General features: G+C 44.5%; 109 protein-coding genes, 3 tRNA genes and 2 pseudogenes (2 of these 114 only partly in view). 19 read left to right on the top strand and 95 right to left on the bottom strand.

Annotated elements, in window-relative coordinates:
• The 10 genes from M72_RS02030 to ftsH all read right to left on the bottom strand — a co-directional run.
• Positions 1 to 1,796, bottom strand: the 5' portion of a protein-coding gene (locus M72_RS02030) for a glutamine synthetase III family protein (protein WP_022045404.1). Its footprint begins 322 nt before the window's first position; only the first 1,796 of its 2,118 coding nucleotides appear in the window; it begins with the start codon at positions 1,794 to 1,796; its stop codon lies beyond the left edge, outside the window.
• Positions 1,797 to 2,164: 368 nt separating this feature from the next.
• Complete coding sequence (gene fba, locus M72_RS02035) at positions 2,165 to 3,031, bottom strand: class II fructose-1,6-bisphosphate aldolase (RefSeq protein ID WP_022045403.1); 867 nt, start codon at positions 3,029 to 3,031, stop codon at positions 2,165 to 2,167.
• 69 nt (positions 3,032 to 3,100) lie between these two features.
• A complete protein-coding gene (locus M72_RS02040) occupies positions 3,101 to 3,985 on the bottom strand; it encodes a diacylglycerol/lipid kinase family protein (RefSeq protein WP_055066981.1) in 885 nt (294 codons plus the stop codon).
• A gap of 14 nt (positions 3,986 to 3,999) precedes the next feature.
• Entirely contained in the window at positions 4,000 to 4,860 is an 861-nt protein-coding gene (gene whiA / locus M72_RS02045; RefSeq protein WP_055066982.1) for a DNA-binding protein WhiA, read from the bottom strand.
• Position 4,861: 1 nt separating this feature from the next.
• A complete protein-coding gene (rapZ, locus tag M72_RS02050) occupies positions 4,862 to 5,743 on the bottom strand; it encodes an RNase adapter RapZ (RefSeq protein WP_055066983.1) in 882 nt (293 codons plus the stop codon).
• A complete protein-coding gene (murB, locus tag M72_RS02055; RefSeq protein WP_055066984.1) occupies positions 5,744 to 6,649 on the bottom strand; it encodes a UDP-N-acetylmuramate dehydrogenase in 906 nt (301 codons plus the stop codon).
• Positions 6,649 to 8,052, bottom strand: coding sequence for an aminopeptidase (locus M72_RS02060; RefSeq protein ID WP_055066985.1), 1,404 nt, complete (start codon positions 8,050 to 8,052; stop codon positions 6,649 to 6,651). The genes murB and M72_RS02060 overlap by 1 nt, the downstream gene beginning before the upstream one ends.
• A gap of 30 nt (positions 8,053 to 8,082) precedes the next feature.
• Positions 8,083 to 9,030: an HPr(Ser) kinase/phosphatase gene (gene hprK, locus M72_RS02065; protein ID WP_055066986.1), complete on the bottom strand. Its 948-nt coding sequence runs from the start codon at positions 9,028 to 9,030 to the stop codon at positions 8,083 to 8,085.
• Positions 9,031 to 9,120: 90 nt separating this feature from the next.
• Entirely contained in the window at positions 9,121 to 10,989 is a 1,869-nt protein-coding gene (uvrC, locus tag M72_RS02070) for an excinuclease ABC subunit UvrC (RefSeq protein ID WP_055066987.1), read from the bottom strand.
• Between the two features lie 3 nt (positions 10,990 to 10,992).
• Entirely contained in the window at positions 10,993 to 13,044 is a 2,052-nt protein-coding gene (gene ftsH, locus M72_RS02075; RefSeq protein WP_055066988.1) for an ATP-dependent zinc metalloprotease FtsH, read from the bottom strand.
• Between the two features lie 191 nt (positions 13,045 to 13,235).
• Between ftsH and M72_RS02080 the strand changes: the two genes are divergently transcribed.
• Genes M72_RS02080 through M72_RS17030 form a run of 4 tightly spaced genes read left to right on the top strand, consistent with a single transcriptional unit; the run spans position 13,236 to position 16,315 of the window.
• The gene (locus tag M72_RS02080) at positions 13,236 to 14,840 is read left to right on the top strand and encodes a CTP synthase (protein WP_022045394.1); all 1,605 of its coding nucleotides are present in this window, start codon (positions 13,236 to 13,238) and stop codon (positions 14,838 to 14,840) included.
• Positions 14,841 to 14,899: 59 nt separating this feature from the next.
• Positions 14,900 to 15,895, top strand: coding sequence for a helix-turn-helix transcriptional regulator (locus tag M72_RS02085; protein ID WP_055066989.1), 996 nt, complete (start codon positions 14,900 to 14,902; stop codon positions 15,893 to 15,895).
• Positions 15,896 to 15,919: 24 nt separating this feature from the next.
• Positions 15,920 to 16,096: a DUF4250 domain-containing protein gene (locus tag M72_RS16195; RefSeq protein WP_082413722.1), complete on the top strand. Its 177-nt coding sequence runs from the start codon at positions 15,920 to 15,922 to the stop codon at positions 16,094 to 16,096.
• A gap of 45 nt (positions 16,097 to 16,141) precedes the next feature.
• A complete protein-coding gene (locus M72_RS17030) occupies positions 16,142 to 16,315 on the top strand; it encodes a DUF6472 family protein (protein ID WP_022045391.1) in 174 nt (57 codons plus the stop codon).
• A gap of 32 nt (positions 16,316 to 16,347) precedes the next feature.
• On the opposite strand, the gene M72_RS02090 is transcribed toward M72_RS17030, so the two are convergent.
• The 4 genes from M72_RS02090 to murI all read right to left on the bottom strand — a co-directional run bounded on the left by M72_RS02090 (position 16,348) and on the right by murI (position 20,884).
• Positions 16,348 to 17,259 carry a CPBP family intramembrane glutamic endopeptidase gene (locus tag M72_RS02090; protein ID WP_206541796.1) on the bottom strand — a complete coding sequence of 304 codons (912 nt, stop codon included), beginning with the start codon at positions 17,257 to 17,259 and terminating at the stop codon, positions 16,348 to 16,350.
• A gap of 131 nt (positions 17,260 to 17,390) precedes the next feature.
• The gene (locus M72_RS02095; RefSeq protein ID WP_055066990.1) at positions 17,391 to 18,353 is read right to left on the bottom strand and encodes a cytidylate kinase-like family protein; all 963 of its coding nucleotides are present in this window, start codon (positions 18,351 to 18,353) and stop codon (positions 17,391 to 17,393) included.
• Between the two features lie 13 nt (positions 18,354 to 18,366).
• Positions 18,367 to 19,716: a sodium:proton antiporter gene (locus M72_RS02100; RefSeq protein ID WP_055066991.1), complete on the bottom strand. Its 1,350-nt coding sequence runs from the start codon at positions 19,714 to 19,716 to the stop codon at positions 18,367 to 18,369.
• Between the two features lie 385 nt (positions 19,717 to 20,101).
• Entirely contained in the window at positions 20,102 to 20,884 is a 783-nt protein-coding gene (gene murI, locus M72_RS02105; RefSeq protein WP_242853305.1) for a glutamate racemase, read from the bottom strand.
• A gap of 84 nt (positions 20,885 to 20,968) precedes the next feature.
• Here murI and M72_RS02110 point away from each other — a divergent pair, with 84 nt between their 5' ends.
• Positions 20,969 to 21,391 (top strand): hypothetical protein, encoded by a 423-nt coding sequence (locus M72_RS02110; protein ID WP_022044775.1) that lies wholly within the window; start codon positions 20,969 to 20,971, stop codon positions 21,389 to 21,391.
• 50 nt (positions 21,392 to 21,441) lie between these two features.
• On the opposite strand, the gene M72_RS02115 is transcribed toward M72_RS02110, so the two are convergent.
• The gene (locus tag M72_RS02115; RefSeq protein WP_055066993.1) at positions 21,442 to 21,942 is read right to left on the bottom strand and encodes a DUF6106 family protein; all 501 of its coding nucleotides are present in this window, start codon (positions 21,940 to 21,942) and stop codon (positions 21,442 to 21,444) included.
• A gap of 156 nt (positions 21,943 to 22,098) precedes the next feature.
• On the opposite strand from M72_RS02115, the gene M72_RS02120 reads away from it, so the two are divergent.
• The 3 genes from M72_RS02120 (at position 22,099) to M72_RS02130 (ending at position 24,368) form a co-directional block, all read left to right on the top strand.
• Positions 22,099 to 24,132, top strand: a complete 2,034-nt coding sequence (locus M72_RS02120) for an amylo-alpha-1,6-glucosidase (RefSeq protein WP_055066994.1) — start codon at positions 22,099 to 22,101, stop codon at positions 24,130 to 24,132.
• Between the two features lie 86 nt (positions 24,133 to 24,218).
• Positions 24,219 to 24,291, top strand: a tRNA-Phe gene (locus tag M72_RS02125).
• A gap of 6 nt (positions 24,292 to 24,297) precedes the next feature.
• Positions 24,298 to 24,368, top strand: a tRNA-Gly gene (locus M72_RS02130).
• A 131-nt stretch (positions 24,369 to 24,499) separates the two neighbouring features.
• Here the strand turns inward: M72_RS02130 and M72_RS02135 are convergent.
• The 11 genes and pseudogenes from M72_RS02135 to M72_RS02185 form a co-directional block, all read right to left on the bottom strand.
• Positions 24,500 to 24,988, bottom strand: a complete 489-nt coding sequence (locus M72_RS02135; RefSeq protein WP_022044772.1) for a DUF6465 family protein — start codon at positions 24,986 to 24,988, stop codon at positions 24,500 to 24,502.
• A 21-nt stretch (positions 24,989 to 25,009) separates the two neighbouring features.
• Positions 25,010 to 25,264 (bottom strand): HPr family phosphocarrier protein, encoded by a 255-nt coding sequence (locus M72_RS02140; RefSeq protein WP_022044771.1) that lies wholly within the window; start codon positions 25,262 to 25,264, stop codon positions 25,010 to 25,012.
• A 146-nt stretch (positions 25,265 to 25,410) separates the two neighbouring features.
• Complete coding sequence (locus tag M72_RS02145; protein ID WP_055066995.1) at positions 25,411 to 27,942, bottom strand: cysteine peptidase family C39 domain-containing protein; 2,532 nt, start codon at positions 27,940 to 27,942, stop codon at positions 25,411 to 25,413.
• A 39-nt stretch (positions 27,943 to 27,981) separates the two neighbouring features.
• Entirely contained in the window at positions 27,982 to 28,479 is a 498-nt protein-coding gene (locus M72_RS02150; RefSeq protein WP_261291774.1) for a hypothetical protein, read from the bottom strand.
• A gap of 32 nt (positions 28,480 to 28,511) precedes the next feature.
• Positions 28,512 to 30,770 (bottom strand): glycoside hydrolase family 31 protein, encoded by a 2,259-nt coding sequence (locus M72_RS02155; RefSeq protein ID WP_055066997.1) that lies wholly within the window; start codon positions 30,768 to 30,770, stop codon positions 28,512 to 28,514.
• A gap of 15 nt (positions 30,771 to 30,785) precedes the next feature.
• Positions 30,786 to 31,220 carry an SH3 domain-containing protein gene (locus M72_RS02160; RefSeq protein WP_055066998.1) on the bottom strand — a complete coding sequence of 145 codons (435 nt, stop codon included), beginning with the start codon at positions 31,218 to 31,220 and terminating at the stop codon, positions 30,786 to 30,788.
• A complete protein-coding gene (locus tag M72_RS02165; RefSeq protein ID WP_055066999.1) occupies positions 31,217 to 32,107 on the bottom strand; it encodes a DUF3737 family protein in 891 nt (296 codons plus the stop codon). The genes M72_RS02160 and M72_RS02165 overlap by 4 nt, the downstream gene beginning before the upstream one ends.
• 81 nt (positions 32,108 to 32,188) lie before the next feature.
• A complete protein-coding gene (locus M72_RS02170; protein ID WP_070103605.1) occupies positions 32,189 to 32,872 on the bottom strand; it encodes a polysaccharide deacetylase family protein in 684 nt (227 codons plus the stop codon).
• 98 nt (positions 32,873 to 32,970) lie between these two features.
• Positions 32,971 to 33,162: pseudogene (locus M72_RS02175) on the bottom strand (hypothetical protein); the annotation flags it as partial.
• The gene (locus tag M72_RS02180) at positions 33,159 to 34,613 is read right to left on the bottom strand and encodes a Y-family DNA polymerase (RefSeq protein WP_055067000.1); all 1,455 of its coding nucleotides are present in this window, start codon (positions 34,611 to 34,613) and stop codon (positions 33,159 to 33,161) included. The gene M72_RS02180 and the pseudogene M72_RS02175, both read right to left, overlap by 4 nt.
• A 69-nt stretch (positions 34,614 to 34,682) precedes the next feature.
• Positions 34,683 to 36,350: an alpha-glucosidase gene (locus M72_RS02185; protein WP_055067001.1), complete on the bottom strand. Its 1,668-nt coding sequence runs from the start codon at positions 36,348 to 36,350 to the stop codon at positions 34,683 to 34,685.
• A 155-nt stretch (positions 36,351 to 36,505) separates the two neighbouring features.
• Between M72_RS02185 and M72_RS02190 the strand changes: the two genes are divergently transcribed.
• A complete protein-coding gene (locus M72_RS02190; protein WP_055067002.1) occupies positions 36,506 to 37,399 on the top strand; it encodes an AraC family transcriptional regulator in 894 nt (297 codons plus the stop codon).
• Here M72_RS02190 and M72_RS02195 read toward each other — a convergent pair.
• Complete coding sequence (locus tag M72_RS02195) at positions 37,396 to 38,637, bottom strand: Nramp family divalent metal transporter (RefSeq protein ID WP_055067003.1); 1,242 nt, start codon at positions 38,635 to 38,637, stop codon at positions 37,396 to 37,398. The two genes, M72_RS02190 and M72_RS02195, sit on opposite strands and share 4 nt — an antisense overlap.
• Positions 38,638 to 38,869: 232 nt before the next feature.
• On the opposite strand from M72_RS02195, the gene trhA reads away from it, so the two are divergent.
• The gene (trhA, locus tag M72_RS02200) at positions 38,870 to 39,517 is read left to right on the top strand and encodes a PAQR family membrane homeostasis protein TrhA (protein WP_055067004.1); all 648 of its coding nucleotides are present in this window, start codon (positions 38,870 to 38,872) and stop codon (positions 39,515 to 39,517) included.
• Positions 39,518 to 39,563: 46 nt separating this feature from the next.
• Here trhA and M72_RS17035 read toward each other — a convergent pair whose 3' ends face one another.
• On the bottom strand, positions 39,564 to 39,740 hold the full coding sequence (locus tag M72_RS17035) for a hypothetical protein (protein WP_176694756.1): 177 nt from the start codon (positions 39,738 to 39,740) through the stop codon (positions 39,564 to 39,566).
• Positions 39,718 to 39,918 carry a hypothetical protein gene (locus M72_RS02205; RefSeq protein WP_055067005.1) on the bottom strand — a complete coding sequence of 67 codons (201 nt, stop codon included), beginning with the start codon at positions 39,916 to 39,918 and terminating at the stop codon, positions 39,718 to 39,720. The genes M72_RS17035 and M72_RS02205 overlap by 23 nt, the downstream gene beginning before the upstream one ends.
• Positions 39,919 to 40,035: 117 nt before the next feature.
• On the opposite strand from M72_RS02205, the gene M72_RS02210 reads away from it, so the two are divergent.
• Complete coding sequence (locus tag M72_RS02210) at positions 40,036 to 40,542, top strand: DUF6512 family protein (protein WP_055067006.1); 507 nt, start codon at positions 40,036 to 40,038, stop codon at positions 40,540 to 40,542.
• Here M72_RS02210 and M72_RS16200 read toward each other — a convergent pair.
• The 26 genes and pseudogenes from M72_RS16200 to M72_RS02335 all read right to left on the bottom strand — a co-directional run.
• A pseudogene (locus tag M72_RS16200) lies at positions 40,491 to 40,901 on the bottom strand (recombinase family protein); the annotation flags it as partial. The gene M72_RS02210 and the pseudogene M72_RS16200 overlap by 52 nt on opposite strands.
• Positions 40,835 to 41,092: a hypothetical protein gene (locus tag M72_RS17465; protein ID WP_055067007.1), complete on the bottom strand. Its 258-nt coding sequence runs from the start codon at positions 41,090 to 41,092 to the stop codon at positions 40,835 to 40,837. The pseudogene M72_RS16200 and the gene M72_RS17465, both read right to left, overlap by 67 nt.
• Before the next feature lie 115 nt (positions 41,093 to 41,207).
• Positions 41,208 to 41,579, bottom strand: a complete 372-nt coding sequence (locus tag M72_RS02220) for a VanZ family protein (RefSeq protein WP_082413723.1) — start codon at positions 41,577 to 41,579, stop codon at positions 41,208 to 41,210.
• Between the two features lie 214 nt (positions 41,580 to 41,793).
• On the bottom strand, positions 41,794 to 42,150 hold the full coding sequence (locus M72_RS17785; protein WP_278334961.1) for an AbrB/MazE/SpoVT family DNA-binding domain-containing protein: 357 nt from the start codon (positions 42,148 to 42,150) through the stop codon (positions 41,794 to 41,796).
• Between the two features lie 193 nt (positions 42,151 to 42,343).
• Positions 42,344 to 42,988 carry a nucleotidyltransferase family protein gene (locus M72_RS02230; RefSeq protein ID WP_055067010.1) on the bottom strand — a complete coding sequence of 215 codons (645 nt, stop codon included), beginning with the start codon at positions 42,986 to 42,988 and terminating at the stop codon, positions 42,344 to 42,346.
• Positions 42,985 to 45,360: a xanthine dehydrogenase family protein molybdopterin-binding subunit gene (locus tag M72_RS02235; RefSeq protein ID WP_055067011.1), complete on the bottom strand. Its 2,376-nt coding sequence runs from the start codon at positions 45,358 to 45,360 to the stop codon at positions 42,985 to 42,987. Before M72_RS02235 ends, M72_RS02230 begins: the two co-directional genes overlap by 4 nt.
• On the bottom strand, positions 45,341 to 45,874 hold the full coding sequence (locus M72_RS02240) for a (2Fe-2S)-binding protein (protein ID WP_055067129.1): 534 nt from the start codon (positions 45,872 to 45,874) through the stop codon (positions 45,341 to 45,343). The genes M72_RS02235 and M72_RS02240 overlap by 20 nt, the downstream gene beginning before the upstream one ends.
• Positions 45,875 to 45,973: 99 nt before the next feature.
• Positions 45,974 to 46,825, bottom strand: coding sequence for an FAD binding domain-containing protein (locus M72_RS02245; RefSeq protein WP_055067012.1), 852 nt, complete (start codon positions 46,823 to 46,825; stop codon positions 45,974 to 45,976).
• Positions 46,826 to 46,839: 14 nt separating this feature from the next.
• The gene (locus M72_RS02250) at positions 46,840 to 47,094 is read right to left on the bottom strand and encodes a putative Se/S carrier protein (protein ID WP_055067013.1); all 255 of its coding nucleotides are present in this window, start codon (positions 47,092 to 47,094) and stop codon (positions 46,840 to 46,842) included.
• 20 nt (positions 47,095 to 47,114) lie between these two features.
• Entirely contained in the window at positions 47,115 to 47,732 is a 618-nt protein-coding gene (gene yedF, locus M72_RS02255; RefSeq protein WP_055067014.1) for a sulfurtransferase-like selenium metabolism protein YedF, read from the bottom strand.
• A 96-nt stretch (positions 47,733 to 47,828) separates the two neighbouring features.
• Entirely contained in the window at positions 47,829 to 48,857 is a 1,029-nt protein-coding gene (gene selD / locus M72_RS02260) for a selenide, water dikinase SelD (protein ID WP_022045572.1), read from the bottom strand.
• A gap of 29 nt (positions 48,858 to 48,886) precedes the next feature.
• On the bottom strand, positions 48,887 to 50,050 hold the full coding sequence (locus tag M72_RS02265) for an aminotransferase class V-fold PLP-dependent enzyme (RefSeq protein WP_055067015.1): 1,164 nt from the start codon (positions 50,048 to 50,050) through the stop codon (positions 48,887 to 48,889).
• A 20-nt stretch (positions 50,051 to 50,070) separates the two neighbouring features.
• The gene (locus M72_RS02270) at positions 50,071 to 51,141 is read right to left on the bottom strand and encodes a sulfate/molybdate ABC transporter ATP-binding protein (protein ID WP_055067016.1); all 1,071 of its coding nucleotides are present in this window, start codon (positions 51,139 to 51,141) and stop codon (positions 50,071 to 50,073) included.
• Complete coding sequence (modB, locus tag M72_RS02275) at positions 51,104 to 51,829, bottom strand: molybdate ABC transporter permease subunit (protein ID WP_022045575.1); 726 nt, start codon at positions 51,827 to 51,829, stop codon at positions 51,104 to 51,106. The genes M72_RS02270 and modB overlap by 38 nt, the downstream gene beginning before the upstream one ends.
• Positions 51,829 to 52,752 (bottom strand): molybdate ABC transporter substrate-binding protein, encoded by a 924-nt coding sequence (gene modA, locus M72_RS02280; RefSeq protein ID WP_055067017.1) that lies wholly within the window; start codon positions 52,750 to 52,752, stop codon positions 51,829 to 51,831. Before modA ends, modB begins: the two co-directional genes overlap by 1 nt.
• A 33-nt stretch (positions 52,753 to 52,785) precedes the next feature.
• Positions 52,786 to 54,231 (bottom strand): XdhC family protein, encoded by a 1,446-nt coding sequence (locus M72_RS02285; protein ID WP_055067018.1) that lies wholly within the window; start codon positions 54,229 to 54,231, stop codon positions 52,786 to 52,788.
• Positions 54,232 to 54,240: 9 nt separating this feature from the next.
• Positions 54,241 to 55,308 (bottom strand): GTP 3',8-cyclase MoaA, encoded by a 1,068-nt coding sequence (locus M72_RS02290; protein ID WP_055067019.1) that lies wholly within the window; start codon positions 55,306 to 55,308, stop codon positions 54,241 to 54,243.
• A gap of 1 nt (position 55,309) precedes the next feature.
• Entirely contained in the window at positions 55,310 to 56,398 is a 1,089-nt protein-coding gene (locus M72_RS02295) for a molybdopterin-binding protein (RefSeq protein WP_055067020.1), read from the bottom strand.
• Positions 56,399 to 56,437: 39 nt separating this feature from the next.
• Positions 56,438 to 56,947: a MogA/MoaB family molybdenum cofactor biosynthesis protein gene (locus tag M72_RS02300; protein WP_055067021.1), complete on the bottom strand. Its 510-nt coding sequence runs from the start codon at positions 56,945 to 56,947 to the stop codon at positions 56,438 to 56,440.
• 40 nt (positions 56,948 to 56,987) lie between these two features.
• Positions 56,988 to 57,422 carry a cyclic pyranopterin monophosphate synthase MoaC gene (gene moaC / locus M72_RS02305; RefSeq protein ID WP_261291776.1) on the bottom strand — a complete coding sequence of 145 codons (435 nt, stop codon included), beginning with the start codon at positions 57,420 to 57,422 and terminating at the stop codon, positions 56,988 to 56,990.
• 150 nt (positions 57,423 to 57,572) lie between these two features.
• Positions 57,573 to 58,520, bottom strand: a complete 948-nt coding sequence (gene yqeB / locus M72_RS02310; RefSeq protein WP_082413726.1) for a selenium-dependent molybdenum cofactor biosynthesis protein YqeB — start codon at positions 58,518 to 58,520, stop codon at positions 57,573 to 57,575.
• A 36-nt stretch (positions 58,521 to 58,556) separates the two neighbouring features.
• Positions 58,557 to 59,141: a selenium cofactor biosynthesis protein YqeC gene (gene yqeC / locus M72_RS02315; protein WP_055067022.1), complete on the bottom strand. Its 585-nt coding sequence runs from the start codon at positions 59,139 to 59,141 to the stop codon at positions 58,557 to 58,559.
• 76 nt (positions 59,142 to 59,217) lie between these two features.
• Positions 59,218 to 60,690, bottom strand: coding sequence for a uracil-xanthine permease family protein (locus M72_RS02320; protein WP_055067023.1), 1,473 nt, complete (start codon positions 60,688 to 60,690; stop codon positions 59,218 to 59,220).
• A 125-nt stretch (positions 60,691 to 60,815) separates the two neighbouring features.
• Positions 60,816 to 62,300, bottom strand: coding sequence for a 23S rRNA (uracil(1939)-C(5))-methyltransferase RlmD (gene rlmD, locus M72_RS02325; protein ID WP_055067024.1), 1,485 nt, complete (start codon positions 62,298 to 62,300; stop codon positions 60,816 to 60,818).
• 57 nt (positions 62,301 to 62,357) lie between these two features.
• Complete coding sequence (locus tag M72_RS02330) at positions 62,358 to 63,302, bottom strand: 3'-5' exoribonuclease YhaM family protein (RefSeq protein WP_055067025.1); 945 nt, start codon at positions 63,300 to 63,302, stop codon at positions 62,358 to 62,360.
• A gap of 21 nt (positions 63,303 to 63,323) precedes the next feature.
• Positions 63,324 to 64,583, bottom strand: a complete 1,260-nt coding sequence (locus M72_RS02335; protein WP_055067026.1) for a S1C family serine protease — start codon at positions 64,581 to 64,583, stop codon at positions 63,324 to 63,326.
• A 117-nt stretch (positions 64,584 to 64,700) separates the two neighbouring features.
• Between M72_RS02335 and M72_RS02340 the strand changes: the two genes are divergently transcribed.
• Genes M72_RS02340 through M72_RS02350 form a run of 3 tightly spaced genes read left to right on the top strand, consistent with a single transcriptional unit; the run spans position 64,701 to position 69,253 of the window.
• Complete coding sequence (locus M72_RS02340) at positions 64,701 to 67,082, top strand: endonuclease MutS2 (RefSeq protein WP_055067027.1); 2,382 nt, start codon at positions 64,701 to 64,703, stop codon at positions 67,080 to 67,082.
• 36 nt (positions 67,083 to 67,118) lie between these two features.
• Positions 67,119 to 67,814: a response regulator transcription factor gene (locus tag M72_RS02345; RefSeq protein ID WP_022045589.1), complete on the top strand. Its 696-nt coding sequence runs from the start codon at positions 67,119 to 67,121 to the stop codon at positions 67,812 to 67,814.
• The gene (locus M72_RS02350; protein ID WP_022045590.1) at positions 67,811 to 69,253 is read left to right on the top strand and encodes a sensor histidine kinase; all 1,443 of its coding nucleotides are present in this window, start codon (positions 67,811 to 67,813) and stop codon (positions 69,251 to 69,253) included. Before M72_RS02345 ends, M72_RS02350 begins: the two co-directional genes overlap by 4 nt.
• 18 nt (positions 69,254 to 69,271) lie before the next feature.
• Here the strand turns inward: M72_RS02350 and M72_RS02355 are convergent, their stop codons facing one another.
• The 15 genes from M72_RS02355 to M72_RS02425 form a co-directional block, all read right to left on the bottom strand.
• Positions 69,272 to 70,318: a hypothetical protein gene (locus M72_RS02355; protein WP_055067028.1), complete on the bottom strand. Its 1,047-nt coding sequence runs from the start codon at positions 70,316 to 70,318 to the stop codon at positions 69,272 to 69,274.
• 5 nt (positions 70,319 to 70,323) lie between these two features.
• The gene (gene aspS / locus M72_RS02360; RefSeq protein WP_022045592.1) at positions 70,324 to 72,123 is read right to left on the bottom strand and encodes an aspartate--tRNA ligase; all 1,800 of its coding nucleotides are present in this window, start codon (positions 72,121 to 72,123) and stop codon (positions 70,324 to 70,326) included.
• Positions 72,124 to 72,150: 27 nt separating this feature from the next.
• On the bottom strand, positions 72,151 to 73,410 hold the full coding sequence (gene hisS / locus M72_RS02365) for a histidine--tRNA ligase (RefSeq protein WP_055067029.1): 1,260 nt from the start codon (positions 73,408 to 73,410) through the stop codon (positions 72,151 to 72,153).
• A 265-nt stretch (positions 73,411 to 73,675) separates the two neighbouring features.
• Entirely contained in the window at positions 73,676 to 74,059 is a 384-nt protein-coding gene (locus M72_RS02370) for a C-GCAxxG-C-C family protein (protein WP_055067030.1), read from the bottom strand.
• 48 nt (positions 74,060 to 74,107) lie between these two features.
• Positions 74,108 to 75,622 carry a coproporphyrinogen dehydrogenase HemZ gene (hemZ, locus tag M72_RS02375; RefSeq protein ID WP_055067031.1) on the bottom strand — a complete coding sequence of 505 codons (1,515 nt, stop codon included), beginning with the start codon at positions 75,620 to 75,622 and terminating at the stop codon, positions 74,108 to 74,110.
• Complete coding sequence (locus M72_RS02380) at positions 75,619 to 76,248, bottom strand: MBL fold metallo-hydrolase (RefSeq protein WP_055067032.1); 630 nt, start codon at positions 76,246 to 76,248, stop codon at positions 75,619 to 75,621. The genes hemZ and M72_RS02380 overlap by 4 nt, the downstream gene beginning before the upstream one ends.
• 24 nt (positions 76,249 to 76,272) lie before the next feature.
• On the bottom strand, positions 76,273 to 78,612 hold the full coding sequence (locus tag M72_RS02385) for a RelA/SpoT family protein (protein ID WP_082413728.1): 2,340 nt from the start codon (positions 78,610 to 78,612) through the stop codon (positions 76,273 to 76,275).
• A 79-nt stretch (positions 78,613 to 78,691) separates the two neighbouring features.
• Positions 78,692 to 79,552 (bottom strand): GNAT family N-acetyltransferase, encoded by an 861-nt coding sequence (locus tag M72_RS02390; protein ID WP_055067034.1) that lies wholly within the window; start codon positions 79,550 to 79,552, stop codon positions 78,692 to 78,694.
• A 50-nt stretch (positions 79,553 to 79,602) separates the two neighbouring features.
• The gene (locus M72_RS02395) at positions 79,603 to 80,121 is read right to left on the bottom strand and encodes a peptidylprolyl isomerase (protein ID WP_022045599.1); all 519 of its coding nucleotides are present in this window, start codon (positions 80,119 to 80,121) and stop codon (positions 79,603 to 79,605) included.
• A gap of 35 nt (positions 80,122 to 80,156) precedes the next feature.
• Positions 80,157 to 81,542 carry a UDP-N-acetylmuramoyl-tripeptide--D-alanyl-D-alanine ligase gene (locus M72_RS02400; RefSeq protein WP_055067132.1) on the bottom strand — a complete coding sequence of 462 codons (1,386 nt, stop codon included), beginning with the start codon at positions 81,540 to 81,542 and terminating at the stop codon, positions 80,157 to 80,159.
• A gap of 41 nt (positions 81,543 to 81,583) precedes the next feature.
• Positions 81,584 to 82,639: a D-alanine--D-alanine ligase family protein gene (locus tag M72_RS02405; protein ID WP_022045601.1), complete on the bottom strand. Its 1,056-nt coding sequence runs from the start codon at positions 82,637 to 82,639 to the stop codon at positions 81,584 to 81,586.
• A gap of 228 nt (positions 82,640 to 82,867) precedes the next feature.
• On the bottom strand, positions 82,868 to 83,218 hold the full coding sequence (locus tag M72_RS02410) for a hypothetical protein (RefSeq protein WP_022045602.1): 351 nt from the start codon (positions 83,216 to 83,218) through the stop codon (positions 82,868 to 82,870).
• Between the two features lie 161 nt (positions 83,219 to 83,379).
• The gene (gene hpf, locus M72_RS02415; protein ID WP_022045603.1) at positions 83,380 to 83,910 is read right to left on the bottom strand and encodes a ribosome hibernation-promoting factor, HPF/YfiA family; all 531 of its coding nucleotides are present in this window, start codon (positions 83,908 to 83,910) and stop codon (positions 83,380 to 83,382) included.
• Positions 83,911 to 84,023: 113 nt separating this feature from the next.
• On the bottom strand, positions 84,024 to 84,983 hold the full coding sequence (gene rsiV, locus M72_RS02420; RefSeq protein WP_022045604.1) for an anti-sigma-V factor RsiV: 960 nt from the start codon (positions 84,981 to 84,983) through the stop codon (positions 84,024 to 84,026).
• Positions 84,980 to 85,462, bottom strand: coding sequence for a sigma-70 family RNA polymerase sigma factor (locus M72_RS02425; RefSeq protein ID WP_022045605.1), 483 nt, complete (start codon positions 85,460 to 85,462; stop codon positions 84,980 to 84,982). The genes rsiV and M72_RS02425 overlap by 4 nt, the downstream gene beginning before the upstream one ends.
• A 172-nt stretch (positions 85,463 to 85,634) precedes the next feature.
• On the opposite strand from M72_RS02425, the gene M72_RS02430 reads away from it, so the two are divergent.
• Positions 85,635 to 86,411, top strand: a complete 777-nt coding sequence (locus tag M72_RS02430; protein WP_055067035.1) for a hypothetical protein — start codon at positions 85,635 to 85,637, stop codon at positions 86,409 to 86,411.
• Positions 86,412 to 86,923: 512 nt separating this feature from the next.
• On the opposite strand, the gene M72_RS02435 is transcribed toward M72_RS02430, so the two are convergent.
• From M72_RS02435 to M72_RS02490, 12 genes are all read right to left on the bottom strand, one after another.
• Entirely contained in the window at positions 86,924 to 88,894 is a 1,971-nt protein-coding gene (locus tag M72_RS02435) for an ABC-F family ATP-binding cassette domain-containing protein (RefSeq protein WP_022045607.1), read from the bottom strand.
• 11 nt (positions 88,895 to 88,905) lie between these two features.
• Positions 88,906 to 90,222 carry an ATP-binding protein gene (locus M72_RS02440; protein WP_055067036.1) on the bottom strand — a complete coding sequence of 439 codons (1,317 nt, stop codon included), beginning with the start codon at positions 90,220 to 90,222 and terminating at the stop codon, positions 88,906 to 88,908.
• A gap of 91 nt (positions 90,223 to 90,313) precedes the next feature.
• Complete coding sequence (locus tag M72_RS02445) at positions 90,314 to 91,645, bottom strand: sensor histidine kinase (RefSeq protein WP_055067037.1); 1,332 nt, start codon at positions 91,643 to 91,645, stop codon at positions 90,314 to 90,316.
• A 9-nt stretch (positions 91,646 to 91,654) separates the two neighbouring features.
• Positions 91,655 to 92,323, bottom strand: a complete 669-nt coding sequence (locus M72_RS02450) for a response regulator transcription factor (RefSeq protein ID WP_055067038.1) — start codon at positions 92,321 to 92,323, stop codon at positions 91,655 to 91,657.
• Positions 92,324 to 92,494: 171 nt separating this feature from the next.
• Positions 92,495 to 93,148 (bottom strand): phosphate signaling complex protein PhoU, encoded by a 654-nt coding sequence (gene phoU / locus M72_RS02455; protein ID WP_022045611.1) that lies wholly within the window; start codon positions 93,146 to 93,148, stop codon positions 92,495 to 92,497.
• Positions 93,148 to 93,909 (bottom strand): phosphate ABC transporter ATP-binding protein PstB, encoded by a 762-nt coding sequence (gene pstB / locus M72_RS02460; protein ID WP_022045612.1) that lies wholly within the window; start codon positions 93,907 to 93,909, stop codon positions 93,148 to 93,150. Before pstB ends, phoU begins: the two co-directional genes overlap by 1 nt.
• 549 nt (positions 93,910 to 94,458) lie before the next feature.
• Positions 94,459 to 95,145, bottom strand: a complete 687-nt coding sequence (locus M72_RS02465) for a YoaK family protein (RefSeq protein WP_022045613.1) — start codon at positions 95,143 to 95,145, stop codon at positions 94,459 to 94,461.
• Between the two features lie 73 nt (positions 95,146 to 95,218).
• Positions 95,219 to 95,653 carry a hypothetical protein gene (locus M72_RS02470; RefSeq protein ID WP_022045614.1) on the bottom strand — a complete coding sequence of 145 codons (435 nt, stop codon included), beginning with the start codon at positions 95,651 to 95,653 and terminating at the stop codon, positions 95,219 to 95,221.
• An 86-nt stretch (positions 95,654 to 95,739) separates the two neighbouring features.
• A complete protein-coding gene (locus M72_RS02475; protein ID WP_055067039.1) occupies positions 95,740 to 96,063 on the bottom strand; it encodes a hypothetical protein in 324 nt (107 codons plus the stop codon).
• Positions 96,064 to 96,074: 11 nt separating this feature from the next.
• Positions 96,075 to 97,175, bottom strand: a complete 1,101-nt coding sequence (locus M72_RS02480) for a Fic family protein (RefSeq protein WP_055067040.1) — start codon at positions 97,173 to 97,175, stop codon at positions 96,075 to 96,077.
• 638 nt (positions 97,176 to 97,813) lie between these two features.
• Positions 97,814 to 98,032: a hypothetical protein gene (locus tag M72_RS02485; RefSeq protein ID WP_022044905.1), complete on the bottom strand. Its 219-nt coding sequence runs from the start codon at positions 98,030 to 98,032 to the stop codon at positions 97,814 to 97,816.
• A gap of 9 nt (positions 98,033 to 98,041) precedes the next feature.
• Positions 98,042 to 98,554 carry a hypothetical protein gene (locus M72_RS02490; RefSeq protein ID WP_055067041.1) on the bottom strand — a complete coding sequence of 171 codons (513 nt, stop codon included), beginning with the start codon at positions 98,552 to 98,554 and terminating at the stop codon, positions 98,042 to 98,044.
• 991 nt (positions 98,555 to 99,545) lie between these two features.
• Here M72_RS02490 and M72_RS02495 point away from each other — a divergent pair.
• Entirely contained in the window at positions 99,546 to 100,010 is a 465-nt protein-coding gene (locus tag M72_RS02495) for a MerR family transcriptional regulator (protein WP_055067042.1), read from the top strand.
• Positions 100,011 to 100,072: 62 nt separating this feature from the next.
• Here M72_RS02495 and pstA read toward each other — a convergent pair whose 3' ends face one another.
• The 7 genes from pstA to lepB form a co-directional block, all read right to left on the bottom strand.
• Entirely contained in the window at positions 100,073 to 100,951 is an 879-nt protein-coding gene (gene pstA / locus M72_RS02500) for a phosphate ABC transporter permease PstA (RefSeq protein WP_022045863.1), read from the bottom strand.
• Positions 100,938 to 101,858, bottom strand: a complete 921-nt coding sequence (gene pstC / locus M72_RS02505) for a phosphate ABC transporter permease subunit PstC (RefSeq protein ID WP_055067043.1) — start codon at positions 101,856 to 101,858, stop codon at positions 100,938 to 100,940. The genes pstA and pstC overlap by 14 nt, the downstream gene beginning before the upstream one ends.
• Before the next feature lie 43 nt (positions 101,859 to 101,901).
• Positions 101,902 to 102,813: a phosphate ABC transporter substrate-binding protein gene (locus tag M72_RS02510; RefSeq protein WP_022045865.1), complete on the bottom strand. Its 912-nt coding sequence runs from the start codon at positions 102,811 to 102,813 to the stop codon at positions 101,902 to 101,904.
• Positions 102,814 to 103,181: 368 nt separating this feature from the next.
• Entirely contained in the window at positions 103,182 to 103,760 is a 579-nt protein-coding gene (locus M72_RS02515; RefSeq protein ID WP_055067044.1) for a zinc-ribbon domain-containing protein, read from the bottom strand.
• A gap of 188 nt (positions 103,761 to 103,948) precedes the next feature.
• Complete coding sequence (locus tag M72_RS02520; RefSeq protein WP_055067045.1) at positions 103,949 to 104,254, bottom strand: hypothetical protein; 306 nt, start codon at positions 104,252 to 104,254, stop codon at positions 103,949 to 103,951.
• Between the two features lie 42 nt (positions 104,255 to 104,296).
• Positions 104,297 to 105,217: a quinolinate synthase NadA gene (nadA, locus tag M72_RS02525; RefSeq protein ID WP_022045345.1), complete on the bottom strand. Its 921-nt coding sequence runs from the start codon at positions 105,215 to 105,217 to the stop codon at positions 104,297 to 104,299.
• 109 nt (positions 105,218 to 105,326) lie between these two features.
• Positions 105,327 to 105,863 carry a signal peptidase I gene (gene lepB, locus M72_RS02530; RefSeq protein ID WP_022045346.1) on the bottom strand — a complete coding sequence of 179 codons (537 nt, stop codon included), beginning with the start codon at positions 105,861 to 105,863 and terminating at the stop codon, positions 105,327 to 105,329.
• 526 nt (positions 105,864 to 106,389) lie between these two features.
• Here lepB and glmS point away from each other — a divergent pair.
• Positions 106,390 to 108,204 carry a glutamine--fructose-6-phosphate transaminase (isomerizing) gene (gene glmS / locus M72_RS02535; RefSeq protein WP_055067134.1) on the top strand — a complete coding sequence of 605 codons (1,815 nt, stop codon included), beginning with the start codon at positions 106,390 to 106,392 and terminating at the stop codon, positions 108,202 to 108,204.
• Between the two features lie 158 nt (positions 108,205 to 108,362).
• Here glmS and M72_RS02540 read toward each other — a convergent pair.
• Positions 108,363 to 108,436, bottom strand: a tRNA-Pro gene (locus tag M72_RS02540).
• 96 nt (positions 108,437 to 108,532) lie between these two features.
• On the opposite strand from M72_RS02540, the gene ymfI reads away from it, so the two are divergent.
• Both ymfI and M72_RS02550 read left to right on the top strand, forming a co-directional pair.
• Complete coding sequence (gene ymfI / locus M72_RS02545; protein ID WP_055067046.1) at positions 108,533 to 109,264, top strand: elongation factor P 5-aminopentanone reductase; 732 nt, start codon at positions 108,533 to 108,535, stop codon at positions 109,262 to 109,264.
• A gap of 100 nt (positions 109,265 to 109,364) precedes the next feature.
• Entirely contained in the window at positions 109,365 to 109,628 is a 264-nt protein-coding gene (locus M72_RS02550) for a helix-turn-helix domain-containing protein (RefSeq protein ID WP_022045349.1), read from the top strand.
• 36 nt (positions 109,629 to 109,664) lie between these two features.
• On the opposite strand, the gene M72_RS02555 is transcribed toward M72_RS02550, so the two are convergent.
• From M72_RS02555 to M72_RS02575, 5 genes are all read right to left on the bottom strand, one after another.
• A complete protein-coding gene (locus M72_RS02555; protein ID WP_055067135.1) occupies positions 109,665 to 111,764 on the bottom strand; it encodes a glycogen debranching protein in 2,100 nt (699 codons plus the stop codon).
• A 116-nt stretch (positions 111,765 to 111,880) separates the two neighbouring features.
• Positions 111,881 to 113,026, bottom strand: coding sequence for a CapA family protein (locus M72_RS02560; protein WP_055067047.1), 1,146 nt, complete (start codon positions 113,024 to 113,026; stop codon positions 111,881 to 111,883).
• Entirely contained in the window at positions 113,023 to 113,829 is an 807-nt protein-coding gene (locus M72_RS02565) for a class I SAM-dependent methyltransferase (protein WP_022045352.1), read from the bottom strand. The genes M72_RS02560 and M72_RS02565 overlap by 4 nt, the downstream gene beginning before the upstream one ends.
• Before the next feature lie 9 nt (positions 113,830 to 113,838).
• Positions 113,839 to 115,032, bottom strand: coding sequence for a bifunctional phosphopantothenoylcysteine decarboxylase/phosphopantothenate--cysteine ligase CoaBC (gene coaBC, locus M72_RS02570; protein WP_022045353.1), 1,194 nt, complete (start codon positions 115,030 to 115,032; stop codon positions 113,839 to 113,841).
• 59 nt (positions 115,033 to 115,091) lie between these two features.
• A protein-coding gene (locus tag M72_RS02575) for a hypothetical protein (protein WP_055067048.1) crosses the window boundary here: on the bottom strand, positions 115,092 to 115,343 show its end. It continues 714 nt past the right edge of the window; 252 of the gene's 966 nt are visible here — the last part of the coding sequence; the start codon falls outside the window, past its right edge; the stop codon is at positions 115,092 to 115,094.

The following is a 115,343-nucleotide window of genomic DNA, read 5'->3' on the forward strand; positions in this document are numbered from 1 at the left end:
ACAGCCGGAATAATCTGCTTTCCAGCGATGTCAATCATGGCTTTTGCTTCGATATTGATGGTCTTTGCATATGTCTCGTACTCGATCTCTACACGGGATTCAAGCTCAGACTTGGTAAATACTCCAAATTTTTCAAATGCAGCTACAGATTCCGGAGCTGTATATGCAGGAATTGCATCTACCATGGACTTGATATTTGGAAGTCCACGCTTCTGGGCCTCTGCAACCCATTCATCAGAGTATCCGTTTCCGTTGAATACGATTCTCTGATGTTCGATGGCATATTTCTTGATCAGATCATGTGCTGCAAGCTCGAAATCGTCTGCTTTTTCAAGAACGTCACAGGCATCTGAAAATGCCTCCGCAACGATGGTATTTAACACGATATTTGCCTGTGCAACAGAATCCTGGGAACCAACCATACGGAACTCAAATTTGTTTCCGGTAAAAGCAAACGGTGATGTACGGTTACGATCAGTCGCATCCTTCATGAAATCCGGAATGGTCTTAACACCGGTTTCAAGTTTTTCACCTTCCAGACTGTGTGTTGCTGTACCTGTGCTGATCAGCTGATTTAATACGTCTCCAAGCTGATCTCCAAGGTAAATGGACAGGATCGCTGGCGGTGCCTCGTTTGCTCCTAATCTGTGATCGTTTCCCACATCAGCTGCCGCTGCACGAAGAAGTGCTGCATGCTCATCAACTGCCTTTAAAATACAGGTAAGTACCAGTAAGAACTGTACATTCTCATGTGGTGTCTTACCAGGCTCAAGCAGATTGATTCCATCGTCTGTTGTAATGGACCAGTTGTCATGCTTTCCGGAACCGTTGACACCTGCGAATGGTTTCTCATGAAGCAGACACTGTAAACCGTGACGTCCGGCAACCTTCTTTAAGGTTTCCATGATAATCTGGTTGTGATCAACTGCTACGTTACACTCTGCATAAATTGGTGCCAGCTCATGCTGTGCCGGAGCTACTTCGTTATGCTGTGTCTTTGCAGCCACGCCAAGTTTCCAGAGTTCTTTGTTGACATCCTTCATGTAGGCTGCGATTCTCTCGCGGATTGCTCCGAAATAGTGATCGTCCATCTCCTGTCCCTTTGGAGGCATTGCCCCGAAAAGAGTACGTCCGGTAAAGATCAGATCCTTACGCTGTAAATACTTCTGACGATCTACAATGAAGTACTCCTGCTCCGGTCCAACAGAAGGAGTTACCTTCTTTGAAGTCGTATTTCCAAACAGTCTTAACAGACGGATAGACTGTGTATCGATTGCTTCCATGGAACGAAGAAGTGGTGTCTTCTGATCCAGTGCCTCTCCTGTGTAAGAACAGAAAGCAGTTGGAATACAAAGAGTGGCTCCTGCTGCGTCCTGACGAACGAAAGCAGGTGATGTACAATCCCATGCTGTATATCCTCTTGCCTCAAATGTCGCACGAAGTCCGCCTGATGGGAAAGAAGATGCATCCGGCTCGCCCTTGATCAGTTCTTTACCGGAAAAGCTCATCAGAACCTTGCCATTTGGCATTGGCGCAGTAATAAAGGAATCGTGTTTCTCTGCAGTCACACCGGTCAGAGGCTGGAACCAGTGGGTATAATGGGTAGCACCTTTCTCGATAGCCCACTCCTTCATCTCATGTGCGATGACGTCTGCGGTCTCAAGATCAAGTTCTTTTCCCTCATCCATGACTTCATGGAGTTTCTTGTAAACTTTTTTTGGAAGACGTTCCTGCATGACCGTGTCATTGAATACGTTCTCGCCAAAAATGTCTGCAACGTTAAAATAATCACTCATTTTTTACAACATCCTTTCTTTTCACAATCAAATCCCCTGATTGTACGCTTATTTACCAAACATCAGCCATTTTACTAAAAAAGGGCATTCCAATAGCTATATTGGAACGCCCTCGTTCTTAACTCATGTTTAATCTGAAACTAAGATACCTCTTTCCAACACAAAATGCAACCTCTTTTTAGAATTTTTTTATAATTTATACATTTTGACGTTTTTCTATCAAAATCTACTTCTTTTTTGTCTACTTCTTCCAGTTCTACTACAAAACAGGTACATTTTCTAATTTCTTTGTATGAGGCATACCAGCCTTTTTCCTATGAAATGAAAAAAGGAAGTGTCATGCGGCACTTCCTTTTGTACATGTTCTATTATTCAGCTTTTCCAACAGAACCGAACAGTTCCATTTTCTCCTTAACAGTAGCTTTGATTGCATCTGCACCAGGAGCAAGAAGCTTACGAGGATCAAATCCCTTGCCCTCTAAGTCCTTACCAGCCTCAATGTATTTACGTGTAGCATCTGCGAAAGATAACTGGCACTCTGTATTAACATTGATCTTAGATACACCAAGAGAGATTGCTTTCTTGATCATATCTGCAGGGATACCTGTACCACCGTGAAGAACTAATGGCATAACACCAGTCTTTGCCTGGATTGCATCGAGAGTCTCGAAGCTTAATCCCTTCCAGTTTGCAGGATATTTTCCATGAATGTTACCGATACCGGCAGCAAGCATATCAACACCAAGATCAGCGATTGTCTTGCACTCGTCCGGATCTGCGCACTCGCCCATACCAACAACACCGTCTTCTTCTCCACCGATGGAACCAACTTCACACTCGATAGAAAGTCCTAAGTTGTGTGCTACATTTACTAATTCTGTAGACTTTGCAAGGTTCTCCTCAAATGGATAATGAGATCCGTCGAACATGATGGATGTGAATCCTGCTTTAATACACTTGTAGCATCCTTCGTATGTTCCATGATCCAGATGAAGTGCTACAGGAACTGTGATTCCGAGTTCCTCGTCCATAGCCTTAACCATAGCTGCTACGGTCTTGAAACCTGTCATGTACTTACCAGCACCCTCAGATACACCAAGGATTACAGGACTCTTTAATTCCTGTGCGGTAAGAAGAATGGACTTTGTCCACTCCAGGTTATTGATATTGAACTGACCAACTGCATAGTGGCCTGCTTTTGCTTTTTTGAGCATTTCTGTTGCAGATACTAACATTTGTATTTCCTCCTAATCATAAGTTACCTAGATTATAGTACACTTTTCCCCAAAAATAAAGTTAATTTTTTAACAAAATATTTCAACTCTCTGCTTCAAATTTCGGATGACTACTTCCCGGTGTGCTCCGCCGAATTCACCGTCGAGTGTCCACGGTACTTCTTCCTTCGCCGTAATGTGTACGGCATCGGTTTTAAACGAATAAATCAGATCCGAATCATCAATCATATTTGTCAGGCAGGCAAGGATTTCATTCAGCTCAATCGGATTCTTCGGATTGCGGATCAAAGTCACTTCAAACAGACCGTCATCAAGTTTTACATCATTTCCGGTCATTCCCTTAAAGCCCCCGACAGAAACGGAATTGGTAACCATTCCGTATATAAATTCATCCTGAAACACTTTTCCGTCATATTCCACCTGCATACGGAACGATGGAATGTCCCGAAGCTGTTTGACCCCCTCCATAATATACGCCACGTGCCCGAAAATATTTTTCAGCTGCTGGGATGTCTTATAGGAAACCTCTGTAAACAGACCAAACGCTGCTACATAGACAAAGGTATCTGAATTGAAATCTCCGATATCACATGGAAATCTATTTTGTCCAACCGCACGTTCCGCTGCCTTTAGCATCTCCTTCGGAATTCCAAGAGAATTGGCAAAGTCGTTTGTACTTCCGGTAGGAATATATCCAATCGGAATATGCAGCTTCGCCTGCATCAGCCCGGTCATCACTTCATCAAGTGTTCCGTCACCCCCGCTGCAGACAATACGGTCATATCCCGCACCCTCTTCCACCACCTTGCGCGTCGCATCTGCCTGTGCCTGTGTGGTATAAATTGTCACGTCAAATCCTGCCTTCACCATCATGTCCACAATATCTACAAGATGATTTTTAATCTGTCCTTTCCCTGCATGCGGATTAAAAATAAATAACAGTTTCTGGCTCATACATAGTTTCCCCTTTATATAAGATTTTCCGCAATTGCGGCAAGTTTCCGTAATCTGTGATTCACTCCCGATTTTCCGACCGGTGGATCAAGATAAGTTCCCAGTTCCTTTAAAGTTGCCTCGGGATAATCCAGACGTACCTGTGCAATCTCCGCCAGCGGTTCTGGAATGTTGTCAAACCCTATCGTATCCCGGATCCGTTTGATATCTTCCATTTGTTTAACTGCTGCATTCACCGTTTTGTTGATATTTGCGGTCTCACAGTTTACCTTGCGGTTCACAGAATTGCGCATCTCCTTTAAAATTCTTACATTTTCCAGATTCATCAAAGATACATAAGCTTCCATGACATTCAGCAGATCCACAATCTGTGAACCTTCTTTCAGGTAAACCACCATACGCTCTTTGCGTTCTACAATCTTAGGCTCCGTCTCAAAAAATTCCATCAGTTCTTTCAGCTGCTGTGCCTGTTCAAGCGTATGGCAGACAATTTCAAAATGATAGGATTTATTCGGATCACTGATCGATCCCGCTGCCATAAATGCTCCACGGATAAATGCTCTCTTACAGCATGTCTGCTGCACCAGCATCCCATCCGCTCTCCGGTGATTTATTTTCCGGGACCGGTACGGTTCCTGATCCCAGTGCAGTGTCTGCATGATCTGTAAAACCTCCTGTTTCTCTCCAAATATTTTTTGCAACAGCAGACCATATTTTGTCTGCAGCAAAGAATTTTCGTTGGAAACTACAAGCTTTCCCTCTTCATCCAGCATGCCTTCCAGTTCCAGTATTCCTGCCAGTTCTGCGATCTGGCAATGTCTGCTCCGTCCGAACTGTTTTGCCAGTTCCTCTTTTACTTCACTCGAAAACGACATCCTATTTTCCTCTCAGCGCATCTTTCCCGATATCGCGATGTTCAATTTTCAATCCGTATTCCCGGTTTTTTTTCTGACTCAGACGCTTGTACAATTCATTGGCAAGTGTGACGGAACGATGTTTTCCTCCGGTGCATCCGATGGAAATTACCAGCTGATTCTTGCCCTCGGAAATATAGTGTGGAATCAGAAATGTCACCATATCTTCCAGCTTGTTTAAAAAGATCTTTGCCTCATCATATTTCATGACATACTGCTGGATTTCCACATCATTTCCTGTCTTTGGACGAAGTTCTTCCACATAATACGGATTTGGCAGAAACCGCACATCCATGACGATATCAGAATCTGCCGGAATTCCATACTTGAATCCAAAAGAAAGGATCGTAACATACATGCTGTTAAATTCTTCATCCTGTACAAAGATCTTTTCCAGTTCTGTTTTTAATTCTCTCGTAAGCAGACGGCTGGTGTCGATAATATAATCCGCTTCTTTTTTCAGAAATTCCATTTTCTGACGTTCCCGCATGATTCCCTTATCCACACGCTCTCCCTGTGCCAGCGGATGGCTTCTTCGGGTCTCTTTATAGCGTTTTACAAGAACCGCATCCTCTGCATCCAGAAACAGCACTTCATACTGGACATCCTTACTTTTTAAAATTTCCAGCATATCCTGCACTTTATCCAGATTTTCACCGCTCCGCGCATCAATTCCGATCGCCACATTTTTCATCTGCGTATCAAAATTTGTTGCAAAATCCACAAGTTTATCCAGAAGCGGAATCGGAAGATTATCGATACAAAAGAATCCCATATCTTCCATCATTTTCATTGCTGTACTTTTTCCGGCTCCTGACATGCCCGTCACAATTACAAATCTCATCTAGAACTCTCCTATCATTTTCACTTCCGGTTCAAGTGTCACACCAGACTGTTTTTTTACACGTTGCTGTACATCTTTCATCAGCTGCAAAATCTCTGCTGCGGTGGCATTTCCTCTGTTTATCACAAATCCGCAGTGTTTTTCGGAAACCTGGGCATCCCCAACGGCATAGCCTCTCAGCCCGGCATCCATAATCAGTTTTCCTGCAAAATAGCCTTCCGGACGCTTAAACGTACTGCCTGCACTTGGATACTCCAGCGGCTGCTTCTCCACACGTTTTTCCCTGAGTTCTGCCATCTTTGCACGGATCTCCTGCTCCGGTGCCGGCGTCAGGGACAACTCTGCCTCCAATACCAGAAAATGATTCTTGGGAATACAGCTGTGCCTGTAGGACAGATCCAGTTCCTCCCGTGAGAGTACCTTTTGCTCACACTCCGGGGTAAGCACTGTCACCTGCCGGATGACATCTTTCATTTCTCCGCCATAGGCACCCGCATTCATGGTCACTGCACCGCCCATGCTTCCCGGAATTCCGGCAGCAAATTCCATGCCGCCCAGACCGGCAGCTGCCGCTTTTGCAGCCACCTGGGAAAGCAGGGCACCTGCCTGCGCACGCAGGATATTTCCCTGCACTTCCACCGCATTCATCTGTGCCCCGACTTCAATAACAAGTCCACGGATTCCTTTGTCTCCAACCAGAAGATTACTTCCGTTTCCGATCACGGTCACTGCAAGCCCTTTCTTTTTCGCCAGGCCAAGAATTACCGGAAGTTCCTGTTTCTTTGGACACACGTAAAGATCCGCAGGACCTCCCACGCGAAATGTCGTGTGTTTTTTCATCGGTTCCTGCTGATATACGACCAGCTCAGGCAATGCCGCCCTGATTTCTTCAAGCCACTGATCCATTATGCCTCCTTCAGGAAAGCCACATAGCCGTGCAATGCCTCATACAGATCCACTTTGCTGATGATTTCCCATGGTGCATGCATATTCAGTACGGCAACTCCGCTGTCAATAACATTCATGCCATAATTTGCAAGAATATATGCGATGGTTCCGCCGCCTCCCTGATCTACTTTTCCAAGTTCTGATGTCTGGAACGATACATCATTATCATCAAAAATTCTGCGCAGTCTTGCAATATACTCTGCATTTGCATCATTGGAACCTGATTTTCCTCTGGCTCCTGTATATTTGTTCAGGACAAGTCCCTTTCCAAAGTAAGCACAGTTACGTTTTTCCATCACAGACGGATAATTCGGATCAAATGCCGCAGATACATCGGAAGAAAGCACTCTGGAATTATGCAGCGCTCTGCGCACTTTCAATTCGCTGTATTCCCCAAGCAGATTGATGATCTCTGCCACACTGTCCTCAAAGAAATGGGACTGCATGCCGGATGCACCGACACTTCCGATCTCCTCTTTGTCTACCAGAAGACATACGCTGGTATGCTGTGGCTTTTCAATCTCAAGCATTGCCGCAAAAGACGGATAAGCACACACTCTGTCGTCATGTCCGTATCCCATGATCATGCTGCGGTCAAAGCCGTAATCTCTGGCAGCCCCTGCCGGAACAACTTCAATCTCCGCAGACAGAAAATCTTCCTCGTCCACACCGTACTCTTTGGACAGAATATTTAAAATATTTGCCTTTACGCGGTCTTTCATCTCTTTTTTCTCTTTTTCATCATCACTTGCTGCCGGAATACTTCCGACAAGCAGATCAAGGTTTTCTCCTTCGATCACCTTGGATGCCTTTTTCTCCATCTGTTCTCCCGCTAAATGAATCAGCAGATCACTCACGCCAAAAACAGGATCTTCCGGTTTTTCTCCGATATTGACCGTAACCGTTGTACCGTCTTTTTTACAGATTACACCGTGCAGTGCAAGTGGAAGTGTCACCCACTGGTATTTCTTCACACCTCCATAATAATGCGTATCTAACAGTGCCATCTCCGTATCTTCATATAACGGTACCTGTTTTAAATCCATACGTGGGGAATCAATATGTGCGCCGAGAATGTTCATTCCTTCCTCGATGTCTTTTTCACCGATCACAAACAGAGCGAGACCTTTTCCCATATTATTGGCAACAATGCGGTCTCCTGCTTTTAATTTTGTATTCTGCGCAATCTTTTCACTCAGATCTGCAAATCCGGCTTCCTTTGCCTTCCGGTAGAATTCCCCTGCACACTCGCGCTCAGTCTTGCAGGAAGATATAAACTTACGGTATTCTTCCGCAAATGTAAATACATCCTGTCTTTTGGTTTCTTCCGGGTATTTCTCCCACGCATTTTTCTTTTCCATGATTTCTTACATCTCCTCATTTACTCTCGTCTATTCTTCATCGTCACTTTTTGTCATATTTGCCTGAACTCTGCGATACAGTTCCTGTGCCGCATTGTATCCCATCTTCTTCTGTCTGTGGTTGACAGCCGCAGTCTCACAGATAACCGCCAGATTCCGCCCCGGACGGATTGGAAGGGAATGGCATACTACCTTGTTGCCCAGATATTCGATATATTCTTCTTCCAGTCCCAGACGGTCATAATCCGCATCTTTCTTCCAGTCTTCCAGTTTGATCACCAGATCAATCTGCTGCTTTTCCTTGACGCACTCTACACCATACAGAGTCTTTACATCTATGATACCAATGCCCCGCAGTTCAATAAAATGCCGGGTCACTTCCGGAGAAGTTCCGATCAGTGTATGTTCATTGATCTTGCGGATTTCCACTACATCATCCGTAACCAGACGATGTCCGCGGCGGATCAGTTCCAGAGCCGCCTCGCTTTTTCCGATTCCACTGTCTCCTGTAATCATGAGACCCTCGCCATATACATCGACCAGAACCCCGTGAACGGTAATACAGGGTGCCAGTTCTTCACCCAGTGTATAGATCAGCTCTGCCATAAATTCAGAAGTCGGACGATCCGTACCAAGAACCGGCACTTCATTTTTTATTGCCTCTTCTAAGAAAATTTCATCTGGCTGCAGACTGCGGCAGAAAATCACACATGGGATATCAAACTTCAGAAACGCATCATAACGGGTTTTCTTTTCCGCATCACTCATCTGCTGGATAAACGTATATTCTACATTTCCAATCATCTGTATTCTTGATTCCTCGAAATGTTCAAAATATCCGGTCAGCTGTAATGCCGGACGATTCACATCGCTGGAAATAATCTTACATTTTTTCAGATTGATATCCGGCGTAAAATTTTTCAGATTTAAAACCTGCGCAACTTTTGCAACACTAACACTTCCATTTGACATATTCATTTCCCCCTGTGGCTCATATTAAGCAGTACCTGTGCCGGACTGCCTTTTTATAAACAGATTGTACCATGAATCTTTCCATATCACAAGTTGCTAAGCCGGTCCGGAATGCAGGGTATCATATACATTCTGTGCAGCCGCCAGATTCATGCTGTCGGTTTCTGCCAGTTCCTCCACAGATGCGTTTTTCATATTTTCCATAGACTGGAATCTCCGCATTAGTGCCTTTCTTCTGGCCGGTCCGATTCCCTCAATGTCATCTAAAATGGAATGCACCTGTGTCTTAGAACGCAAAGACCGGTGATACTCAATGGCAAACCGGTGTGCTTCATCCTGAATCCGGGTAATCAGTTTAAATCCCTCTCCATGCCGGTCAATCGGAATTTCCACATTGTGGAAATATAGTCCCCTTGTACGGTGATTGTCATCCTTGACCATACCGCAGACCGGAATATCCAGTCCCAGTTCTTCCAGCACCTGCAGACAGATATTTACCTGGCCGCGTCCGCCATCCATCATGATGATATCCGGGAAACGTGTAAAACTGCCGACTTCCTGCGGCATATTTTTTTCTTCCAGTTCTTTCTGTTCCTGCATGCCGTGCGTAAACCGCCGGGTCAGAACCTCATGCATGGAAGCGTAATCATCCGGTCCTGATACCGTACGGAGTTTAAATTTCCGGTAATCGCTCCTCTTTGGCCGCCCCTTTTCATATACAATCATGGAACCGACGGTTTCAAATCCGTTGATATTGGAAATATCGTAAGCCTCCATACGGTTTAAGTCTTTCATGCCAAGCAGCTGTTCAATCTCTTTTACCGCGCCGATTGTGCGGCCTTCTTCTCTCTTGATCTTTTCTTTATCCTGACTGAGAACCAGCTGTGCATTTCTTGCAGCCAGTTCCACCAGTTTTTCTTTCAGTCCTTTTTGTGGAATTCTTATCGTCACTTTCCGCCCACGTTTTGCAGTCAGCCATTCCTCCAGTACTGGAATGTCTTCGATCGCCTCCTGCAGCATAATCTCCCGCGGAATAAATGGCGTGCCGGAATAATACTGTTTCACAAAATTTACCAGAATATCTCCCGTGCTTTCTTCCGATCCCACGCGCACATGAAAATGATCCCTTCCGATAATCTTTCCACTGCGGATAAAAAACACCTGAACCACCGCATCCCGGTCATCACTCGCCAGTGCAATGATATCTTTGTCTTCTCCGTCCGTATTGGTAATTTTCTGTTTCTGGGCAATCTGGCTGACACTGTTTAACAGCTCACGGTATTCGATCGCCCGCTCAAACTCCATCTCCTCGGAGGCTTCCTGCATTTTTTCTTTTAATTCACACAGCACCGGCGCATAATTTCCATTTAAAAATTCCAGTGCTTTGCTGACCTGTTTTCCATAGGTTTCTTTATCCACATATCCCTGACACGGTGCACCGCACTGATGAATATGATAATTCAGGCAGGCACGGTCCAGCCCGATGTCCCGCGGAAGCTTTCGGCTGCAGGTGCGTAGTTTATAAAGTTTATTGATCAGTTCAATCGTATCTTTCACCGCACCGGCACTCGTATACGGTCCAAAATAACGGGACTTGTCTTTTTTCACCTGCCGGGAAAAAAGAACCCGGGGAAAATCCTCCTGCACGGTTACCCGGATATACGGATACGTCTTATCATCCCGCAGCATGGTATTGTATTTCGGTGTATGTTCCTTGATCAGATTGCACTCAAGCACCAGTGCCTCCAGTTCGGAGTCCGTGATAATATACTCAAAGCGTGCAATATGCTCCACCATCTGTTTTTTCTTGATTCCCTCATCATGGCTAGGCTGAAAATACTGCCGTACCCTTTTGCGCAGACTGACTGCTTTTCCTATATATATGATTGCATCTGTTTTGTCATGCATAATATAAACTCCCGGTTGATCCGGGAGTTTACGCAATTCTTCCTGAAAGTCGAACATGATTTAATCCTCAAACATATCATCACTCACAAATGCGGCTTTGGAATCCTTTTTATCCTTCTCTGTGTCATCCGGCATCAGGGCTTCTTTATCCTCTTCCTGCGGAAGTCCTTTCATCTCGCGGAAAATCTTCATGAATTCCTTGCCGGTAATGGTTTCTTTTTCATACAGGTATTCACTGATATGATCAAGAATTTCACGATTTTCCGTCAGCATCTGCATTGCTTCATTGTAACTGTTATTAATAATGGAAAGTACTTCCTTATCAATCTGTCCTGCCGTGTCTTCTCCGCAGATCAGACCGGCTCTTCCATCCAGATACTGGTTTTCCACCGTAGCAAGACACATCATGCCAAACGTATCTGACATACCGTACATGGTAACCATGGCACGCGCGATCTTGGTTGCATTCTCGATATCGTTTGCTGCACCGCTGGTTGCGGAATGGAATACAAGCACCTCCGCAGCACGTCCTGCCATAAATGTCGTAATCTTTGCAAGAAGTTCGTCCTTGGTCTCTAAATATTTTTCCTCTTCCGGCGTCTGCAGCGTATATCCCAGTGCCCCCATCGTACGCGGTACGATCGTGATTTTCTGTACCGGCTCCGTATTTTTCTGCAAAGCAGATACCAGCGCATGCCCTACCTCATGGTAGGAGACAATCTTGCGTTCTTTATCACTCATCACGCGGTCTTTTTTCTCTTTTCCACCGACAGCCACAAGTTCAAATGCTTCAAACAGATCCGACTGATTGACAAACTTTCGTCCATTCTTTACCGCATTGATGGCAGCCTCGTTAATCATATTGGCAAGATCCGATCCCACCAGACCGGCAGTAGCCAGTGCCAGTGCATCCAGATCTACCGTTTCATCCATGTGTACATCCTTGGAATGTACTTTTAACGTTTCCAGACGTCCTTTCAGATCCGGCTTGTCAACAATGATCCGACGGTCAAAACGTCCCGGACGAAGCAGTGCCTTATCCAGAACTTCCGGACGGTTCGTTGCCGCAAGAATTAAAATACCTTTGGATGCATCAAATCCATCCATCTCCGCAAGCAGCTGGTTTAAGGTCTGTTCACGCTCATCATTGCCACCGCCATACCGGCTGTCACGGCTTTTACCGATTGCATCGATCTCATCAATAAAAATAATACACGGTGCCATCTTCTGCGCTTCCTTGAACAGATCACGCACACGGGAAGCACCCATGCCGACGAACATCTCCACAAACTCAGAACCTGCCAGGGAGAAAAACGGAACCTTTGCCTCTCCGGCAACTGCTTTTGCCAGCAATGTCTTACCGGTTCCAGGAGGTCCGACAAGAAGTGCCCCCTTCGGGAGCTTTGCCCCGATATCGCTGTATTTCTTCGGATTGTGCAGAAAATCCACCACTTCCTGCAGGGATTCCTTTGCCTCGTCCTGTCCGGCTACATCTTTAAATGTCACACCGGTTGTTTTCTCCACATATACTTTGGCGGTTGATTTTCCAACCCCCATGGCTCCTCCGCCCATCCGGCGCATCAGGAATCCAAAAAGAATCCAGATCAGTACCAGCGGAATAACAAAGCTTAAAATGTTTACCAGCCATGCCGAAGTATTGTCCGGCACGGATGCCGAAATTTCAATTGCTTTCCCCTCTGATGTCTTTGCACTCTTGAGTGTCGTGATCAGATCCGGATCATTGACAATTCCGGTGTAATATGTTATCTCATATGGTTTTTTATCGTCCACCAGTGTGTAATCCATCTCATAATTGCTGAATTCCACCGTTTTGATATTATTTTTTTCCAGCTGTTTTAGGAATTCGGAGTATGTAGTTTCCTTCGAACTCATCTGTGAAAACCGGTTGGCAAAAAATGACAGGAAAAAGAGTGCCACCAGAGTGACCATGATAAATCCCAGGATCATCTGTCCGTTATGGTTGTCTTTCTTTCCTCCGTTGTTGCCACCGTTGTTTCCGTTATTACCATTGTTTCCATTATTTCCGTTATTATAATTATTGCCACCGTTATAGTTTCCGTTGTTATAATTATTCGGTGCCTGATTGTCCATAAGCCCTCCACTTGTATATCTCTTGTAATCAATACCCTTATTATATGTAATAAGAAACGCAAAATCAACATTTTGTTCGAGAACTTTTCCTATCCTTTCTAAACTTTTTATAAAAAAGTGTGGAATATTTTCGTTGTCCGCTGTATAATATTAAACTATGGTAGTTTAGATAAAAACTTAGGAGGAAAATTATGCCTGTAAAATACGTCTTTGTCACTGGCGGTGTCGTATCTGGTCTTGGAAAGGGTATCACTGCTGCATCTTTAGGACGTCTGCTCAAAGCGCGTGGCTACAAAGTCACCATGCAGAAGTTCGATCCATATATCAACATTGATCCGGGAACCATGAACCCGATTCAGCACGGTGAAGTGTTCGTAACGGATGATGGAGCGGAAACCGATCTGGATCTCGGTCACTACGAGCGCTTCATCGACGAAAGTCTGACAAAGAATTCCAATGTGACAACCGGTAAGGTTTACTGGTCCGTTCTGCAGAAAGAACGTCGTGGAGATTATGGCGGAGGAACCGTACAGGTAATCCCGCATATTACCAACGAGATCAAGAGCCGTTTTTACCGTAATTTCACATCCGATGATATGCATATTGCAATTATAGAAGTCGGCGGAACCGTCGGAGATATCGAAAGCCAGCCTTTCCTTGAAGCAATCCGTCAGTTCCAGCACGAAGTGGGACATGAGAATGCGATTCTCTGTCACGTTACCCTGATTCCGTACCTGCGTGCCTCACAGGAATTAAAGACCAAGCCTACCCAGGCAAGTGTCAAGGAACTGCAGGGTATGGGTATCCAGCCGGATATCATCGTCTGCCGTTCCGAGCAGCCGTTAGATCAGGGATTAAAGGACAAGATCGCACTGTTTTGTAATGTTCCGAACACACATGTACTGCAGAATCTGGATGTTGAGTATTTATATGAAGCTCCATTGGCGATGGAAAAAGAAAATCTTGCGAAAATTGCCTGTGAGTGTTTAAATCTTGACTGTCCGGAACCGGATTTAAGTGACTGGAAGTCCATGGTCAATGATCTGCGTCATCCGGACAAGGAAGTCCGGATTGCACTGGTCGGAAAATATACCGCATTACACGATGCTTACATTTCCGTTGTGGAAGCTTTAAAGCACGGCGGTATTCCAGAGCATGCAACAATCGACATCAAATGGGTAGACTCCGAAGAATTAAATGTAGACAATGTAGATGAGGTGCTGGGTGATGTAAACGGTATCCTTGTTCCCGGCGGATTCGGTCTGCGCGGTGTCGAGGGAATGATCCTTGCCGCACGCTATGCCCGCGAGAACAAGATTCCGTACCTTGGTCTCTGCCTCGGCATGCAGGTATCCATCATTGAATTTGCACGTCACGTATGCGGATTCAACGATGCACACAGTATCGAACTTGACCCGAACACAACACATCCGGTCATTGCACTGATGCCGGATCAGGACGGTGTAGAAGATATCGGCGGTACCTTAAGACTCGGCGCTTATCCTTGTGTACTGGACAAGGATTCCAAAGCATATGAAGTATACGGAACCACTGAGATTTCCGAGCGTCATCGTCATCGTTATGAAGTAAACAATGATTATCGTGCCACTCTCACCGAGCATGGCATGAAACTTTGCGGAACTTCTCCGGACGGAAGAATTGTAGAAATGATCGAACTCCCGGATCACCCATGGTTTATTGCCACACAGGCACATCCGGAATTAAAATCCAGACCAAACCGTCCACATCCACTGTTCCGTGGTTTTGTGGAAGCAGCAACCAAGTGTAAACGATAATGTAATTCCCGGCGGTTTTTCCGCCGGGTTTTCACTTTATTTGAAAGAGGAGAACTGTCATGCCCAAATCTGTGAATCAAAAACAAAAGCTGTTATTCCTTCTGGATTATCTGCGTCAGAACACGGATGAAACCCATACCGTCACTACCCCACAGATCATCGACCATCTCGCGGCAAACGGCATCCGGGCGGAGCGTAAAAGCATCTATAACGATATCCAGACGCTTTGTGATTATGGTTATGACATCATCCGGACCGAAGGCGCGCATGCCGGTTACCGCATAGCAGACCGCACATTTGAGCTGCCGGAAGTCAAACTGCTTGTTGACCTGGTACAGTCTTCCAAATTTATTACCACAAAGAAATCACGGCAGCTGATTGGCAAACTGGAACAGCTTGTCAGTAAAAACGATGCGAAAAAACTACAGCGTCAGGTTATCGTTGCAGACCGCAACAAAACCAGCAATGAAAAAATCTATTACAGCGTGGATGTCATCCATTCTGCCATTGCAGAAAACCGGCAGATCCGTTTCCACTACTTCGACTGGAATGTCAGAAAAGAAATGCAGCTGCGCAAAGACGGCAGATTCTATCAGGTCAGCCCCTGGCTTCTTACCTGGGATGACGAAAACTATTATCTTGTTGCCTATGACGCGGATGCCGGGAAAATGAAACATTACCGTGTCGACAAGATGCTTGATCTCTCCGCTGTGAATCAGGCGCGGTGCGGACGGACCGATTACGAACAGATGGATATCGCCTCTTATTCCCGCAAAAATTTCGGCATGTTTGCCGGGGAAGAGACAACCGTACAGCTTCTGTGCGATACTTCCATGACCGGTGTCATCATTGACCGCTTTGGTGCCAGTGTAGCCATGCGCCCCTACGATGATACCCACATTCTCGCACGGGCACAGGTTGCTGTCAGTCCACAGTTTTTCGGCTGGCTTGCCGGCTTATCCACACATATCCGTGTGATTTCCCCGGATTCCGTTGTCAATGAATACCAAATTTTTCTGCAGGAAATCCTGCGCAGTTATACCGATATGCAATAATCGTTTCCAAAGGAGGAATATACTATGAATTTACCGAAAGATCCTGTCATGCTTCTGTCTGTTGTCAACACACAGCTGCGTGATCATTACCCGACACTTACCGAACTTGCTGCCGCATATATGACAGATGCAGATGCAATTACAGAAACCCTTGCTGCCATCAATTATCATTACGATGAGGGGCAGAATCAGTTTATTTAACAGGCAATCGCCTGATTCACTTCATAAAAGGAGGGGAACTTTTGTATGGCCAGTTGTGATTTTTGTGCATACAATGAATATGATGAAGAGGACGAAGCATACTACTGCTCCGTCAATATGGATGAAGACGACATGGCTCGTTTTGTCCAGAGTAATTACAAGGAATGTCCCTTTTACCGTTCCGGGGACGAATACAAAGTTGTACGGCACCAGATGTAACCTGGTGCCGTTTTCGTAAAATACTAATTATATTATGTTTCTGCCCACACGTCCATGGATTTCTTTCCATGCTTTCTCCCCCAGAGATACAACAGCACACAGGCAGCCAGAAGTACAATATCGGCAAAAACCGTTCCCTCAATGCCAAAACCAACATTATATGCAAAACTGTCTCTTGCTGTCGCTGCATTCAGCTTAAATACCGAATACGGCACATTGATCCCACTGTTTGGCAAGCCAAAGAGAATGTTCTGCGTAAAATTCCATGCTGTATGTACGGCAAACGCACACCAGAGACTGTCCATATAATATACCATGAGGGAAAACAAAATTCCGACAAGAAAAATATTCAGGACAGAAAGCACCGTAACTCCATCATTCGCCAGATGCAGCAACGCAAACAGCAGTGCATTTCCGACAATTGCAACCACCGGATTTTTATAACTCCTGCGCAGTTTCTGATATAGAAATCCCCTGCACAGCAGTTCCTCTGCCGACGACTGGATAAACACGGTCAGAAACACAACCACAAACCACAGCGGATGAATTGCATCGTAAGTCAGCACAATATCATGGTGCAGCCATGCAATCAGAATACAAAATCCATTCAGTGCAAATCCCAGAACCAAACCGAACAGCAGATATTTCCAGTTATTTCCCTGTGGTTTCGTGCCGACTGCCTGTAAAATCGGACGATTCCGTTTTCGGATACCGATCCAGAACAATGCCACGGCCCAGATTCCCCAAAAGATCACATACATCAGTGTCGTATTCAAAAACGCAGAATTTAGTATCTCAGGGTTTCTTGCATAGGCAATCCCCACCGGGATTCCGAGAACAAAGTTTCCTAGAAATTGTCCTAAAACCATGAGAATCACAGTTTCAAGGTAAAGCACCGGAAGCGTATCAACAATTTTGTTTTTCAGCAATTTTTTCTTTTCCATTTGACTGAAACTCCTTTTCTTTTATCTGTTTCCAATTATATCTTTGTACGCTTAATGTTTTACCTGTTGTATCTTAACGTTTTCTTAAACTGCCGTTTAACGAAGACGGAAGTCTATTGGTTTTATCCACACTATTTGGTATCTTTATTTCGATGTACCAATTTTGCCTGCCGGTTGATCAGACGTCCGATCAGTTCTACCGACTCATCAATTCCGTAGCATGCACTGTTGATACACAGATCATAATTGATCGCATCACCCCAGCGCTTACCGGTAAAGGAATGATAATAATCCTGGTGCTTATGATCCATCTTGCGCACCAGATTAATGGCCTGTTTCAAATCCAGATTTTTCAGTTCCATCATACGGCGCACACGGATCGCAAACGGTGCCGTAATATAGATGCTGATATGCGGAATATGCTGTCCGGTCAGTACGACATCCGCAGCACGTCCCATAACAATCATATCTTCCTCTTTTGCCAGCTCACAGATTAAGGCACTCTGCCGGAAGAAAGATGCGTCTTTCTTTGACAGACCATGATAACGCTTAAAATCGCTGACTTTTGCCGCATCTGCCCCGAATTCTTTTGCATCTCTGCGATCTAGAATCTGATTCAATACCGATTCATCATAATAATTGATATGCAGTGCTTCCGCCAGTGCAAATCCAATATCAGTACCTGCACTTCCATGGGAACGGCTGATACAAATTACCAGATGATCCTTCTCAGAAAACTTCTTGCTCAGAATCGAAGAATTCATATCTGCCAGATCTTTATCCACAATATCTACCGAGCCAAAGCTCATCGGCAGATTTGCTATTTCTTCCAGAATATCATTATATTCAACCAAAAGGTCATGGCGTGCTTCTTTATTCCGGATACTTCTCGCCATGTTTCCGATCAGAGCCAGTTCACTTCGAAGCAAATGCCCCTGTGGATTGGAAACAATAAGCATGGTCAGGTCATCCAGCACACGCGCTTTTTCTCCGGTAAATGTCTTTCCGAGTCCAGAACCGGAAGTCTTGTACACCTTTTCATCCAGTTCATAGATGCGGTTCGCCAGCTTTCTGCATTGTTCTTTGTTGTCCATAGCCTTCTACCTCCTATAAAAAGAATACCAGTGTATCAATGATAAATACCGGAATCAAAAACTTCAGGGAACATAACATATAACCAAAGAATGACGGCATCTTGATACCGTTTTCATCCGAGATGGATTTCACCATAAAGTTCGGTGCATTTCCGATGTATGTGTTGGCTCCCATAAATACCGCACCACAGGAGATTGCCATAAGCATCTTGACCGCAACGGTTCCCACGGTTGTGGCAATACCACTGGTTGCGCCCAGTGTTCCTGCCGTTGTAAGGAATACCAGATAGGTTGGTGTATTGTCCAGGAAACTGGAAAGTGCACCGGTCGCCCAGAACATCTCTAAAGGTTTTGTCAGTCCCAGTTCTGCTCCCTTGCTCTTTAAAATCATCAGTGCCGGCTGCATGGTGATAAAGATACCGATAAACAATACTGCAACTTCCTCGATGGCACCCCAGGTAAAATGGTTCTTGGTACGAACCTCTGATTTTGTGGTTTTAAACGACAGAAATGCCGCAACCAGAATAATCACAATCTCGATCAGTGTCGGCACAGCCAGTCTTACACTTCGAAAGATCGGAACGCTGATGACACTTCCATCTGCATTCTGGAAAGCTTTCATTCCCGGAAGAACTCCGCTTAACACAACACCTGCCACAATCATAATCATAAAGATAATATTGTGCAGACCATTCACCTTTAACGTGGTAGTCGGTCTGGAGATATCCGGACGCATGCCAAGTGCAATATCCCTGCGATATGCACGGCGGTCAATGAAATAAAATACGGTCAGAAGAATTACCATATTGAATATCAGTACCGGGAACAGACGCAGACTCCAGGTAAATGGAACTCCTCTCATAAATCCCATCAGAAGTGGCGGATCACCGATTGGTGTCAGACATCCACCCATATTGGAAATCAGGAAAATGAAAAAGACCATAATATGACTCTTATTTCTTCTCCAGGAATTCATCTGAATCATCGGACGCACCAGAAGCATACTTGCACCAGTTGTACCGATACAGCTTGAAAGCAGTGTTCCGATCGCCAGAAGGCCGGTATTCATGCGCGGGGAACCCACGAAATCTCCTTCCAGGTTAATGTTTCCTGAAACACAAAACAGACCAAACAGCAACACAATAAAGGAAAGATAATCATTTACAATACATTCCAATACCGTTTCTGCAGTCTCTCCTGCACCGTATTTTACAGCAAACGGAATCATAAATAAAAGTGACCAGATGAGTACCGCCCAGCCTTTATTTTTGTCCCACCATTCTCCTTTTACCAATGGGAAAATTGCGATACATAATAAAAGGCCGGCAAACGGTATGCACAGCCAAAGCGGTATGTTACCCATTTTCTTGTACCTCCTTATAATCTCTGTATATTTTACACCTCAGCCCCCAAAAAAGTAACCGCTAATTCGTCAAATAATTAACAAAGTTCCAATCTCCATTTCACTTATTTTTGTATATTTTCTCCATATAAAGAAAGCCTGCATCCAAACGGTGTATTTTATTTCACAGGCAGCATTTTGTCACAAAATGAAGAGAAGCCTCTCCGTTCCCGGATCGGCTTCTCTTCGAGGAGTTTAGTTATGAAAATGTTTATTAAATAAAAAGGGAATAATGTAAAGGAATGATTTCCGTTTACATTGTCTAGTATATGCAAAAAATGTGTCCATATTATGTCCACTTCAAAAACAAATTCTAAAATCATATTCCAAAAATTTTAGAGACATTTTATATATTTAACAATTTCTTACATAATTCGATCTTGCTGTCATCGGTCAGACTGTTTTCAAATACCACCTGTCCACGTTTCTGCCGGCCGCAAAGCAGATCTTTCTCCTGCAGTCTTCTTTTCATCTCGCGTGCGGTTCCCTCGCCTCCGTCAAAAATTTTCACATTCTCCCCCAACACCTGCTGAATCTGTTTTCTGGCAAACGGATAATGTGTGCAGCCGAGTACCGCTGCATCCACCTGGTTTTCCCGGTAAGAATAAAGCAGATCTTCCAGATATTTATAAAGATCCTCTCCGTCGAGATCTCCCCGCTCAATAAAATCCATCAGCCCCGGACACGGCAACGGAAGAATTTGTGCTTTCTCTTTGTAGCGCTCCATCAGCACATGAAACTTTTCTTCATGAATTGTCATCGGGGTTGCCATCACAAGGACTTTGGGATGTTCCATGCAAAGTGCCGCCGGTTTCAGTGCCGGTTCAATCCCGACAATCGGAATATACGGATACATCTCGCGCAGTTTCCGGACAGCAGCACTGGTGGCTGTATTGCAGGCAACCACAAGACCTTTTGCCCCCTGGTCAAACAGCTTTCGTGCACATCCGATCGTCAGGTCCCGCACTTTTTCTTTTTCTTTTGTTCCGTATGGTGCATTTTTAGAATCACCGAAATAAATAAAATCTTCCTCCGGCATAATCCGGATCAGTTCCCGCAGGACACTGATTCCTCCCACTCCGGAGTCAAATACCGCAATTGGGTTTTCTCTTTGTAATTGATATTCCACAGATCTGTTATCCTTTCTTAATTGAAAAAACATGGTTCAGTTGTTATAATAGTAACTAGTAAATAGCAATGGAGAGTGACAACTATGCTGACTGAAAAAAATATTTCCGATAAATATAAATACTGTGAATTTTGCGGACGCACGCTTCCAAAACATTATGAAGGAACGCTATGTCCCACTTGTCAGGAAGCACAGCTTTTCCGGAATGTGCGGGATTATATCCGCGCCAACACTGTAAATGAATATGAAGTTGCAGAACATTTCCATATTCCTCTCCGGCAGATCAAAGAGTGGATTCGGGAAGGCCGGATCGAATATCATGAGGTCAACACAGCTTCCACTATCTCCGGCATGCACTGCCAGCGCTGTGGTGCTCCGGTTTCTTTCGGTACCCTGTGTCCGAATTGTCTGAAACTGATGAACACACAGGGCAGATCCGTTGCCCCTGCCATTTCACCGGATTCACGCATGCACTATCTCGATACCCCTTCTGACAAAACGAAATAAGAACTATCCACTCACAGGAAAGGGATGCCGGATTTCGGCACCCCTTTTTCTTACGCCTGTGTACTTCTGCGAATTACTTTTTGTCTGTATTTAAACTCCACTGCTTCCAGATATTTATCATCCGGTTCAAATTTGATCAGCAGTGTCTCGCCTTCCTTTTTCAGAACCATATCATAATATGCAGTATCTTTGTCATGAGAGGTATAATCAATCACCTTGACACCCTCTCTCTCGTATTGTGATACACTGCGATCTCCGGCCGGTGCAATCTGAATTACATCATCCATCGGATAACCTCCCAGTGACTTTCTGCGGTTCTTGTTTAAAACTTTTGCGAAGCGGACTTCCCCGTCAAAATAAGAATACTCAAACTCCTTGGAGTTTCCCATCAGAACAAACCAGACAATTCCGCATACCAGTGCAACCGGTAATGTAATGCCACTGGTCAGACATGCTGCAAGCAGACTCACTACTGCAAGTACAAGCATCAATGTCCCCACTACTTTTGCAACCACGGTCTTCCGGACCGGTACTAATACATATACTTCCAATCTTCTATCTCTCCTTCATTTGTAGTAATGTTAATTATACTCCATCCCACACTTTTTTTCCACTAGAGAATAATTTTTTCATAAATACAGTAGATTTTTTGTTCCCCAGCCCTTACAATAAGAGATATTATTTTTCGTTTATTTTCGGAGGTGCATATGATACATATTCCAACAGAAAAACTTGCAGATTTTGAAAAAAACATCCGTCGTGAATGGACCATGACCAATGGAATCGGCGGATACGCGGGAGGCTCCATCATCGGTGCCTGCAACCGGACACATCAGGGATATCTGATTGCCAGTCTGCATCCCCCGGTCGAGCGCTATCTGGTATTTTCCAAAACCAATGAAAAACTGACACAGGGAACCCATGTTTACAATCTGGAAACTTCCCAGCATGCCGGGAAAGGACATTCTCCCATCCGCACGCAAGGACAGCGTTTTTTAACGGATTTCTCCTGTGACGGAACTGTCTGCTTTTCCTATGCCGCCGGCAATATCCGTATGGACAAACATCTGGCCCTGCTGCGGGAATCAAACACAGTTGCGATCTCCTATACGATTACAAACCAGGGAGAGGAAGCCGGACTTTCCATCACCCCGCTTATGAATTTCCGGGAGCACAGTGCATCGTCTGCCGTTTCTGACCTGCAGTTTACCTGTGAGCCAAACACAGTGGGCGGTTTCACTCTGATCCCGGCTGCTGCACCCGGACTCTGCATCGAGCTTTCCTGCAGTGCCGGCAGACTTTTTCCACGTGAAAACCAATACGACGTGGATATGCAGTACCAGACGGAAGTAGACAACGAAACGGCAGGACTGGATACACATTTTTGCCCATATGATCTGCGTTTTACACTTCCGGCACACAGCAGTACAGAGATTTCCCTGCTTTGCACCGTCCACCCGGTACAGGACACCCCTGTGTTTTCCCGCCCGCAGGCAGATACCGCAGCAATCGAAATCGCACACGTACAGGAATATTATGATTCCTTAAAACAACAGGCGGGATATGGCGATGATGCTTTTGCCAATACACTTGTCGTGGCAGCAGACCAGTTTCTTGCCCGGCGCGATTCCACTGGACTTATGACAATCCTTGCAGGTCTTCCGTGGTTTACCGACTGGGGCAGAGATACCATGATCGCTTTTTCCGGGCTGACACTGGCCACCCGGCGGTTTTCGGATGCCCGGGAAATTCTTTCGACCTTTGCGCAGTATGTCCATCACGGCATGGTCCCGAATATGTTTCCGGATGACGGGCAGGACCCTCTCTATAACACTGCAGATGCCTCTCTGTGGTATTTTTATGCCGTGGACGCATATTTGAAGGTTACCGGACAACCATCGGATTATGACTATATACAGCAGCGTATTTACCCCGTTCTGCGTGAAATTATTCATGCCTATGCACACGGCACGGATTTTTCCATCTATATGGATGATGACGCCCTCATCCATGCCGGAAGCGGATTGGACCAGGTAACCTGGATGGATGTCCGTGTCGGTGACTGGGTAGCTACCCCGCGTCACGGAAAACCGGTAGAAATCAATGCACTGTGGTACAATGCGCTGTGCGTGACTGCGGAACTGGCAGAACATTTCAAAGAAGATTCCTCCGTTTACCGCCAGCTTGCCACTCGTGTATCTGCTTCCTTCCGAAAAGAATTCTGGAACGAAAAAGACGGATGTCTCTATGACGTTATTGAAGAAAACGGCAAAGATGCAAGCATCCGCCCCAACCAGATCTATGCCGTCAGCCTTCCACATACCATGCTCACGGCAGAACAGGCTCTGCAGGTGGTAAATACCGTAGAGGAAAAGCTGCTTGCCGGCCCCGGCATACGCTCCCTCTCTCCGGAACACAAAGACTATCACGGGATCTACTGTGGCTCTCTTCCGAAAAGAGATGCCGCTTACCATCAGGGAACCGCATGGGGATTTCTGATGGGCGGCTTTCTGACTGCTTACATGAAAGTCCACCACCACTCTCCGGAAGCAAAAAAACAGGCAATGGTATATCTTGCACCGGTACAGACCCACCTTTTGGAAGAGGGCTGCATTGGTTCTATTTCCGAAATTTTTGACGGTGATGCCCCGCATACCTGCCGTGGTTGCTATGCCCAGGCATGGAGCGTTGGAGAAATTCTGCGCTGCTACACACAGGATATTCAAAAAAATCAAAAATAATGATTTTTTTCTTGACAAGAAGATCTCACTCGGATATAATACTAAATGTTCCGCGTGAGATTTTCAATTAAGAAATCCACTGCAATGCCTAGTTAGCTCAGTTGGTAGAGCAGAGGACTGAAAATCCTCGTGTCTCTGGTTCGATTCCGGAACTAGGCACTATATGCGGGTGTAGTTCAATGGTAGAACACCAGCCTTCCAAGCTGGATACGTGGGTTCGATTCCCATCACCCGCTCTTTTAAAGAAACTGTTTATCCGGTTTCTTTTTTTATACTCTTTTTTATGAATATCCTGTCTCATACCACGTAAAAAGGACGGCTGCATCTGCAGTCGTCCTTTATATCATGTATGGGTAATAAAACTCGCTTAGAAGAGATCTACACTTCCGAAGAACTTGTCATTGATTACATAATATGCCTTGTACTCTTCCGGCTTTACATAAATATTTAATGTCTTAATGCATCCGGCACGATGTCCCTCAGCTACAAACTGTTTCTTTACCTTATCCTCAAGTTCTCCAAGATTTGCAGCATTCTGCTGATACTGAACAATGATTTCGGTCTTTGCCGGCTGTTTTTCTTTCTTTGCCTTTGTAGCAGCCTTTGCTTTCGTTGCAGCTTTCTTCACAACAGGTTCTGCCTTCTCAACAACAGCCTTTGTTGTTGCCTTTGCAACTTCTTTTGCCTTCTCTTCTACAACTTCTGCTTTCTTTGCTGCTGCCTCAGCAACATCCCCGACTTTTGATTCTACCTTTTTTGTAGCATCCTTAACCGCATTTTTAACTTCTGTCTTTCCCTCTGGTGTCTTCATCAGCTTCACGTCAGAAACTGCTTTGTTTAACTTCTTCTCCTGCATAACGATTCCTCCTAACCAGAATTATTCACATACTAAAAATTTTTCAATTGCATCAAGTGCTGCTTCTTCATCGGCACCCTCCGTCACAATATCAACCGACATTCCATCGGATGGATTAAACGCCATAATTCCCATAATGCTCTTTGCATTAATTCTACGGTTATCGCTCTCCAACATAATATCGCTGTCGAACTGACATGCTACCTGAACAAGTTCTGCGATTGGATTGTCGTGTCCTTCTGACACATTAGAAACGATCACATTTTTCTTACTCATACGCTCTCCCTTTCCAAAACTGTATAACTCATTCTCAAATATATCTCACTTATCCAGGAATTGCAATATATTAACTTTATTTCTGTTAAATCTTCACGAATCATCCATAAAACCTTGTCCTTAATTGTTCATTTTTACAATGAAAATTAACGGTCCAAATAAGTAAAGAAAATGTATCCTGCTTTCCGGAACCAGTCATCCGCATCTTTATAACTTTTTGACCTCGTGGAATGGGTCTGCGGATCATAATAATAAATGCTTCCAGAGGTATATCCCGTCACTAATACGGCACTGTCTGTTCCGGTCATTGCAAATACCGGGCTGCCCTTGCTGACATAAAACAGAATCTCCTCTACTGTGCAGCCGGATATATCAAGAACAACAGAATCTTTTAATGTATTTTCAATCGCACTTTTCGGGGTTCCTCCATTGTCAATCAGTTCTTTTACACTGAGCCCGTTTCCTCTGTAATTAAGCATGGCACTGACCGCCTGAACCACGGATGATGAACTCTTATCCGCATCGTTTACTTTCAGGCTGCTAAATGCCGTCTGTGCCGATTTACGCGCACGCATCCATACATACTGCTGCTTGGAATCCACCACAACTCCCATATGATTATTAGCGCAGACGATGGCATCCGCGATCTCATCGGTTGCAAACAGCACATCACCTTTTTTGTACACATAAAAGTATTCCTGCGACTCCTTATTTTTCACGGAAACATCACGCGGATTTTCGAGTAAAACAGATTTGGAAGTCAGCATTTTAATTTTGGATGCATCTGCCCCATTTTTCATCATAAGCTGGTACTGTGTTTCCTTGCGATCTGTCACGGTTGATCCCACGGTAACTTTTTCTTCCGTGTCTCCCTCACGGTTCATGATCGCATCGGTTCCTGCAGCCACATAATGTCCGCCGGACTTTTTGATCAGATGAATGGTAATTGTATAATCCTCCACCGAAATGGAACCGATACTTCCCCTGGACGGTTCATACGTCTTTAAGATACTGTGTGAATTTTCGGAAGTATCCATGATGGTTAAATTTTTCATCGGGAAAACCGTATTTCCCGCTGCTGCAACCATCACCTTATCTTTCTTTGCTGCTCCGTAAATAAAATCTTCATCGATAAACCCAAGCGGAAGAATATACTCTCCCTTTTTTGCCTTGATATCATAGACAGAAGCATTTTTCAAATTCATCAGGTGAATCACATCGCTTTTGTATTCTTTTTCGCTGTCTACCCACGCAAAATACTGATTCGATTCCGACACTTTATAACAGCTTTCTTTCAGATCTTTCACAAGCACTTCCGGAGTCCGCTTGTCCGTATCTATACTGTAAAGTTTCTGATCCATGATCAGGTAAAATGTCCCCTTTTCGTTCACATACATTAACTGCCCCATCTGTGCTTTGAGTATTTCATAGGAAACATCCGACGGGATAAAAATTTCTTCCTCTATAGTGTGTACCAGACCATCATAATGATATACTGCCGTGCCCACTTCGCCTTCATGATCCCCACGGTTCATATATCCATATACAACAAAATCAATACTTCCCGCTTCATCCACACGGGCAATTTTGATATCATGCTGATCCCAGTTATCCCTCGCATTGATCCCCTCTGCCCCAAGGAAACTGAATACCTGTACAATCTTATTATTTACACGGTCAAAGCACCAGAGTTCTCCCTGCTGTACAAACGCGATCACATCTCCGGTCTCACTTACAGCATATTCAATATTTTTGTCACGTATGCCAAGTTGGATCTGATTATTATCTGTAATAAACCGGTTTTCCCCACGGAAAATCTGATTTAAAGTACGCTCAAAATTTAAGACATACATACGGGATTCCGTCATACGCAGACGATAATATTCTTCCACATTATAATACTCGGTTTCCCCACCGGTTCCTTTGGTGGTCACCACATACCGGAGTGTGATCACATCATAGGAATCATTGATTTCCTTGAAAGATGCCTCGGGTTCTCCCATCTGCTCCGGTTTTAAATCTGCCCAGGTAATCTGGTTTAAGGTACAGCTTAAATCCACATAATTGAGTGTACTGGTATCGCCTGTTGCCGCATCCATATATTTCGGAATAAATTTATTTGCATCATCCCGGAATGTATATTCATGAAACTGCAGTGCAAAATCCATACATGCCTGAGTATCATCGTTTTGTGTCTGCATCAGCCGGGTGTAATACCGGATCTTATTTTTTCCTGAAGCAAGAATAACAATCAGTTCATATTCTTCCCCTTTTCCGAGGATATTCTGGATTTTCAGGTTTGCAGAGATTTCATTATTTTTTTCTTTGATCCCCTGTGCATCCCCCTTTGCAACCAGCCGGGAATCATCAAGACTCCGGATTTCATAAGCAATGCCTCTGATTTTTTGTCCATATGTATTAATTTTCAGCGGAAGCAGTCGTGTATGGTCTACCGGCACAATTCCATCCCGCATCTTTGTAATATTCATTTCCGATACGTATCCGTGCAGCTGTGCCACGCTGTTATTTCCTTCATAAAACTGGACGATGGGAAGGGTTGCCTCCTTCATCGCCGTTGTCATATCTTTATTATCCTGATTGGTTATGATACTGAAAACAATCAGTGCTGCCAGAAAAAGCCCTGACAGCACCACTGGTTTAATTACTTTCCTGTTCATTTATCTTTTCCTTCTTAACTATGGCTGTAATTTCTGCCGTTACATCCATCTCCTGCATCTGCGATGCCGGCAGCGCCGTTTGCACATTTCCGCACCAAACAGCACACCGATCATACTGCGAAGCCACGGATTCCCACATTCCCGTTCCTGTGTTGTCATAGTTTCTCCGGCGATAGAAGCCGGAACCATTTCGAAATATGATGCCGCCTGCATGTTTCCTTCGATCCGGTTCTCTTTCTTTTTCTGCACTTCGGACAGCTTCCGGTAAATTCCATCAATCTCCATCTGTATCATCAGGCGGTCCGGTTCCTCATCGTAGATGCGGCTTCCCTCATATTCCAGCTGGTCAAGCCTCTGTTCCACCAGCTCCATGATCTCTTTTGTCTCTGCCGGATAGTACTGTTTCATTCGTTCCATATCTTTTTCATATTCCATCTCTGTCAGATACATACTCTGCATCGGATATGTCATATAAAACGGAATCTTTGGGTAAAAATCGTTTGAATAATCCACTTGCATGCTCCATCCTGTCATCATTATAGACTATGCCATGCAACGGTTTTTTGTTCTTATTTTCCTACTATTTTTAAGCATATCTGCTCGTATTCCGGATAATTTTTGTGCCGCATTTCCGTTTCCAGTACTCCCTGTGCATTCTTATGGAAATGATATAAATTATACACACCCTTACGGTAGGCATAGTCCTCTCCATTATCCTGAAAATGATCGTAAGAAGCCTCTCCCGGAGTTGTCAGCAGATACAGCGTACGGTACGGCTTTTCTCCAACATACGCCATTTTTTCATACATCGGGATCATCGTTCCTTCTTTCAGGTACATCGGGCACAAATCAATCGGTGCATCCCGCAGGAAATACTTTCCTCCGGTAATTTTCTCTCCGGTCCAGTAATCATACCACTCCCCTTCCGGCAGATACACCATTTTCTTCGTGGCTCCCTGCTCCAATACCGGGGCAACGAGGAGATTTTCCCCTACCAGGAACTCTCCATTGAGGTTATAGGTTTCCGGGTCCTTTGGATAATGCAGAACCAGAGGACGCATAACCGGAAGTCCGGTCTGTTCTCCCTGATAAAACAGATCATACAGATACGGAAGGAAACGATAACGCATCTTTACATATTTTCGATAGATTCCCACCACCTGATCATCAAACTGCCACGGCTCCTGTCTGCGTGTTCCCTGACAGGAATGATTTCGAAACAGCGGAGAAAATACGGCAGCCTCGATCCACCGGGTCAGAAGTTCCGGGGTCGTATCCGCACCGAATCCGCCAATGTCGGTTCCGGCAAACGCAAATCCGCTCATACCGAGATTACACAGCTGCGGCACCATCATCTGCAGGTGCGACCACAGACTCTGATTATCTCCGGTCCACACGGTCGCATATTTCTGTGTTCCTGCATACGCTGCACGTGTGATAACAAACGGACGCTTATCGGAAAGTTTCTGCAGTCCCTCAAAGGTCGCACGGCTCATATAATGTCCATATACATTGTGCATTTCCGCATGATTTGTCGTACGCTCCTCATCATGAAATACAACATCCTGCGGCAGCTCGCCACGGAAACTTGCCGGCTCATTCATATCATTCCATACACCGTCCACACCGATGTCGACCAGAAACTTATGGTGTTTTCCCCACCAGTCGCGTACTTTGCGGCGTCCAAAATCCGGATAATTTGCATCTCCCGGCCAAACCTCATTGACATAGGTAGTTCCCTGTGTATCGGTCGCAAAATATCCGTTCTCTTCGCCTTCTTTACACATAAAATAGTCCGGATCGACTTTGGTTCCCGGATCAATGATCGTTACCGTTTTAAAGCCCTGTTTTTTTATTTCCGCAATCAGATCCCCAGGTTTTCCGTACTTTGCATCATTCCATGTAAACACACGATACCCATCCATATAATCAATGTCAAAATGAATGGCATCACACGGAATATCCAGATCACGGAAATGTTCTGCCACATCACGGATATCTTCTGCGCACTGATAGCCCCAGCGGCTCTGCTGGTATCCAAGCGTCCATCGCTGCGGCAGCGGTGTCCGCCCGGTCAGATATGTATATTCTTCAATCAGATCCGTCAGTTTTTCTCCACCCAGGAAGTACAGATCCAGATTGCCATCATCCGCGCCGTAAAAATAATATTCCGGATTTTCTTTGCCCAGATTGAGATAGCTGTGGAACGTATTATCAAAAAACATGCCATATACGTCATTCTTTTTCTTGCAGAAGAGCACCGGAATCGACTTGTACAGCGCATGATAGTCCTCATTGTGTGCCTGTGGAATATCGGAATTCCAGTTCTCATACTCATAATTTTTTTTATTCAGGAATCCGGTCTTATCACCCAGACCGTAAAAATCATCCCCCTCGTCCAGATCAAACATCATCTGTACCGGATAATCATGTGCGCCCAGATTCGACGTATCATGCCCTTCCGACTCCAGAATCTGTTTCATCTGCTCACTGACTTCCCCGCAAACACTTCTGCCCTGCCGGTGTGTCCGGACAAGCGGAGTCCCGTCCGGTCTCGTAATCACCATTTCCAGATTTTCTCCAAACTGCATCCGGATCTTATCGGTTGCAATTACCAGATCTTCTCCTTTTTGCTCTGCCGTCAGTTCTGTCGCAACCGCCTTGTCTCCATCAATGGCCTTAGAATAATGTTCCTTTGTTCTGTAGGGCACAAAAATATTGACAATATCATCCCTTATGGCTTTCACCACCAGTTTTTGCTGTTCATACTTCACACAAATCTCATTTCCATCCTGTCGGAAGGACATAATTTTTCCTGCTGTACTCATTGTTTCCCCTTTCCGTTACTCTGTTTCCTGCGTTGTTGTATCCGGTTCCTGATCGGTAACATAGTCTGAACTGACATATCCTTTTTGTCCGTTATATTCTGCCTGCACCCATCCGTTTTCTTCTCCCAGCAGTGTCAGCTTCGTTCCCGTCACGAGAACGGTAAGAATTTCACTGTCTGTATTCGGCTCTGCACGGAAATTTACGCCATCCGTGCTTGTCCATACACTCTGTCCGTCTTCGTCCAGCGGCTGTTCCGTTACCGGTGGCAGATTGCTGTTGTCTTCCGGCGGTGCATTATTTGTGATTTCCGTTTCCGGTGTCTGGTTTTTCCCTGCATTCCGCCCATGAAGCCATACGATAAGTGATATAATTCCTGCGAGCAGTGCTGCGCAGATTATGGCAAAAATAATTCTGGCAATAATAACGTCTTTTCTGTGACTTGCTTTCATGATCGTTGTCCCTCCCCTTCATCTTCTGTACATATAATTGTGGTTTTCCCTGGATCTACCTTGTCTTTTTCCAAAATCAGTTTTCCAATCTTATCCGCCCGGATGATTCCGCCGGAAGGATTGAGCACACTGTCCACGGTATTTACAATCTGTGCATCCACCGTGGAATACTCAAATGCCAGTGTCGTATTAATCAATTTACAGTTCACCATTTTCAGATTTTCTATATAACACATGCCCTGCAGGCTCTCAATCGTACAGTTGACAAGTGTAAGATTTCTGGCATTCCATCCCAGATATTCTCCCGAAATAAAACTGTCATACACAGTAACATGATTGCTGTTCCAGAATGCATCTTTGGAAAGCATGCGTGCATGATGGATCTCCATGTTTTCCACACCATCAAATGAATAATTTCCAACCAGTTCAAAATGATCCAGCTGCATATTTTTACAATTCATGGCAAAATAATCCCCGTGCGCCTGCACATAGGACAGATTTACATCGGTACAGTTCCAGAGGGTTTCCTCTGCATTCGGGAAATTTACATTGGTCAGGGTTACTCCCCTGCAACGGCGGAAATTTTTTGGTGCTTCTACAATGGAATCTCTTACCGAAATATCATCGGTATACCATACCCCGGCCCGCGCCATGTCAAACCAGGTACATTCCTTTACATCGACATGTTTGCAATACCAGAGCGGATATTTCCACCGGAACAGACAATTATCCAGATAAAGACTGCTGCTCTCCTTCAACGGGGATTCCCCATCCTCAAACACACTGTCATATACCGCCAGATTTTCAGACTGAAACAGTGCGCGTTCTCCTGTTAATTTCTGCTGACGAAGCACCTGCCGTGCCGTGTCAAATTTATCGTTACTCATTTTTTATTCCTTCTTTTTCAACTTGTAATGATTGGGTCTGCTAGTTATTTTACCACGAGATCACCGGAACATTCAAGTATGCTACTCTAACAAAAGCTCCTCGACCGTGACAAACGAATATCCCTGTTTCTGCAAGGTATCTATGACCGTAAATGCCGCCTGTACAGATGACGCCGAAGCATCGTGAAGCAGAATAATGTCCCCCGGCTTAGTATCCTTTAGAACTCTCTGAACCACAGTATCCGCATCGGTCGTTGCCCAGTCCCGCGGATCTACATTCCACAGTACTTCGATCAGATTTACCTGCGCATCCAGTTCCTTCTGCCAGCATCCGTAAGGTGGACGGATATATCCTGCATATTCTCCCGTCACATCATAAATCGCCTTCTGTGTTTTTTCAATCTGCTGCAAAGTGCATGCCGTGCCCACTTCCTTAAAATTAACATGTTTATAAGAATGAACACCGATCAGATGTCCGTCATCATGCATCCGTCTGACGACATCCGGATACTGTTTTACCTCTTCTCCCAGCAGAAAAAAAGTGGCTTTTACACCACGTTTTTCTAATCCGTCCAGCAATTTCGGTGTATATTCCGGATTCGGCCCGTCATCAAAGGTAATTGCAACTGTTTTCATTTCTTTCTCCACTTTCTCCGGCTGCAGTGTCATTGTACTTACAACAGCCGCTGCGTTTCCAATGCTGTATGACAGGAAAAGAAACAGTGCATACCCCACATATCTTTTCCATTGTTTTTTGTCTGCCATTTCATACCACACAAATTTCCTGCTTAGTATATCGTATGAATTTAATCATAAAAAATATGTTGTCCTTATTCTGAATCATAAGTTTCCCTGCTGATGCCCTCCCCGAGCATCATCCGTTCCTCATGCTGCATTTCTTTTTCCCGGATGGCGCGTTCATAACCGGTCAATGCTGCAAACGGAGAAAACTGTGCGGCCCGGTCTTCCGATGGCATCTGCGGATGCTTTTTCGAAACCGGATGCGGCAGATCTATGATGTCATCATAACGATGCGTATTTTCCAGCCGGTTCATGCCCGATGTCCTCCAATCTGTCCGTTGCGCTGCCGCATGGTTGCCCCTTCTTTGAAATTGGTTCCTTTTAAAATGGCATTTTTCCCATAACGCTGCTTAATGGAAAGCATGGCTTTCTGCATCTGTTTTTCCTTCTGCAATGCCTGCTTTTGTGCCTTCTGTTCCTCGGTTTCTTCCGCAAAATCAAACAGGCTCATCTGCTCATACGTCTGTTCTTTTTGTGCCTCCTGCTCTGTGCGTACATGGCATGCCGTAACATAGATCCTGCGGATCAAAAGATCCGGATTTATAATTCTGTCATATAATTCCAGTGTTTTTTCTACTACCGTAATGGCAGAAGATGTATGATTTTGCAAATTTGCCGTCCCATGCGCATGCTTTGGAATCTTTCTTCCGTAACGATCCGTAGTCACTTCCCCGTGATATCTTTTTGCCCGCACCGGGTCTGTCAGATTTTCGATATCATAGCCAACCGTCAGCACTATCTGATCCGTCACGAATCCATGCTCCACCAGATCCAGTACCAGCTGGTCTGTCATTTCCTGCACAACAATCCTTGCTTTATCTGCCGGGTACGGACACTGCAATACCTGTCCCGATCCGGAACTGTTCGCCTGCGGACGATACGCTTTGATCTGTGCAATCGTGCACGGTTCGTACCCCCAGGCATGATCAATCAAAAGTTCTGCATTCACACCAAACAGTTTGTAAAGCAGATCTTCATTATAATAATCTGTTTCTTTTCCGATGGAGCAGCGCGCCACATCTCCCATGGTATACATTCCGTTTTCTGCCAGTTTCTTCGCATATCCCGGTCCGACACGCCAGAAATCCGTGATCGGCCGGTAGTCCCAAAGCAGTTTCCGGTAACTTTTTTCATCCAGCTGGGCAATGCGCACACCGTTTTCATCCGCATCGATGTGCTTTGCCACAATATCCATTGCAATTTTGCACAGATACAGGTTGGTTCCGATCCCGGCAGTGGCCGTGATCCCAATGTGATCCTGCACATCCAGAATGATAGTCTGCGCCAGCTGATAAGCTGTCATTCCATAGGTTTTCAGATAATGTGTCACGTCCATAAACACTTCATCAATCGAATATACATGAATATCTTCCGGCGCCACATATTTCAGATATATATCATAGATCCGCGTACTGTATTCCACATAAAGTGCCATCCGCGGAGGTGCCGCAATGTACGACAATTCCGGCTCACCGGTTTTTCGGCTGCGGTTTACCTGTTTTACTTTCTGAACCACTTCAAAAAGCCTGGCCCTTCCCGGAATCCCATATTTTTTCAGGGATGGAGAAACTGCCAGGCAGATGGTTTTTTCCGTGCGGCTTTCATCCGCCACCACCAGATTGGTGGTCAGCGGATCAAGTCCACGCTCCACACATTCTACGGATGCATAAAATGATTTCAGATCAATTGCGATATACTGCGGCATACCTTTCCTCTCCCCAAACAGACATTCGTGTATGCTCTCATTATATCAAAATCCGATAAGATTGCAACGCTATTTACATTCCGTCACAAACACTTCACATTTCTCTAAAATCAGCTTATTTTCAGCATTTGTTCGTTTTTTATTTGATAAAAGTACCTTTTTTGCCGGAACTTCCCAATCCAGTTCTATGGTATCTGTTCCAAAATTTGCCGCTACCAGAACCCGGCGCCCCTGCAGGATGCGGTAATATGCCATTACGTGATCTGCATTCTCATATGCCGGCTCAAATTTTCCATAAGTAAACAACTCCCGATATTCCCCAGATTTGCGCAATGCGATAAGTTTTCTGTAATAATGCAGAACCGAATCCGGCTGCCCTTCCTCTTTTTCCACATTGATCACCGGATAATTATCATTGACTTTCAGCCATGGAGTTCCCGAGGTAAAGCCCGCCTGCGGCGCATCCTTCCACTGCATCGGCGTCCGTGCATTGTCCCTGCTCATGACCGAACATACGGCAAGTGCTTCTGCATCCGAAAGTCCGGCCTCACGCGCCATCCTGTACTGGTCTTTGGTACTGATATCATCGAATTCATCCACACTGTTCCATCTGGCATTCTGCATGCCAATCTCCTGCCCCTGATAAATAAACGGAATTCCACGCAGCAGAACACTTACTGTACCAAGCATCTTTGCCCCGTCCGCATTTTGCGCATAATCCGGCAGAAAACGGGAAACGCCGCGCGGCTCATCGTGATTTTCAATGATATTTGCCTCGAACCCGACATTCTGTACCCGCATCTGGGAATCTGTGATTGCTTTTTTCCACGCATCAAAAGAAATTGGTGGCGCATCGTACCATCCGTGTTCCCCGTCACTGAGCATATGGGCGCTGAAATCAAAAATTGTAGAAAAATGTCCATTTTCTCCAATAAAGTCCGGCAGGTCTTCCACCCCAATGTTAAATACTTCCCCTACCGTAAATGCATCCTTTTGGGCAAATGTATGATTCTTTAAATCTTCAAGCAGCGCATCGACACCTTCTACGTTTTCGACCATACGCCAACAGCTTGCCAGTCCATCGTCACCATCCGGCTCCATATCCGGAAATGCCAGATCTTTTTTAATATTGATGATCGCATCAATCCGAAAACCTGCCAGTCCTTTGTCCAGCCACCAGTTGATCATCCGGTAGATTTCTTCCCTCAGTTTTGGGTTTTCCCAGTTTAAATCCGGCTGCTCCTTTGCGAACATATGGAAATAATATTTGTCCGATCCCGGTACCGGCTCCCAGCAGTTTCCCCCGAAATAAGAACGGTAATTGCTCGGTGGATTTCCATTCTTTCCCTTCCGGAAATAAAAATAATCGGCATACGGTCCGTCCGGATCCGCCAGTGCTTTCTGAAACCATTCATGCTTGTCGGAGCAGTGATTGACAACCAGATCCATAATCAGATACATATCTCTCTTTTTGGCCTCCGCAAGCAGTTCGTCGAATTCCTCCATCGTTCCGAATTCTTCAGCGATTGCATAATAGTCCGAAATATCATAGCCCTGATCCACAAACGGGGACTTATAGATTGGAGAAAGCCAGATAATGTCAACTCCAAGTTCCTTTAAATAGTCCAGTTTGGAAATAATGCCCCGCAGGTCACCGATCCCATCTCCGTTTGTATCGCAAAAACTCTTTGGATAAATCTGATATGCCACCTTGTCATGCCACCATTTTTTCTGCATGTCCATGTCCTCCTTCACCTGTATCTCCATGTCCTTTGACAATTTGTTTCTGTAACATTATACTGTCATTATAGTTTGGAATTTTAAAATTATCTTGCATAATTCTTACTTTTTATAACACAATACTGCTCTCATAAGACAAAGGAGAATTTTCCATGAAACGGTTACAGACACTTGCCCTTGAACAGAAAGAAGATGCCCGTCACGGTGACGCGACCTTCCCCATACAGAAATATATCACTTCTTTAAAGCCGGATTATCCGGTCATAACAACGCACTGGCACGAAGAGGCTGAATTTACACTCATCACCGAAGGAGATGCCAGCTACCAGATCGACCTTACTTCCTACGCTGTGGAAAAAGACGATCTGATTTTTATCCCGCCTCTGCTGCTGCACTCGGTCTCCCGCGGACAGTCTACGCTTTACCAGTCCGAAACCTATGTGTTTCACATGAACTTTCTCGGTGGAAATGCGACCGATATCTGCTCCACCCGTTATCTGATGCCACTGACCAATGAAGAACTGTCGGTTCCCTGTCTGATCCGTCCAACCCATCCGGCTTATGTATCTCTGCGCAAAATTTTTGCACAGATCAGTTCTCTCTTTGCAAATCCGGTTGAGGGATACGAACTGGCCATTAAGGCATTACTGCTGCAGGTTATTTTCCTGCTCCTGCAGAACCGTACCCCGGACGGGAAACGATCTGTCGACACCGCAAACGCCTCTGAAAAATTAAAAACCGTACTGGACTATATCCATCTGCACTATGCCGAGCCGCTTACGGTTGCCGGTCTCGCTGCCCAATGCTATTTCAGCGAATATTACTTTATGCGTTTTTTCAAAAAACACATGAACATGACCGTAGTGGAATACCTCAACAATCTGCGATTGGAAAAGGCTGTAGAACTGTTTGAACAGGGAAACACCTCCATTCTGGAGGTCTCTCTCGCCACAGGATTCCACAACCTTTCCTATTTTCATAAAGTTTTTAAACGGAAATTCCACATGACGCCCAGAGAATTTCTAAAAAAACTATCATCTTTTTAAAAGCCCGTCACAAAAAGCCCGATATTTAATGCCGTAACTACAATTGCAATTACCCAGAGAACCATTTTAAGTCCGGTACTGTTTGCATACTTTCCCATCACTTTTTTGGACGAGGTAAGATAAATCTGCGTAAAAATAGTGATCGGAAGCTGTACTGCAAGAAGCATCTGGGAATAAATCAATCCCTGAAACGGAGACCGGATCAGCAGAATGATAAGCGCTGCCGGAATCATCGTAATCAAAACGCCCTGTCTGGTTTCTTTCGTCGCAATATCATAAGGTTTATTAAAAATTCCGGAAAAAATCGTTCCTCCCGCCATCCCTGCGGTAATACTTGAAGAAAGCCCGGCAAGTAAAAGGGCAATGGCAAAAATCACCGTTGCTTCATTTCCAAGCAGTGGTGTCAGCATATTTCCCGCAGTCGTCAGATCATCCACCTGGTTTTCCCCTCTCTGATAAAACGTCGCCGCCGCCATGAGAATCATGGCGCTGTTAATCGCCCATCCGATGATCATGGAAAACAGCGTATCCTTAAATTCAAATTTCAATTGTCTCTGAATCACCGCTTCTTCTTTCAGATTCCACTTCCGGCTCTGAATGATCTCCGAATGTAAAAACAGATTGTGCGGCATGACAACCGCGCCAAGCACGCTCATGATAACCGGCATCGCATGCGATGGAAATACCGGTTTTACCCATCCTGTGGCGGCAGCTCCCCAGTCAATTTTCACCATACAGATTTCAATTAAAAAGCAAAAACCAATCAGAGAGACAAAAAGCATGATCAGTTTTTCGATCCTTTTATATGCATTGGTAAATTCACAGAACAAGACCACGACAAGGATCAGCATGCTGCCCACTTTAATCGGAATGTGGAACAGCATCTGCAGTGCAATGGCACCTCCTAAAATCTCTGCCATCGCAGTCGCGATGGCAGCGGCTACTGCCGTTACAAGAATCACATTCTTCAATGTCCTGTTTATGTAACGGCTTGCTGCCTCGGACAGACACAATCCCGTCACAATCCCCAGATGTGCTGCATTGTGCTGTAAAATAATCAGCATAATCGTTGAAAGTGTTACCATCCAGAGCAGGGTATATCCATATCCCGATCCGGCTGCAATATTGGATGCCCAGTTTCCCGGATCAATAAACCCGACTGTTACCAGCAGTCCGGGGCCGATAAACTTCAAAATATTTAAATTGTCTTTTTTTTCTTTCCTGTTATTTTTATTCATACATCAGAAATCCTTTCTTTTCATGCTATTCGCGTAGTTAGTTTTAACTAACTGCATAATACACAAACATTGAACTTGTGTCAATGAAACGGCATTTTATTCCCGTTTTTTTATGCATAATTATTATTGACATGCGCACCAATATATCATAGTATTTATTTATGTTAGATATAGTTTTCAATACTACATTAGTTAGTTTTTATTTACACATTGTAAGAAAGGAGATTTTACCATGCAATTAACAATTCGGGAACCCGGAAGCGCCATCACACATTTTATCGGTTGCCTGATGGCTTTGATCGCAGCCTCACCACTTTTAATAAAAGCCCATGGAAATACAACCTATATGCTTGCCATGACCATTTTTGCCACAAGCATGGTTTTATTGTACGCAGCAAGCACCATTTATCACAGTATCTGTCATGTATCTGCTAAGGTACTCCGGAATTTTCAGAAGCTTGATCATATGATGATCTTCGTTCTGATTGCCGGATCTTATACCCCTGTCTGCATGATCATCTTAGGCGGCAGAATTGGATATACCCTTCTGGCTCTTGTATGGGGAATTGCAGTGGCAGGAATCATTATCAAAGGACTCTGGATCACCTGTCCGAAATGGTTTTCTTCCATCATTTACATTGCCATGGGCTGGACGTGCCTGCCAGTATTTACCCAGCTGTGGACGGATCTCCCGCATGCCGCATTTGGCTGGCTTTTAGCGGGCGGCATCATCTACACCATCGGTGGTGTAATCTATGCTCTGAAACTTCCGGTATTTAACGCACTTCACAAATACTTCGGCAGCCATGAAATTTTCCATCTGTTCGTGATGGGTGGAAGTGTCTGTCACTTTATCTTTATGTATCATTATGTAATATGATCATTTATTTTCTGTCACGGTTCGCAGGTCTCCCTGCGAACCGTAACTATTTTTCCACTTTTGTGATCTGCTCTGTGGTGCAGTCATAAACATATTCTATTACCGGATCTTCTTCGGAACCGGACAGTTTCTCTGAACTTACTGCAAATATTATCTTCTTTGCAGTAAATTCTTCCGGAATAATATAGCCATTTTCGTCATCAACATTCTGTGTGAATAACAAGTTTATTATTCTTTCCGTTCCGGTCACAGCGATACACATTCATCTTATTCATGTGTGTTCCACCTTCCGGATAGGTCGCATAATAAACTTTACCATCTGCAATCCGTGCTCCGGTAGTATCGGTTCCAAGCTTCTTTTTTGCTACCCCTGTTTTACCATGGTATGCTTTCGGTTTCAAATGGATTAAGAAAAACGTAAGAATTTTCCATATTTTCACAAAAAACGGCTGATGCCTGCATAAAGCTGTTCAAATTTCATATACTGTTTCTAACAATTATAAAACCGTGAGGAATCTATGTCTTTAAAAACCAATCTGCTCCGTTTTGTTTTTATTTCTGTACTGGGTGTTCTTCTCCATTTCACCTATGAATGGTCCGGAGATAACGCTGTCGTCGGGTTATTCTCAGCTGTAAATGAGTCCACCTGGGAGCATTTAAAACTTTTGTTTTTCCCGTTTCTGCTTCTGACCATCCTCGAAGTGCTGCTCCGCGGCAATATGCTTCCAGAACAGTTTCTCCCGGCAAGAGTTCTCGGTATCCTCGCCGGAATGGGCGGGATTGTGGTCGGATTTTATACGCTGCGGGGTGTGCTTGGCCGAAACTACGATGCTTTAAATATCGCTTTGTATTTTGCAGGGGTTCTTCTGTCATTGTTTGTCGAAAACAAACGATATCGCAAGTCTTCTCTTCTGTCGACGAAAGCCGCAGCCGCTGTCCTGCTGTTGCTTACGGTTGCATTTTTCGTGTTCACCTATTGCCCGCCGGATATTGGATTGTTTTGGGATCCTACAGTCGGCCTTTGATGGTGTAGTGCTACCACAGTCTCATCTGTACTTTCGTTGTCCCGATCCACACCCAATACATTTCTGCCATTCATATATATCGGAAATTTAAACCGGAGACCTTTTAATATTCTGCCATCCTTTTGCTCTTCCTCATAGATAAATACATCGGACAGAAAGCTCTTCAAAAATGTCTTCTTTTCCAGATCTGTAAATTTATCATACAGCTTATCAAAGAATAAAAGGAACTGGTAAACATTATCTTCTGAGATTTTGTCCTGCCTGATATTATAAAGTCTTGTTTCGACTTCTTCTATGGCATTCTCAATATCGGTGATTTCATCATACAGCTTATCAAGTCGTTCCTGCATGTCATTGTACTATCCGTTATTCTTCTTGCATCAAGCATTACCGCAGCCTGCCAGATAAGCATATTACAATTCGGATATTCCTTTATAAGCCTCAATGCCCATTCGTAAGTCTTCTCGTAGCCTTCTTCTAAAAACATTCTGTCCATCTTCCTGATAATTTCTTCGATTTCAGTATCTGAAAGTTTTTTAATTTGATCCATCTGTTTTCCCCCTCTCTGATTTGATTATCCCATGATTTGATTCCCAATCACACCCACGCAACGTAGAATATGGTGAATTTTACGGTTTCTATGCTACGTAGAGTGAAATTTGAAGTCACAGAATCATTTCCCATAACAAAGATGAAATAAATGGTTGAAGAAAGAACATAATAAGTACTACAGATGCACATATTATGTAAAAGTCGTTCTTTTTTGAATTTTTCACTATTTTTCTTGTAAAAATACCTGTAAACCAATATGCAATTAGATACCCGACTAAAGTACCTGCAATGTTTGTAATAATGTCATCTATATCTGTCGCTCGTCCTGTGAAAATTTGAGCTATTTCGATAAATGATGTCATTGCAAATCCTGCTATAAATACTTTTTTTGCATTCCTGAATTCTTTCCATAACACTGGCAAAAAGAAGCCAAAAGGAACAAACAATAACACATTCAAGCACGCATTACTAAAATCATTTATCATATATATAAAAGGAATTATCTGATGCTACCGGCATTCCCATTTCAACGCTTGGCAAATGAGACTTATATAAATGGTCTTTTGCTTCTTTTCTGTAAAAATCTGGAGATGAAAGTCACTCAGCTTTCTGTAGAAGAAAAGTAAACATTAAGAGAAAGAGACTCTTTATTACTGTTGTAGTCAAGTAAATAGTTTTTTACAGTGCTTTTCGCTGTCTCTAGCCAAGCTGTCTGGCCGGAAATTCTGCTGCTGCACTCACCAGCTTTTCGACAATCTCAAGCTTATCGCCTTGTTCAGCGTAAGCACAAAGTATAACGGCTGCCGCTATTATCTCATCCCTATCTGCCACACATACCGTGGCACCAGTTACCTTTGACAGGCTCTGTGCATATGCCTGTGATATATTTTTGAGGCTTCCCACCTGCGAATATTTCTTTAGCACTATCGTCTCGTCTGCATCCATATATATTTCCAGCGGGCTGCCCTCCTTGATATGGAGCATCCTGCGCAGTTCCTTCGGTATGACTATTCTGCCGAGTGAGTCTACTCTTCTGGTCAATCCTGTAATTTTCACTTTATTGTCCTCCGTTACTTTTGCATTTGCATTCATGCTTTGGAGGTAGTATATGGAAATCTGTATGAAATATGTATAATTCAAGGGGGAAAAGACATCATCTATGCATGCATGCTTGCATGCAATTCGATGTATGTCTTATTGACCCGCACTACACTGAGAAAGTAGCAATTTACTGCTTAAAGGCAGTAAATTAGCGGATTAAATATGTATCTATATCCATCAGCTCTCTCTCATCTGCAATATCTACATATACACAGTCATGCTTCTTTGCCACACTTCTGCCACCCTTATCACCCTCCAGTGATAAAAGCTGTGGTATAAGCGATGAATTAAATACACACGGGTTGCCTACAGCATCTCCACAACGAAGTGAAAACGCCAATCGCTTACCCCCTGTATTTTTAAGCACTCTGTCTATTAATTTAATCACGCTTTGACTTTTTAAATATGGTTGGTCAGCTACTGCAAACATGTAATATTCCTCTTTTTCGGCAGTATGATGCGTCACTTCACTGCTTTTCTTAAGCTTTTTCTGCTCCTGCACCGCCATAATTCCTGCCTTTATAGTGTAGGATATGCCTTTTTCGCTGTCCGGACTTATGACTGCATGGCAATCTGGGATACATGCGCAGTAGTCCAATATTTCCCGGTAACGGGTGACAACTGTTATATCTATGGTCTGGCTGTCTGATTTTGATTTATTATATCTATTTTTAATTTCCGTCAAGTGATCAAGCAAATGCCTGTACATAGGTTTTCCATCCAGCTCATAAAACAGTTTGTTACTTCCAAAACGGCGGCTGTTTCCAGCCGCCATGTATATGATATGAATCATTTCACTCTAAGGTCCTTTTCGTGCCAGTTTGGGTCTACCATTCCCATAAGTATTTTTTCAGGGGTAAACGGAACTGTCCTGTGCCATACGCCTGTTGCGCGATAAATGGCATGTGCCAGCGCAGGAGCCGGTGTATTGATAACTATCTCACCGATTGACTTAACTCCGAATGGGCCTGACGGCTCATAGCTTGTCTCAAATTCGACATTGATATTGCCCACATCCTGTCGTGTCGGTATCTTGTACTGCATGAGGTCATTTTCTGCGATTTTTCCACCGGCATTGTAGGTGACATTCTCATAAAGCGCCATGCCTATTCCCTGACCTATGCCGCCCTCGGTCTGTACACGCGCGAGGTTTGGATTGACCGGAATTCCGCAGTCCACAACAGCCTGATAATCAAGTATTTTAACTGCTCCTGTCTCCTTATCAAGCTCTATCTCGACCATTCCTACCATGTATGGAGGAGGTGAAACAGGTGATGAATATGTCGCTGTGACATCTACAGGTATCGTGTTGTTGACCTGTGATTTTGTTGCTATATCGGAAAGACTTACGCAAACCTCCCCATTGTCTGCACCGTCCGGATTTATGATATACACCTCTTTGCCGTCAAAATCCACCTCTGATGCAGCATGGCCCAGCATCTGTGCACCGATTTTCTTTATGTTTTCACGAAGCTCAAGTGCTGCATTCTGTGTGGCCATTCCTGTAATGTAGGTGGTTGATGAGGCATATGAACCTGAATCATAAGGAGAAGCATCCGTATCCGCTCCAAACACGGTTATATCATCCGGCTCGCAGTCGAGTACCTCAGCCGCCATCTGCGCAAGTATGGTATCACAGCCTGTTCCCATGTCTGCCGCGCCTATCATCATATTATAGGTGCCACAGTCTGAAAGCTTTAAGGTACACGATCCGACATCTACATTTGATATGCAGGAGCCCTGCATTGCAAGTGCCATGCCTGCCGCACGAACCTTGCCATTTCCCATATCGCGGACAGGATACTTGTCTGCCCAATGGAAATTATCCGCACAGTGCATTATGCATCTGTCGAGTGCACATGCATTGGCTGTCTCGCCAAAATATGCCGGCATAAACATGCCCTCACGGACGATATTTTTCAAACGAAGCTCAACCGGGTCTATATGCAGCTTTTCAGCGAGCTCATTGACAGTTGATTCAAGTGCAAAGATACCCTGTGTAGCTCCATAGCCTCTATATGCTCCTGCCGCCTGCACGTTTGTGTACACAACATCGCACGAAAATCTGGTTGCCTCGCAGCCTCCTGTATAAAGAGGGAGCGATTTATGACCTGAGAGTCCTACTGTTGTAGTGCTATGCTCTCCGTATGCTCCACCATTTGACAGCGTATAAAGATCTATCGCCCTTATATGACCATCCCTCATTGCTCCAAGACGCACGGTGACCTCCATCTCATGACGCGGTGACGCGATAGTCTGGCACTCTTTTCTGCTGTAGATTATCTTGCTCGGACGCTTTGTCTTCCAGGTAACAAATGCCGGATATACCTCACAGACCGCTGTCTGCTTGGCACCAAAGCCTCCTCCGATACGCGGCTTTTCAGCACGCACCATGGACTTAGGAATATCGAGTGCATTGGACAGTATTCGGCGCAGGTGGAAAACAATCTGTGTCGAGCTGATGCAGTGAAGCCTGCCGTATCTGTCTATCTCACAGTATGCTCTGCAGGTCTCCATATATGCCTGCTGCGCTGCCTTTATGCGATAGGTGTGCTCAATAATCTCATCGCACTCCGACAGAATTTTCTCTACATTTCCATGCTCATCCTCCTCATGATGAATGAGATTGCGCTTTACATCGCCTGTATTTATGCTGGATGACCAGTCATCCTCAGGATGCACAAGCACCTTGTTGTCCAGCGACTTTCTGAAGTCAAGCACCGGCTCAAGAATCGTGTACTTTACTTTTATCATGTTAAGAGCCTTGTCTACAGCCTTTTCCGATTCACCTACCACAATAGCGACAGCGTCACCTACACTTCTAACATGACGGTCAAGAATTAGTCTGTCGTACGGTGACGGCTCCGGAAAGGTCTGGCCTGCGATAGAAAAACGCTTTTTCGGAACATCCTCCCAGGTGTATACTGCGACCATGCCCGGTACCTTAAGAGCAATATCTGTCTTTACATCCTCGACAATTGCATTCGCATAGGGGCTTCTAAGAAGCTTTATGACAAGCGCATCACGCGGTGTGATATCATCAGTAAATACCGGCTTTCCGAGTAAAAGCTGGCTCGAATCCTTCTTCGGTATACATTTTCCAACTGCGTGATAATCCCTTCTCGCGCGGTTGAAGCTGTTTACATTAGTTTGATTTGTGCTCATCCTGCCACTCCTTTCCGATATCCTCTCCGTAGACGCCTGCCTCGAGATTAAGAGGTGCGCCCTCCTTCTTACTGTTTAAGAAATTTCTGATTGAGCGGAGCTGACTCTGATATCCTGTACAACGACACAGATTTCCTGAAAGATACTCAAGAACTTCCTCATCAGTCGGATCAGGATTTTCTCTTAAAAGTGCCACAATATTTACAATATAACCTGGATTACAGAAGCCGCACTGATCCGCTCCCTGTGCAGCAAAAAATCCTGTAAACTGCTTAGCTTCCTCCTCAAGTCCCTCAAGGGTATCCACGGCTCTGCCGTCTGCCCTGCCTATCGGCATGCTGCATGACAGCACAGGCTTTCCATCCAGAAGCACTGTACAAAGACCGCAGTTGCCTGACTCACAGCCCCTCTTCACTGAAAAGCAGTTGTGCTTGCGGCAGAAGTCCAAAAGCACCATATCCTGGTCAACCGAGTCGATTATTAACTTTCCATTTAATTTTATTTTAACATCCATATACATGAATTCCTTCCTACTTAATGCTCGTGCATTGATGTCATCACACTAATAAAGCTTCCAAAGTTTCCTGCATAACTTCCATGCATCCGGTAGCGATTACCTTATATCATCGCAGATATCAAGCGACTGTGTGACAGCGCGGCGTGTAAGCACCCGGCAGATCATCTCTCTGTACTCGGCTCCTGCTCTGATATTGCTTCCAAAACGGATATGCTCTGCAACATATTCTGCAAATTTATCTATTTTTGCATTGTTCTCGGAGTTCTCCGTCAAAGCTACATTACCGTGCGTCTTTGCATCTACTATACCATCGAGTATACCGTCCTTATCCCACACAGGCTCTGCCATATATGGTGATGCTCCGATGACCGCCACATACCTGCCGTTTCTATTTGCCACTGCACATGTGAGCACAGGAAAGTCTGTTGACTGGTTTCTCTGGCTTAAGTATACTACGCCCTTTGCATTCTTCGGCACTATTACTGATACGAGCACATCGCGCGTGGTTCTTGGAAGTGCCGCAAACTCGTCCAAATCCATAATTCCTGCCTTGTGAAGCTGCACCTTTGCTCCCAGCGCCCTGAAAATCGTCATGACATCTGAAAATCCAAATCTGCCCCAGATGCTTCCTCCGACAGTCGCCACATTTCTAAACTGCACTCCGACGATATGTCTGACCGACTCTGCGATTGCACCGTGTGTATATGCATTCAGGGTTTCATGTGTCTCTATCTGCCTGAGGGTTGCATATGCACCGATTCTAAACTCGTTTTCATCCTCATCAATCCGGTCAAGTCCGAGATCGCACAAATCAATTGCCGTGCCAAGTGTCTTATTTTTCATTTTGAGCCAGAGCATGCCGCCCAGCACAAAATTCGGTTTTTTCTGATAAAGCTCATAGGCTTCATCAAGGCTTTGCGCCCTCACATACTGATTGTAATAAAACATATTTTTCTCCTATATCAATACATTTCAAGCTCATACATGGCTTCCCACCTAATGTCCTGCTCCTTCATAAAGGCTATGAGGCTCTCCCTGTCTGAAAGCTCTGCACGCCATGCCAGACCACAGCCCGCCGATATAGCAGACGGAAGAGGAATCGTGCGCCCCGGAATACCACATGCCTTGCTCTTGATATCCAGCTTTAACGGCGCTGTGGTAGTCTCGAAGGTAATGATTAGCCGCTTTTTCTTTTCTCTTACCAAATTATTATCCATCACATCACACTTAATATAAACTAAGGACTCACAATAAGAGAGGCTGCAGCCATTTTCTCGACGATATCATACATGTTCGTCACCTCTCCGACTGCAAGCTTATCTGACAGCTCATAGTAATTCAGACATGTTCCGCAGGTAAAGATTTTCACGCCACGATTCTTAAGCTCCTTTAAATCCTCAAGGCACTCTGAGCCATCACAGGTCAGCTTTGCTCCTCCATTGTAGAAAAGCATGGTTTCAGGCGGATTGTCCTGCTGCGAAAGTGCATAGATGAAGCCCTTTATGAGTACACTGCCCAGCTCCTCGCTGCCCTCTCCCATATAGGAAGAGCGGATTACAACGACTCTGTTATCTGTAGCCGGCCTGCATGTGTACTGTGAAGCTTCGTCTGTATCCGAAAACGCTCCTGTGTTAAGAGTCTCAATTGTCAGCTTTACACTGTAGCTTCCGTCGTCGAGCTTATTGCTGTCGCAGCTATAGCCCTTCTGTGCAGCCATCTTTTTTAAATTTTCTACTGCAATTTCATTGTCCACAAGTGTCTCCACTGTGTCCGGCTGTGTGAGAGCCTCAATTGCCTTCTTTGTCTTTACTACCGGGATTGGACATGTATCCCCGATTGCATTTACTGTAATCATATTTATAATCCTCCCTATGTTATTTAACTTGTCAACCCTCAAAATGCAGGGCATGCAGCCTGTCAGCATATTTACATAAGCTATGATAGCTTAAAATCAGTTCACATATATCGGCACATCGCAGCGCTTAACAAATCGTCCCACCTTTGCAGCCGGAAGCCCTGCGGCTTTAAGCTCATGCAAAAAGGTATCTGCCTCAAAGGCTTTTACTGCAAACAGCAGTCCTCCTGAGGTCTGCGGATCGAAGAGCACCTCCTCCATTGAGAAAGGTATATTTTTTGCAAAACGCACCTTGTCACCTACATGGTTTCTGTTGCGCTGCGCCGCTGCCGTGAGGAAAAACTCATCTGCGCATCGCAGTGCTCCGGTAATGACCGGGATGGAAATCGAGTCGATAAGTGCTGTTATATCATCATTTAACATCTCGCTCAGATGTCCTAAAAAACTAAAGCCCGTGACATCTGTGCATGCATGTATTTCGAAGCTGTGACTGATCTCTGATGCCGCGCGGTTTAGTGTGGTCATGGAGCTTACCGCATCCTCAATTGCACCTAACGGAGCTTCCCCGACACGGTTTGCGTTGCACACAAGCCCAACTCCGAGCTTCTTGGTCAGTATAAGCACATCTGACGGCTGCCCTGTATTGTTGCTGTAGATGTGTTTGGGATGAACTGTGCCCATGACAGAAAGTCCGTATTTCACATCGCTGTCTGCTATGGAATGACCACCTGCAAGTGTACCACCTGCCTCTATCACCTTGTCAGCGCCTCCCTGCATTATTTTACCGAGTATATTCAAATCCATTTTCTCAGGGAAACAAACGATGTTCAACGCACTCTTAACTGTGCCGCCCATCGCATAGATATCACTGAGCGCATTTGCGGCCGCTATCTGTCCAAACGTATATGGATCATCAACCATCGGTGGAAAAAAATCAAGCGTCTGGACTATCGCCGTGTCATCTGAAATTCTGTACACTGCCGCATCATCGCTGCTATCATATCCGACGAGCAGATTGCTGTCTTTTTCGCCCTTTGGCAACTTTGCTAAAACATGACTTAACAAATCCGGACCAAGCTTTGCAGTACAGCCACCGCCTTTGCAAAACACTATTTCCTGTGGCATGTTTGCTCCTTTCAATTGTTTAATACTGTTTATCTCAATGCCGCAATCTGCATAAGCGCTTCAGCGGCCTCATTTATCTCATCATTTGTATTATAATATGAAAATGAAAATCTCACCATACCCTGTTTTTGTGTTCCAAAGAATTTATGCATCAGTGGTGCGCAGTGTATGCCGCTTCTTGTTGCAATGCCATACTCATTCATAAGTATATCCGACACCTCAGCAGAATCCATATCAGCTATATTTACTGAAACAATCGCACAATGTGCTCCATTATCGGGCAGCATGTCGAAATCCCCATATATCCTGATTCCCGGGATTATCTTTATTTTCTTTAGAAAAGCCTTCATCAACATATACTCTTTAGCATATATGTTATCCACACCAATTTCTTCAATCGCCTTTATTCCTGCCAAAAGCCCTGCAATTCCCGGGCCATTTAAGGTACCGGCCTCAAGTCTTGTCGGAAGCTCCATAGGCTGGCTCTCAAGAAAGCTGAGCACGCCGGTGCCACCGCTTTTAACCGGCTTTATATCTGCTCTTTCTCCCACATAAAGTCCTCCGGTCCCCTGTGGACCCATCAGCCCCTTGTGCCCTGTGAAGCAGAGCACATCAATATTCATGTCTTTTACATTTATCGGAAGCACACCGGCTGTCTGCGATGCGTCAACTATAAATAAAAGGTCATGCTTTCGTGCGATTTGCCCTATTGACTTAATGTCCACCACATTGCCTGTGAGATTTGAAGCATGTGTGCAGACGATGGCTTTTGTTTCCGGACAAATTGCAGCCTCTATATCCCGCGGGGAAATTATCCCTCTTTTTATTTCTTCATCACTGCATGGCACAATATCCACGCACACTCCCCTCTCCCTTTGCATATAAAGAGGTCTGAGCACCGAATTGTGCTCGAGCTGTGTCGTAATCACATGCTCCCCCGGCTCAAGCAGTCCGTGGATTGCAATGTTGAGCGACTCAGTGGAATTTGCCGTAAAAACAAGTCTATCCGCATCCTCCCCGCCGAAAAATTCTGTAAGGCACATTCTGGCCTCATATATTTTCCTTGACGCATCAAGCGATGCATCCGACATTCCCCGACCTGAATTGCCGCAGTGCTTCATTGCATCAAGCACAGCATCATATACCGCATCCGGCTTTTTAATTGTTGTGGCAGCGTTGTCCAGGTAAATCATAGTATGTCCTCATTTACTTCTCATCCAAGCAGATAAAATTTCTTTATATAAAGCTCATCATTTATATTTTTGCTAAGCATATTTGCTTCTGTATGCTTTGGAAGATTTGCATAAATTGTTGAATCATTATTTAATTCACACGATACTTCCCATGTTTTTAGTTCTTCAACTATTTTATAATCTTTAATCCTGATTATATTTTTATTGTTATATGCAAGTACCGATTTTGCTTTACTTGCAGATATTATTATATCCTGAGGGAAAACACCTATGTGTGATATGTTGTCCGTATCCATCGCAAGCTGTTCAATCTGCTCATCAGTGACCTCAAATACGCTATCCCATTCCACGGCAAGAACATGATGCTTATCCTGCCATTTCACCTGTGATATATTGTTGCAGCCCACAAGCAGTGCCTGCTCCACAGACATAGGCCGCATGAAGAAATCTTTTTTGTCGCGGACTGCACTCAGCATGCCGCTCTCAATACTTCCGATACGCTCTGCCAGACGATACACCTCATCGCGATTGTGTGACACAAAGATAACAGGATTGTGAAAATCGGAAAGCATCTCCATAAGCTCTGATTCCATACTTCTTTTCACATGCTCATCCAGTGCCGAAAAAGGCTCATCGAGCAGTATACACTCCGGTTTAGCCGCAAGCATGCGAAGCATTGCCACGCGCTGCCTCTGACCTCCCGAGAGATGATCCGGATATGTGTCTGCCATGCCATCAAGCCCATACCGCTTCAGCCAGACCTTCACCTTTTTTTCATCGCGATGTCCCATTGCTATGCATATATTTTCCATCACGGTCATTGTAGGAAAAAGTGCATAGTCCTGAAACAGATAGCCTACCCTGCGCTTACCGGGGTGCAGATTTATGCGATTTTTTGAGTCATACAGCACCCGGTCATTTAATGATATAAAGCCTGTATCAGGAGTCTCTATCCCTGCTATACACTTGAGTGTCATACTCTTTCCTGAGCCCGACATACCAATTACGGACACAATCTCGTCCGTAAGCTCCATGTCAACCGAAAGCATGAAATTATCCAACTGTTTTTTTATTTTTACTATGAGCGACATTATTTTTTCTCTTTCTCTTTATGCCCTTGCTTTTGCCGCATATCATATTTATCGATACAAGGCATGCAAACGAAATCGCTATGATTACTATGCACCAGAAGCCCGCTGTGGCATAGTCACCACTTTGGATGACCATTGCTATCTGCTGTGATATGGTCGATGTCTTTCCCGCTATATTTCCGGCAAGCATTGATGTGGCGCCGTACTCACCGATAGCTCTGGCAAAGGCCAGTGTGACACCCGATATGATGCCGGGCTTTGCCATCGGCAAACGTATTTTCCAGAAAACCTTCCACTCACTTATGCCGAGAGTGCGCGCCGCATATATGACATTTTCGTCTATCTGCTCAAATGCCGCTCTCGCATTTCTGTACATGAGAGGGAGTGCAATGATGGTCGCTGCAACCACACAGCCAAGCCACGTGTGTACTACCTGTATACCCATGCTATTGCTTAAAAAACTTCCAAAGGGACGTCTTGTACTGAAAATCCTTAAAAGGATGTATCCAGCCACGGTAGGCGGCAATACCATCGGAAGTGTCAGCAGTCCATCCCAGAATGCCCTCACTCTGCCCTTTGTGTTTATAACAAGCTCAGCAAAGGCTATTCCAATAAAGAATGAAAAAACCGACGCTACTATTCCTGTTTTTAATGTTATCCAAAGCGGTGCGAAATCAATCGTTCCCATTATTCATTTACCGTAAAATGATATTTCTCAAATACTGACATTGCCTCATCTGTCTGAAGATATGCAATAAATTCCTTTGCGGCTTCAAGCTCGTCTGCTGTAGTGTTGTCACCCTTTAAGGCTGCTATCGGATATATAACATCACCTGTTAAGCTGTTTGAAAGCTTTTCTATAATGTCAAGCTGATTCTCGTATCCGAATGTATCTGAGTAATAAACTGTTCCTATTTCGTTTGCACCCTCAGCTACGGCAGATGCAACTGCACCTACATTTGCACAGCTGTTGATTTCCAGACCGCCAAGTGCCTTTGAGATATCAGAATCTGAAATATCCTGTGGCTTTGAAGCATCTCCTTCAACCATTTTTGAATTTACAAGTGCTACTCTGGTGTACTGTCCTACAGGAACTGTTCCGTCAGCAAGTGCCATATTTTTAGCCTTTGAGATGTCTGCAAAGCTGGTAACTGCCGTGCCACTATTCTTATATGTAACAAGGCACACCTGATTATTTAAAAGGTCAACACGAGTATCATCAACCACGCTTCCTGCTTCATAACCATTCTGAAGCTCATCCATCTGTGCCACTCCTGCTGAGAAAAAGATATTGCACTTCGCGCCCTCTTTAATCTGTGCCATCAGAGTTCCCGAACTGTCATAGTTGTTCTGGAAGTTTACATTTGGATGCTCCTTGGTGTAGGCTGCACAAATTTCATCCATAACACTGTTTAAGCTCTTTGCCGCAAAAATCGATAAATCTACATCTACATTACCGCTCTCTGCAGTATCCTTCTTTCCGCAGCCTGCAAAAAGTCCTGCTGTAAGAATAAGTCCAAGCGTAAGTCCTGCATATGCTGCAAATTTTCTCTTTAAACCCTTGCGCTCCTTTACTGATTTATCAGTGCCTGTTACTCTTCTTAAAATCACACTTTTAATCTCTCTTTTCTTTTTATTTATTCATCATCTGATCTGCTCCAGCAGCACTGAAATGCTACCTCCGCACACCATTCCCTCATTCTCGGCATCGTCAGTATTCATGCTGACATCAATCAGCTCACATTTGAACTCCTGATTGCGAAACAGCCTCCTGCAGCGGCTTATAACTAAAGCCTCCGCACAGCCTCCGCCTATTGTTCCAACAATACGGTTGTCTGAGCTCACAAGCATCTGTGTGCCAACTCCGCGCGGTGCACTGCCGTTCTTTTTTATGATGGTACACAGTATGTACTTCTCATCCGGGGAGTGTGTAACTGATGCACAATGCCCAGCCACCTCAGTAAGTGCGTCAAGCACTTCGTTATCTATCTGAGTGCAGCTTGTACGCTCATTTTTACACTTTACTATCTCGCTTATCACCGAAAGAGCAATTTCCTCCGGTGTCTGTCCACCTATTGCAAGGCCTATCGGAGAATGTAATCCTGATATAATTTCCTGTGAAAATCCCGATTCTTCAAGGTCTTTTTTCACTATCACAGCTCTTTTCTTTGAGCCCATCATACCCACATAGGCATAGGACTTTGTGAATATCTCTGTGAGGCATTCCATATCGAAGCGATGTCCTCTTGTCATGCATACATAGTAATCATCCGCCTGCGGCTGTAGCTTGGCGAGAGTTTCTTTATAATCGCCGCAAATCACATGGTCTGCGCCTTGGCGCTTTGCATTGTCTGCAAACAAAGGTCTGTCCTCTATCACCCATATGTCAAATGCCAAAAGCGATGCCATGCGTACAAGTGCCGCCGATACATGCCCTCCACCGCAGATTATGAGACGTGGTCTGCTGCCTATCTGCTGTCTGAACATCACAATGGAATTATCATTGTCATCTATTTCATCTGCCCACACATTGCCGTATGCCACTCTTATTCTGCCATCTATATAGAGTGCCTTTGCCCCGGCATGTGCTCCTTCTATGACTGTCAAAAGCTCACAGCGGCTGTCCACAGGTCTGTCCTTTATCGAAGCATATATGTTGGCCGGAATCAACTTCACCTCGTCACCGGCATGAATCTGACCACCTCTTACGACTACCGCAAACACACCCTCCTTTGGCATAATGCACTCGCCCATCCTCTTGTATATGGCACAATGCGAATGGCACTGCTTGCCTATCTGCGTCATCTCAAGGATGGTATCTCCTATGCAAAAGCGTGTACCAAGAGGCAGATTTCCTAAATCAAATCCTGAAATAATTAAATTTTCACCGAATGCACCGTTGTCTATCTGTGCCCCTCTTGCCCTGAAGTCATCTATTTTCTCCGCGGAAAGCAGGCTGACCTGCCTGTGCCACTTTCCGGCATGTGCATCTCCCATGATGCCGTAGTCTGCAACAAGCTCCGCCTGTGGCACCTCTCTCTTTTCAGTTCCTCTCTCTTTGCTTATATTGATTGCAAGAAGCTTTCCCATTATTTTCTATCAGCCCCCTATCCGGCTCATATTTCTTGCTGCATTTACTTCCGCAGCTTCTATCTCTGTAGTCTTTGTCTCTGTAATTTTTGTATATGTCACTGCATTATCATTAAAATTGTGACACCTTGGCTTTGCCTTTATGGCAGCCCTTAGTGCCCGGACTATTGCAAAATCTTTTTCCACATCATCTGCAAAATCCCATGAATCAGGTACTAAATCCATCGTCACGCTGCTTCCCAGGCATGGCATAAGCCTGCCGTCAGCCGTAACACGTATGCGGTTGCAGGTGTCGCAGAACTTCCCATGAATTGCCTGAATCAGACCTACTCTGATACCAAGTTCCGGAAAAATGTAATACTCTGCCGGGCCGTTATCCGGAATTTTCCGTTTGTCATTTCCCGAATTAATTTCTTTTGTTTTTTCAGTATTTATACGGCAAGGTTCTCCATACAGTTTTGAAAGTGTACCAATAACCTTCTTATATGGCTCGACTCCGTTGGTGTGTCCTTCACCTACCGGCATCATCTCTATAAAGCGGATATCTGTACCTTTTTTTGCAACATATCGTGTGAGCGCCACCACATCTGTCTGCGGTGTGAGCACCACATTGATTTTCACTCTTATTCCGCACTCTATAGCGGCATTGATTCCATGCTTTACTTCTTCAAGCAGCGGTTTTTTTGTGATGCGTTCATATTCTGACGCATCTATAGTGTCCAGGCTCACATTTATGCTGTCTATGCCTGCTTCCTTTAACCACTTTGCATGCTGCGCAAGCAGTACTGCATTTGTAGTAAGCGATACGCTGCTGACACCCGGTATCTTTTTGATTTGTAAAACCATTTCATCAAGCTGCGGATGCAAAAGCGGCTCACCGCCTGTCAGACGAAAATGCTTAATTCCAAGCCTTGTGGCTGCGCGGACTATGCAAAGCACCTCTTTTACGCTAAGTATATTTAGTGCATGACAGTGCTCATTATTGTCACAGGGATTGCAGTAATAGCAGTTTAAATTACAGCTATCTATCACCGATATGCGCATATAGTCAATCTCTCTGCCAAATCCATCGCGCATGTTAAAAGCCCTTTCCAAAACCACAGTTAGGAAACGTGCAGACATCACAATTCAGGCAGAGGCCGCCTTCTCCAAGTCCGGCAAGCTCATCTGCATAAATCATATCACGTGCCATAAGCCTAGGCAACACAATATCAAATATCGTGCGCTTATTGTACATGGCACAGCCGGGCAGCCCACATATCGGCACCAGCCTGTCACCTGCATCATAGTACGACAGCAAAAACATGGCTCCCGGAAGCACCGGCGAGCCGTATGACACAATCCGTGCGCCTGTATTTTTGATGGCAAGTGGCGTTTTATCATCAGGATCCACGCTCATTCCACCTGTGCAGAATACAATTTCCGCTCCGGCTTCTATCGCGCGTAAGCATCCGTCTGTGATTTTTTTGTCATCATCATCAAACACCTCATGAAACATCATCTGTGCGCCAAACTCTGCTATTTTTTTTTCTATAACAGGTGTAAATGCATCCTGTATCCTGCCATGGTACACTTCGTTTCCGGTTGTAATTATTGCTGCTTTTCTGACCACAAACGGCTTAATATCAAGGATTGGACCATCCTCACATATATTAGAAGCTTCCTTTAGCTTATCTTTTTTTATGACAAGCGGTATGATTCTTGTTCCGGCGAGCTTATCACCCTTTTTCACAGTGGTATTGCCGTGCCTTGTGGCTATCATCAGCTCTCCAAAGGAGTTGACCTTTTCAAGCTTTTTGCTATCCACCTTAAGCAGTCCATCACAGTCTGCGATTACCTCTATCTTGCCCTCCTTTACGGGGGACGGATGCATTTTACTCACAGTGCCGCAAGAAACGCCTGATTGTGTGTCTGCTTCAATTTTCTTTGTGCCACATGCGCTCATACGATAAAGCACCTCCGCAGCCTCATTCTCGTGCATCATGGTCTCATCATTTTCCCATATATATATGGTATCTTTTCCGACACTAAGCAGCACCGGTATGTCCTCTTTTGTTATGATATGCCCCTTGCGAAAAACTGCATCCTTTTTCACGCCGGGAATAATCTGTGTGATATCGTGGCAGAGCACCTGTCCGACTGCCTCAGTTGTCTTCATAAGCTTCATATAATCCCACACTCCAATTATTATCTCTGTAAATATTAACTATTCCAAACCACACCTAGTACACCGACCGCACTCGCTGTCATACTGCAGTAAAATATCAAGCCCATGCTCTATATTTCCCATCAGAAAATCCATGCTCTCCGACACTGCCTTCACACTGCCGGGCAGATTAACTATCAGTGTGTTTTTCCTGATGACGCAAACGCCTCTGCCAAGCATGGCGCGCGGTGTAAGACTCATGCTGTACGCTCTCAGTGCCTCAGCGATACCTGGTGCATTGCGCTGTGCAACATCCATTGTAGCTTCCGGCGTGATATCCCTAGGTGAAAAACCTGTGCCGCCGGTTGTAAGCACCAGATTGCATTTCATGTCATCACTCAACCTGACAAGCTCGTCTGCAATCTGTTTTCTCTCGTCCGGTATGATTTTATATGAAACCACCTCGTACTCATCTTTGGGAAGCATCTGTCTTATTTTCGGGCCGCTTTTATCCTCGCGCCGGCCCGCTGCGCCTTTATCACTTATCGTTATAATCCCTACAGTATACATTACATCACCCTGTTATCCTTGATTAAATGTGTATTTTTAACTATTCAGCTGTATAGTGTCCACTCTTTCCACCGGATTTTTCAAGCAGCTGTATCTGCCCGATTTCCATTCCACGGTCTAGCGCCTTACACATATCATATATGGTAAGAAGCGCCACACTGACCCCTGTCATGGCCTCCATCTCTACACCGGTTTTGCCCACACAGGCTGTCGTGCAAATTGCCATGATACTGCTGTTTTTTTCATCCAGCTCAAACTCAACATCACACTTTGTCATAGCAATAGGGTGACAGAGCGGAATAAGCATGGAATTGTTCTTTGCTCCCATGATTCCTGCAATCCTTGCCACTCCCAGCACATCACCCTTTTTAGCCGTGCCCGTAGATACAGCCCTGTATACAGCGTCATTTACCTTTATCGTGCCGCAGGCTTTCGCCACGCGGTATGTGTCATCCTTTGCGTGCACATCCACCATGTGGGCTTCCCCTGCCTCATTAAAATGTGTGAGCTTTTCTTTATTTTGTTCCTGATTATTGATATCTAATCCGTTTTGCTGCGTCAATTAATTAATCCTCATTGTAACTGTTCAGTTACCATAATTTATTATCTATTAGTAACTGCACATTTAATAAATCCTTATGCCGTGCTCAAATGCCGATACCGCCTCAAGCACACTGCCTGCTATACTCCTTGCCTTGTCAGAGATCGTAAAACAATTTGAAAGCTCCCCTTCGCGTGGATCGATATCCGCTATCTTGAAGCCTTCCTTGAAATAATAACCCTCACGGATAAGACCTCGTATGATGCCTGTAATTGTAGCATTTACCGGAACATATTCAGACAATTTATTGTCATAGCTTCCTTTATCCGGATATATCCGCGCTATCTCATCGCCCTTTTGCACAATATCTCCGATTTTTCTGACATCATAAATATATCCTGCTGCCGGAGCGTGTATCACACGCTCACTTGTGAAGCCTGCGATATTTCCCGGAACCCCTGTGTTGGGCTGTGCCATGCCATCGGTAATGATGCGCGCCAGATTGTGCCCACGCATGGACTCAATCACCAGATGCACGTCCTTGCCTGCCGTAAAGCCCGGACCTACTCCTATCACAAGCGGTGCCATATTTATTGTGGTGCCCAGATTTTTCTTTGCTATTATGGCATCTACCACAACATCCGGTCTAAAAAGTGCAATTGATTCACCGGTTGGGTCTATGAGAAGCGGAACCTCTCCGGCTTCAAGCACAGCTCCCACAGCTTCGATAGCTGAGCTCTTCCACTTTTGCGATGCAATATGAGCTTGCGGTGTGTCATTTATCCCGGAAATTGTCTCTGCATCATTCAAGGCAGGAAGCAGTCTGGCTGTCAGACCCTCTACAGTTGCGCTCCCATCATACACTGCCTCGCAAAAGGACACCTGACGCCGTATGGCTGCCGGATAGTCTGTCTCAAGCGCTATCACCCGATGTCCTGCACGGTGCAGTCTGTGGATGATGCCTGTCGCAAGATCGCCTGCACCACGGCATATGATTAACAAATTTTTCTTTTTTATTTGATTATTGCTCATATAATTAGTTACCCTGTTAACTTATTATTTCCATGTTTATCTGTAATATGTCGAAATCCGTCCTTCAAACCCGCTGTCGCGAAGCTTTTTGACATAGACCTGACGCAGCATGTCTATAACCGAGTCATCAACCACTACATCCTCTGCCATTCCTAGCTCGTTTTGCATAAGCTCATATCTGAACACAACGTCTTTACACAGCTTGCCCTTTTCCCACGTGCCAAGCACTATGATAACATCTGTGGTGAGCGGATATATGACAGGCTCATCCGCTGCCGGATATTTGAGAGAATGGTGCTTTGCTCCATCTGCTTCGATTATAACATAATCTAACGCCTGTGGCATGTCTTTAATCAGTTTATCAAGCAAATCATACGGCAGTCCGCACATTTTTGGCTTTGACTGTTCTGATATTTTCTGCCCCGCCATGCAATATCCATCTTTTATTATTTTATCCCTTAACGCAAAAAAATCGCAGGATAGGTCAGTGTCAGCTTCGACATACATGTGCGTTGTTGTTGTGACAAGCACACCTTTTCCTCTCCTGTGATATTCCCTTGCAAGCTTATGGACGAGTGTGGTCTTTCCACCTGCGCCCACTATTGAAATCACTTTTTCCATATATTTCCATACTTTCCCACAAACAATAAAGCCGCCGGTGTACTTAATGCACCGGACGGCTTTAAAATCCTAAGCGTTAATCATCCACACGCTTCACATCATCTTTTTCTTCCATATCCCACATATATGGTGCGTTCTTAGATTTCTTCGGCAAAATAATATTGAGAAGAATAGCGCAAAGTGAGCAAGGCACGATACCTGAACCGCCAAATATAAGCTGTACATAGTATGGCAGGTGTGATGTAGCACCTGTTGTAGCGCCAAGTCCGTAGCCTAAACCGATTGCAACTGAGATAATTGTAATCTCACGGCTGCCGATTGGCTCCTTTGTGATGAGCTCAATTCCGGAAATCAGGATAGAGGCAAACATCATAACCGCAGCTCCGCCGAGCACCGACTGAGGCATGATTGACATGAGAGCTCCAATTTTTGGGCAGAAGCCGCAAATGATGAGGAATATAGCTCCCATTGAAATAGCAAATCTATTGACAACCTTTGTCATTGAAACAAGACCTACATTCTGTGAGAATGAGGTATTTGGCAGTACTCCGAAAAGCGCTGCAAATGATGAACCAAGACCGTCACAGATAACACCGCCGGAAAGCTCTGAATCTGTAGCCTCTCTGTCCATTCCACCCTCCACACAGGCTGAGATATCGCCAACTGTCTCGATTGCAGTAACGATAAACATGATGCCAATTGGGATGATTGCATTGGCATGGAAGGAAATTCCCACATCTGAAAGCTTTCCAAAGCCTATAAAGCTTGGAACTGCTATCCATGCTGCATTTTTAACCTCGTCAAAGTTTACTACCCATGAATATGTGTATTTGACACCGTCAGCAGTCACACCTGTATGTGACATGGTAAGTGTCATAATGATTGCTACAACATATCCTGCCAGAATACCAAAAAGGATGGCAGATGATGAAAAAATACTGCGCGACGGTGCAAAATGCTTAAGAAGCACGATTACTATAAGTACAACCATTCCAAGAAAAAGGTTTGGCAGTGAGCCGTAATCATTTTTGCCTGTGCCACCGCAGAAGTAGTTGATTCCCACTCCAAGGAGTGAAAGTCCTATTGCTATAACAACTGAGCCTGTAACGATTGCAGGGAAAAACTTGCGTAAAGGCTTTAAGAAGGCTCCGAGTATGCCTTCGAAAATACCTCCTACAATGCAGGCTCCCATAATAGCTCCATATGCTATAACTCCGCCGCCACACGCTGCAACTGTATTATTTAATACTCCAAGAAAGCCCGAAGAGGTTCCCATAACGATAGGTACCTTTCCGCCGACCGGTCCGATGGAAAACATCTGTACTAATGTGACAATACCTGCGATAATCATGGCATTCTGTAAGAGAGCTGTTCTAAGCTCCGCAAAGCCTGCGTCCGCTGTGAGTCCACATGCTCCCATAACTATGATAAGAGGTGTAAGGTTTCCGATGAACATAGCCATAACATGCTGCAGTCCAAGCGGAATAGCCTGAGACAGAGGTATTCTGCCCTCAAACTGGTAAGGTGAAGAGTTTGTTGTCTTTTTCATTGGTTCCTCCAAATATTTATACTCTTATTTAATAAAATAATCACAAAATTATTTTACGAGCATAAGGCTATGCGGTCAATTTAGTATTACTTATAATATAATATCCATCTACTTATAAATACATGCTATTGAAATCCAGACATATCCATATCTTCGAGAGACATCTCAACCTTTACTTTCTGCGAGTCGATTATACCCTTGGAAAGTAAAACAACAGTTTCTACATGTCCGGTGTGAGCGAACTGGTCAAATGCCCGCACTTTTTGCAGCTCATATCCACCGTCTACTAAAATACGCAGATCTCTGGCAAGCGTAGCAGAATCACAACTCACATAGACAATCCGCTCCGGACGCATGGCAAGCATCGTGGACAAACACTGCTCATCGCACCCCTTCCGAGGCGGATCTACCACAATCACATCCGGATGGCGCATTCCCGCATCCAGATCGTCGCTGTTATAAAACTGCGGCAATACTTCCTCCGCTTTTCCCAAAAAAAACTCTGCATTCGTAATACCGTTTAATGCAGCATTAGTCTTTGCATCCTCGATCGCCTGAGGAACAATTTCCACTCCGTATACCTGCTTTGCCTTCTGGGATAAAAAGAGCGAAATCGTGCCGATCCCGCAATACAGATCCCAGACGGATTCTTTTCCGGTCAGCTTTGCATACTCCAGTGCTGTGCTGTAGAGTTTCTCTGTCTGTACCGGATTGACCTGATAAAACGACTGCGGAGAAATATGATAGGCAATCGCCGTATCTTCCACTGAAAAATCTCCGGTATTACGCAGATGAATATAATCCGTGATGTATGGCATGCCCCAGATACATTCCGTGTGTTTTCCAAGAATGACATTGGTGCGCTCGGTATTTACATTATAGGAAATGGAAGTCATCCCCGGCAGCACCGAAAGCCGCTCGATGAGAGTTTCTTTTTCCGGCAGCCGGTCTCCGTTAATAATCAGGCATACCATCACCTCTTCGGTGGTAAATCCATAGCGGATCAAAATATGGCGTACCAGTCCTGTTCCGGTAGTCTCATCGTAAGCCGGAATCTGCTTTAGCAGCATCCATTCCTTTACCGCCATAAGCACATCCTTATTTTCCTCTACCCCAAGCAGACAGTCTTCCACCGGAATGATGGCATGCGTACGTGCCGCATAAAATCCGGTCACAAGTTTTCCTTCTTTATCCAGTCCCACCGGAAACTGTGCCTTGTTGCGGTAGCGGAAAGGATGCTCCATCCCAACGATCGGCAAACATACCTGCTCTAACTCTTCTTTGGAAAATCCTCCAATCCTCTGCAGATTACTGCGCACCTTGTTTTCCTTGAATGCAAGCTGCTGCTCATAGGAAAGTGCCTGTATCTGACAGCCACCGCAGCGGCGGTGGAGCGGACATTGCGGTTCTACGCGGTATGGAGATGGTGTGATAATTTTCTCCACACGGGCATATCCATAATGTTTTTTCAGTTTTGTGGCACGGGCACGAATTTCATCTCCGATCAGCGCATCCTTGACGAAAAATGTCATCCCATCGTACTTTCCGATGCCTTCCCCGTCGACTCCCATATCTGTAATTTTCAAAGAAAATAAATCGTTTTTTTTCATCCTTTTAACCTGCGAAGTCGGAGTCAAAATATCTTTCGGCTCCGACTTTATCTCATCTTATTTGCTTGTCTTGCGTATATTTGTCTCCAGCAGACGGCTGTACCCCTGCCATTCAAGATTATTGTCCGGTACATTTGCCAGAATCTCCCGCATGGTTTCCATCTTTGCATCCACGTTGTCCGCGAAGCTCAAAGCCATCGCTTCAACCAGTGCCGGTTTCTTCGGAGATCCATACTCCAGTTCTCCGTGGTGCGCCAGAATGCAGTGCTTTAACTCATTTTCCAGAACCACCGGAAATCCCTCAATGGAACGGATTCCCTCGCCTACCCACTCGGCACCGATCATAATATGCCCAAGCAGCTGTCCTGCATCGGTATAATCATTTGCCGGAAACGACGACAACTCTTTTAATTTACCGATATCGTGGAAAATCGCCGCCGTAATCAGAAGATCCCGGTTCAAAAACGGATAATTCTGCGCAAAATAATTACAGTTTCTTGTCACGCTGACGGTATGTTCCAACAGCCCCCCGACAAATCCATGATGTACACTCTTTGCTGCCGAATGAAATTTAAACCGGTCCGCAAATGTTTGATTGTCGAAAAATCTGTGCAGCAGCTGGTTCAGGTAAGGATTTTTCACAGAATCAATATATCCTGTCAATTCGGCATACATCTCCTCCACATCCTTGTCCGTACAAGGAAGATACTCCTTAGGATCAATGTCCTCCTCTGAAACACGGCGTGCACGCCGGATCGACATCTGCAGATTTCCCTGAAAGCTGGTGACATCTCCCGTAACCGCCACATAATCCAGCGCGTCAAACTCATCAATTCCCACAGAACCCGGATCCCAGATCTTGGCATCAATCGTTCCTGTTTTATCCTGCAGGATCACATTGTCGTATGCTTTTCCGGCTTTGGTCAGTGCCGCCTGTTTGAATTTACACAGATATACTTCATTTACTTTTTCTCCTTCTCGGAGAGATTCAATATATTTCATAATAACTCCTTATGTCCAATTTTACTGCAAAACCCCTGCTTTTAATTTACAGGTAATCTTTTTATACCCCTTAGTACCTTCCCGCATAACCGTAACCGAATAGGTTTCTTTCGGTGTCAGCTGCAACAGCACCTCCCGGAATTGCTCTGCACTTACAACCTCCTGGCCTGCAACGGAACGGATCACATCCCCGCTCTGCAGTCCCGCATCCATGGCAGGCGAATCCATCTCGACTTTTTTGATATATACGCCCTTCGGAATATCGTATTTCTGCGCAATATGCTGGGTAACCGTAGAAATGTGCACACCAAAATACGGCACCTCTTTGTCCGCAAATAATAGATCAATCACTGGCATCAGTTCTGATATTTCCACTGCAGTGAGCGTATTTGCAGAAGCCGCACTATAGCTTTGCATCACAACACCGACAAGTTCGCCATCCATGTTGATCAGCACACCGCTTCCATTTTCACTGGCAACAATATCTGTCGTGTATACACTGTAATTATTGTCCGGGGTGGAAATTTCATTGTTGGTCGCCGTAATGGTTCCGGTCAGGATCGAATAATTCGTTCCAAGCGGACTGCCGAGGGCAATCACAATACTTCCCTTATGTATGGTGTTTAAACCAGCTGTTTTCATCACGGTGATGGCATTCCTCGTGGAATCTTCCAGATCCTCCAGATCCACGGTAAGTGCCGCAAGACCGGTATTCCCATCGTATCCGACCAGCTTTGCCTCTGCCACCGCATCATTTACAAAGGTAACTTTGATCTTTGCAGCATCTTTAATCGTTTTTTTCTCCGTAAGAATCCAGAGTTTACCTCCACTTTCTCCAATGATCGTGCCACAGCCCTGACCTTCCCGTTCATAAGAGTTGTTAAACCAGTCCGTATCACTGACCACCCCCGTGATCGTAACGATGGACTTATTTGCCGTATTTCCAATGGCGTACAGCTCTGTCTGAATCTGTTGGTAATCGTCCAGCGTCATCGGCTGTCTCTCTTCCGGAGTCTGTGTCTCCTCCTTTTCCTCAGACCCCTGCTCCGTTTCTTCCACCGATGCCTGCTGTGAATCCTGTGCTCCGGTATCCGGCACAGAACCTTCCTCCTGCCGCAGAACCGGAATCATAAAAAGCAGCACCAGACACACAGCCAGCGCAAATACACCCCCACAGGCAGCAGATTCCCCCAACCGGACCCACATACGTTTATAATTCTTTGGTTTGTCCTTAATCTGTTCTCTGACAAACGCATTCTTTGGTTGCTGTTTATCACTCATAACCACTATTATATTCGCATTTCCATGCACTTGCAACAATCACATTATTTTTCTTTTCCAAAATGACACTTTGCGTTATAATACAAGAGAGAATACTATATAAAAAGGAATATCACTATGAATCAGAAAGTTTATCATACACTTGAATATTATAAAATACTGGAGCGTCTGGCAGATTATGCCAGCTGTGAAGAGGCAAAAGACCGCTGTCACAAACTGGTTCCCCTGACCGATCCTGCGGAAATTGCACATCTGCAGGAAACTACGGCAGACGCACTCAGCCGCCTGTACCGTGGAAGCGGCATCAGTTTTTCCGGTGTTCACAATGTCAATGCTTCCCTGAAGCGTCTCGATATCGGTGGCACCTTAAATACCACAGAACTCCTTATGATCTGTTCTCTGTTGGAAGTTGCCAAGCGGGTCAAAGCATACGACCGAAGCGACCGCAACGATGAAAAAACAGATTCCCTGTCACCGCTTTTTTCACAGATCCAGCCGCTTTCTCCCCTTTTGGATGAAATCCGCCGCTGTGTTGTCGGGGAAGACGAAATTGCAGACGACGCCTCTGCGGCACTTTCTAAAATCCGTAAATCCATCCGGGGGATGAACGACCGCATTCACGCACAGCTGACTGGTCTTATGAACAACACAACCACCCGCAGCTATCTGCAGGATGCTGTGATTACCATGCGTGACGGCCGCTACTGTCTGCCGGTTCGTGCCGAATCCAAAACCTCGGTTCCCGGTATGGTACATGACCAGTCCTCAAGCGGTTCTACCTTATTTATTGAACCAATGGCTGTCGTCAATTTAAATAACGAACTTAAGGAACTGTTTTTAAAAGAGCAGGAAGAAATTGACCGCATTTTAGCAGATCTTTCCAACCGTGTGGCAGAAAACGCAAACGGAATCCGTCAGGATTATACTGTTCTTGCGGAACTGGATTTTATTTTTGCCAAAGCCGAACTTGCCAAAAGTTACAACGGTGTTGCCCCTGTCTTTAATGAAGAGGGACGGATTAACATCCGCAAAGGCCGCCACCCACTCTTAGATCCTAAGAAAGTGGTTCCGATTGATGTACGTCTCGGTGCGGATTTCCGGCAGCTGATCGTGACCGGTCCAAACACCGGTGGTAAAACCGTCTCTTTAAAAACAGTGGGACTGCTGACTCTGATGGGACAGTCCGGTCTGCACATTCCGGCCGGAGATCGCTCGGAACTTGCCATTTTTCACGAAATTTTTGCAGATATCGGAGATGAACAGAGTATTGAGCAAAGCCTGAGTACGTTTTCTTCCCACATGACCAATATCGTCCGCATTTTACAAAAGGCGGATGACCAGAGCCTGTGTCTGTTTGACGAACTCTGCGCCGGTACCGATCCGACCGAAGGTGCCGCACTTGCCATCTCCATCTTAAACAAACTGCACCAGTATGGAGCGGTCACCATGGCTACCACGCATTACAGTGAATTGAAAGTTTATGCGCTCTCCACAGAAGGTGTTGAAAATGCCTGCTGTGAATTTGATGTCGATACGCTCAGTCCTACCTACCGTCTGCTGATCGGTATTCCGGGAAAAAGTAATGCGTTTGCCATCAGTTCCAAACTCGGACTGGCAGAAAATATCATTGAAGATGCCAAAGGCCGCCTGAGTGAGCGCGACGTCAATTTCGAAGATATGCTTGCCAATCTGGAACAGAGCCGTATCACCATTGAAAAAGAACAGCTGGAAATCCAGAAATACAAAGCAGAAATTGAAGATTTAAAGAAGAAACTGACCGCAAAAAATGAACGTCTGGACAACAGCCGTGACGAGATCCTGCGCAAAGCCAATGAAGAAGCCGTACAGATTCTCAAAGAAGCCAAAGACCTTGCCGATGAGACCATCCGCAATTTCAACAAGTACGGACAGGGACAGGCGCCTATGTCCAAAATGGAAAAAGAACGCAGCCGTGTACGTGACAAAATGAGTGCCAGTGAAAAAGCACTCTCCATGAAGAAAAAGGAAACGGTCAACCACAAAGTACCTAAAAAGCTGCGCATCGGTGATTCCGTGCGTGTACTGTCCATGAACTTAAAGGGAACCGTGCACACACTGCCAAACGCCAAAGGGGATCTGTATGTCCAGATGGGAATCTTACGTTCCCTGGTCAACATCAAAGATCTGGTACTGATTGATGAAGATGCCTCTCCGGCAGCAAAAAAATACGGCGGTACTTCTTCCGGAAAAATAAAAATGAGCAAAGCGGCATCCATTTCTACAGAGATCAATCTGATTGGTATGACGGTAGACGAAGCCATTGCCCATCTGGATAAATATCTTGATGATGCCTATGTGGCTCATCTGCCATCCGTCCGGATCGTTCACGGAAAAGGAACCGGTGCACTGCGCAATGCCGTACAGGCACATCTGAAAAACCAGCGGTACGTGAAATCTTACCGGATGGGAGAGCCGTCTGAGGGCGGTGCCGGTGTGACCATTGCTGCTTTTGATGTTTAAATACCTATTGATTTTTTATAATAAGGAGGGATTTCCATGTCCAAACAGAAAATACTGATTGTGGACGATGACAATAATATTGCAGAACTTATTTCCCTGTATCTGACCAAGGAATGCTATGATACCAAAATCGTCAATGACGGGGAAGAAGCCCTGCACGCATTTGAACACTATAACCCTAACCTGATCCTGCTTGATCTGATGCTTCCGGGCATTGACGGCTATCAGGTCTGTCGGGAAATCCGTACCAAAAGCAACGTTCCGATCATCATGCTTTCCGCCAAAGGCGAAATCTTTGATAAAGTACTCGGACTAGAGCTCGGTGCGGATGATTACATATTAAAGCCATTTGATTCCAAGGAACTGGTAGCACGCGTCAAAGCGGTTCTCCGCCGTTTCCAGCCTGCCAAAACCGAGTCCGTTGTAGAATTAAAATGTGTGGAATATCCGGATCTGACCGTCAATCTGTCCAATTATTCGGTCATGTACAATGGGCATCCGATTGACATGCCTCCAAAAGAACTGGAACTGTTATATTTCCTTGCAGCTTCTCCCAACCAGGTGTTTACCCGCGAACAGCTGCTGGATCACATCTGGGGATATGAATACATCGGGGATACCCGCACAGTAGATGTCCACGTCAAACGTCTCCGGGAAAAGATCAAAGACCATGAAACCTGGTCGATCGCAACTGTCTGGGGAATCGGTTACAAATTTGAGGTAAAAGGATGAAAAAAACACTGATCCCCAAACTCATTTTCGGCTATGTCCTGTTTGTGGCTCTCGGCTTTATCATCCTGTGTACGTTCACACAGCATGCGATCACGCATTATGCCGAAAACCGGGAGGCACAGCAGCTATACCGGGAATCTGTACAGATTGCATCTGGTTATGCTGACAATTATAATAAATACAGTTTTTCGTTGCAGGATTTTCAAAAACAGATGCAAAGTCTTGGCGAATATCTTTCTGCCCAAATCTGGATCATGGACAATCAGGGAAATATTCTTTTTGATTCTACCGATGAATCCGTCGGCAAAGATGCAGCAAATGCCAATTATAAAACGCTCAAAGGTTTCAACACTTCCGACTTTGGCAACCGTTATTATATGACCGGTAACTTTTACGGATCGTTTTCCGAAAAAAACCTTACGGTATTTTCTCCGATCACCAGCAATTACCGGATTCACAGTTATGTCATGATCCATAAGACCGTGTCCTCCATCACACAGAATGCAAACGGTTTTATGAACATTGTTTTTTATACCATTGAATTTGTTTTTCTGACAGCACTGTTCCTCCTTTTGCTGTTTGCACATGGATTTTACCGTCCACTGCATCGGCTGACAATCGTCTCCGAGAGTTATGCCAAAGGAAATTTTGAACCGCGCACACAGATCCACCGGAACGATGAACTGGGATATCTTGCCAACACCATGGATTATATGGCGAATGAACTGGACACACTCGAAGAAGACCAGAGAAAGTTTATCTCGAATGTTTCTCACGATTTCCGTTCTCCGCTGACATCAATCAAAGGATATATCGAAGCCATGTTAGACGGAACCATTCCACCGGAGCTACAGAATAAATATCTGAATATCATCCTGTTTGAAACCGAACGTCTGACCAAACTGACACAGGGAATTCTGGATCTGAACCGTTTTGGACAGCACCGGGGTATGATGCTTGACCTTACAGATTTCGATATCAACCGCATGATAAAGACGACCATCCTCACCTTTGAAGGAACCTGTTCTGCCAAAGGGCTTTCCTTTGATCTTGTCTTAACAGGACAAAAGTTATATGTTCACGGTGATATGAGCAAAATCCAGCAGGTTCTCTATAACCTGATCGACAATGCCACAAAGTTTTCCCACAATGATGCATCAATCAAGATTGAAACAAGCATCAAAAATGAAAAAGTTCTTATTTCCGTGAAAGATTCCGGAATCGGAATTCCTGCAGAAAGTATCAAAAAAATCTGGGACCGCTTTTATAAAACGGACCTTTCCCGGGGAAAAGATAAACGGGGAACCGGTCTGGGACTTGCTATTGTAAAAGAAATTATTCAGGCACACAATGAACATATCAACGTCATCAGCACCGAAGGAGTGGGAACAGAGTTCATCTTTACCCTGCCACTCGCAAAAAAAGAAGTACAGTCATAACTGACCGTACTTCTTTTTTCAGTCAATGGTAAGTTCCTGATCCTTCCGGTCATACACACTGCGATACATCTTTGTATCTATGCTTTCCTTATCCAGAGACCATTTATTTTCTTCTTCCATGGCATCTTCCCGCAGCAGATCCGTTTCAAACCGATACCCTTCCGTTGTCACAGCCCGCAGATAGATACGCAGTTGTTTCCGCGAAGGGGTTTGTCCTTCCTGTGCCTGCGTCTGTTCTACGTCTTCTTTCTGCTGCTGTGGCTTCTCATATACCATCCTGCAGGTAACGGTACCGGAACCTGAATCAACGATAGATCCTTCCGAATTCTCCTCCACCGCCTGTTCTGTCGTCACCAGATCCTTATCGTCCTTTGATGACTCCTGTTTTTCCTCTAGCAGATTCTGCATCAGATCCTGCGTCCAGATTTCCTCTCCATCCAGGGATGCTGCTATTTCAAAACTTTTAAAATGATACATTGCAACATTATCAAGCGTATAGGTACACTTTCCTTTCAGAGAAAGTTTTCCGTCCTTTAATGCCGGCGTTCCATCTAAAGTTCCCGATAAAACCTGATCAAATTTTCCGCTGACACCATCAAAGTCTTCCACCACTTCCGTTGTCTTCTTTTTTCCGTTTGCAAGAAGGAACGTGACATTTCCGTTGAATGTTTTGTTAAGCGGAAGTGTGATATTTCCTTTGAACATGTAACCGTCTGCTTTCAGCGGACATTCCGTTGTTCCGAAATAGATGCTCATCGTTGTATTATCGGTATACTCTTTCGGAATCACGGAAACTTCCACCTTATACTCGTGACGGGCAAAATCCATATCCTTTACTTCTATGGAATAATCCTCGACCATACTGGCCTCTTCTTCGAGTGTTTTTTCAATGCTTGACTGCATTCCTCCTACATCCGAAAGAATGATGTTGGTCGTATCCTGCAGATAGGCAAGCTGGTTGGTCAGCTCACTGACTTTGCCATACATCAGAATTCCAAACACCAAAAGCAAAATAAGGATCAGTACAATGAGTATTTTTTTCCAGTTTGCTTTCCATTTTTTCATAGAAATTATTCTTCGCTATCCTCGCTCTTTACGATCGCAATACCAAGTTCTTCTAACTGTTTCTCATCCACAGAACCCGGTGCCTCAGACATCAGATCGGAAGCATCCTTTACCTTCGGGAATGCAATCACGTCACGGATGGAATCTGCATGTACCATGTGCATAATCATACGGTCTACACCGTAAGCCAGTCCTGCGTGTGGCGGCACACCATAGGAGAATGCATCCAGAAGGAATCCAAACTGCTCATGTGCGCGCTCCTTGGTAAATCCAAGCACCTCAAACATCTTTTCCTGAATGTCATCCTGATGAATACGGACAGAACCACCACCAAGTTCGGTACCGTTTAATACGATATCGTATGCCTTTGCGCGGACAGCACCCGGATCGCTGTCGATCTTATCCCAGTCCTCTTCCATCGGCATGGTAAATGGATGATGCATTGCCATAAAACGGTTCTCTTCATCGGACCACTCCAGAAGTGGGAATTCTGTTACCCACAGGAAATTGTACTTGTTCTCATCGATCAGTCCAAGTTCTTCTCCAAGCTGTAAACGAAGTGCGCCCAGTACGTTCCATACGATCTTATTTTTATCTGCTGCAAACAAAAGCAGATCGCCCGGCTTGCCGTTCATCTTTGCAACAAGTGCGTTTAACTCGTCTTCTGTCATAAACTTTGCGAAAGAAGACTTGTAAGTGCCATCTTCGTTAATGCACAGATAAGCAAGTCCCTTGGCACCGCAGCCCTTTGCATGCTCCACCAGCTTGTCAATCTTCTTACGCGGCATATGTCCCTGTCCCTCGACATTGATACCACGGACAGAACCACCGTTTTCCAGTGCACCGGTAAATACACCGAATCCACAGCCCTTTACGGTCTCGGATACATCGACCAGTTCCATACCGAAACGGGTATCCGGCTTGTCGGAACCGAAACGATCCATGGCTTCCTGCCACGGCATACGCTGTAGCGGAATCTGCACGTCCACACCGATGGCTTCCTTAAATACAAATTTTAACAGACGCTCGTTGACATCAATGACATCGTCGATATCAACAAAGGAAAGCTCCATATCTGCCTGTGTAAACTCCGGCTGACGGTCTGCACGCAGATCCTCGTCACGGAAGCAGCGGGCGATCTGGAAATACCGGTCATAGCCGGATGCCATCAGAAGCTGCTTGAACAGCTGCGGAGACTGTGGCAGTGCATAGAAATTTCCCGGATGCACACGGCTTGGCACAAGATAATCTCTGGCACCTTCCGGTGTAGACTTGCACAGGATCGGAGTCTCGATCTCTAAAAATCCCTCGTTTGCCATAAACTGACGCATCAGCCCGAGCACACGGCTTTTCAGCATTAAGTTCTTTTGAATGTCCGGTCTGCGCAGATCCAGATAACGGTATTTCAGACGAATATCTTCCTTGGTCTGGCTGTTCTCCTCAATTGCAAACGGAGGTGTCTGTGACTCAGATAAAATGCGAAGGCTGGTTGCGATCACTTCGATATCTCCAGTCTTTAAGTTTTCATTGACTGCTGCAGAACGCTTCTGTACCGTTCCTTCAACAGCCACTACATATTCACTTCTTAAAGTTCCTGCCTTTGCAAATCCCTCTGCTCCGACACTCTCCTCATCAAACACGATCTGTAACAGACCACTTCTGTCACGCAGGTCGATAAAAATCAGACTTCCTAAATTTCTTCTCTTCTGTACCCAGCCCATAACGGTTACTTTTTCACCGATGTTGGCACTGCTTACCTCGGTACATCTGTGGCTTCTGTGTAAGCCTTTCATTGATTCTGCCATGATTGTCTCCTTTATACTCTCCTTATTCTATTTGTTAAAAAACTCCTCAAATTCTTCGTATCCTTCTTTGGAAAGCTGCTCTTTCTGGAATTTCTTGTTCTTGTTCATGCGGACAACCAATACCTGCTGTCCGTTCTCGCGGGCTTCTTTTGCCTGTTTCATCACATCCACAAGTTTCTCTGCCGGATACTTCTTTTCTACTAAGTAAGCAACTCTCTTCGGACGCTCCGGAATTTTGAACCCGCTCTCCATCAGAAGCAGGATAATACGCTCAAATCCGATGGAAAAACCACATGCCGGCACATCGTTGCCTGTGAATTTTCCAATCATCTTGTCGTATCTTCCACCGCCGCCGCAGGCTGCACCAAGCTCCGGCATTGCGATCTCAAAAATAGTTCCGGTATAATAGCTCATGCCGCGCACGAGTGTTGGATCAAAGACCAGTGTGAACTCTGCATTCTTTGTCGCATTGACTGCCGTTGCGATCTCTGTCAGACTGTCTGCCACTTCCTGATCCAGGAAATCACCCAGCTTGTCCTTCAAGAATGCCACACCTTCCGCAACATCCTTGCGGTCTTTTAATAACTCAAACAGCTCTAAGTATTTGTCAATCGACTCTTTTGCATAGCCCTCTTCCTCGAGTTCTGCTGCCACACCTTCGAGACCGATCTTGTCCATCTTATCGAGGGTGATGAAAATGCTGTCATAATCCTTCTCTTCAAATCCGCTGTATGCTGCCATTGCCTTTAAAATCCGGCGCTCATTGATGCGGATCTCAAAATTCTTAAATCCGAGTCTGCCGATGGTGGTGGTTGTCGCAGTGATCAGCTCAATCTCTGCAAGATTACTCGGCTCACCTAAAATATCAATATCGCACTGGGTAAACTGACGGTAACGTCCACGCTGCGGACGGTCGGCTCTCCACACGCTTCCGATCTGCAGTGCCTTAAACGGTGTCGGCAGATCATTGGCATGGTTTGCATAGAAACGGGAAAGCGGAACGGTCAGATCGTAACGCATACCGAAATCGACCACATCCGCCTCTTCCTTTGCGGTCTCGAGATTTAACTTCTCGCCACGCTTTAATACTTTAAAGATCAATTTCTCGTTCTCGCCGCCCTGCTTGTTGGAAAGGTTTGCAATATTTTCCATGCATGGGGTTTCAATCGGCGTAAATCCAAAGCTGCGGTAGGTATCTTTGATCACGCTCGTCACATAATCACGGATTTCCATCTCTGCAGGTAATATATCTTTCATGCCGTTGACCGGCTTTTTGCTCAGTGCCATTTGATTTCCTCCATTTTTTCTCTTTTTATCCAGCATTTATTATACGTTTCGGGACCTGATACGTCAAGGATTGTTGCAAAATGCTTTTTCAATCAGACAACTGTGTGTTACAAGTTTACCTCTGAACAGTAACAGATCGTCCAAGAAAATGTCCGCACCCTCCCGTCACGAAATTGATCTGTTTCATCAGTTACTTTCTGATTATATTTTAAGGCAGATGTGAATGTTTCCATTTCACATCTGCCTTAATGCTGTTAATACCCATTTATTTTAATTCATCTTCCAGCAATACTGCTGCGTCCTTTACACAGTCAATGCATTCTCTCCTGACAACCCCATCTGCAATACCTTTGAGTTCTTTACAGATAACGGTACCATTTTGTTCTTTGAATCTGCTGATGATTCGTCTTGCACTCTGCATTGTTTTCTGCGGATTTTTATTGATCATACCCAATACATTTACTGCTCCGATGATTGCTCCGCATGTTGCTTCCATACTGCCACCCATGCCTACTGCAAATCCCTGTGTAAGATTTTTGACTGTTTCTTCATCCAACCCTGCCTGTTCGCAATACGTACATGCCACAGCCTGCGCACAGTTATAACCACACATTTTTCTTTGAACTGCCTCTTTTACTTTTGATTCCATCTTTTTCTTTCCTTTTCTTTTTGTAATTAGGAAGGGGATTTCATCCAGCTATTTTTCTGAGAACAACTGCTGCTTGCGCGCAATCATCTCATCAATCCTCTTCATATACAGCCCGACATCTTTGACATTCTCACACCGCTCGATCCGGTATGTGCCATCCGCATTCGGCTGCGGCCATACCCGTTTGGTAGATGCCCCTGCGCCACAGGCAACGATTGTCTGGCGTTCCTCCATGATTAACACGTTATACACCCCTGCCTTGCCCGGCTTGGCATATCCCACGTTTTCCATATTTCCCGCCATTCCTTTCTGACGGTACAGATAATACGGAGAGAGTCCCATCTGATGGCAGTATTCGGCACACAGATCCATGTGCTCCTGCGTATTGACCATCATCATGCTCTCATAGCGATCCTTGAAAATGTTTAACCGCGCCGCACGCTTGATGGCAAGTGAATGGATCGTGATATTATCCGGATCGAGTTCTTTTAAAATCTCCATCGTATTTCGCACATCCGAAAGATCCTCTTCCGGAAGCCCCATAATCAGATCCATGTTGATATTGTCAAATCCCAGTTTTCTTGCCATGCGAAAACTTTCTATCGTCTGTTCGACCGTATGATGACGTCCGATCAGATCGAGCGTTTTCTGCTTCATTGTCTGCGGATTGATGGATATACGGCTGATGCCATTCTTTCGCAGCACCAGAAGTTTTTCTTCCGTGATGGAATCCGGTCGTCCTGCTTCCACCGTAAATTCCAGACAATCTCCCAGATCAAAACTGCACCTGATCTTGCGGATCAGACGATCCAGCTGGTATGGCTCAAGTGTGGTCGGTGTCCCTCCCCCGATATAGATCGAGTTCAGTTTGCGATGATAATTCTTTGCGGCAACATAATCCAGTTCCTTTTCCAGTGCGTCCAGATATGCGTCAACCTGTGTTTTCCAGGCAGTCAGCGGATAGGAAGTAAACGAGCAGTACAGACAGGTGCTCGGGCAAAACGGTATGCCGATATACAGACTGTATCCATTCTTATAATCCAGCCGGGAAAGCAATGCCCGCTCACGCTCTGCAATGGCAATCGACAGATTGATTTTCTCATCGGATGCCAGATAGGTCTGTTTCATATAGGAAGCAATCTCTTCTTTTGTTTTTCCCGCATCAAGCATCTGCATCGGAATCTTCGTCGGACGGATACCGGTCAGTGTACCCCATGGCAGCGGCTGTCCCGTCTCTTCCTCCAGCAGGCGGTACAGATGTTCCTTCAATGCATTCTTTGTCTCTGTACGATTGGAAAAATCCACCGCAAAGGTGCGCCGCGCCGGACCATCCGGCGCGTCATCCCAGGCGATGGAAATTCTGTCATCCGCATAATCAATCAAAAAATGGGAACTCCCCGCTTCTTCCTGCTCCACAGAATGATTGGTACACGCCACATTTTTTTCGTCCGCATGCGCTTCTTTCGTATAGTAAAGCTCCACATCTTCTTTCGGGAAAAACGCTTTGATCAGCGAATGGATATCATATTCAAATTCTGTTCTGTTTAATGTTACGGTAATCATAAGTATGGATTGTACATCCTCTCGTTTTCAATGGTCGTTACATCGTTGTGTCCCGGATAAACGGTCGTGCGGTCTGGCAGTGTCATCAGCTTCTCCCTGATGGAACGAACGATATCTGACATGCTTCCGCCCGGAAAATCGGTACGTCCTACCGATGTGCAAAACAGTGTATCTCCGGAAAATACCACATTTTCGTATGGGAAATAGTAACAGCATCCCCCCGGTGTATGTCCCGGTGTGTGCAGTACCCGGATATGAAATCCTGCCAGATCCAGTTCCTGCTCATCCTTTAAATATATGTCCGCATGGAACACGTGGTGTTCCCCTGTCATGTGGCATAAATTCATCTCTTCATTTTCCAGCGTTTCTTTTTCCGTCTCATAGGCATAAACCGGAATCGAAAATTCTTTTGCCAGATCTGCTGCTCCGGTTGCATGATCAAAATGTCCATGTGTCAGCAGAATTGCCACCGGTGTACATCCTTCCTGACGCACACGCTCCGCCAGCTGCTTGGGACTGTAGCCCGGATCAATAATGATCAGTTCTTTTGTCTCATCATTGATTGCAAAATAGCAGTTGGTCTGTACCGGTCCTACCACATAGTGATTTATTTTTAATTTTGCCATTCTCTTCCTCCTGTCGGCGCAACCTTAGCCGGTCGTCCGCTCCACATCCATCACGCTCTCAATCTGTCGGATCTTTTCCACAATTTTTGTGATCTGTCCCCTGCCTTTTGTCTGGAAGGCCACATCAATTGTTGCGATCCCCTGCTTGCTGGTCTTCGAGTGAATCCCGGAAATATTGATCTCCGCCTCTGTAAATACTTTGGTAATATCCACAAGAAGTCCGGAACGGTCGTGACAGAAAATCTTGATTTCCGTATGATACTCGCCAAACTGTTCTTTGTCTGCACCCTCCTGCCACTCAGCTTCAATCAGGCGCACACGCTCCATATCGGACAAATGCAGAATATTGACACAGTCGGTACGGTGGATCGACACACCACGTCCGCGGGTGACAAATCCCACAATCTCATCTCCCGGAACCGGGCTGCAGCACTTACTGAAATGCACAGCCACATCATAAAGTCCCTTGACCACAATTCCGCTCTTGGAATGCTTTGGCATATCCTCCTGCTTATTCTCCCCAACAGCCGCAAGCACTTCCTGATCTGTCAGCGTAATCGGATGATCCTTGCGGTATTCATCGTACATACGGTTTACAATCTGGCTTTCTTTCAATCCTCCGTGTCCTACGGTTGCCAGACAGGAATTCCAGTCATGGAACCCGTATTTGCGGATAATCTTTCCCTGATATTCCGGCTTATTGATTTCTCCGAAATTGATTCCCTTTGCCTTGGCATAATTGTTAATCAGTTCCTTGCCGTGCAGAATATTTTCTTCTTTTAATTCGCTGCGGAACCACTGATTGATCTTGTTCTTGGCCTGTGTGCTCTTGACAATGGAAAGCCAGTCACGGCTCGGTCCCTTGGAGTTCTGGGAAGTGATGACCTCAATCCGGTCTCCGTTCTGGATCACATAGTCAATCGGCACCAGCTTGCCATTGACTTTGGCACCTACCATCTTATTTCCCACAGCAGAGTGAATGCTGTACGCAAAATCAATCGGTGTGGAACCGTTTGGCAGGTTCTTTACATCTCCGGACGGGGTAAAACAGAATACCGTATCGGAAAACAGATCCAGATCACTCTTTAAAAGTGTCATAAACTCTTTATTATCCGACATGTCACGCTGCCACTCAAGGATCTGACGCAGCCAGCTTAATTTTTCTTCTTCGGTTACGGTCGTGGAAGTGGTTACCCCATTGTTCACTTCCTTGTATTTCCAGTGCGCCGCAATACCGTATTCTGCGGTACGGTGCATCTCAAACGTACGGATCTGAATCTCAAACGGCTGTCCGCTCGGTCCGATCAGTGTCGTATGCAAAGACTGATACATATTCGGTTTTGGCATGGCAATATAGTCTTTGAAACGGCCCGGAATCGGTTTATATTTTTCGTGCATGATACCCAGAGCCGCATAGCAGTCTTTTACGGTATCCACAATGATACGGATGGCAAACAGATCATAAATCTGATCAATGGTCTTGTTCTGGTTCACCATCTTTTTATAAATGGAGAAAAAATGCTTGGCACGTCCGGAAATCTCCGCTTTGATGCCAGCCTCTTCAATTTCCCTGCGCACATCGACAACCAGTCCCTGTACATAGGCATCCCGCACATTTTTGCGCAGTGCAACCTTTTCCACCAGATCATAGTAAGCCTCCGGCTCCAGATATTTAAGAGAAAGATCTTCCAGTTCAATCTTGATCTTGCTGATACCAAGACGCTGCGCGATCGGGCAGTAAATCTCCTGTGTCTCACGGGCGATCCGCTGCTGTGCCTCCTTGGACTGGTATTTTAAGGTACGCATATTGTGCAGACGATCCGCCAGTTTGATCATAATGACACGGATATCTTTCGCCATCGCAAGAAACATCTTACGCAGATTCTCCGCCTGCATCTCCAACCGGTCTGCATTCTTGTCCTTCGGATTTTTAATATTATCCGTCAGATGCAGATGCTGCAGCTTGGTTACACCATCCACGAGAAGAAGGACTTCATCCCCGAATTCCTCCCGCATCTGTTCTTCGGTCATCACGGTATCTTCCAGCACATCATGCAACAGACCCGCAGCAATGGTTTCCTTGTCCAGTTCCAGCTCTGCCAGAATGATTGCCACACAGAGCGGATGGATAATATATGCCTCTCCGGATTTACGCACCTGTCCTTTGTGCGCCTCAAAAGCGACATGATATGCCTTTTCAATTAATGTGATATCCGTGGAGGGATGGTATTTCCGGATACTTGCAATCAGTTCGTCATACAAGTCCTCCGGCTTGGAAAATTCCTGAATTGGTTTAATGTTGTCGGAACCCGAATGATACTCGCGCTCAATTCGTTCCAGTTCTTCTGTAGAAATATCTGCCATGCGTTCACCTACTTTTTCCATATGCCATAATATAATAGATTATTATAATTTATAATTTTTCATATTGCAATGGTTTCCCCTAAGAAAACTCGTAGATATAGCGTTGTGTCCGGCTCCCGGAAACATCTGTATCCTCCAGATAGTAAAATCCCAGTTTCTGAAGAAGTGCCACAGAAGCCACATTCTTTTGATCCGTCAGGGCATTGACTCTGGGAAAATCCAGTTCTTCCCGGGCAAATGCAAGAATTGCCTGACACACTTCCGTGGCCAGTCCCTGTCCCTGTCTGTCCGGATCGATCAGATATCCCAGTTCCAGTTCCACGGCATCCGGAAATTCCCGGTGCTCGAGTCCTGCCCTGCCGATCAGTTCCCCGGAAGCTTTATCAAAAACCAGCCACATCCCATATCCATAGTATCCGTACATATTGGTAATATATGCCTGCTGATATTTTTTTTCTTTTTCCTTTGCAAACAATGGTTCAATAAATCCCGGAATCCTCTCTCCGTCTGCATCCAGACGCCATGTTACCCCTTCTTTCTGATACAGTTTTTCCAGGGCGGGAAGATCTTCCAGCGACAATTCCCGGATCACGCACCGTTTCGTGCGCGCAATCTCCCACGGCTGGCCATGGCATCTTTGAAAAATCCGCTCCAGAAATTCATCATCCACTTCCTCAAAACCTTCCATCACCATCCAGGCGCCCGCATAACTCTGTCCCGGAAATGCCGGATCTGCATAGGCAGCCACCGCCATATGCGCACGGACTGCCGCCTGAATCCCTGCATCTGTCGGCGTAATCAGGAGGACTTCCTCTGCATGAAGTTTCCACACAGCAAGCGCTTCTTCCGTTATGTTTTCCACCGGAAATGCCGGAAAGCCTGTGGACAATTGCAGAGGATTCCATTCTTTCTGTTGATAGACCAGTGCCTTTAATTTCATCCTGTCAAAAAAAGGCAGACTCTTTCGAATCTGCCTCTCCTTTCTAAATATTACACGGTTTCCGGTTCCGGATATTCTTCCCCGAAGGTATCCACAACAACTGTTTTCATCACCTGATCTTCCAGCGGACGATCACTGTAATCGGTAGCGGTCTCTGCAATGGCATCTACCACATCCTGTCCCTCGATAATCTTGCCGAACGCTGCATATGCGCCATCCAGATGCGGAGCGTCTTTGTGCATGATAAAGAACTGGCTTCCTGCGGAATCCGGCATCATGGAACGTGCCATGGAAAGCACGCCTGCGGTGTGGCGCAGATCATTTTTGACACCATTCTGTGCAAATTCTCCCTTGATTCCATATCCAGGGCCGCCCATACCGGTTCCTTGCGGATCTCCTCCCTGAATCATGAATCCTTTGATGACACGGTGGAAAATCAGTCCGTCATAAAATCCCTTTTTTACCAGACTGATAAAGTTATTTACAGTATTTGGTGCAACTTCCGGATACAGCTCTGCCTTCATCACTTTGCCGTCCGCCATTGTAAATGTAACTACTGGATTTGCCATAATATTTGTTCCTCTTCTTTCTTATATAAATTTATTTATTCTTTGGTCAGTGCCTCAACAACTTTTGGAAATTCCATAAAATGAGAAGCCTTAACCAGTACGGTATCTCCTTCTTTTACATATGCCAGAAGTTCTTCCGTCATCTCTTCACGGGTTTTCTTATAATGTACCTCACACTCTGGATTTGCTTTTGCCTCGCTGGCATATTCCTCCGCAAGTGTACCCGCACAGAACAATGCATCAATCCCGGAAGCGGCAACTGCCTTTCCGATACTTCTGTGAAGTTCCTTTTCCTCTGCTCCAAGTTCGCCCATATCGCCAAGCACCGCAATCCGTCTGCCCGACGTATGTGCCAGCACATCGATAGATGCTTTCATGGATACCGGATTTGCATTGTAACAGTCATCGATCACGGTCATTCCCTTTACATGCAGCAGATTGGTGCGCCCGGCAATGGTCTGCACAGATGCAATGCCCTGTGCAATCTCCCGGATGGAAAGTCCCAGCTGCAGTCCGACCGCAGTTCCTGCCAGCGCATTGTATACATTATGTTCACCCGGAATCGGAATCTTCGCATCGAAATCGCCCTGTGGCGTATGGATCTTTGCACACATTCCTTCGAGTCCATGATTTTCAATGTCTGTCGCATAAATATCTTTTTTGATATCAAATGCGGAATCCGCCCCCACTCCATAAAAAATTACCGGTTTTCCGTTTACCTCTTTTTTCGTGGAAAGCTTATCATCATCTCCATTTAAAATTACGGTTCCATCGACCTGCAGATGGTCAAACATTTCTGTCTTTGCCTGCAGAATTCCGTCTCTTGTACCAAGATTTTCCAGATGGCACAAACCAATATTTGTGATCACTCCGATATCCGGCCGTGCCATCGCTGCCAGACGGTGCATCTCTCCAAAATCGGAAATTCCCATTTCTAGTACCGCGACTTCGTGTTTTGCGCGAATCTTAAAAATAGTGAGCGGAAGTCCGATCTCATTGTTAAAGTTTCCCTCTGTCTTAAGCACTTTATACCGCTGTTCCAAAACGGAAGCTATCATTTCCTTGGTGCTTGTTTTTCCGACACTTCCCGTAATTCCAACCACTTTACAGGATAACTGTGTCCGGTAAAAGGCTGCAATTTTTTTCATCGCTTCTGTTGTGGAACTTACCAGAATATAGGGTCCCGTCTCTTCCGGCAGTGCATGATCCGAAAGCACTACCAGTGCTCCCTGTTCAAATACCTGCGGGATAAAATCATGACCATCCACCCGTGCCCCTTTGATCGGAATAAACAGATAATCTTTTTGTATCTGGCGGCTGTCGGTCACTGCTCCGGCAATTTCCTTCGTAACCAGGTTCCGGTCTCCGACAAACGTTCCCTCACATGCCGCTGCAATATTTTCAATTGTCATCCCCGGCATTTTATTTTCCAGTTCGTTTTTATAAAAACATCCAAACATGATTATCCCTCATACTTTTTCATGGAAATGGCAATCAGCTTCTCGCACAGCTCATTGAAATTGATTCCAATGACAGCAGCTTCCTGTGGCAGCAGACTTGTCGGTGTCATCCCCGGCAGAGTGTTTGCCTCCAGACAATACATATGATTATTTTCATCCAGCAGGAAATCTGAACGGGAATAGGTATCCAGTCCAATTACTTCGGCTACCTGCTCTGCATATTTACGCATCTGCGCAGAAACTTCTTCTGGCAGATCTGCCGGACAGGTCTCTACCGCACTGCCCGCTTTGTATTTATTCTTGTAATCGTAGAAGCCCTGAATCGGCGCAATCTCAATAACCGGAAGTGCCTTTCCTTCAATCACACCAACCGAGAATTCACGTCCCTTGACATATTCCTCAATGACCAGCTCATCTTCCCAGTGAAACGCTTCATCGAGTGCTTTCTTAAACTCTGCTGCATCTCTGACAATCGTCACACCGATACTGGACCCTCCGCAGCATGGCTTTACGACGCACGGAAGTGTCAGCGGAAGCTTTGTCACATCATCCTCACGATTCTCTTTTTTCATGGCAATGCCTCTCGGTGCAGGAATTCCCGCACTTGCAAACAGCTGTTTTGCCATACCTTTATTCATGGCAATCGCGCTGCTCAAATAATCACTTCCGGTATATTTTACACCAAGCAGATCAAAAGCTGCCTGTAGCTTTCCGTTCTCTCCGTTTTCTCCGTGCAGTGCCATAAACACGATATCTGCCATCTGGCACATACGGATTACATTCGGTCCGAAAAAGCATGGGGACTGATCCTTTCTGGAAGCTTTTACGGCTGCCAGATCCGGTGCTACCTCCGGGATGTCATCTACTTTTACGCTGATTTCATCCGCACGGTCAAAAATTCCGTCCAGATTTTCCTCTTTATCACTGTAACCCATGAACACATCCAGCAAGATCACCCGGTGTCCATTTTCTTTTAATGCAGAAGCAACCATGCTTCCTGTCTTAAATGACACATCCCGCTCTGTGCTGAGCCCGCCTGCTAATACTATGATATCCATGATCTGTTTTCCTCTTTTCCATTAATAATAATCCTTCGGATACCGGAACCTTTTTATTTTCCGGCATCAGACCTTTTGTATCATTATATACGTTTGCCCCTGACTAACACAAGATATTATTTTCTTTTAGACACTTTTTTAACAATATCCAGCACTTCTTGTACAGAAAAAAAGAGACTGCTCAGCACTACAGTCTCCTTTTGCACAAACTCCGGTAGGATTCCCCCTTTATTCTATTGCTGCCGGCAAAGCCGCTGCCCTGCGATTCTGTTCCATTTTCCGCACCAGCTCTGCCATGTATTCGAAAAACTTTCTCTCCAGATAGTTTTTCTCTGTGAGATAACTCCCATATTGATACAAAACATTTTTTAATTCTTCGGTTTCCGATAACTCCACTTCAAAAATAAACTGCCTTAACAGCTGCATGCGCTCGTCCTCTATGGAAAGAAGCCAGCTGGCAACCAGTTCTAAAAAATCTTCCCGCTCTATGAGGAACTGCACGTAGCGCCCAATTTTATTTTCTGTATAAATTTTCTTCTTCTCCTTTTTCTTTTGTTTTCCTACCCGAATTTGTATCAAAAACCAACCCCCAATGTCAGTTTCTATATGTAATCATATCTTATTACATATTTGATGTAAAGACGCGATTCGCGTATGCTTTTTACACAAAGTATTACTGTATAAATAATGCATTTTACACAAAAAAGGGCATCCAATGGATGCCCTCCGGTTTCTATGAACTAGCACTCCGGCTCGATCAGACCAAATGTATTTCCTTTTCTCTTGTATACGACATTGACCTCGTCTGTCTCTGCATTGCGGAATACGAAGAAATCGTGTCCGGTCAGTTCCATCTGCACACATGCATCCTCCGGATACATTGGCTTCATACCAAATCTCTTGGTACGCACGATCTTGATCTCCTCATCCTCATCTGCATCGCTGTCGATAAATGCTTCGTTGAAATTGTCTGCCACATTCATCTTCTTGGATGCAAGCTTGGTGCGGTACTTTCTAAGCTGACGCTCAATAACCTCCTCTACAAGATCAATAGAAACATACATATCATTGCTGCTCTGCTCTGAACGAATCACATGCCCCTTAATAGGAATCGTTACCTCAATCTTCTGGCGCTCCTTCTCCACGCTTAATGTAACAAATACATCGGTATCCGGTGCAAAAAACTTCTCCAGTTTGGAAAGCTTCTCCTCTACCGCTGCCTTCAGTCCCTCTGTCAGTTCGATATTTCTTCCGGTAATTGTAATTCTCATGATGCCCAACCCCTTTGCTGTGTATTTGATACAAGAAGTATCATGGTTTCATTATATCATAAGTACCAAAAAAAGCAACGAGTTTTATAAAATTTTATGCATATTTTATATTTTTATTGCAAATATCCATCCTTAACGATATCTGAAAGCTTCTCTGTCGGAACCGAAAATTCTACCAGACCCATATATCCAGGAGCCACCTCATACTTATCAAAGACAAACGTTAACTCTCCATTGTCGCTGATATAAAAATCCGCATCATCCTTAATCTGCTTAAAATCCCATTCCGATTGATCATCATCCAGAAAATATGCCTTACTGCTGTCCTTTTTCATCTGGGCACGCATCTGTTCTTTTATACTGTCAGAAATACGCTTTTTATAATCACTTCCCTCGTGGAATAAATCTTTCAGTGTAATCATCTTTCCGGTCTTCTTGTCAATATTGTATATCTTTGTAAAACTGTCCGAACCGCCCATGGCAATAACCGTATCCACGCGAAGACTAAACAGCCGCTCATTGTTTGTGACAATCCGGTAATCCGAAGTGATTTCCTCATGTCCTTCCTCTCCGTCACTGACAGCTGCCACATCTTTCTTGTACCTCTGAATGATTTTGTCCAAATATCCGGATACCGCTGCATTTAACTCCTTTGATTCTCTTGTCAGTGGTTTTCCATCTGTTCCGATGACTTTTACTTCCGGCACCCTGACCGTTGCTTCCATCTGCTTTTTTTCCTGCTTATCCGAATACGTGGTAAAATTCACGATTTTAACAATCGCACCAAGTACCGGCACCTGTTCCATTGCATTAGCCACTGTTGGACTGACATTGACACTGATGACCAGCACTGCAACTGCTGCCGCCACTGCTTCTGCCACGCGGACAAACGGAAGCAGGTGACCTTTCTTTTGATTCCGTTCACTTTTTCCGGCAAACGCTTTGCCGGATTCTTTTTTTTCTCCACACGCATCCTTTTTGCCGCGTTCCATACTTTGCAGCACACGTTCTTTTAATTCCGCCGGCACCTGAATGTTATCATATGCCTCTTTGATATCATCTAATCTGCTCATACCATCTCCGCCTCCACTTTTCCCCTTAATTTTTTCAGGCCGCGATAAAGCATTGATTTCACCGTATTCGGATTTTCATGCAGACAATCCGCAATTTCGCGGATTGTCCACTCTTCAAAAACTTTCAGCATGATCACCTTACGCTCTTTTTCCTCGAGCGTATCAAGCGCAACCATGATATCCGTGTCCTCATAGCGATCCTCCTGTCCTTCCTCCTGAACCTGATCATCGCTCACGAACCTTGACTGACGCCGGGTTGCATCTACCGCCGTGTTAATCACAATACGCCACAGCCATGTTTTGATATATTTTTTCTCTTTGATCTGACTTGCATTTTTCATGGCTTTGTATACGCTCTCCTGCACAACGTCCATAGCGTCCTGCTCATTTTTCACGTATGAAAATGCAAGCCGGTAAAGCTTTTCATAAGAAGCCAGGATTTCCTGTTCGACAGCTTTACTTATATCCGGATATTTCATGCTCTCTTTTGCCCCTTTCTGTTTATTAGACGTTCGGATGTCCGGAAAAGTTTCAGATTATCTTCTTAAATTACAAATTAAAGTGCAAAAATGCTTTACCAATTTACACACATATGTTTTAATAAAATAAATCTATATGGAAGGGGTGTTTTTTATATCATTTTATGAAACTATGCTTTTGCAACAGAAACAGCTGCAGCAAAAGCTGACAGACATTCAAAAACAGTTACAACAGCTTCCCGAAGGGAAACTGATCTGCACCAGATGTGGTAATCGAACCAAATGGTATCGCAGTGATGGGCATACCAAAACCTATATTCCCAAAGACCAGAAACCTTATGCCTCTCAGCTTGCTATCCGACGTTATCTTCTGGAAAAGCAAAAGGAATATCAAACTAATTTAGATGCTTTAGCTTATTATTTCCGTCATGACAGTTATAACAGTGGCAAAGCAGAACAATTACTCACTTATGATAGTGCTTATCATTCACTGCTGGCAGAACATTTTCAGCCAGTATCCCAGGAACTTCAAACCTGGGAATCATCTCCATATAACAAAAACAAAAATTATCCGGAACAATTAAAACATAAAACATGCAAAAATGAATTTATGCGTTCCAAATCAGAAGCTATGATTGCCATGAGCCTTTATGTTCAAAAAATTCCTTATCGCTATGAGTGTGAATTAAAACTCGGCAGCATTACACTTTTCCCCGATTTTACGATTCGTCACCCTGAAACCGGAGAAATATTTTATTGGGAACACTTTGGAATGATGGATAAATCCGAGTATGTGAAAAATGCATCAGATAAAATTTCTTTGTATATGAAATATGGGATTTATCCAAATGATAAACTGCTTGTGTCCTATGAAACGCAAAAGCAGCCACTTTCCACTGAGCAGATCCAGCGACTATTACAATTTCATTTCGACTGCCAGTTTCAATAACAAATTATTTCTAAAGGTACTGTCGCATTGGGGCATATCAATAGCAACTGAAAATCGGTAATTCATTTCTATCTTTTGCAACATTATCTATATTTGAAGGCACGCTGGTATCTATAGTATTAAAATTACTTGCTCAGGTGACATTTTTGCCTTATTTCACGCTTCAAATCAGATATTTGTCACCTATAGTCTAAAATCACATCAAAAGATACCGCTTTTTGTCCAAAAGCGGTATCTTTTGATGAATTTTTCTAATATAGAGACTAAACGGTATCCTGCTCATCAATTTTTTTACTATAGAGACCACCGTGGTATCTTTTTTCATGTTTTTACTTCTATAGAGACCGCCGTGGTATCTTTTTCATGTTTTTGCTTCTATAGAGACTACCGTGGTATCCTTTTCATGTTTTTACTTCTATAGAAACCACCATGGTATCCTTTTCCATGTTTTTGCTTCTATAAGAGACCACGCAATATCTTACATCATATTTCTGCCTATAGAAACCATGTCTCTAGCCTTCCAGCTCCTCAAGCTGCTGGGAAAGTTCCTCCCAGTTTTCCATATCTGCCATGATTTCTTCCTCCAACGCATCGATTTCGCCCTGAATCTCTGTCAGCTTGGAATAGCTGGACTGATATTCCGGCCGCAGCAGTTCCTGTTTTAAAGCGTCCAGCTTCTCCTCTTTGACTGCCAGTTCTTCCTCGGCCTTCTTCACTTTTTTTTCAATTTTCGAGCGCTCCTTGCCCGGATTGTAATACGCTTTCTTACCACCGGTTTCCTGTGTGCCTTTGCTCTGCTGAATGCCACCGTTCTGGCTGATTGCACCGCCTAACGCTGCAGGATTTTTACGATAATCATCCCCGGATTCTGCCGCTTCACGATCCAGTTTTTCCTGATATTCCTCGTAACCAAACTGATACAGATGTGTCGTGCCGTCCTCAAAAACAAGCAGACGGTTTGCTACCTTGCGCACAAAATACCGGTCATGCGATACGAAGATCAGCGTGCCGGAGAAATCTTTTAACATACTCTCAAGCGTTTCTTTTCCCACAATATCCATATGGTTGGTTGGCTCATCCAGCACCAGCACATTCGGTCGACGCTTTAAGATCTTACACAGTGCCAGACGCACCTTCTCCCCACCGGAAAGCATATCAATATTTTTAAATACATCCTCCCCGGTAAACATAAAGGCGCCGAGCGCATTCCGCGCTTCTGTCTCGGTCAGATTCGGGAACTCATCCCAGAAATCATCCAGCACCGTCTTCCGGCTCGAATACATCGCCATCTGCTGGTCAAAATAACCAATCTGCACATTTGTTCCAAAATTGTACTCTCCGGACAGCGGGGCAAGCTGTCCCACCAGGGTTTTTAAAAGTGTCGATTTCCCCAGACCATTTCCACCGAGGATTCCCAGCTTTTCCCCTTTTTTCAGATCAAAACTGACCGTAGAAAGCGGATGGTCATATCCAATCGCAAGGTTTGTCACCAAAAGCACATCGTTTCCGGTTTCTTTGTCCGGCTGGAAATTTGCATGGAATGTCCGGGTATCAAAACGATCCGGAGCTTCGAGTTTTACCATATGTTCAATGGCTTTCTCCTTGGAATGCGCCATGGACACCTTGGTTGGTTTATTTTTAAACCGGTCAACAATGCGCTGCAATCGTGCAATTTCTTTCTGCTGCGCATTGTAATCTTTCATCATCTTATTGTAGTTTTCTTTTTTCCGCTCCATGAAATTGGAGTAATTGCCCGGATAACGGGTCGCTGTGCCGTACTCAATCTCGTACACCACGTCCACCACATTGTCCAGAAACATACGGTCATGTGATACCACGACCACAGCCTTCGGATAATTTTTCAGATACGTCTCCAGCCACTCGATCGTTGTGATATCCAGATGGTTCGTCGGCTCATCCAGAAGCAGAATATCCGGCTTGCTCAACAGCAGCTTGATGAAGGCAATCTTTGTCTGCTGTCCACCGGAAAACTCGGACAGCGGTTTCTTTCGCTCTTCCTCGGAAAAGCCGAACTTACGGATGATTACATCATACTCTTTTTCAAAATAGTATCCGCCGTCTTCCTTGAATTTTTCTTCCATTGCGGTATAACGTGTCACGGCCTCTTCGGAATAATCAGTCTCAAGTGCCTGTGCCGCAGCTTCCAGTTCTTTTTTCCGGCGCTCCATCGGAGCAAAGACTTTACGCACTTCCTGCTCAAGCGTAACGGAAGGATCTTCAAACGCAATCTGTTTTAAGTAACCGATCTGCGGATTGCCTGCTTTTGCAATAAAAATATCCTCATCACTGTCTCTTTTGTCCAGCTCCACATCCCCGTGGATCAGCTTTAAGAGCGTGGTTTTGCCGCAGCCGTTCCGCCCGACGACTGCAATTTTTTCCGTATTTCTTATTTCAAAATTGATGTCATGCAGAATCTCTTCATCGGCAAAAGAGACTGCTCCATGGCAGATCTGATATAACATGTTTTCTCCTTTTATTTAAATGCATCCGGCTGGGAAGCAAGATAGCTGACAAACTGCTCTGCCGTACGTCCGGAAATGCCTCCATGACTCAATTCCCACTTGTTGGCCTCTGCACGGAGTTGTTCATCCGGTAAGGTAACCCCTGCTCGTCTTGCCAAATGCAAAACAATATCAAAGTATTCTTTCTGTGTCGGCTTCGAGTAATTAATGGTCACACCAAAGCGGTTCACCAGAGAAAGTTTCTCTTCAACCGTATCGGAATGGTGACGATCATTGGAATTATCCTGATCGTTTCGGTCATTCCAGCTCTCTTTGATCAGATGCCGCCGGTTGGAAGTTGCATAAATCAGAATATTTTCCGGTTTGGTTTCCACACCGCCCTCGATAACAGCTTTTAAGAACTTATACTCAATCTCAAATTCCTCGAAAGAAAGATCATCCATATAGATGATAAAACGATAGTTTCGGTTTTTGATCTCTGCAATGATTTCAGACAGATACTTAAACTGATGCTTGTAGATTTCAATCATACGCAGGCCGTCTTTGTAATACTGGTTGACAATGGCTTTGATACTGGTAGATTTACCGGTACCACTGTCACCAAACAGCAATACATTGTTTGCTTTCTTTCCCTGTACAAACGCTTCCGTATTGTCTACCAGCTTCTTTTTCTGAATCTCATATCCGACCAGATCGTCCAGCATAACGGTATCCATATTGTTGATTGCACGGAATGTAAAGTTTCCCTGCGGTGTATCATCAATCCGGAATGCTTTGTTGAGACCAAACATTCCAACACCGTAGTCTTTATAAAAACCAGTCACTGCATCAAAGAATTCTTTTTCATCCTTTGCCGCCTCCAGTTTTTTGCTTAAAGAGCGGACTTTTTCGCTGACATTTTTGTTGTACATCAGATCCTTTTTATGGATGGCCTTATAATTGGAAATCTGGCTGAAACAGTTGATTCCCAGATCTTTTTCGATTGGTCCGAAATCATAGTCAAACAAATCTTTAAAAATACGGAAATCATTTTCCACCAGTTCATTGACACTTCCATCGCTGGCTCCCACCTTTTCACAGGTCATGCTGAAAGGATTTTCACTCATCATAAGGAAAAATGTCAGATAATTATGCCACAGATTATCATCAAATCCATAATCTGTTGCCACTTTTAAAATCCGTTTTACCTGCGTATTGATATCGCGGACAAGTCCGGTTTTATTATATTCACCGGTCTCATATTTCCCGAATACTTCTCCCATCTGTGCAAGAATTGAATCCTCGTCCAAATCTCCATACATCAGTAACTGTGATATTTCCTGATACATTGTATCTCGCCTCTTTCTTTTCTCTTCCTATTTATTTTACCTATATTACACGAAAAAAGGGACTTTGTAAACCAAAGTCCCCTGTATGCAGCTAAAAAGCTACTGTGATCGTTGTTCCTTTTCCCGGCTCACTTTCCAAATGAAGTACCGCATCATGCAGTTCCACAATATGCTTGACGATAGCAAGTCCCAGTCCCGTACCACCGGTCTGTTTGGATCTGCTTTTATCAACACGGTAAAACCGCTCAAAAATACGTTCCTGCTGGTCTTTTGGAATCCCGATACCATTGTCTGACACAGAAAGCATCGGCTGTCCTTTTTCATAGTACACACGCACGTGCACCTCACCACCTTCATTATTATAACGGATCGCATTCTGACACAGATTTTCCACAAGTTCCGAAATCATGCCCCTATCTGCCCGCAACATACAGGACACGCCTTCATAATACAGCGTTACATTCCGTTTCTGTGCATTCATCTGCAGATTTTTCACACAGGTACCGGCTACCTCATCCAGATCTACCTGTTCAAAACACAGCAGATTATCTTCACCGCTGTCCAGCTCGGAAAGCCGGATGATATCATTGATAAGAGAAAGCAGCCGTGTCGCATTCTGCTGGATTTCAAGTGCAAAGCGGGTCTCCTGCTCCGGATCTACCATATGGTTTTCGATCAGCTCCGCATATCCGGAAATTGCAGTAAGCGGTGTCTTCAGTTCATGGGAAACATTTGCCGTGAAATCCTGCCGTACTTTTGCTGCCATCAGGATATTTTCATGCTGTTTACGAATCGTATTTACAAATGGCACAAGTTCTTTGTATACAGGTTCTTCTATGGTATCTTCCATGTTTTCAGCAAGCCGTTCAATCGGATGCAGCAATTGTTTGGTCAAAAAATGTGCCAGGACAATACAGATGGAAACAATCAGTATCAGTATCAGCATCACAAATGGGGATGCCGCAAGGAACACACTGTAGACACTGCGTGCCTGTGTTGCCACACGGATAACCGTTCCATTTTCCAAACGGAGCGCATAATAGTAATTGTCCATCTGCATGGTATCCGACCGCCGGACACTTTCTCCCTCCCCCTGAAACAACGCCTTCTTTACTTCCGGGCGGTTTTTGTGGTTTGGAAGCTGTGAAATATCCAGATCATTATCAAAAAGTACCGTACCATCCTTTGCAATCCAGGTAACACGCAGGTCTTCCCCGACTTCATAATATTCGGAAAGTGAAACATTTGTATTGTCCGGATCATCAAACAATCCCGTGCCGGAAAGCAGTCTTGCATTGATCTGCAGATCCTTGCGCACCTGTCCCTGAAACAGTTTATAATAAATACCGGTCATACAGACCATGGTTACAATCACTGCAATACCTGCAATCAGAATCAGCCGTAAATTGATTCGTTTCTTCATAACAGCTCCTTACTCTATCACATATCCCACATTTCGAACGGTACGGATTTTGCTTCCCGCTTCTCCAAGCTTCTGCCGCAGTGTCTTGATATGCATATCAACGGTACGGGATTCCCCTTCAAATTCCGTTCCCCATACATGACGCATGATGACCTCTCTGGACAATACAACACTCGGATTGGTCATCAGCAGACGAAGCAGTTCATACTCCTTAAACGTCAGCTCTACCGGTTTGTCGTCTACAAAAACCATATGGCGTTCGTGATCCAGTGTAATATTTTCAACCTGCAGGATCTTGACATCCTCCGTCTCCGTCCGCCGCAAAAGTGCTTTTACTCTCGTAATCAGCTCCATAATAGAAAATGGTTTCTTAATATAATCATCCGCACCTTCATCCAGTCCTTTGATCATATCCATTTCTGCGGTCTTTGCTGTCACCATAATAATTGGCAGTTTCTTTGTTGCAGGATTTTTCCGCAGTTTACGCACGATATCATACCCACTCTCATCCGGAAGCATAACATCCAAAAGCACCAGATCCGGCATAATATCCTCCAGTTTTTTATAAAATGTAGTTGCCTTTTCAAATGCGCAGACCATATAATTGCTGTTTTTCAATGCAATTGTCTCAATCTCTCTGATATTTTCATCATCTTCTACGATATAAATCAATGCCATAACTTTTCCCTCTGTCTATCTTTATATATATCTCTGCAACATCAAGCAGGACGGCCATGCCTGCACAAGACCGCCCTCTCACACGTATTCTATCTGTTTCTTATCATAGCATACGACATGTAAAATCCAAAGTATCGTTTATGTAAAATTTATGTAAAATTCTATCCACTGTCAGGATTCTTTTATTTCTTTTTTATCATTCAATGCAAAGATAACCCATTCTGCAATATTGGTCGCGTGGTCTCCGATTCGTTCAAAATATTTTGCAACCATCAGCATATCCGCCGCCTGCTCGCCTTTTTCCGGATCATGCCGGATCAGTTCAATGATATCTGCCTTATTTTTATCAAACAGGTCATCTACAATATCATCATGCCTGATGACTTCCTGTGCCTTATTCATATCCTTTTCCACATATGCTTCGATGCTGCGGATCAACATAATTACGGTTTCACTCGCCATCTTTTTGATGTCATCCAGATTCAGCACATACGGTTCTTTTGAAAGCATGATTGTGATTTCCGAGATATCTGCTGCATGGTCTCCGATTCGTTCCATATCCGTTACCATCTTCATGGCTGCGGAAATCACACGCAGATCCCTTGCAACCGGTTGTTGCTGCATCAGCAGATTAAAACAGATGTTTTCAATTTTCTTCTGTTCATGATCCACATCAGAATCTGAATTCATGATTTTTTCTGCAAGCTGCGCATTCTGAGCTATCAATGCTTCTATTGCTTTCTGGATGGAATCCTCGATCATGGTTCCCATATACATCATTTCCTGATTGAGCAGTCTAAGCTGCTCGTCGAACTTTGAGCGCATTAACCAAACCTCCCTGTAATATAATCTTCTGTCCGTTTATCCTTCGGATAAGAAAAAATTGTTTTCGTATCGCCAAACTCAACCATTTCCCCTACAAGGAAAAATGCCGTATCATCCGATACACGCACTGCCTGCTGCATATTATGGGTAACAACAACTACCGTGTATTTCTTTTTCAGATCCTCCATCAATTCTTCAATCTTTGATGTGGAAATCGGATCCAGTGCAGATGTCGGCTCATCCATCAGCAGAACCTCAGGCTGTACGGCAAGTGCACGGGCAATACAGATACGCTGCTGCTGTCCACCGGAAAGACCCAGAGCGGATTTCTTTAAACGATCCTTGACCTCATCAAAAATAGCTGCTCCGCGCAGACTTTCTTCAACGATGGCATCCAGTTTTGACTTATCTTTCATTCCATGTACACGCGGACCATATGCAATGTTGTCATAAATACTCATCGGAAACGGGTTCGGCTGCTGAAACACCATGCCAATTCTTTTCCGAAGAACGGTTGTATCTACGCCTTCCGCATAGATATCCTCATCATCCAGTTTCACTTCTCCTGTGATTCTCACGCCATCCACCAGATCATTCATCCGGTTTAATGTTTTTAAGAATGTTGATTTTCCACATCCGGACGGTCCGATAAAAGCGGTCACGCAATTCTCACGAATATTCATGTTTACATCCTTGAGTGCATGGTTTTCACCGTAATACAGGTTCAGATCACGGACAGTAATTTTTGTTCGTTTTTCCATGTTTCTCTCCTCATCTGCAATGGTTTTCTCTCACTGCAATTATCCATTTCTTAGGATTTATGAATATTATAAAGAGAGATTGTAAAATGCACTGGACTGGGAATGTAAAATTTTTGCAAAATCAATGTAATGGATGTAAAGTTTCTTGATACGCCAAATTTGCAGGTTGATGTTTTAAATATAAGATTTCTCTAAGTGACGTAAGAAGGGGGGACATTTCTTCCTGTTGGTTGGAGAAAATATAATTGAAAGACATCCCGATAAATTAATTGATGATAAGGCCCGGTATCTATAGATGAAAAATTAAAGCCTAAGGTGACGTTTTCCCGAAATTTTAATGCTAGAAATCTGGACATGTCACCTATATGGTAAAAATTGCTTCTCCGGATACCGCTTTTTTCATAAAAGTGGTACCTGAAGAAGCAATTTTTGATCTATAGAGACTTTCCGGTATCTAAATATTAAATTTTCGGTATATAGGTACCACAACGGTATCTTTTACATGAATTTTATCGGCATAGAAACCACGACGATATCTTTCCGATGAATTTACCGGTCCATCTTTTCCACAAACATGAGCAGAAAACTGATCAGAAGCAGTCCGCTCGATACCCAGATCATATGATATCCAAACCGGATAGAGAGATTTCCTCCAATACCAGCCCCGAGTCCGAAAAATAAAATAATGCCAAAATAATACAGTGCCTTTTTTAATTTTTCTGTGTCATGGGTCTGCAGATAACCGGTAAATGCTTCTGTTCCACTACGAAGATTTCCGATGCACATTGTGCTTGCATAAGAATATCCGCTTACTTTCCGGAACGTCTGTACCTGCATTGCACATGCAAACGATACCAGTACGGTAGCCAGCAGATCCAGGTGTTTTGGCATGAATCCAACAAAAAACAGAATCACAATTTCCATCAAAAGCACACCCTGCCGCCAGTGCAGTTTCTTAGCATATTTAAAGATCACATGAATCTTCTCTGCAAAGAAAACGCCCGACGCAAATGCCAGAAGCGGTAATAAGTATCGTAACACATCCAGCCATTCTCCCATCATCAGGTGCGTACTCATCAAAACAATATTTCCCGTCTGTGCGTTGGAAAATACTTCCTCACGCGTAAAGTATGTATACGCATCCTGAAAACCTCCGGACAGTGCCAAAAACACACTTGTGACAAATGCTTCCGACATTTGGACGTCCGCATTTGTCTTAGGATTTCCTAGTTTCATCACTTCACATCCTTCTTTTTAATATATAAACTCTATATATTATAGTGTGCTTTTATACAAAATTCAACCTAAATTATAAGAATGACCGCATATGAATGCTTAATTCTTCTTCCTGTTTTATCAATTTCTTTGCAATATCCTTTGTTTCCTCATCTGCAGCCTGATACTGGTTCAGATAACGGCTTAAAGATTTTACTCCCATGTTACAGCCGTCCGTTATCAGATCTGCGATCGTTGCATCCGATTCATCCATGGCAAGTTTTACATTTGTTTTCATCCAGGACATTCCCTGTGCCATCGGATTTGGATCTTTTCCCGTATCGTGACATTGTTCGAGTTTATTCTGAATTTCTTCTTTCAGTTTTTCATGCCCTTCTTTACATATTTCCAGCAGTTTTTTTAATTTTTCATTGGTGGTTTTTTCGAGGACCTCCCCGATGGATGCCGTTCCCATCTTGATTCCCGCATCACATTCTCTCAATAATTTTATAGTATCCGGTTCCGTCATTTCTTCCTCCTTTATGAAATTGGTTTATTACGGTTTCCGTAATGATTGTCATTCATAAGTATTCCCGGATTTTCTGTTAAATATTTTCAGGCACCTTTTCTTACTATAAATTTCTCATTATATGTTGTTACGGCTTTCAGCCACCCGTTTGCTGCTTTTTTATCACCACTTGACTGGGCGAGGGCGTAACCGCTTACTAACAGGTCAAGGTAATACGTGTTGTACTCATCATTCAGGACACGTTTTTTGACCTCGTCCATTTCCCTGGTGACACCCTGGGCAAGTACCTCTTTTTTAAAACGGGAATTGCCCTGGTAAATACTCCGGAGTACCTGGGACCCGATCATGTTTTTGTTTGCGATATCCCTTTGCCCCTTCTGGGTACCGTAGTATCTTCGATCTCCAGCCATTACTGCCAGTTTTAACTGATCTCTTTCATGATCTCCTTTTGGTGGTCTTTGGTAAACTCGCTTAATTCGTAAGACCGGATTCTTTGATTTGCAAATACGGGAACTGCAAATCCGTTTTTAACCAGAACAGCCAGCCTGTTAATGACTGTCTTATTACTTACCGACAATTCTCTGCTGACCTCAATCGGAGTAAACTCTCCCCGATAGTTTCTAATCAGAAATTGCAACAGTTCTTTTTCTTTCCCCTTCAAGAACGATAAACTTCCGGCAATGTCTTCCTCTTCGGAAGCAAGCTGTAAATCGCAGACCTTTCCGGAATAGAGTTTTACCATCCGCAGGAAATAATTAATCCAGATCTCAGGATGTGGCGGGTTTTCTCTTCCAGAATAATACAATGCAGGAAGCCCCATCTGGATAGCTTCGTAATATTCATCAATATCGTATGCAAAATACTCCTCCAGAGATCCAATTCCATTAAAACCGTAGCCGTTCAAGTCCATAATATAACCGGATAACAGTCTTGCAGTTCTTCCATTGCCATCTTCAAACGGATGAATTGTCACTAATTGGTAATGTACAACAGCTGCTACTATCAGAGGGTGGTCATCCGTTGTATTTACATATTCCACCAATTCATCCAGAAGCTCCGGTATGTCGCAATATTCCGGTGGAATATAATCAGGATTTCCCGTCTTGGAATCATACACGGCAAACAGCACCCCGGGAGGCATGGATCCCCTGAGTCCGATTTTCTCCTTGGAAGCACCCTTTTCCACCAATTTCTGCACATCCAAAATAAGCTTTTGGGAAAATTTTTCTTTCTTGCTTACTTTTTCCTCAAGATAATTCAAAGCGAGAAAATAATTCCGCACTTCCTGCTCCGGTTTCAGATAATGCTTCCTTTCATCGCGCTCGATTACTTCATCTACCTGTTTTTCCGACAGCGGATTGCCTTCAATTTTGTTTGAAGCGTAAGAACTTTTTTTCTTCGAATTTTTACGAAGCCTGTTCATAACTGGTTTGGACAACTTCACGGATGATACCTTGTATCTGTTGTGCTCGATCTCTGTGATATAACTTAAAATCTCATTTGTTAATGTCACCTTCATCATATAGAAAAATCCTTCCTTTCAAATATTATTATACCCAAATGGAAGACTTTTTTCCATTAAAATTCCACTATTGTTTCACTATTTTTCACTATTTTTACACTATTTTTCATTAACCACATGTGCATACCCACCCCAGCTTCCTGCCACCAGAACACGGGTAGCTGGCGGGGCGCGAACCTCGCCATTCTTGAATTGGATTCCGGGGAAAAGATCGCGGTGAAACCATCTGAGATTAAGATTTTGGAAGAATAGCATTTGAAGGGAATATGTCAAGGAATTTTGTTTCTTGTTTTCCCATTCAATTTTTGGTACAATAAGTATGTAATCGAACAGAAGTACGGATGCGATTTTCCGATTGTTGACTGCCCTCTAGTATTACGAAAGAGAGGGTGATGCCCTATGAGTACATCAGAAGTATTAACTTTGCTGCTTGTAGTCTTCGCGGCACTGTCTTACATAGACAACCATAACAACAAAAAGAAATAGCATCCCACCGCCTAAAGTGAAGGATGCTATTTCATAGTATGAATTAACTGAGGGCAAATCGGAAATTGCTTCCGATCAGCTTCTAACTAGATTATAACGGAAGGCGCTTGAGAAATCAAGTGCCTTTCGCTCAATAAGGACTTCCTGATTCCTTACGCAGAATACAGCTTTCCAATTTCTTCCCACCACTCTTGCGGTATCTCCGGAATTTTCTCTTCATCTTCTGCAAAGGCAAGCGCCTGCAGGATATCCGACAATCCAATAAAAAACTTTCCCTTCTTGTCCCCGGCAACCGCAAAGGTATGCTCATCCTTCTGCAAGGAGAATCCGTCCAGGAATGCCTTTTCCAATGCTTCTTCTTTTCTGTTCATATGCTTTCCTTATATTTCCGGCACTAACTTATACGCCAGCTCCTGCAATCCCGGTTTCACAACTTTCTTTTCTGATGCCGTCAGATTTGGATACCGGTATTCGTTAATGTCTTGTTTCTGAACAATCCTCGTCTTATCTTTCTGAAATACTTTTCCATCTGGTCCAACCTGCCTGTCTTTTCTGTCTCTTGTTGATAATCTGACTGCGATTGTTACCTTTACGCTATCATCTTTGAAGTAATATTTTTGCTCGTGCTCCACAAAATCCAGCCGAAGATCCATCCATTTTCCTGTCTTTTCAACACACAGATACAGGATTTCCTTCCCTTCTTTGGAAATAACAGGGAAAAGGCTGAGATCTTTTCTTTCGCGAAGAAATTTATGCAGCCAGCTTTCCTTTCTGACACGGACATGCCAGAGCGAAATATATTTTCCTGAAAAATACAAAAGCATCCATGGAATATTGTACAACGTTTCTCCGCAATACATATAGGCTTCTGAAGCCAGATATCTCCGCAACATGCATTCAACCTCTTTTTGGGCAGCAGAAGTCCCAGATCCTGGCTCAGAATATATACTGCAGACAAAATATTTTCCCGAATACTATTGTATATCTCCCGATTGATTGGCTGCATATGCTCATATATGTCTGCTTTCCGTGGTGTCTGTCTCCCTGTATACGCCGGACAATAAGAAAACGTACGCTCATTGTAAGAAAACTGCTTTACACTTTTCCTTATATGCTATCTCTCAAATGCAAACGAAGTATCTTTCCCATGAAAATAACAGAATAACAAGATTTAGAAATTTTTTTAATTTTTTTCCAAAATTCTTTGACGATTTTTGAAATGGCGCAATATGTATATTGTAAAGACAAACATGTACCATACAAGTGGTACATGGATTGAAATTTACACTGCATAATCACCGAGAATGCTTGGAAGCTTACAGAAGTATAACCTTCTTTTCTCCTGCTTTTCCTCATTGAATAGAGCATGGAGATTTTACATTACACTTCTGAAATGCCAAAAAGGAAGAATTAGAAAAATATAAAATTCACCAAAATCTTTTAACATTCTTATAAATGGCAACATATGTAAAATGAAGCCAAAAGGAAAGAATGGTATTCAATATGCTTTTTGGCATGCTTCTTAATAATTTTAAAAAGAAAGGAGGCGATAACATGATTACATATTCAACCTTATTTGAGTTTTGTAAATTAATTGTTGCTATTATCAGTTTAATTTTCCAGATCTTTAACCATAAAAAATAACCCAATAGAGTGATACTATTTTACTTTATTAAATAATAAAATTAATAGAGAACAAATCAGAAATCACTTTCCATCAGTTTCTAAGTAATTTAGAATGAAAGGCGCTTGAGAAATCAAGTGCCTTTCGTTTTATTGTGGGATAATCAGTTTTCTAAGAAACCCGTAAAACAGCCATTGACTGATTTCACAGAGAAATTTATAATCCAAGAAAAAAGCAATTACAAAAAGGAGAATGTGCATATGACATATACGGTTGGACAAATGGCAAAAATGCTTGGGCTTGCGGGTTCCACGCTGCGATATTACGATAAAGAAGGCCTTCTTCCCTTTGTGGAACGTTCTTCCGGCGGTATCCGGATGTTTCGGGAGAAAGACTACGAATGGCTGCAGATCATCGAATGTCTGAAAAAAGCAGGAATGTCAATCAAAGATATCAAAAAATACATTGTCCTTCTGCAACAGGGAGATTCCACAATTCAGGAACGTTTAGAGTTATTCCAGCACCAGCGCACCGTCCTGCTGGAGCAGATGGCTTCCCTGCAGCAGACACTTAATACCCTGGATTATAAATGCTGGTATTACGAAACCGCATTAAAAGCCGGCACCACCGATGTACTGCAAAACATGCCTATAGAAGATATTCCGGAACAATTTCAGGAGGTGCGGCAGAACCTGACGCATGTTCCCATGCCTACCAGCGCATAGCTTTTCAAAAATACGCAAAAATCCTTCGGAAGCGACCTTCCAAAGGATTTCTTTATATATATTTATCTGCGGTTGACATCAAATTTCTTTGCCAGTGCTTTGGTAAGCAGGTTAATGCCAAGAACAATCATCAGCAGAACCACTGCAATACCGAATGCCACTCCGAATTCACCCTTGGTCGCGCTCAGGTAAAGCTGAATGGTAAGTGTTCCTGCCGGCATTTTCGCCTTTGTAAACAGATCGGCAAAGCTCTTCGGGAGGAGACCCGAGCTTCCCGCCGTAAACAACAGGGCTGCTGACTCACCGACAATTCGTCCGATGGCAAGAATAACACCGGTGATGATTCCCGGCATCGCTGACGGCAGTAAAATAGTCCTTATCATATGCCACTTTCCTGCTCCCAGACCGATGGCACCGCTGCGGTAACTGTCCGGAACGGTTTTTAATGCTTCCTGTGTATTTCGCGTGATCAATGGAAGTACCATCAGCGTCAAGGTAAAGGAACCCGTCAGGATCGAATACTTCAAATGAAGTGTCTGTCCGAAAAACATCATACCAAACAGACCAAAAATAATGGACGGAATACCTGCCAGCGTCTCGGTTGCGAACTCAATCATGCTGACCAGTTTTCCCGGTTTTGCGTATTCATTCAAATAAACCGCTGCACCAACACCGATGGGGGTAGCAATCAGCATGGTTACAATTATGATATAAAGCGTATTTACAATATTTCCAGCAATACCGGTTGTTCCTTTTAACACCGAAGTGACACTGGTAAGGAATTCCCAGTTGACGCTCCGGATACCTTTGACAAATACATACACTATGATTCCGAGAAGCAGCGCAACGGAAAGAATTGCACACACATAGATGGCAACATAAGTAAAGAAATCCGCCGGATGTCTGGTTTTCGTACGAATACTTGTATTACTTCCTGTCATTTTTCAACGGCTCCTTTCTTCTCGCCTGCGCAAGCACCAGATTGATGATCATAATAAAGATAAACAGTACCAGACCTACGGTAAAGAGTACTTCCCGGTGAAGCCCTTCCGCATAACTCATCTCGCTGACAATCTGTGTGGTCAGGAAACGTACCGAGTTGAATGGAAGCGGCAGATTTACCGAACCTCCGGCAACCAGATTGATTGCCATGGCTTCTCCGAGCGCGCGGCCGATACCAAGAACCACACCTGTCATAATACCGGATCTTGCTGCCGGAATCATAACTTTAAATATCGTCTGGATATGTGTTGCTCCGAGGGCAAGCGAAGCAGATTTTAAATGTCCGGGTACTGCTCGGATGGAGGAAACACTGATATTGATTACCGTAGGCAAAATCATGATTGCCAGTACAATAATCGCAGAAAGCAGATTGGAACCACCGGTAAACTGATGGGTTGTACTTCCCGCAAACACCCGTTTTTCCAGGCGGTACATCAATGGATTTAAAACCATAAGTCCAAGCAATCCATATATTACAGACGGAATTGCTGCCAGCAGCTCTACCGCCGGCTGTACAATCGCTGCCAGCTTTTTATTGGAAACCTCTGTGATAAATACTGCTGTCAGAATTCCAATCGGTACACCGATCAGAATTGCCACTGCAGTACCTGCAATAGAAGTCAGAATAATATATAAAATACCATAAGATGGTGTTGCTGCTGTCGGCTGCCATACAGTTCCAAATAACAGGTCTATCACCCCGACCTTTGCCAGTGCCGGGGTGCCCTTTGCAAACATATAAACCGTTATGGAAAGAACTGCTACGATGGCAACGGCTGCGCATATAAGAAATATTACTTTTGCAATCGTCTCCACGATGTGCTTTGTTGCTTTGCCGCCTGTCATATCTTTATCCTCGTTTGCCTGTTTACGTGTTTCTTAATTTACATTATTTGCTGTTTGGGATGATCAGTCCTACAGACTTGATAACATTCTGTCCGTCTGCAGAGTTGATAAAGTCGAAATATGCCTGTACCTGCTTACTCTGCTCAGAAATCTCACCCTTGGTAGCCATTACGAACGGTCTCTGTAATACATAGTCTCCTGCAAGAATATTGTCTTCTGTCGGCTCTACAGAGTTGATCTTTAATCCATTTACGGTGTCATCCAGCACATCCAGGGATACATATCCAACTGCTCCCGGAGTTGCTGCAACCTTTGCCAAAACAGCACCTGTAGAATCAAGTTCCTGCGCATATTTGCAGGAATCCTTTACATCCATCAGTTCCTCAAACGCATCTCTTGTACCAGATCCCGCCTCACGGCCGATGACTACGATCTGCTCATCCGGTCCGCCGAGATCTTTCCAGTTTGTAATCTCTCCGGTATATACTTTTGCAAGATCTTCAGACTTAATATCTGTGACTGTGTTTGCTGTATCTGTAATAACTGCGATACCGTCAATTGCCACAATATTCTCTACGACACCCTGGCTTTTCTCATCGTCAGAAAGGGCACGGGAAGCATCTCCGATATCAACGCTTCCTGCCTCCAGAGATTCAATTCCTGCACTGGATCCTGTAAACTCTGCGGTTGCGGAAACATTCGGATATTTCTCCATGAATGCTTCGTTCATGGCATTTGCAAGCTTCTCCATGGAAGTACTTCCTGCCAATGTAACGGTTCCGCTCAGATCCGATCCATCTGTTGTATCTGCATTTGCAGTTGTATCAGATGCCGTTGTATCTGTATTTGCATCAGCGTTTGCATCACTGCTGTCAGAACCACATCCCATCACACCTGCAGCGACCATTGTTGTTGCTGTCAGTAAAGCCATCATTTTTACAAGTTTGTTTTTCATGATTTTCTCCTCTTTCTTTCATGTTGTTCCTCATTACAGTTGTTATCTTATCGGGTCTGTGTAAAATGCATAACCAGACTAATGTAAATTCAATGTAAAAAATATGTTGTCCTGTAAAACGACAAAACTTACGAATGTTTTAAGTTTATTTAAGGTTCCCGTCTTATCTTCTATGTATAAAGATGTTACCGTAGTCTACGCCATTGTAACCGCACACAAAGGGAAAATTTCTGCCAAAAGTGAAGATGGAAATTCCCTGACTTTTTCCATTCTTCTCAATTAAACATCCCATGTTTCCACAAAAAAGAGAAGAAGATTCTTACATAGCATGCAGAATCTTCTTCTCTTTTTCATTGGATCTTTATAAGTTATTTCAAAAATCCGAAATTGCTGACTATAGCAGCTTCCTTTGCCTTTCCATTGCAGACGTTAACAAAACTGATGATACGGACAACCAGTAAAATGATAAAACATATGGCTGCTGCAATCGGAACGACAACGGTCCAGCAGAACACTACGGTAATCAGTCCCAGCAGAACTTCAGACACAAGGATCCTGATTCCCTCACGCACATGAAATCCGACATAAGGAGAATCCTTTGCCACAAGAAGTGCCACGATGGTTCCCAAAATTCCCAGAAGATATGGAAGCATTGCAAACAGTTTGTGATCTGCAATATCCTTTCCGTCAAATTCTGCGGAATGATCCTTTGGATCTACATAAGGCTGCCCGTACGGCATCCCATTGTTCATCTGTGGATTGCCATAATACGCTCCGTTGTTTCCCTGTGGATTTCCGTAGCCGTATGGCGTCCCCTGCGGATTTCCCTGCTGTGGTCCTCCCTGCGAATTCTGATTTTCCTGTGTTCCTGTATGTAAGCTGGCTCCACATCTGGTGCAGAACGCACTGTCATCCGGCATTTCACTGCCGCACTTCGGACATATCATATAAAATTCCTCCTCTTCGTTTGAAATAAACTCTGCGAACATCTCCGCGCTTTTTATTTTATATAAGTTTATGTTGCAAGTCAATTTAGATTCTCTTAAGTTTTCCTTTTCTTTCTTCATAAATTGTTTTCAGAATACCTGTGTGCCTTTTAAAGTTCATTTAAAGTTCCCCCGCTATACTGATCCTATCAAAATAAAGGAGAACCATCATGAGTGATCAAATGATCTTTAAACGATACAAAATGAAATATCTGCTCAACCGTACACAGTACCGGCAGATAACAGAAGCCTTTGAGGGCCGGATGAAACCGGATATCCACGGAAAAAACACCATTTGTAATCAGTTGTCCCAAGCTCACCAGCGGAGAAACGTACACGCTCCTTGCCGGTGATACCACCACAACTGTTACATTGGATTCCCTTGTAAAATCGGTAAAAAAATAAAGTGTGCGTTTACCGCACACTTTCGCGCCCTTGCGGAGACACAGCATCATCTTTGACTCCGCAGGGCGCGCATCTTTGCAGGCTGACCTGCTTTAATTGCCAAGTTCCAGCATGGTATCAATACAGCGTTTTGCTTTTATACGCACTTCTTCGTCCAGCTTGATTTCCTCTCCGCCGGTGCCCTTTACACACTGGTATACATCTCCGAGTGTGGTCAGTTTCATATTGTGGCAGACACAGTCTCTTGATAATGGATAAAACTGCTTGTCCGGACATGCAAACTGCAGATGCTGCACGATACTGTTCTCGGTTCCGATAATGAATTCCTTTGCATCACTTTTCTTTGCATAGTCCATGATTCCGGTTGTACTTCCCCGATAATCCGCCAGTTCGGAAACCTCCGGCAGACATTCCGGATGTACCAAAAGAAGTGCGTCCGGATGTGCCTTTCGTGCTTTTTCCACATCCCGTTTCGACATGCGGACATGCGTTGGACATCCCCCCTGCAGCAGTTTGATATTTTTCTCCGGCACCTGATCAGCCACCCATTTTCCCAGATTGCAGTCCGGGATAAACAAAATATTTTTATTCTCTATATTCTTTACAATCTGAACTGCCGATGAGGAAGTTACACAGACATCACAAATCGTTTTTAACTCGGAAGTCGTATTAATATACGCTACCACGGTATAATCCGGATACATCTTTTTCACCCCGGAAATCAGTTCCACATCCATCTGCTCTGCCATCGGACATCCCGCATTGCTGTTGGATAACAATACCCTTTTCTGTGGGGACAGAATCTTGACCGTCTCTGCCATAAAACGGACTCCGCACATCAGCACAGTGCTCTGCGCTGCCTTGGCAGCCTGCACGCTCAGCCCATAGGAATCCCCTACATAATCAGCCACCTCCCAGATATCATGACTCTGATATGCATGTGCCAGAATACAGATATCCTTTTCTTTCTTCAGGCGGATGATCTCGTCCTGCAGTTCTCTTGTCGTTAACATAAAATACTCCTTTTCACGAAATACCCTTCTATACAGACATTTCTTGTTACATTCAACATATTACATAGAGTATACTCACATGCCCGTCAGGTGTCAAGACACAAAAGGGTTAAAACCACGGAAGCCTGTGAAACGGGATGATAAGGATTTCCTTCGACTTCATGTCATCCGTTGTAATGTAGGTATGTTTCCAATATCGCGCATCCAGGGAAATTTCCCGGTTATCCCCCAACATGAAATAAGAGCCCTCCGGAACGGTAAAGGTTTTATCTTCTTCTCCACAATCCGTTTCGACAGTGTCATCCAGATAAGCCGATTCATCCAGCGGTTCCCCATTGATGTATACTTTTCCTCCGACAAAAGAAACCGTCTCCCCCGGAAGTCCGATCACACGTTTGACCATGGTTTCATTTTCATCTTTCTGATAAAACATGACAATATCGCCGCGTTGTGGTTTTTCTTCCTCATATGCATGACGGTCTCCGATGAGCCAGTCATGAACCATCAGTGTCGGTTCCATACTCTCAGATGGCACCCGCCCGATCATCAAAAAACAACGGAATGTGATAATAATGGCAAGAAGAACTGCTATGTAAATCACCCACCCCACGATATCTTTTCGTTTTTGTTTTGTCTGTTCGTCCATAGATTCCTCCCTGTATGTTTTTCATTTGGAATTAATCATATCATACCAAAGGCAAAGATGTATAAATTTTTTTAAGATTGTAAGTAACGTGAAAAATTTATGCAATTACTGTAAATCTCTGTGGATATTTTCGGTTGTGAGAACCTCGGTGTTTATGTTAAGATGGGGGTGTCTGTTATAGAAAGGAGAAACAGATTTCGAAAAGTTAAAAACTTTAGCGCCATGTACCCTGTGATACAGCTTTCGCTGTACCACAAGGGTTAACGAGGATTCAGGTGATCGAAGATTCGGCGGATGCCTGAACGCAGAAAGGGGCTGCGCATACGAATCACAAACAGGATGGTAACATCCGAACAAAGGATTCGTACCCCGATGGAGCCAATTGCATGAGAATTTGCTTACGCGAAGCAATTGGCATAGGTGATAACACTTACGTGTTACCACATAATGTACAATGAAAAATATTCTGACGAACGAAAACAATATCGGAATCATAAAATTATATGAGAAAAAGGAGATTTCAATTATGTGTGGAATTATTGGATTTACAGGTAAATTAAAAGCCCAGGATGTCTTATTGACAGGACTTGCAAGTCTCGAATACCGTGGATATGACAGTGCGGGAATTGCATACTTTAAAGATACCGGAAAAATTTCACTTCGGAAAACTGTCGGAAAAGTAAAAGATCTTCGTGCCATCTGCGATGATGATAACAATTCTACGTGTGGAATCGGCCACACCCGCTGGGCAACCCATGGTGGCGTTACCAATGCCAATGCACACCCTCATAAGGTCGGACAGGTTGCATTGATCCACAATGGTATCATCGAGAACTATCATGATCTCGCCACCAAATACGATCTGACGGATGAACTGATTTCCGAGACGGATACCGAAGTTGCCGCCGCATTGATCAATAAACTCTACGAAGGAGATCCAAAAGAAGCTCTGCGCAAAGCAGTAGCCGAAATTGAAGGTTCCTTTGCCTTCTGCGTTCTGTTCAAGGATCATCCTGGTGAAATTTATGCGGTAAGAAATGTCAGCCCTATGGTTGCAACATACTGTGATGACGGTGCTTTTATTGCATCCGATCTGACTGCTTTTATCGCATACAACAAGCGTTATTTCATCGTGCCGGAATATCATATTTTAACTATGACTGCGGACGGCATTACGTTAGAAGATTTAGACGGTCATTCCGTAGAACCGGAATATATGGAAGTAAACTGGGATGTTACCGCAGCCCAGAAAGATGGTTATCCGCATTTCATGATCAAAGAAATTCATGAACAGCCGGCTGCCATCACAAGAACCATTACCCCACGTATCAAAGATATGCTTCCGGATTTTTCGGAAGATGCTATTGCGGATTCCTTCTTTGAAAATGTAAGCGACATTACGATCGTTGCCTGTGGTACTGCAATGTACGCGGGAATGGTAGGAAAAACCATGATCCAGAACCGCCTGCATATTCCGGTTACCGTGGCAATCGCATCGGAGTTCCGCTATGAAGAACCGGTAATCAATGAAAAATCCATGGTGATCGTTGTATCCCAGTCCGGAGAAACCATTGATACTTTGGAAGCTCTTCGCCTTGCAAATAAATATACAAAGAAAACACTGTCCATTGTAAATGTAAAAGGCTCCAGCATTGCACGTGAAAGCAGCTATGTATTATATACACATGCCGGTCCGGAAATCGCTGTTGCAAGTACAAAAGCATACACCGTTCAGGTTGCTTCTTTTTACCTGCTTGCATGCAAACTTGCCATGACACAGCAAAAGATTTCTGTCGAAGAGGCACGTACATTTGTTGGAACACTGCAGGAAATTCCAAATTACATCGAGGAAGTTCTTGCACAGGCTCCTGATATTGAACAGCTGACCAAACGCATGATCAATGCCAACAACGCGTTCTTTATCGGTCGTGGACTCGATTATACCCTTTGTATGGAAGGTGCTTTGAAATTAAAGGAAATTTCTTATATTCATGCCGAAGCCTATGCTGCCGGTGAATTAAAACACGGAACCATTGCCCTGGTCAGTGAAGGGGTTCCTGTCATTGCCGCTGCTACCCAGAAACATGTATACAGCAAAGTTATTTCCAATATCCGGGAAGTAAAAGCCCGTGGTGCTTATGTCATTCTTTTGTCCAAAGACAAAGAAATCACAGATCCTTCTATCTGTGATGTACACATCAATCTTCCGGATGTATCCGACGAATTTACGATTTTTGAATCTGTTGTAATTTTCCAGCTGATTGCATATTACACATCCGTTGGAAAAGGCTTAAATCCGGATCAGCCACGTAACCTGGCAAAATCTGTAACGGTAGAATAAAAAAAACTGTCGCGCGAAAATTCGTGCGACAGTTTTTTTGACATAGAGCCTTTCTAAAACTTTTGAAGGCAAAAAAAGAACCCCAGAAGCTCTCTAAAAGCCTCTGAGGTTGCCCCTGCCAAGGATTCTCTCACCCATGTACCGGAATCCTTGTATCGTCGGCGCGACAGGATTTGAACCTGCGACCTCTGCGTCCCGAACGCAGCGCTCTACCAAGCTGAGCCACGCGCCGTTTCAACTGCCCAATTATAGTAACACATTCTCCGGTGTTTGTCTAGTGAATTTTTTTAATTTATGGTACAATACAAAAAAAGAATGGAGAAGAACAATGAAACATACTGCTTTGATTACAGGTGCATCCCGTGGAATCGGTGCAGCCCTGGCATGTCGATTTGCCGCTGAAGGCTATCATCTGGCTCTTTGCTGCCATAACTCTTATGAAACGCTGCAGGCACTTGCCACAAAACTTGAAACAACCTACTCCATACAGGTGCTTTGCTTCCGTGGTGATGTAGGAGACTATACTTTTATCTGTGACATGGTGCAAAAAACACTGGATACCTTCGGCCAGATTGATGTGTTAATCAACAATGCCGGCATCTCTTATATCGGTCTGCTCACCGACATGGATATTACCGACTGGAACCGGATTATTGCGACAAACCTCACATCCGTCTTTTCCACCTGCAGACAGGTCATCCCCTCCATGGTTCATGCCAAATCCGGACATATCATCAATATTTCTTCTGTATGGGGAAATGTCGGAGCTTCCTGCGAAGTTGCCTATTCTGCATGCAAAGGCGGGATCAATTCCCTTACACGCGCTTTGGGCAAAGAACTTGCCCCTAGCAATATCCAGGTAAATGCCATCGCCTGTGGGGTAATCGATACGGATATGAACCGTTGTTTCTCCGAGGAAGAACGCTCTGCACTCATCGAAGAAATTCCTGCCGGCCGTATGGGATCCCCGGAAGAAGTTGCTTCACTGGCATATTCTCTTGCCACAGCAAGCAGTTACCTGAATGGACAGATTCTCACCTTAGACGGTGGATGGATTTAATTTCTTATCTCTTTGGAAATCTTTTTCCATTTATTTAAGAATTAAAACGCAATACGCGTTTTCTCTGTTTTTTATATCAACTTTCTATAAAATCATTTGTATGAAAACGAATGATAAAAATAAATACAAAGATTTTGGTGACCGTCTGAGTCTGATTATGTATAAACAAAATATTTCCAATATCCAGCTGGCAAATGCAATGTTTGTTTCGCCGTCCACGATCAGCGGATACCGTACCGGTCGTCGTTCTCCGACCGTTGCGGATCTTGCAGCCATCGTGCAGATTCTGAATGTTTCTGCAGATTACCTCATCGGAACCAGTGAAATTACAACCAGACCCGATACCACCGAAAAAAAGAGTTGAGCACGCCCTGTTTCCAGAGCGGTGCTCAACTCTTTTTTATAAATCATGTTCTGCCAGTAAAATTACCGTAGAACGTTCCGGAACACGCACACGTGTCTGATCTCCCTGTGTCTGGGCTTCAAAATCTGCCCCATCCTGGTATTCACAGAAAGTATTTACTACAAGTTTCCAATGATAAGACTCCGGCAACGAAGGCAGGCGCATCTCCAAAGGCTCCCAATACGCATTCATTCCGTAAAAGATCATATCATCATCCGTATCATCGGCATTTCTTCCCGCATACATGATTCCAATTAAATGTGTATTATAGTCCGTATAATTCCGGTTCGGCTCTCCGTTATGGATACTTACGGAAGGTAACCCGCAGACTGCCGGCTTTGTATCCCTTCGCAGAATCGGATGCTTTGCACGGAAATGGATCATAAAACGGGCAAAATCATGAATCTCCTGAAATTCTTCCAGTCTGTTCCAGTCCAGCCAGGAAATAATATTATCCTGGCAGTATGCGTTGTTATTTCCATACTGCGTATTACAAAATTCATCCCCTGCAAAAAACATAGCCGGTCCACGGCTGCATAACAACGCGGCAAATGCATTCTTCACGAGTCTGCGTCGCAGGCTCATAACCGCCGGATCATCCGTCTCACCTTCCACCCCGCAGTTCCAGCTCAGGCCGTTGTTATCCCCGTCCGTATTGTTCCATCCGTTTTTCTCATTATGCTTTTCATTATATGAATACAGATCATACAACGTGAACCCATCATGACAGGTCAGAAAATTGACGGATGCACTATATCCGCGGCTTGCCGGATCATACATGTCGGAGGATCCGGTGATACGTGTAATTGCACGCCCTGCGACGCCACTGTCGCCCTTTAAAAAGCTTCTCATATCATCACGGTATCTTCCGTTCCATTCGGCCCAGCGGTTCCATGACGGAAAACTTCCAACCTGATACAAGCCACCCGCATCCCAGGCTTCTGCGATCAGCTTCATATCCCCCAGAATAGAGTCAAATGCAAGGGCTTCCAGAATCGGCGGATTCTCCATCGGTGCACCATTCTGATCTCTTCCCAGAATCGATGCCAGATCAAACCGGAATCCATCCACACGGTACTCTACTGCCCAGTGCCGCAGACAATCCGTAATAAACCTCCGAACCACCGGATGGTTGCAGTTTAAGACATTGCCACAGCCGCTGAAATTATAATAATATCCATCCGGTGTAAGCATATAATAAATATTGTTATCAATCCCCTTAAAGCAAAAACATGGACCGTCTTCATTTCCCTCTGCCGTATGGTTGAATACCACATCAAGAATGACTTCAATTCCATTTTCTTTCAGTTCGCGGATCAGACGCTTTAATTCATCACCCTCATGATTATGCTCCTGATGAAATGCATAACTTGTATTCGGGGCAAAAAAGGAAACCGTATTATAGCCCCAGTAATTGTACAACTGCACGCCATCCACCACACGGGCACTTTCCATTTCATCAAATTCAAAAATCGGCATGAGTTCTACCGCATTGATTCCCAGATCTTTCAAATACGGAATTTTCTGTCGCAGACCTTCAAATGTTCCCCCACCTTTTACACCGGAGGACGCATCTTTGGTAAATCCCCTGACATGCATCTCATAGATCACCAGATCTTCAAATTTGTAATTCAGATTCCGATACCGCCCCCAGTCAAAATCACTTTGCACCACACGGGCTTTATAGACAAAATCCTTTCCGCCTTCCGGTTTTTCTCCCCAATTTCTCTGACCGGTAACAGCTTTCGCATATGGATCAAGAAGCGTATGTTTTCTGTTAAACAGTAACCCTCTCGCCTGATCGGCAGGACCGTCCATCTGATAGGCATACTCAAAATCCTCTGCTTTTAAGCCAAAAACAAGGATAGAATACGTATTTCCAATTTTATAACTTTCCGGAATGCGGATTCTTGCATACGGTTCCTGTGCCGCCGGCCGGAATAACAGCAGGACACAGCTCGTAGCTCCATGGGAGCTTACGGTAAAACTTACCCCTTCCTCTGTCTGATATGCACCATTCATCTGATAAAATCCCGGACGTACATCAAATCCACCGATATTATCGAGTGGATGAATGACTTCCCCGAGACTTTCCATTTCTTCGTCTATCGGCCAGCTTTTCTGTTTTGACGGATAATTCCAAAAACTTGCATTCATGTGCTGATTCCTCTTATCATTATTATTTACTTGCCACATAAAATTATATTATCCCCCTACTCTTCCCTGATGATTACCCTGCCATTTGCGTCAAATCCGATTTTACTGTACTTTTCCGAATACTCATTCATATGATCAATAATCGTCTGTTTTCTGTCGCCTTTTGCTATGGCAGGCTGAAAATTATTTCTTTCTGATGTGGAAGAAATGCTGCATGGTATCATATCGGCTGATATATCTGTCTGCAGTACCCCATCCACAAAGGTAAAGGTCTGTTCATAGATCGCCGTATCTTTGTCTTTTGGATTCCTGTTCCCCCCAAAGCAGAAATTTCCAAGACTGTAGCAGATCATTTTTCCGTTGTATAATTCCATTCCCTGCAATACATGAGGATGTGTACCGACCAGCAGATCTGCTCCCCAGTCAATCACCTGGTGTGCCAGCTTCTGCTGATAATCATTCGGATAATGATCCCCCTCTATCCCCCAGTGGCAACAGGCAATTACCAGATCCGCTCCTTCTTCCCGAAGTTCTGCAATCCCATCCCGGATATAATTGGCATGTGTTTCATCAGCGGACAGCTGGCTTGCGGAGACAATTCCGATTTTGATACCATCCTTCGTGGTATAGGTATCCACATGATCATTGAATCCGAAGATAATCCCTGCTTTATTTAACACTTCTCTGGTATCATCAAGTCCCTGCTGCCCATAATCAAACGTATGATTATTTCCCAGACTTGCCCCCTCCACAGAACTGTCTGTCATAATACCAACATACTCCGGTTTTCCTTTTAAGTTCCACGTTTTTTCCACACGCTCGGTCGCATTTGACAACACACATTCCAGATTGATCAGTGTAAAATCATCCTGCTCAAAAATACTTCTGATATTTTTAAAAAAATAATCCTGCCCGTATTTATCATAGTATTCATGAAAGGAACCTGCATACCCATGCGTCTGTGTTGCCCCAAGCGTACAGTCACCTGTCGCCGTAATTTTTACCGTCTGTATCACCGGTTCCTGCTGCGTTTCAGTTGCAGTCCCGGTTTCCGTTTCTTCCAGCGTACCCGGTTCTTCCGTCATCTGTGTCTCCGTGATTTTTTCCGTAGAAGAGGGCAAAGCCGATGACGTTGCTGCAGGAGAAGAACATCCCGTCAGCAAAAATCCTGCCATTAGGATTGGCAATATCCATTTTTTCATACGTTTTCAGACTCCTCTTTCACAAGAATATCCACCGTGTGACCGCTTGCACCCATAAGATCCATCCGTTCACAGGTTGCCAGATGATACTGCAGAAACGCATCAAACTCTTCTTCCGTCAGCGCATTTAAAAACGGACGCATATAATTTGCTGCACCGTCTGCCGCTATGATCTGCCGGCGCCTGACCTCTACCTGCCGGTCCAATGCTTCAATATCTTCCAGACGAACCATGGAATACAGAGGATTGGCTTTTGAAGTACAGTGATAATCCTCTGTGAGCATTCCCTCCTGAAGCGCCTCCAGAATATGTTTTTCCTTAAACGCATACGTGATAACGGAAAATTCATTCATAATATACGCCACGAGAATCCTGCCTCCGGGTCTGGTCACCCTCACCGCCTCCCGCAGCGCAGCAAGCTTGTCCTTTTCCTCATGCAGGTGATACATCGGCCCAAACAACAGGGTTACGTCAAAGGAATCATCGGAAAATTTTTTCAGATTCATTGCATTTCCCTGATATGCATGCACTCCTGCACCCTTCTGTTTCAGGCGTCCCAGATTATGCTTTACCAGTTCCACGGCCGTCACATCGAACCCTTCCTGTGCCAGCGGTACGCTGTATCGTCCGGTTCCCGCCCCGATATCAAGGATATGGATTTCCTCTTTTGCACGTTCTTTCACAATTTCATCCAGACACTGATGGATATAATGCATGCTTGTCACAAATTCCACCCTGCCGTGTCGGCTGTCCAGACGCTTCTCTTCATTAAATTTATTATAATAGGCTTCTAAGTCTGTCATATTTTAATACTAACACATTTTCTTTAAAATTTCACTCACAATCGCTGATGCGACATCCGCTTTGCTCATTATTTCCAGTTCCCTGCAGTCATCTGCCGTAATCAGCGTCACCACATTGGTATCTGTACCAAATCCGGCTCCGGCTACCTTCAGGTTATTCGCCACAATCATATCTGCATTCTTTTTTGCAAGTTTTGCACGGGAATTCTCCAGCATATGTTCCGTCTCCATGGAAAATCCACACAGAAACTGTCCCGGTTTTTTGTGCGCGCCCAGATACGAAAGGATATCTTCCGTGCGTTCCATCGTAAGAGTGGCATCCCCGTCTTTTTTCTTGACTTTTTCATCGACCGGGTGATCCGGACGATAATCCGCCACAGCTGCCGCTTTGATAATAATATCCTGTTGCTCTGCTGTCTCCTTTACGGCTGCTGCCATATCCGCGGCAGATACAACCGGAACGACCTTTACAAACGGCGGCGGAGTGATTGCCACCGGTCCCGTGATCAGCGTCACTTCCGCGCCACGGCGCATACAGTTTTCCGCAATTGCATAGCCCATTTTTCCGGTAGAGTGATTCGTAATATAACGCACCGGATCAATCTTCTCCTGTGTCGGTCCTGCTGTGACCATCACTTTCTTTCCGACCATGTCCTTTTCGCAGGCAAGATCTTTCATAATATAAGAAAACAGTGTTTCCGGTTCCGGCATTTTCCCGGCTCCGGTATCCCCGCAGGCAAGATAACCACTCGCCGGATCAATGATATGAAACCCATAATGCTCCAGCTTTTTGATGTTATCCTGTACGATCGGATTTTCAAACATATTGGTATTCATGGCAGGGGAAACATACTTCGGGCATTTTGCCGCAAGAATCGTTGTTGTCAGCATATCATCTGCGATTCCGTTTGCCATCTTGCCGATCACATTAGCAGAAGCCGGTGCTACCATAAAAATATCTGCACGCTTTGCCAGTGCCACATGCTCGACATTGAACTGGAAATTCCGGTCAAACGTATCGACCAGACACTTGTTGCTTGTGAGCGTCTCAAACGTGATAGGATTAATAAAATTGGTTGCATTTTCCGTCATGATCACATGCACATCCGCATGCTGCTTGACGAGCGCACTTGCCAGATAGGCGATTTTATAGGCAGCGATACTTCCGGTCACACCGAGTACCACACATTTTCCTTTTAACATTGTCTCTTACTCCTTTGCAGAAAAAATCACATCTTCTGCTATTTTATCACACTTTTTCCCTAAAACAATTGAATTTTTGTCATCTGTTCCAGTATGGAATCTTTGACAGAATCGTTCAGATATGCTGGATTTAATTTTCTTTTTGCATATGCAAGGTAAGAACCATTTGTCTCTTCAATCAAAACTGCCGTAAAAAACCGCTCCCAGCTAAAATATGTTTTGCTTTCCACATATTCCCACGGCTTTTCCAGCACCTGATCTGCCCATTTGCTTTTTACTACTTTTGCCTTTAATATCAGCCATTCAAATGA

The sequence above is a fragment of the Roseburia faecis genome, assembly GCF_001406815.1.
Classification (GTDB): Bacteria; Bacillota; Clostridia; order Lachnospirales; family Lachnospiraceae; genus Roseburia; species Roseburia faecis.

Bases quoted from the DNA above. Each gene is read 5' to 3' on its own strand.
- fba (WP_022045403.1), bottom strand. From the start codon at position 3,031: ATGTTAGTATCTGCAACAGAAATGCTCAAAAAAGCAAAAGCAGGCCAC.
- M72_RS02040 (WP_055066981.1), bottom strand. From the start codon at position 3,985: ATGAGCCAGAAACTGTTATTTATTTTTAATCCGCATGCAGGGAAAGGA.
- whiA (WP_055066982.1), bottom strand. From the start codon at position 4,860: ATGTCGTTTTCGAGTGAAGTAAAAGAGGAACTGGCAAAACAGTTCGGA.
- rapZ (WP_055066983.1), bottom strand. From the start codon at position 5,743: ATGAGATTTGTAATTGTGACGGGCATGTCAGGAGCCGGAAAAAGTACA.
- murB (WP_055066984.1), bottom strand. From the start codon at position 6,649: ATGGATCAGTGGCTTGAAGAAATCAGGGCGGCATTGCCTGAGCTGGTC.
- M72_RS02060 (WP_055066985.1), bottom strand. From the start codon at position 8,052: ATGGAAAAGAAAAATGCGTGGGAGAAATACCCGGAAGAAACCAAAAGA.
- hprK (WP_055066986.1), bottom strand. From the start codon at position 9,030: ATGAATATGTCAAATGGAAGTGTTAGTGTTGCAAAAGTTGCGCAGGTT.
- uvrC (WP_055066987.1), bottom strand. From the start codon at position 10,989: ATGTTCGACTTTCAGGAAGAATTGCGTAAACTCCCGGATCAACCGGGA.
- ftsH (WP_055066988.1), bottom strand. From the start codon at position 13,044: ATGGACAATCAGGCACCGAATAATTATAACAACGGAAACTATAACGGT.
- M72_RS02080 (WP_022045394.1), top strand. From the start codon at position 13,236: ATGCCTGTAAAATACGTCTTTGTCACTGGCGGTGTCGTATCTGGTCTT.
- M72_RS02085 (WP_055066989.1), top strand. From the start codon at position 14,900: ATGCCCAAATCTGTGAATCAAAAACAAAAGCTGTTATTCCTTCTGGAT.
- M72_RS16195 (WP_082413722.1), top strand. From the start codon at position 15,920: ATGAATTTACCGAAAGATCCTGTCATGCTTCTGTCTGTTGTCAACACA.
- M72_RS17030 (WP_022045391.1), top strand. From the start codon at position 16,142: ATGGCCAGTTGTGATTTTTGTGCATACAATGAATATGATGAAGAGGAC.
- M72_RS02090 (WP_206541796.1), bottom strand. From the start codon at position 17,259: ATGGAAAAGAAAAAATTGCTGAAAAACAAAATTGTTGATACGCTTCCG.
- M72_RS02095 (WP_055066990.1), bottom strand. From the start codon at position 18,353: ATGGACAACAAAGAACAATGCAGAAAGCTGGCGAACCGCATCTATGAA.
- M72_RS02100 (WP_055066991.1), bottom strand. From the start codon at position 19,716: ATGGGTAACATACCGCTTTGGCTGTGCATACCGTTTGCCGGCCTTTTA.
- M72_RS02110 (WP_022044775.1), top strand. From the start codon at position 20,969: ATGCTGACTGAAAAAAATATTTCCGATAAATATAAATACTGTGAATTT.
- M72_RS02120 (WP_055066994.1), top strand. From the start codon at position 22,099: ATGATACATATTCCAACAGAAAAACTTGCAGATTTTGAAAAAAACATC.
- M72_RS02135 (WP_022044772.1), bottom strand. From the start codon at position 24,988: ATGCAGGAGAAGAAGTTAAACAAAGCAGTTTCTGACGTGAAGCTGATG.
- M72_RS02140 (WP_022044771.1), bottom strand. From the start codon at position 25,264: ATGAGTAAGAAAAATGTGATCGTTTCTAATGTGTCAGAAGGACACGAC.
- M72_RS02145 (WP_055066995.1), bottom strand. From the start codon at position 27,942: ATGAACAGGAAAGTAATTAAACCAGTGGTGCTGTCAGGGCTTTTTCTG.
- M72_RS02150 (WP_261291774.1), bottom strand. From the start codon at position 28,479: ATGATGACAGGATGGAGCATGCAAGTGGATTATTCAAACGATTTTTAC.
- M72_RS02155 (WP_055066997.1), bottom strand. From the start codon at position 30,770: ATGAGTACAGCAGGAAAAATTATGTCCTTCCGACAGGATGGAAATGAG.
- M72_RS02160 (WP_055066998.1), bottom strand. From the start codon at position 31,220: ATGAAAGCAAGTCACAGAAAAGACGTTATTATTGCCAGAATTATTTTT.
- M72_RS02165 (WP_055066999.1), bottom strand. From the start codon at position 32,107: ATGAGTAACGATAAATTTGACACGGCACGGCAGGTGCTTCGTCAGCAG.
- M72_RS02170 (WP_070103605.1), bottom strand. From the start codon at position 32,872: ATGGCAGACAAAAAACAATGGAAAAGATATGTGGGGTATGCACTGTTT.
- M72_RS02180 (WP_055067000.1), bottom strand. From the start codon at position 34,613: ATGCCGCAGTATATCGCAATTGATCTGAAATCATTTTATGCATCCGTA.
- M72_RS02185 (WP_055067001.1), bottom strand. From the start codon at position 36,350: ATGCAGAAAAAATGGTGGCATGACAAGGTGGCATATCAGATTTATCCA.
- M72_RS02190 (WP_055067002.1), top strand. From the start codon at position 36,506: ATGAAACGGTTACAGACACTTGCCCTTGAACAGAAAGAAGATGCCCGT.
- M72_RS02195 (WP_055067003.1), bottom strand. From the start codon at position 38,637: ATGAATAAAAATAACAGGAAAGAAAAAAAAGACAATTTAAATATTTTG.
- trhA (WP_055067004.1), top strand. From the start codon at position 38,870: ATGCAATTAACAATTCGGGAACCCGGAAGCGCCATCACACATTTTATC.
- M72_RS02210 (WP_055067006.1), top strand. From the start codon at position 40,036: ATGTCTTTAAAAACCAATCTGCTCCGTTTTGTTTTTATTTCTGTACTG.
- M72_RS17465 (WP_055067007.1), bottom strand. From the start codon at position 41,092: ATGGATCAAATTAAAAAACTTTCAGATACTGAAATCGAAGAAATTATC.
- M72_RS02220 (WP_082413723.1), bottom strand. From the start codon at position 41,579: ATGATAAATGATTTTAGTAATGCGTGCTTGAATGTGTTATTGTTTGTT.
- M72_RS02230 (WP_055067010.1), bottom strand. From the start codon at position 42,988: ATGATTCATATCATATACATGGCGGCTGGAAACAGCCGCCGTTTTGGA.
- M72_RS02235 (WP_055067011.1), bottom strand. From the start codon at position 45,360: ATGAGCACAAATCAAACTAATGTAAACAGCTTCAACCGCGCGAGAAGG.
- M72_RS02240 (WP_055067129.1), bottom strand. From the start codon at position 45,874: ATGGATGTTAAAATAAAATTAAATGGAAAGTTAATAATCGACTCGGTT.
- M72_RS02245 (WP_055067012.1), bottom strand. From the start codon at position 46,825: ATGTTTTATTACAATCAGTATGTGAGGGCGCAAAGCCTTGATGAAGCC.
- M72_RS02250 (WP_055067013.1), bottom strand. From the start codon at position 47,094: ATGGATAATAATTTGGTAAGAGAAAAGAAAAAGCGGCTAATCATTACC.
- yedF (WP_055067014.1), bottom strand. From the start codon at position 47,732: ATGATTACAGTAAATGCAATCGGGGATACATGTCCAATCCCGGTAGTA.
- selD (WP_022045572.1), bottom strand. From the start codon at position 48,857: ATGCCACAGGAAATAGTGTTTTGCAAAGGCGGTGGCTGTACTGCAAAG.
- M72_RS02265 (WP_055067015.1), bottom strand. From the start codon at position 50,050: ATGATTTACCTGGACAACGCTGCCACAACAATTAAAAAGCCGGATGCG.
- M72_RS02270 (WP_055067016.1), bottom strand. From the start codon at position 51,141: ATGTCGCTCATAGTAAAAATAAAAAAACAGTTGGATAATTTCATGCTT.
- modB (WP_022045575.1), bottom strand. From the start codon at position 51,829: ATGGGAACGATTGATTTCGCACCGCTTTGGATAACATTAAAAACAGGA.
- M72_RS02285 (WP_055067018.1), bottom strand. From the start codon at position 54,231: ATGGGAAAGCTTCTTGCAATCAATATAAGCAAAGAGAGAGGAACTGAA.
- M72_RS02290 (WP_055067019.1), bottom strand. From the start codon at position 55,308: ATGCGCGATGGATTTGGCAGAGAGATTGACTATATGCGCATATCGGTG.
- M72_RS02295 (WP_055067020.1), bottom strand. From the start codon at position 56,398: ATGAAGCTTATGAAGACAACTGAGGCAGTCGGACAGGTGCTCTGCCAC.
- M72_RS02300 (WP_055067021.1), bottom strand. From the start codon at position 56,947: ATGTATACTGTAGGGATTATAACGATAAGTGATAAAGGCGCAGCGGGC.
- moaC (WP_261291776.1), bottom strand. From the start codon at position 57,422: ATGGTGGATGTGCACGCAAAGGATGACACATACCGCGTGGCGAAAGCC.
- yqeB (WP_082413726.1), bottom strand. From the start codon at position 58,520: ATGAGCAATAATCAAATAAAAAAGAAAAATTTGTTAATCATATGCCGT.
- yqeC (WP_055067022.1), bottom strand. From the start codon at position 59,141: ATGGAAAAAGTGATTTCAATAGTGGGCGCAGGTGGAAAGACCACACTC.
- M72_RS02320 (WP_055067023.1), bottom strand. From the start codon at position 60,690: ATGAAAAAGACAACAAACTCTTCACCTTACCAGTTTGAGGGCAGAATA.
- rlmD (WP_055067024.1), bottom strand. From the start codon at position 62,300: ATGAAAAAAAACGATTTATTTTCTTTGAAAATTACAGATATGGGAGTC.
- M72_RS02330 (WP_055067025.1), bottom strand. From the start codon at position 63,302: ATGAAATATATTGAATCTCTCCGAGAAGGAGAAAAAGTAAATGAAGTA.
- M72_RS02335 (WP_055067026.1), bottom strand. From the start codon at position 64,583: ATGAGTGATAAACAGCAACCAAAGAATGCGTTTGTCAGAGAACAGATT.
- M72_RS02340 (WP_055067027.1), top strand. From the start codon at position 64,701: ATGAATCAGAAAGTTTATCATACACTTGAATATTATAAAATACTGGAG.
- M72_RS02345 (WP_022045589.1), top strand. From the start codon at position 67,119: ATGTCCAAACAGAAAATACTGATTGTGGACGATGACAATAATATTGCA.
- M72_RS02350 (WP_022045590.1), top strand. From the start codon at position 67,811: ATGAAAAAAACACTGATCCCCAAACTCATTTTCGGCTATGTCCTGTTT.
- M72_RS02355 (WP_055067028.1), bottom strand. From the start codon at position 70,318: ATGAAAAAATGGAAAGCAAACTGGAAAAAAATACTCATTGTACTGATC.
- aspS (WP_022045592.1), bottom strand. From the start codon at position 72,123: ATGGCAGAATCAATGAAAGGCTTACACAGAAGCCACAGATGTACCGAG.
- hisS (WP_055067029.1), bottom strand. From the start codon at position 73,410: ATGGCACTGAGCAAAAAGCCGGTCAACGGCATGAAAGATATATTACCT.
- M72_RS02370 (WP_055067030.1), bottom strand. From the start codon at position 74,059: ATGGAATCAAAAGTAAAAGAGGCAGTTCAAAGAAAAATGTGTGGTTAT.
- hemZ (WP_055067031.1), bottom strand. From the start codon at position 75,622: ATGATTACCGTAACATTAAACAGAACAGAATTTGAATATGATATCCAT.
- M72_RS02380 (WP_055067032.1), bottom strand. From the start codon at position 76,248: ATGGCAAAATTAAAAATAAATCACTATGTGGTAGGACCGGTACAGACC.
- M72_RS02385 (WP_082413728.1), bottom strand. From the start codon at position 78,612: ATGGCAGATATTTCTACAGAAGAACTGGAACGAATTGAGCGCGAGTAT.
- M72_RS02390 (WP_055067034.1), bottom strand. From the start codon at position 79,552: ATGAAATTAAAGGCACTGGTCTATCAACAGAAAGAATGGAATCCTCTG.
- M72_RS02395 (WP_022045599.1), bottom strand. From the start codon at position 80,121: ATGGCAAATCCAGTAGTTACATTTACAATGGCGGACGGCAAAGTGATG.
- M72_RS02400 (WP_055067132.1), bottom strand. From the start codon at position 81,542: ATGCCGGGGATGACAATTGAAAATATTGCAGCGGCATGTGAGGGAACG.
- M72_RS02405 (WP_022045601.1), bottom strand. From the start codon at position 82,639: ATGGATATCATAGTATTAGCAGGCGGGCTCAGCACAGAGCGGGATGTG.
- hpf (WP_022045603.1), bottom strand. From the start codon at position 83,910: ATGAGAATTACAATTACCGGAAGAAATATCGAACTGACAGAGGGACTG.
- rsiV (WP_022045604.1), bottom strand. From the start codon at position 84,983: ATGAGCAGATTAGATGATATCAAAGAGGCATATGATAACATTCAGGTG.
- M72_RS02425 (WP_022045605.1), bottom strand. From the start codon at position 85,462: ATGAAATATCCGGATATAAGTAAAGCTGTCGAACAGGAAATCCTGGCT.
- M72_RS02430 (WP_055067035.1), top strand. From the start codon at position 85,635: ATGCTTTTGCAACAGAAACAGCTGCAGCAAAAGCTGACAGACATTCAA.
- M72_RS02435 (WP_022045607.1), bottom strand. From the start codon at position 88,894: ATGTTATATCAGATCTGCCATGGAGCAGTCTCTTTTGCCGATGAAGAG.
- M72_RS02440 (WP_055067036.1), bottom strand. From the start codon at position 90,222: ATGTATCAGGAAATATCACAGTTACTGATGTATGGAGATTTGGACGAG.
- M72_RS02445 (WP_055067037.1), bottom strand. From the start codon at position 91,645: ATGAAGAAACGAATCAATTTACGGCTGATTCTGATTGCAGGTATTGCA.
- M72_RS02450 (WP_055067038.1), bottom strand. From the start codon at position 92,323: ATGGCATTGATTTATATCGTAGAAGATGATGAAAATATCAGAGAGATT.
- phoU (WP_022045611.1), bottom strand. From the start codon at position 93,148: ATGCGCTCAAAGTTCGACGAGCAGCTTAGACTGCTCAATCAGGAAATG.
- pstB (WP_022045612.1), bottom strand. From the start codon at position 93,909: ATGGAAAAACGAACAAAAATTACTGTCCGTGATCTGAACCTGTATTAC.
- M72_RS02465 (WP_022045613.1), bottom strand. From the start codon at position 95,145: ATGAAACTAGGAAATCCTAAGACAAATGCGGACGTCCAAATGTCGGAA.
- M72_RS02470 (WP_022045614.1), bottom strand. From the start codon at position 95,653: ATGACGGAACCGGATACTATAAAATTATTGAGAGAATGTGATGCGGGA.
- M72_RS02475 (WP_055067039.1), bottom strand. From the start codon at position 96,063: ATGGCTGGAGATCGAAGATACTACGGTACCCAGAAGGGGCAAAGGGAT.
- M72_RS02480 (WP_055067040.1), bottom strand. From the start codon at position 97,175: ATGATGAAGGTGACATTAACAAATGAGATTTTAAGTTATATCACAGAG.
- M72_RS02485 (WP_022044905.1), bottom strand. From the start codon at position 98,032: ATGAACAGAAAAGAAGAAGCATTGGAAAAGGCATTCCTGGACGGATTC.
- M72_RS02490 (WP_055067041.1), bottom strand. From the start codon at position 98,554: ATGTTGCGGAGATATCTGGCTTCAGAAGCCTATATGTATTGCGGAGAA.
- M72_RS02495 (WP_055067042.1), top strand. From the start codon at position 99,546: ATGACATATACGGTTGGACAAATGGCAAAAATGCTTGGGCTTGCGGGT.
- pstA (WP_022045863.1), bottom strand. From the start codon at position 100,951: ATGACAGGAAGTAATACAAGTATTCGTACGAAAACCAGACATCCGGCG.
- pstC (WP_055067043.1), bottom strand. From the start codon at position 101,858: ATGACAGGCGGCAAAGCAACAAAGCACATCGTGGAGACGATTGCAAAA.
- M72_RS02510 (WP_022045865.1), bottom strand. From the start codon at position 102,813: ATGAAAAACAAACTTGTAAAAATGATGGCTTTACTGACAGCAACAACA.
- M72_RS02515 (WP_055067044.1), bottom strand. From the start codon at position 103,760: ATGATATGTCCGAAGTGCGGCAGTGAAATGCCGGATGACAGTGCGTTC.
- M72_RS02520 (WP_055067045.1), bottom strand. From the start codon at position 104,254: ATGATGCTGTGTCTCCGCAAGGGCGCGAAAGTGTGCGGTAAACGCACA.
- nadA (WP_022045345.1), bottom strand. From the start codon at position 105,217: ATGTTAACGACAAGAGAACTGCAGGACGAGATCATCCGCCTGAAGAAA.
- lepB (WP_022045346.1), bottom strand. From the start codon at position 105,863: ATGGACGAACAGACAAAACAAAAACGAAAAGATATCGTGGGGTGGGTG.
- glmS (WP_055067134.1), top strand. From the start codon at position 106,390: ATGTGTGGAATTATTGGATTTACAGGTAAATTAAAAGCCCAGGATGTC.
- ymfI (WP_055067046.1), top strand. From the start codon at position 108,533: ATGAAACATACTGCTTTGATTACAGGTGCATCCCGTGGAATCGGTGCA.
- M72_RS02550 (WP_022045349.1), top strand. From the start codon at position 109,365: ATGAAAACGAATGATAAAAATAAATACAAAGATTTTGGTGACCGTCTG.
- M72_RS02555 (WP_055067135.1), bottom strand. From the start codon at position 111,764: ATGGAAAGTCTCGGGGAAGTCATTCATCCACTCGATAATATCGGTGGA.
- M72_RS02560 (WP_055067047.1), bottom strand. From the start codon at position 113,026: ATGAAAAAATGGATATTGCCAATCCTAATGGCAGGATTTTTGCTGACG.
- M72_RS02565 (WP_022045352.1), bottom strand. From the start codon at position 113,829: ATGACAGACTTAGAAGCCTATTATAATAAATTTAATGAAGAGAAGCGT.
- coaBC (WP_022045353.1), bottom strand. From the start codon at position 115,032: ATGTTAAAAGGAAAATGTGTGGTACTCGGTGTGACCGGAAGTATCGCT.